Raw genomic sequence first — 87,447 nt, 5'->3', positions numbered from 1 at the left:
TATCGTTTCCAATAGTTATCCCCCGCTAAAAGGCAGGTTACCTACGCGTTACTCACCCGTTCGCGACTCATGATGAATGGTGGAGCAAGCTCCGGTATCCATCATGCGTTCCACTTGCATGTATTAGGCACGCCGCCAGCGTTCGTCCTGAGCCAGGATCAAACTCTCTGATAAAAGTTGATCAAACTCAAGCTATCACTAGCTCTTCCGTTTTATTGTTTCTTCATTGACAGGTTACTTCTGTAACCCGCACTTAACGTCTTGTTCAGTTGTCAAAGGGCTTTCTCCTTACGGAGACAACTATTATATTCTAGCACCTACTCCTCCCTTTGTCAACTACTTTTTTTCGTTTTTGAAGAATCTCACCAAAAGGTGAGATTTTCTTTACATAAGTACTTCGTCTGAGATTAGGGATTTAGAATAGATAAGGTTTCTAGGAGATTATCAACATTGATTTCTATTGTATCTCCAGTAGATTTAATCTTCACTTCTACAATGCCATCACTCGCCTTTTTACCGACAATCACACGAATAGGCAGGCCAATTAAATCACTGTCAGAAAATTTTGAACCGACCCGTTCATTTCGGTCGTCTGTTAAAACAGAGTAATTGGCGTCCTCTAATATTTTCTCGACTGTTTTGGTTACGGATAGAGCATCCGTATCCTTGACATTGACGGTGATGAGGTGAACATCAAATGGTGCTAGTTCTTTAGGGAAGTTGATTCCCCATGCAAAACGAAATTCCTCTTTAGCTGTTTTATTGACAAAAATTCTAGCATGCTGTTCAATAACTGCTGAAAGAATTCTGCTAACACCTATACCGTATGACCCCATGATGATCGGCAAGGAACGTCCATTTTCATCCAGAATTTGAGCTCCCATGCTGTCAGAGTAACGTGTTCCCAGTTTAAAAATATGGCCAATCTCAATACCACGAGCAAATTTTAGGATTCCTTGGCCGTCAGGAGATACTTCTCCCTCGCGAACCTGACGAATATCCACATATTCTGCTTGGAAATCACGTCCTGGATTAACGCCTGCTAAATGATAGCCATCCTCGTTGGCACCGACAATAGCATTGGCTGAGTCTTGAACTTTACGATCCGCCACAATCTTAGTGCCTTCAGGAAGATTTACTGGCCCGAGCGAACCAAAGTGCGCTCCAAAAACAAGTTCAGCCTCTTTTTCGCTAGCTGCTTCTAAAAAATCAGCTCCCAGGTAATTCTTCAGTTTGACATCATTGATTTGATCATTGCCGACCAAAAGAACCACAACAGGTTCGTCATCTGCGATAAACAGCAGGGTCTTAATGGTCTGAGATTCGTCAACGTCCAAGAAAGCAGCCACTTCGTCGATTGTCTTGCAATCGGGCGTTTCAATTCGTCTAATTTCCTCCTGTGAGACAACCTTGCTGCTAGCTTTATACGCGTTAGTTGCCATTTCAAGATTAGCAGCATAACTCGACTCACTGGAGTAAGCAACGGTATCTTCGCCTGAAACTAGCCATGAAGCAAGTTCTTCTTTGATAGCTGCCAGAACATCTTGTGGAATTTCTTCTATAGAAGTGATTGACTTATCCAAAATCAGCCAATGGGCCAAATCTGTTCGGTCAGGAGTAATCGCCATGAACTCCTGACTATCCTTGCCTCCCATCGCACCGCCATCGCCAATAATCGCTTTAAAATCTAGGCCGGCACGGTTAAAAATGGCTTCGTAGGCTTTACGATAGTCCTCATAAGTTTTGTCCAAGCTTTCATAATTGGCATGGAAACTGTAACCATCTTTCATAATAAATTCACGCGTTCGTAAAAGACCATTACGCGGGCGTTTTTCATCACGGTATTTAGGCTGAATCTGATAAAGGTTCAAAGGCAGCTGTTTGTAAGACTTGATTGAGTCGCGGACAAGAGCTGTAAAGGTCTCTTCATGAGTCGGCCCTAAAATAAAATCAGACTGTTCGCGATTTTTCAGCTTATACAAATCCTCTCCGTAAGTTTCATAACGGCCAGACTCTTTCCAAAGATCAGCTGTCAATAGTGCTGGAGCCAGCATTTCAACCGCACCTATCTTCTCAAACTCCTCCCGCATAATCGTCTTCAGCTTTTCAATCACATAATTTGCAAGAGGAAGGTAGGAATAGATTCCTGCCGATACTTGCCTAACATAACCTGCCCGCACTAAAAGAGCATGGCTAATCACTTGAGCGTCACTCGGCATCTCTCTTAAGGTTGGAATCAACATATTACTTTGTTTCATATTTAAAAGTCACTCCATTACAAAATCAATTTAGAAAAAGGCTCGCATAATATCGTTCCAAGTCACCGCAATCATCAAGATGACCATGATAGCAACGCCTGCAAGTGTAATATAGGTTTCTGTTTCTTGTTTCAGCGGTTTCCGACGGATGGCTTCGATAATATTGATTAGAATCTTTCCACCGTCAAGGGCTGGAATGGGAATAAGGTTTAAAATCCCTAGGTTCATTGACAGCATTCCCATTAAAAGCAAACTTGACAGAAAACCTTGCTGCGCGGCGGTGTTGCTCATCTGGTAAATGGCGACCGGACCGCCTAATTTATTCAAATCTGGCTGTAAAATCAAATTCTTTAGTGCATTTAAGATGGCGAACGTTCTCTCCCAAGCGATTCGGATACCTGCTTGGATATTGCCCAGAACACCAAGAGACTCAATTGACGGGGTAACCCCTAAGGTATATCGGCCTTGAACTTTTTGAGGTTTTACAGAGAGGGTTCGTTTGCCCGATGCTCCTTGGACCACAAGAGAGAGCGTCTCTGTTGAGTCAAAATCCTTAGTTTCAAGATCGACAGCCTGAGATAGACTCTCCCAGTCTGTCACTTTTTGGTCTCCGATTTGCAGGATGCGTTCGTTGTTTTTAAGACCTGCTTTGGCAACAGCCCCATCGGGGATAACCCTAACCTGATTCGTTTCAAGATTTTGCACCCCACCTTGGATAAAGACAGCTAAAACAAAAACTAGAATCCCCAAAATGAAATTATTCATCGGACCTGCAAAATTGGTTATGAGGCGGCCCCAAATACTTGCATTCTGGTATTGAACATCAAGCGGCGCAATACGTACTTCTGTCCCATCTTCCTCAACAATAGTCACATCGTGATCAACAGAATAGGTCTTGGGCTCATCCAGAACGGTACCCGAAATTTCTAACTTATCTTCTAAGTCGTAGGAGACCACTGTCATCGGGAGACTGGTTTTATCCAGACGCTTACCCGAAAGATCAATACGAGTGACAACTCCCTCACTATTAAGAGTCAGACTAGCAGGTGTGCCTGCCTTGATTTCAGAATCATCATCGCCCCAGCCTGCCATTCTGACATAGCCACCGAGGGGCAGAAGTCTAATCGTATAGGCTGTGCCGTCTTTCCCTGTATGTGCAAAAATTTTCGGCCCCATACCAACTGCAAATTCTCTGACTAAGATGCCAGATTTCTTAGCAAAATAGAAATGTCCAAATTCATGAACCACAACAAGAATGCCAAAAATAATGATAAAGGTTAAGAGTCCTGACATATAGGAACCTTTCTAGTATTGGATTAGAAGAGGCCGAAGAAATGCATGATTGGAAAAACAAAGATAGGACTGTCAAACCGATCTAAAATGCCGCCATGGCCTGGAATAAGTTTCCCTGAGTCTTTGACACCAAAATGACGCTTAATAGCACTTTCGACTAAATCACCAAATTGAGCAAAAACACTGAAAACAGCAACTAAAATTAACATCACAAAGAAGTTGTGAGGAGCGTAGACACTTTTGTCAAAGAGCATGAAGAGTAATGCAACCAGAACTGCTGAGCCTACACCGCCTAAACTTCCTTCAATGGTTTTATTGGGGGAAACCGCCGGCATCAGCTTACGCTGCCCCAATTGACGGCCAATCATATAGGCGCCAATATCCGTTGCCCAGACGATAAATAGGGCTAGAAAAACCTTGTCCAAACCAGCAATGCGAGCATTAACCAAATTCTGGAAGCCAATTCCCACATAAAGACTGGACGCAAGCGGATAGGCCGCGTCTTCAAATGAATAGACACTGCTATTTAGAACTGTCCCCGCTAAAATCAGCAAAACAATTAACGAAAAGGCTGTGAAACTGCCATCAAGTGGTAAGAAAGTCAAGTAATGATCGAGCGGAACCGTTAGAACAAAGGCCGCTAGCATGGCTAACACGCCTTCAAAAGAGAAAATTTCCAGCTGCTTCATTCTCAGCATTTCTGAAACACCTATCATCGCTAATAGACCGACAAAAAGTTGGAAGGCCAAACCTCCCACAAGTAGGAAGGGGAGGAAAATCGCCAGCGCAGCTCCTCCGAAAATAACACGTTTCTGCATAAGTCTCTCTTTCTAAATGCCGCCAAATCGACGCTGTCGACGATTGTACTCAATAATTGCCTGATGAAGATCTTCAGAACCAAAGTCTGGCCATAATGTCTTTGTAAAATACAGCTCACTGTAAGCAGATTGCCAAGGTAAAAAGTTACTAAGGCGTATTTCACCACTGGTTCGGATAATAAGGTCAGGGTCACGGTAGAGGTAGGGGAGATTATTGGTCATCAAATAGTCTGAAATAATATCCTCTGTAATATCCCCGGGATTAAGACGGGCATCTAGAACTTCCTGAGCAATCAGTTTAACAGCATTTGTAATTTCAGCTCGCCCCCCATAGTTAAGAGCAAAATTTAAGACAAGACCTGAATTGTGTTTGGTCAACTCTTTGGCACGCTCCAAAGCATCTAAAGTTTCCTTCGGCAGGCGATTGTGTTCCCCAATGACCTGAATGCGGACATTATTTTTGTGAAGTTCAGGGACATACTTGTCAAAAAACTCAACAGGCAGGTGCATAATGAACTTGACTTCTTCTTTGGGGCGGCTCCAATTCTCCGTGGAAAAGGCATAGACAGTCAAAACCCTGACACCTAATTTGGAGGCTGAAATCGTCACATCCTGAAGGGCATCCATTCCTGCCTTATGCCCTAAGACACGCGGCTTCATCCGTTTTTTAGCCCAGCGGCCATTACCATCCATAATAATGGCAATATGATGAGGTATCTTGTCCATGCGGACTTCTTCTTGTCTTCTTCTTAATTTAAACATAACTTTCCTAAAACTCAATTAGTTAATCTATTTTATCATAATTCAACTATTTATAAAAATAGGTCCGAGGAAGAAAAGACCTCAATCACTTCTGACCAAGGTTCCTTTTCTTATTCTTCAATCGCTGTTTGGCTGTCTGAAGTGTTATCCTCAGTTTCGATGGCATCGTCTGTCTCAGTAGCGTCGCTAGCTTGGCCGCCTTTGGCAATAACTGACTTAACGGCTCCTAGTTCATAGGTAAGGTAGACACCGTCAACGTCAAGGACAATCTTTTGATTGGCCGTATCCACTTCGTCAACAATGGCATATAGACCGCCGATGGTCACAATTTCATCCCCCTTTTGGAGGCTGTTCATTTGATCTTGACGCTCTTGAACTCTCTTTTTTTGCTGACGTTGCATGAAAAACATCATTCCGATAAACACGACGATGATAATAATACTAGAATAGGGCATTCGTTTCTCCTTAATTATGTTATAAAGTCACTCCATACTATAGCAAAAATAGCGACTGAAAGCAAGTCAAGGGAGTTCCGTCCAGAACTCCCTCAGCTTAGCTTACAAAATCCAGAATAGCCTCTTCTGACAAGGACGAATCACAGACGACTTTGACCTGTCCGCCTTTGGCAACAAGCAAGCCCGGAACTGTCGCCACACCGTAACGGTCACGCAGCATTTGGATAGCGACAGCGTCTGATGAAGCCTCACTGTCAATAAAGGAAACTGCCAATCCATTGTCCTTGGCAACCCCGCTCAATTTTGGAGCAAATTTGCGGCAATAAGGACAGGTTGAGCGACCAATAAAAAGAATCAAATCTTCCCCCTGATCAATTTTGGCCTGCGCTTCTGTTGCTGCAAGGGGCGCAAACGGTTTAATTGCTTCGGCAAATACTGTCATCATTACTCTCCTCATTCTTAATATTATAATCTTATCTTAGACCTTTTCGGGTTATAATTCAAACATCTAACATAAAAAGCCCCTTGGGGCTTTCTCTTACATTCCTTCGACATTATGGTAAACTTTCTGCACATCGTCATCGGCTTCAAGAGCATCAATTAACTTTTCAAAGGTGTCCAGATCATCTCCCTCAAGCGTGACCTCAGATTGCGGAATCATCTCCAGTTCGGTCACTTGGAATTCCTCAACACCATTAGCTCGGAGAGCCTCGATTCCCTTATGAAGATCTGCTGGCGCCGTATAGACCGTAATCGTCCCTTCATCAGCCTCAACATCATCGACATCAACATCAGCTTCCAGTAATTGCTCAAAAATACTGTCCGCATCCTCTCCTGCAAAGACAATGACGCCTTTTTTATCAAATAAATAGGAAACCGATCCAGAAGCTCCCATGTTCCCCCCATTTTTACCATAAGCTGAACGAACATTGGCAGCTGTACGATTAACATTTGATGTCAGAGTATCTACAATAATCATTGAGCCGTTCGGTCCAAAGCCTTCATAACGGCCTTCCACAAAGGTTTCGTCTGTATTTCCCTTAGCCTTATCAATAGCCTTATCGATGACATGCTTTGGTACCTGTGCCTGTTTGGCACGCTCCAAGACAAATTTCAAAGCTGAATTTGATTCTGGATCTGGTTCACCTTGCTTGGCAGCAACATAGATTTCAACACCAAACTTGGCATAAACTTTTGAGTTAGCACCATCTTTAGCGGTTTTCTTAGCGACAATATTGGCCCATTTACGTCCCATGGGAATCTCCTTTTTCTTATTTAATCATTCAAGCCAATTATTTTTAAATCGTATCCGCAGGATACCTGATTAAATAAACGGCTGAAAATAGCAGAGCTATTACAATACCTTTAACATTATAGCACTTTGACCAAAGGCTGTAAAATAAGAGTATCGGTGTCTTCAAGTCCATTTATGGAAAAACAACCATCTTCAAAAAATCAGGAATGCACCTTTTATCAGTGACAACGGAAAAGTCAATAGCAGGCTTTCGTTTAATAGACTGAAGCATGTTAAAAATCCAGTTGAACGACAGCAGTCAAACTGGATTTTGATTTCAAAAATTCTCTGTCCAGAGCAATAAACTTGAAAATCTTACTTTCTAGGCTTCATTAATAAGAAGGCTGTCAATAAAGCTGTACGTCTTGTATTTAGTTCAACGTCAAGCAAGATATCGTTTGACTTTCTGAGCTCCTCGGTCATGTCCTCTAACTGCGTTTCAATTTTTTGCATGTTCTGAATCAGCTGCTCTTGATTTTGTTCGGTCCTCATTTGATGCTGTTGGGTGCGCAGAAGGTTTGCTGCTTCTTTAAAATTATCTGCACGCAGGTCATTGATCAATTCCCATATGCCAGCTACGTCTGTGGCATTGAAAAAATTTTGAGGGATGAAGGCCTTCATCTGTAAAAAGTAGGGCTCATTTTCAAGATTAGTCACAGCACTTTGCAGTTCTGCAATCCGTCTATGGTTAGCCCATTCGTTTTCAAGACGCGCGATTCGCTCCTTTTGCTTCTTCTTGCCATATCTAAAAAGTGTCAGAAGAAGAAAGGTCACCACAAAAACGATAAGGGCTCCCACCGCAGCAAAAAATAGAGAAAGCACTAAAGATAGGATAATCCCAGCAATTTTCGAAATAATCCCTCCTGTTCCTAAAATATCATGCAGGTATACCATCTCATAGTACCCAAAAACAATAATCCCCGCAAGAGGACCGAGAACCAGGGCCAAGGTCAAAGGCTTATTGTCTTCCTTTTCTTTGGTGATCTCTGTCTGATAATAATCCTCAATATCGGCAATCTGCCCATTTAAATTGTCTATTGCGCTTAGAGAACCATACATGTAGAGCAAATTGTCCAGTAACTCTTCTCGGGTTTGGTTGTCCATAACTTCCTACTTTCTTAACATTGAACCTATTTTTTAATCATCAAAATAGGAAAGTAAACTTTCCTATTGCTCTTTATTGTATTACAAGTTTTCTTCCATTTCAATAGCCGATGATAATCATAGGGATGAGAAGATTGGCTCTCACTCAGATTAAAACACCATTCAAATGATCCATTTCATGCTGAATAATTTGGGCAGAAAGGCCAGTAAACACCAGCGTCTGTTTCTGCCATTCTTGGTTATAAAAAGTGACGGTAATCTCGCGATAGCGCTTGGTCGTTCTGCTGCCAGCAAGCGACAGACAGCTTTCTTCTGTCTGATAAGGCTGTGTTTTTGCTGTCATGACAGGGTTATACATGACAAGGTCGGTAAAGCCGATGGAAACAATGATAATCCGTTTGTTAATACCAATCATATTGGCTGCCATGCCAAGGCAGTTATCTTTATGGGCCGCCAAGGTATCCTGCAAATCCTGACCGACAGCGAAATCATCTCTGGTGGCTAGCTCTGCCTTTTGCTGCAGGAAGAAGGTATCTTTTACGATAGGTCTAATCATAACTTGTCCTTTGGTTTTTTATAATTAGTATAACAGATTTTATAATAAGGAAACACTGTGACTAGAGACCATAGAAATCAAATTCGTTAGAATTTGCATAACTATAAGGCTAAAGCTGATGCTTTAACCTCATAGGGCTCTTTTACCGGCAATAAATAGCAATCGCCTGAGCTGCAAAGACTGCTGTTCCCTGACCGCCTGCTTGATCAATAAACTGACTAAAACGGTTATCCACAGCGTACATTTGCCCCAGACCAGCTAAAACTTCGTTTGTACACTCATAGAAATTTTGACTGATATAATCCTTAAGAACTCCCACCTGCTTCTGAACTTTGGGATCATCAGCCTCCAAGTCCTTCAAGCGTCGAAATAGCCATGTCGGTTGACAGCGTTGCATAGTTCCCAAAACCAATGCCAAAAACAGCATAGCCAATAAAAACTAATACTAAACAAGCTATTCCCTGCACACCAACAAGTGTCATAAAAACAATACCTATCCAGAGTACAGCTAAGTCCCCAAATCATTGGCTTGCGAACATCAAAATACTTCAGTGATTTCTCACCAATACGAATATGGTAATCAAAACTCAGATAAGATAGCCTAAGGACATGGTTCCTGCAAATCGGGAAGACAAACCGCGTCCCTGCTGCATATAAGTATTAATAACAATCAAAGTTCCAGCTACGCTATTTAACAAAAAGTTAGACAGAGCCGCACCTAGATAATACTTATTCCGAAAGAGACTAAAGTCAATAAAGCTCGCCTCCTTGCGAATTTCAACAAAGTAGAAAGCTATAAAACCAATAATCATAAGAGCGAACAAGCCCAAGGTCTGAGGATGAAGGAGACCTTTTCCTTGTGCACTTGACAAACCGATATTTAAAGACAGCATGCTGATGATAAAAATCACCAGACCAAAAAAGTCAGAGCGCCCTGCCTCCACCAGTCTGGTTCTTACTCTTAGGTGTTTCCCAAATCAAAACAAAATTGAGTAAAGAAGCAAGAATGGTTGGAAGTATTATTTTTGACATCATTTTCTTTTTAAAAGGAAATGATAATCCCGTCCAACAAAGCCGCTACCTCTGTTGCTATATATTATAATTCTTAGTAAGGTTCCCTTTCGTTTTCAAAGCTTTAACAAATTCATTATAATAACCAATTGTTATTGTATCAAAATTTTCATTCAAGTCCTTCCCTCCAAAATCATCAAAAATAGAGCTTTGTTTTGCTCTTGTTAATTTTAATCACATACGATTACTGCATTTTACTTATAAAGAACAAGATTACAATACTGATTTCTATTATTTTTACTAATTCCATACCAGTTTAAGATACCAACTTCAGTCAATCGTTGCAAAGCTTTTCCAATATGATGTCTACTTCTCCCTGTTAGTTCAACAACCTTCTTAGTCATCATCTTCTCACCAAAATTATACATATAACGGACAATATCTTGCTCGTCTGGAGTTAAGTCACTAAAGTTTTCAAACTTATTTTCTAAGCTGTCTTGTGTGCTCAGATGACGACTGACAATATTATTTTTCACCCAATATCGAAAAATCAATATTTTCAATAGCAATAGCATTATCTGTTAATTTGAATAGTTCTTGACCTTTTGCTGACATGTCAAAATCGTCCCTAGAATCTAATGAATACATCACAAAATGTCTGCTACCCTCAGGAAGTTCAAATATCACTTGTAATTCATCTTGCTTGTCATCAACTATATTTTTAAAAATCATATTTGGGTAAATACTATATTCCAAAAATTCTAGTTCAGCACCAAATATCTGTAATGTCAATTCTCCCGGAATAATAACACCTAGTTTAGCTCCTTTTTCCAAACTATGTTCGGATGAATTGAATTTCTCTTTGTCAAATGAAAAACTAATCTGATTTTTATTTTTAATTGATACCATTCTTCTATTTACAAAAGATTCAAATAGTATCTTTGTAAAATAGATATCATCATTATCTATTTTCTGTGGAAAATCGAATGAAACAGAAAAATAATCTTGAATTTGCTTAAGTGCTTCTAAAAAATTATGATTTTTTTCAAATACCTCAATTTTTGCCTTATTTGGTTTCAATGATTTGTTAAATATTTCTATACCAGACTTAAAGAAGGAGCGAATAATATCTATATTGTTGAAATAACTATTTAAAGTTATTAAATTCTCATAGTTAAGACTAACTTCTAAATGTATTTCACCTGATTTTTCATTTAATACTAGCTCTAAATCAATCAAATGATTTCTATCAGAGACAATTTTTCTTTCTGTTAAACTTGGATACGGGACTCTTTCAATAGGTAAAGAGACTTCCAGTTCACCAACTTTTATTTCTAACGGTTCTAGCTCAGGAAACCTTTCTACTGGATACATAGTCTGTTTTGTTACACCAGAGCTACCTAAATGAATGATTGTAGGAGGATCATTTTGAAGCGGTTCATCTAAATTAAATGCTTTTTGAGTCCTATACATAGCTTCAACTAATTCATTAATGTTCTGTATTTTCATTCCTTCAAATTCCAATGGGAACTTAATCCTGACTTGAAAACTATTTTCCTTACGATCTTTTTTTGATCGCAGGACATACATATCCTCAGTTCCTTCCATCAATTCATAAGAATATCCTTTAGGGGCATTCAAATTTAATTTCTTTTTTAGAGCGCTTGGTGCTTTAATTGTTTTGGAATTCTTTTTAGAAAAGACGGAGTTAAACTTTGAAACCGCCATCACCAATCCTCCTTTAATTCATCATATACCATTACTTTAGAGATTAGAATATCCTTTTCTTCAGGAGAAAGTCGTCTTTCTTTTCGCTTCCCTCTAATAAATTTTATTAATTTATTTCTATTTTGGACAGTATCAACAAATATATATCTTACATCATCAACATCAAAACTCAACACTCCCTTAGTCGTAAACGGTATACTATCGGTATAAAAATTATTTGCTTTTTCTGCAAGAATATCCTCATCATCAATTAACATTAACGGAAGTTCACTTGGTTCTAGTTTGGGTATATACCGCCACTCATGCTCATCTTGAAAATTCTTGTTTATTTCTTGGATATTCCCATCTTTATCCCTGCGCTTCATCTGACCATAGTAGGGCTTGATGATTCTAATATATTCAAAAATAAAATTTGTCAAAATATCATTAATTTTAGAGCCTTTACTTGACCCTTCAATATCTTGACTTAACAATAAATTCATTGCATTGGTTAGTTCCTCAACATTAATAGATTCTTCATTTAAATAGTGAATTGGTTGGATTCCTTTTTTGATACCAAAATTTTTATGAAATGCTATTGAAAATTTACCATACCCTTTGTCCTCAGGAGACAATGGATTTCCCTCCGCATGATAGCTGATTTGATGCAATGGTATATCACAAAAGCAAGTCATAGGAATATACCACTCAGTTAAGTCTTTCGAATTATATTTTAATTTTAAATAACTAATATCTTCAGGGTAGTATCGGGGAGATATTGACATATTTAGCAAAATGTTTTCTAAAAAAGAGTACTCTTTCATAAAATTAAATAGTGCATTAGCTGTTATTTTTGAGTGATTAGTTTCAACATGATCTAATATTTTTTTAGCTTGATAATTTCTTTTTTCTGACATTAAATTCTCTTCCAAAGTTTACTTCTTGAAAACCTTTATCCGTTTGCTTATCATTATACCATGATTTGTCTATCATTAGTCAGTATCTTCCACAAGTAATTTCCTACTAAACATGCCTTTGCCTAGTGATGACTTAGAAAGTGCTTATGTATTTAAACAAAATTAACCTACCTTTTATTAAAACAAAGAGCACTTTTCGTACTCCATTACAAAAACTTTTATTTTTTCATTTTTTGTAGTTGAACACAAAAAAGTTCAGCATTTCTTACTGAACCTCTTTTTCAATAGTGATGGGCACTCGTCCCCAGGTCTGTTCAAGGATTTCTGGGTTTCCGAGTTGATAGACCTGGTCGGCTTGCTGGGTTAAGGTGTCCCATGGCTGCGAGCCTATACGGGAGATCAGTCGGGTCTTGTCTTTGATGCGGGAGAGATGCTGACGTCCTTTCTCCGTAAAACCAAGGACATGGACACCTTTTGGCAGGTCAGCTTCACGCGCATTGACTAGGATATAAGTCAGGATGCGGCGCACGCGCGCTTTGGTATAGCGCTTGGTGGCGACAGCTTCTACCAACTGATCAATATCGGTCACCTGCCGGATGGCTTTTTTGATGCGGGCAGCCAATTCTTCGTTGACCTGAAAGACTTGTGTCAGGTCTGGCTGGGTCGCAATATGATATTTCAGAAGTTGAAAATAGTCAGCCCAAGTCACTTGCGGACTCGCTTGAAACAGGTCGGGGTTAGGCATGCCTTTAGCCACAAAACTTTTATCTTGTCTATGATGGCGCAGACTGGTTGCGGAAGCGTAAAGCCTTTCTTTTTCTTCGGAATGGTAGGCTGCTCCCTGACGCTGAACAGGAGTCAGTTTGATGTCTTTTCCTGCACAAGCTTTGGCGTAGGCCAAGCCCAAAATATGGTTGGGCGTATCACCGGTAAAGTCAATACCTGCAAAAGTTTCCCACATGAGCTGTGTTTTTTGGGGATAGCTGAGCTCCTCAGGTAGTGTCGAAAGAAAAGCTGTCATCTGCTCTGCTTTTTTGCCATAAAGGGCTGATAAACGCTGGTAATCAAGGACTTCTTCCGTGCCGAAAGCAAGGGTATCTATGCCCAGCTTACGCAAAATGTCCATGGCCCCCTGAGCAAAGTAATCGGCCGACTGAACTGCCACTAAAAAGGGCAATTCAACGACAAGGTCAGCACCGTTTGCCAGCGCCATTTGCGCCCGCGTCCACTTGTCAATGATAGCCGGCTCGCCACGCTGGACAAAATTGCCAGACATGGCCACAATTTTGAGACCGTTAGCTTGATTCAAAAGATATTTGTGCCCATTATGAAAGGGGTTAAATTCGGCGATGATGCCTGTGATGGTCATGGGGGTCTCCTTAAAGATATGTATCGCTGAAGATATTGTTAAATGGAGTCTACAATACCTTCTGATAAGATAATCCTATTCGTTTGTTCATAATCAGATAGTGCTGATACTAATTGATCTTTTTCACGACTACCGTTTGTTGGTAATCTCAAAAGAGGAATATGATACTTTTGTAAAATACTATTTTTCAAAGTGTCACGCCTGATTTGATCTGGGTGATGATGGTATCGATAACCATCTACCTCAATAGCCAAGACCGGAACTCTGGTTATTTTATTAAATATTAAAAAATCTAAACTTGTTCGACTTTGATTAGCAAAAGTCTTCTCTGCATCTGTTAATAATGAAACATCTCTTATAAGGTGTCGTAAACGATATTGTGTGACAACATCTAAATCAGGATAAGAGAGCAAAATTTCTTTGATTAACTCATGCATTAAGTTTTCTGAATCATACTCAGAATGTCTTTGCTTATTTTTAAAATACTCTTCTCGCCGTTTTTCATACTGTTTATAGAGGTAATCAAACACTGAGCGAATCTGGCTCTGCTTAATATCACAATTTTGATAGGAAATATAACCCATCAAGTCACTTATATTTTTATCAGGTCTCTGTTGGTTTCCAGAAGTTACCATGATAAGTTGCTCTTTCGCTCTGGAGACAGCAACGTTTAATAAATGTGCATCATCAGTAAAGCGTGTTATCTGGTTATCTACTGTTGAAACAATCATTGTATCATATTCACGACCTTGAAATTTATGTACAGTATCGCTTACAAATGTTCCTACTTGCTCTTGTAATAAGTTAACTTGATTACGATAAGGTGCAATAATACCTGTCTTGTCTTCATTCAAGTGGTAGTGCTGTATAACTTCTTGCTTGATGATATCAACTTCTCGCTGATTAGTATGGTTCCTTGCATGGTTTCCTTTCACAGACTTGTAAGCAAGCAGGACATCTTCTTCACCTTTATCTTCTGTCATGATATGCAATTGACCATCGTAAAATTTGTGGTTACAAAACTGAATAATTTTAGGATGACAGCGATAGTGCTCTCTTAATAAAGTTTGTGGCTCATCAGGAAATAATTCGGTCATTACCTCTAAAAAATTCTTTTCAAAACTATAAGATGGCTTTATCTTACTGTCTTTCCTAAGACGTTCTGCTTTCTCTCCAATTTCTTTTGTTACAATATTAGGCAGTTGCTGAAGATCCCCTACAACCACTACGTTTTTAGCACAAGATAATGCTAAGGCACCAGTAGCAATATCTACTTGAGAAGCTTCATCTATAATCAAATAATCATATAAAACAGACTTATTCAAACAATTTTTAGCTGAAAAAGTTGTACTCAAAACAATAGGATATTCACGCAAAAAATCATTTGAAGATTTTAGAGTATCAAAATCTTCATTTTTAAATAATTTCCGTTTACCGCTCGGGATGAATCTTTGTGACAATTTATATTTTAAAGCTGCTTTTGAATACGACTCCATTTTCATCATTATATCATTGCCCGATAATCTTTGATATTGACATTTTAGTTTAGATAATGTCTTCCTTAGTTCCAATATTCTGGATTCGTAAAAATTTTTTTGAATTGTTGTAGCTAACAACATGGGATTCTGATCATAAAAAGTAAAATCTTTAATTCGATATTTAAATAAACTTTTCAATTTAAATATGAAACCGACTTTTTTATGATGTTCAAAAAGATTCTCACAATCCAACAACAGTTCTAAAAATTTCCTTGAAGATAGATTCGATAAGTCTGCCTCTAAAATGTTTTGCTCTGATATGTAGTCTTGAAAATGTTTGTACTCTGTCTCAATAAGCGCTAGTTCTGACTTAATATCGGCTTCTTGCTCCTTAATACTGAAAATTTTAATTAAATTATTTATATCAACGTCCTTGCTGATATCTTTAGAAAATTCTGGAAGATAATCAGGTAAAATGGTAGATTGGTTACTTAGAAATAGCTCCTTATTTTCTCGACTTCCTAAAGTAGCTGTTAGAAAATCTAAAGCTATCTCTGGCTGGGCTAGTTTTTCCGAAATATTGGCAATAGCAGAATTATTATTTGACACCACAAGAGCTGTCTGCCCCCTATAAAGGATATTCGACAAGATATTCAAAATAGTCTGAGTTTTTCCTGTACCTGGTGGTCCCTGAATAAGACTGATTTGATTTTCCATTGCAGACTTCGTTGCTGCAAATTGGCTATTATTACAACCAAAGGGAAAAATCAGTTCCGTGTCAGCTAATTGGGAATTTTCTTTTGAAGGGTTGGGTAATAGGAAGCGAGTCAAGACGGTCTTTTTTGATATGAAATCTACTTTAGCATAATTCCTACTTAATAAAGAGCTGCCATCTTCACCCCGAAGCTCATTTAAATCAGCGAGTTTTTCTAAATAAGAAAAAATATTATGCGATTGCTCGTTAAGAAAGACAGATTCTTCAATTTCTAAGTTATCAGAGTCTATAATACTATGGTTACCATTTTTAAAGCAAATCATAATTTTAACTTCATCCGCACAAGAATACTTCTTAACTGATACAACATTTGTGTAAGGCTCTTGTCCTAATCTACGATATTGGTAATTGTTTACAGGAAGTTCTTCTGAGTAATGATAAATTTTTACATTTTCTTTTTTATATAAATACTCTTTACCACTTTGAAATCGAACTCTAACTTTATCTGTCGATTCTGATTGATAGCTTAAGACTTCGCTTGTCTCGTTTTTCTTTTTTATGAAAATTAGTTCATCCATATCTTCAGCATTCCTTCACTTCCTCTATTTCTCACAAACAAAAAACCATCTCCTGCTTGTATCCCTAGGTTCCTTATCCTCAAAATCCGCGTAGACTTTGACATTCTTAAAGCCTGCCTGCTCCAGTAAGATATCGTAGGTCAAGAGGTCGTATGTGCGTTCTTCGTGAATCTCATCATAGCGGGTAAAGCGACCGTCTTCGTCTTGGATGAAAAAAGTTAATTCATGCACCACCGAATGGGGTGCTTCGTCCTCGTAAGTGTCCCAGACCATGGCAAAGTCTTCTGCATTTTCATGGTAGGAATAGCCCGGAAAGACTTCGTCTGTCTGATAGGTGGAATGGACATCAAAGATAAATATGCCGCCTTCGTTGAGGTGGTCGTAGACCTGCTTGAAGACATCTCCCACCTCGACCTCATCTTCCATATAACAGATGGAATCCGAATAACAAGTCACATAATCAAAGGTCCCGACCGACGACAAATCCAGCATATTCCCCTGAACAAAGGGAATATCCACATGGACTGTTTTTGCCCGTTTGGCTGCCAAATCAAGCATATCTTGGCTCAAATCCAAACCTGTCACATCAAAGCCCGTCTGCTTGAAACGAATAGACTGAATCCCCGTTCCGCAGGCCAACTCTAAGAGTTTAGCCTTTTTCTTTTTGGGAAAATGGCGGAGCGAAAAATCTGTCCATTGATCATAGAGGGAGTCGTCCATAATGCTGTCGTAGACGGCAGCAAATTTCTGATAGTTTTTCATCTTTTATTTTTTGATAGTGCTTTAAGTGCTGAGATTAAGCGAACCACTTTGCGGTTCCAGCCTTAACCCGAAATCCTGAGACGTTTGGTTTCCCTTTATCGTATATCTTTTCACCATAATAGCAACTATCAGAGAAGGCTTACTTAGCTTGCCTTCCATCCTTTCTTATGATTTTCAAAAACCTTGCCGTTCGGCAAGGCTGTTTTTATCCCAAATAGGCTGAGGCATCCACAAGCGGCGCTTCATGCCACAGTTTCTCAAGGTTGTAATACAGGCGTTCATCTTCTGAGAAAACATGGACAACAAGGCTGTTTAGATCCAACAGCACCCAGCCCCCTTTCGAATCACCTTCCACATGACTGGCATCGCCTCCAGCTGCCGCTACTTTTTCACGGATATTTTCTGCAATAGCATCTAATTGACGGCTGTTGCTGGCATGCATGACCACAAAATAATCTGCCAAGGTGGTCAGACCTTGTAAGTCCATAATCACAATATCCTCAGCCCGCTTTTCATCGGCAGCTGTCACAACTAACTCTAATAATTCTTTTTCTGTCATTTAATCCTCTCTAAAATATGTGCTAATGTATCAACTTGAGCAAAATTCCAAGACCAGATGGTTTCATACTGGTCAATCAGACCTTTTAGATCAACTTTCCCAGAAAATCCGGTTGTTGTTCCATCCTGAATGACCGCCAGTTGGTAGCCTAATTCATAGGCCACCTTGATGGTCGTGTCAATACAGAAATTGGTCGACATGCCCATGATAATCAACTGCTCAATCCCTTGCTCATCAAGATAAGCTTGTAGCTCCGTTTCCTTAAAGGCACTATTGTATGTTTTGTCAATAATGACCTCGCCAGCCAAAGGAGCCACCGACTCATGAATTTGCCACGCTGGGCTTCCTTCGACTAACTCCTCACTGCGGTGACGGACATGGATCACCTCTACTCCCACTTGACGCGCCTTAGCAAGGCTATCCCGCCACAATTGCAAGCGCTCTTCAATCGCATAAGGTTTCTCTTCCACCATCAGATTTTGGATATCGATAGCTAGAAGGCCTATGTTCATAGATTCTCCTTAAATTTTTGTAATTGCGTCATTATAGCCGCCGCGATGTGCTTGCGTCGCCATACTACAAAGTGGTACGACGTTTGTTGCGTCACCACCTTCAAACCATTTGGGATGAAGCCCCAAGTCATGCAAGGTTGAACCTGAAGAACATGCTCATAAGAAATAAATTCCTCTTGGGTCTGAAAATTCACACCATGCGGTCGAAACAAGAGACCACTCTCGCAAATATCTAAATGGCCGCCTACGGCTTCAATGCCACGAAATAAATTGGCTGCGATGGTTTTTGTTACAGTTTCTCGCATATTACTCCTTCAAATAACGGACATAAGCATTATAGGTTTCTAGGGTTCTGGGGTAAATAGGAACTCCTTGCTTCGCCAAGTAGGCTACTGTTGAAGCCGTTTCATAGGCTACAGCCCGATTCAGTGAATGTCTCGCAATTTCTCTAGCCTCAGCCACTCCGGGAAAGTTACGGCCATCTTCAATGTAATCAGCGACATAAACAATCTTATCCAAGGTCGACATCTGGCTAGAGCCGATGGTATGACGCTCAATCGCCTGCAAAATGTCCGGATCTTCTAGACCCAGATCTTCCTTGATTTTATAAATGCCAACGACCCCATGCCAGATATTATTGCCCCAATTTTTCAAATCAGTATCCAGACTGTACCGATCAATCAAGTCTACAAAGTCCTGGTCCGACAATTCTTTGGCATAATCATGCAGAAGTCCTGCTAAACCTGCTTTTTCAGTGTCGTAAGCATTGGCTTCTGCCAATGCCACACAGGCTTTTTCAACCCCCAAGACATGTTGAAACCGCTTTTCAGACATAACCGCCCTGACTTTTTCAAGAACTTCTTCTCGACTGAGGCCGAGATAGGTTTCATAGGTCATTGATACAGCCCTTCTTTCTCAATATAATCAAGAACTGGTTTTGGCAATAGGAAGTTGGGCTTTCGACCTTGCTGGATAAAATCCCGCACCATGCTTGATGAGATATCCATCAGCGGTACATCTACCCAAATCACAGGGTAGGAGGTTCCCGCCTTATACTTAGGACGCTGAACACCGACAAACTGCACTAAGTTGATGAGTTCATCAATCCGGTGCCACTTGGGCAGATAGTCTACCATGTCAGCCCCGATGATAAAATAATAATCCACATCTGGGTTTTGCTCGGTCAGTAATCTCATTGTGTCATAGGTATATGAAATCCCCCGACGTTCTAGTTCAATGTGTTCAATTGACAGACCGGAAATCCCCTCGATAGCTAGCTCCAACATCTTCAGACGATGTTTTTCATCAATGGTTCCTTTTTTATCAACGTGAGGCGGTATGAATTCCGGCATTAGGAAGACCTGATCTAAGCCAAGCTGCTGACGCACCTGATCCGCTACCACCAGATGGGCGTTGTGAACAGGGTTAAAATTACCGCCCAAAATCCCGATTTGTTTACGGTCGGTCTCTTTTTTTTCTTCTTCTAATTCCACCTTGGTAAAAGGTGTTAAGAGTTCTAAAGCCATTTTGCCTCCAAAATCTCCTGCCATTAAATCGCTTTAACTTGTTTGGACAGTTTTCGATTTTCCTTACGGCTGGATTCCTTGTATAAAATCAAAACACGGCCAATTTTAAGCACGGTATCCAGACCAATTTCTTCTTCCAGAATTTCAGCAACCTCCTGGGGCATTTCATCTGTATTTTGCAGAAGCGTTACTTTGATAAGCTCGCGGGCATCCAGAGCGTTACGAATGCTGGTTTTAATTTCATTGTTTAAGCCATTTTTCCCAATCTGAATGATGGGCTTTAGGCTATGTGCCTGACCTTTGAGGAAGGCACGCTGTTTACTTGTTAACATATCATTTCCTTTACTTTTACAAGTCCCCTAAATCAGAGCTTTGCGTGTCAGAACAGCCACACCTTCCGGTGCCCAGGCTGAAACTTTGGCAGCCCCATTGACACGTATCCAGCCCAACCCTGAAAAGACGATGTCCGTTCTATCAGTAATCGTGAAATCATGTCTGATGAGCTTCGGAAAATCACCCTTATCTTTCTGGGATGGCGGCTCCAACAGATTTCCCAAGTGTTTCTCATAAAAGGCGTCAGCGCCTGCCAGCTTAGTCCTATGAATCCTGAGGTTATTGTCAAAGTAGGCGGTGAAGCCCTGCTTATCACCTGATACGTAATCAAATCTCGCAAGACCTGCTAAAAAGAGGGTTTGTTCAGGATTCAGTTGATAGGTTTTGGGCTTGATTTCCTTCTTGGGACTGACATACTTCAAATCCTTGTCCGACAGGTAATGGGCCATCTGATGGCGGTGAATAATCCCTGGTGTATCAAAGAGATAAGAACCGTCGTCCAGAGGAACCTCAATTTTATCAAGGGTCGTTCCCGGAAAACGGGAGGTGGTAATCAGGTCTTTGCTGCCGGTGATTTCTTGGATAATGGCGTTGATTAAGGTTGACTTGCCGACATTAGTCACTCCGACAACATAGACATCCCGTCCCTGTCGTAAAGTCTCAATCTTAGCCATCAACTCCTTGATGGCCTGTTTTTGCTGAGCACTGGTTAGAATAACATCCACGGGCCGCAATCCTTCTTCATGCGCCCGTTCCGTCAGCCATTGGGTCACCTTGCCTGCCTTAACTGACTTGGGCAGGATATCTGATTTATTCCCAACCATAAGGACATCATTTCCTGCAACAAAACGTGACAGACCTGGAATAACCGAACCGTTAAAGTCAAAGATATCGACGACATTGACAACCAAAGCTTGACTGTCTCCTACTTCGTGAAGCAACTTTAAAAAATCATCGTCCGACATATGAACATCTGTGATTTCATTATAATGGCGCAGTCTAAAGCAGCGCTGGCAGTAGACCTCTCCTGTCTCAAGCCCTTTATCCAGGGCTGATTGAGGGGTGTATCCGGCAGCCGCCTTATCCTGTGTTTGAATTTGGGCACCGCAGCCGATGCAATATAATGCTTCCACTTAAATTTCCTTTTTATAAATCATTTTCCCGTATTTGTCTTCCAGCTTTTTCCAGACACGGCGCTCACGGGCACGGTTAAATTTGGTATTCCAAGCATCTGAGGTAATCAAAGGCTTCACCAAGATACTGCGAATCCCCGCACGTTTGGCTGCGCGAATATCCGTCATGAGCTGGTCTCCCACCATAACCACTTCATCTTTTGAAAAGCCATAGCGGTCAATGGCCATGTGAATACCTCTGGTAAAAGGTTTCATCGCACGGCTGACAAAGTCAATATGAAATTTTTCCACCGCCCGCTTCACGCGCGAGTATTTATTGTTGGATACCACCACAACGGGCATGTCTGCCTCCGTCATACTGTCAATCCATTCCCGCAGCTGGGGTGTTCCGTCAGGATTGTTCCAGGCAATCAAGGTATTGTCCAAATCAACTAAGACTGCTTTTATCCCATGCTTTCGCAAACTATCTGGGGTTAAATCATAAACAGCTTCTACTATAAAATCCGGTCGATAATCTTCTATACTCAATTTAGTCTCCAAAGTCAATAGTCCCTTTATTTTAACATAAAATAAAGAATAAGGCGAGGAAGAAAAAGTGCTAAAAAGATACAGGGAAGGCGCTTTCCTAGTTTCTAATATCTAACCTGCAACCAAAAGGTAGCTTTCTACTCACCGATACCATTGATTAAAAAATGGTATCGCATAAAATACCAAAGTGATTTACCCCAACCCCAATATCTCTAATAAATGCCATTAAAACAATTCTCAAATAAAGCCAATCATAGGATTTCACTAACACCTTCATGATTAAAGCATTAGTATCATTTAGTGAAAACGCTTGTAAAGTTTAGATTTTGTTCTATAATTAAAATGAAAGGGGTGGAAATGATGAAAAAGAGACGAATTTCATCTTGGTACTATGCCAAAAAATACTTTATGACGCTATCTTGTGTAACAGCTTTAACCGCCATTACCTTTATAGCAAAACCAGCTGTTGCAGAATCACCTCCTACAGAAACAGCAACTTCAGAAGAGGTGCTCACAGTTCCTGAAGCAGCCCAAGTTTCTCCGGCAGCTGATAAGGGTTCAGTCGAAGATGTTGATTATACGACGGCAGCACCTTCGGAGGCTTCCGCAGAGACAGCCACTTCTGAAAGTACGTCAACTGTCACTAGTGAATCAACCAGTACTTCAGCCCAAGCAGCTGTAAGTCAAGCAAGCGAGCAAAACGGCGGCCACTATCACAGTGATGACAAAGGAAACTGGTACTATACTGATGCAAATGGCATTAATCTAACTGGTGCTCAAACCATCAACGGTGATCGTGTTTACTTTGATGAAAATGGTGTGCAAGTTAAGGGCGCCTTTGCTAGTGATGGTCACTACTACGATCCAGATACTGGTACTATGTGGACAAGTCGCTTTGTCAGTACAGGTGATAATCACTGGTACTATGTCAATGACAAGGGCGATAAAGCAACGGGTCTACAAACCATTGATAGTAAAACCTATCATTTCGATAATAATGGTCTCCAAACAAAAGGCACACGCGTCCTTATCAATGGTAAGGGATATTATTTCCATCCAGACTCCGGTGAACTGTGGAACAACAAACTGAGAAAGATCTACAGAAATACTTATGTCAATGGTACTTACGATGAATTATGGTACTACTATGATAATGACGGCAATATCTATGAAGGGCCTCTAACGCTTGATGGCAAAGAACACTACTTTACTCCAGGCGAAGTCAGATGGAAGATTTTTAAAAATCCTGATGGTACTGAAAGTTTCTATAATGAAGATGGCATTAAGGTCTATAATGACTGGGGTTCCATTAGATATATGTACCTGCGGGGTTATTTATGGACGCCAAAGATTTATTTAGATGAAAATGGTCATGTCGTTCACGGTTTTAAGACAATTGATGGACACCTTTACTACTTTGATGAATCGGGCTCTCTAAGAGATGACGTTCCGGGCAGCCCTAAGCCTTTATTTGAGGTAGATGGTAACCAATATTTCGCTGATTTCCGTGGAGAATACAGCGATACCCGTGCTGCTATCCTTACCAACCGTATCTTCACTTATGAAGGCGTCACCTACAGTGCTGATGAAACAGGAAAATTGACAAAAGTGACCAATAGAAAGCAGTACATTAATGTTGGCAATAATTGGTACTATGTAGATACTTATGGCAGTATCTTGAAAGGTGAACAAACCATTGACTATGTAAAAGTTTACTTCAATCAGGACGGCAAGCAAGTCAAAGGTGCCTTTGCTGACAACGGTCACTATTATGACAAAGACACGGGAGCCATGTTAACTAACCGCTATATTGAGGTTGACGGCAACTGGTATTATGTCGATCAAAACGGTAACAAACTCTATGGAACTCAAACCATCGACGGCGTGCAAGTTTACTTTGACCAAAATGGCATTCAGGCCAAAGGGACTTTTGCTGATGATGGACACTACTATGACAAGGATACAGGCAGCATGTTAACCAAGCGTTATGTAGAATGGGACGGTAGCTGGTACTATCTTGGTGCAGAAGGCTATGCGCTTATCGGTGAAGCAGTCATTGATGGGGTAAATGTCTACTTCCACGAAAATGGCAAACAAGCCAAGGGGGAACTTATCATCGAAAATGGTGAGATTCATTACTATGATCCTCATACGGGTGCCCGTGTGTCAAATACGACCCTTACAATCAATGGTGTAACTTACAGCTTTGACGATAAGGGCAATGGCAGAGTGATTTAAAAACCAAAGCACTGTATGTACAAAATAAAATATCTCTGCTTTCTCCTTAGTAGAAAGCAGAGATATTTTTATGCTTTTGAAAAACAATAGCACTTTATCTTGCTCATTGGTGAAGTTTATTCGCTTTTTTCACTGATTTTCTTCACCCTCTATTGTCGGAGCTATGCTGATAAATTCAGCGGATGGAAATCAAAGCTGATTGGCGAGTTTTTCTCAGTGCTTTGTTTAGTATCCGTGCTTACAATGATTAGTCTAAAGAACACTAATATTTCGGCAATTTGCAACCATTCGCGATCAAACTTTTTTTGTTTTTGTCTATCACTATTACCTTTTATGTGGGAATTATAGAGACAAATTTGTACAAAACTTACTAAGATAATCGTAATTATCTGGTGGACGAACACAAACCCAATTGATTCTCCTTTGATCAAAGCGACTGCCTTTTGAAAGCATGAACTGTCCTTTCGGAAAGTTTTTTAAGCCTTGCTTTTTTAGAAATCTTTGTTATAATAAAAATATAGACCGACTGTCGGTCTAAAAAATAAACAAAGGAATCTTCTATGGCTAGTAAAAAAGAACAAATTCTGGATAAAGCATTGCATCTCTTTTTAGAAAAGGGATTTGACAAGACCTCTATTAGTGATATTCTGGATAGTCTGAATATTGCACGCGGTACCCTCTACTACCATTTTGAATCAAAAGAAGCGATTATGGATGCCATCATTGCGCGACAAGCCCAGAAGGTCATCCAAAAAGTCGAAAAGATTGTCGACGATCACAGTCTTCCTGTTTACGATAAGCTTTTTGCTCTCTTTGCTGCCATGAATTTCAGTGACTTAAACGGAGGACAGCAGATGATTGACTACCTCAACCAGCCGCAAAATGCCCTCTTTCACGAAAAAAACAACCAGATGATTGTCGAAAAAATTAGTCCCCTGCTGGCTCAGGTGATTGAGGAAGGCATTCAAAAGACTAACTTTGAAAATCCATTTCCACTCTATACGGCCGAAATGATTTTGATCTTAATCATTGGTTTTTTGGACAACCGTCTGGCCGATCTGTCTCAGGAAGAGCTGCTTGAAAGAATGGACAGCCTGCTCCATAATATAGAACGCCTCTTGGGAGCCCCTGAAGGTGCTCTTCAAACCTTTAAACGCTTAGGCATTTAGCCTAGAAAGAGGACCACTATGCGGACCAACTATCATAAGTTTTTACTCCTTTGCCTGGCCAGTCTGGTCTCAGCAACAGGATCTGGAATGACCGCCTTTGCACTAGGTGTCTATACCTATCAGCAAACAGGGCTGAGCAGCCTGACCGGACTGTTGATGCTCTTAGGATTTCTTCCCAGCCTTCTCTTAACTCCCTTAGCTGGAATCTTAGCAGACTGCTACGATCGCAGGCTCTTAATGATGCTTGGTGACGGCTGTTCCATGATTGGTCTTCTTGTCATCCTCTTCAGTCTGACTCTGCCTCATCAAAGAGAGGTGATCTTAGGTTTAGGATTGGGGGTTGTGATTAGTGCCATCTTTTCATCACTCGTTGAACCGGCCTTTCGGGCAACTGTTTCCGACTTGCTGGAAAAAGAAGACTACTCTAAGGCCAGCGGAATGGTTCAGCTGGTAGCCAGCAGCCGCTACCTCTTATCTCCGGTTTTAGCTGGCCTGCTGCTCAGTATGGCTGGCATTCAGACGATTATTTGGATTGATTTGATGACTGTCCTTCTTACCTTACCGATAACCTATCTAGTCAGACGGGAAATGAAGAATCCTGGCAAAGTCAGCAGCCGTTTCAGTATTAAAAATGACATTAAGCACGGCTTTCACTTGATTTATGAGAAAAAGGGGATTTGGTTTTTAGTCCTCTTTGGCATCCTGATTTCCTTTTATCTAGGCACCATCGAAACCTTAATGACACCCATGATTTTGGCTTTTAGCAGTGAGCGCTTTTTAGGGACAGCCACGACAATTTCAGCCAGCGGGATGCTGGTCGGAGGGCTTATTTTAGGAAGCTTCCAGATTAAAAAAGGCTTTACTCGAATCCTGTCCTTTTCCTTGATGACGGTTGCTCTAGCCATGATTGGCTTTGCGGCAAGAGAGAGCAAACTATCTCTTTGTCTGTTCGGCTTTATCCTTTTTGCCGCCCTCCCCTTTGCCAATATGGCCATTGACTACTTAATCAGAACCAATATTAGCGCAGAGAATCAAGGCAAGGCCTGGGGATTGATCGGCATCATTTCACAAATTGGCTATATCCTTGCCTACGGAGGTATCGGTCTGGTCAACGACTATATCAGTCAGCCCCTGCTAAATCCTCACGGTCTTCTAGTGGATAATCTGGGGAAAATCATTGGCAGCGGTCAGGGAAGAGGGGCAGCTTTACTGATTATCATTGCGGGTTTCTTGCTCTTTGTCACTGCCCTTAGTCTCTTTAAAAATACAGACATCAAACTCTTGGAGGACGGCCATGTATTGGAAACTGCTTAAAAACGACATCAAACATAACCTCGTACAGACAATAAACATTGCCTTTTTCATCGTCCTGTCTGTGGCGTTTCTGGCGGCGGCCGGCCAATTGGCTGTCCAGCTGACCAGCTCTATCAACCACTTGTTTGAAACAGCCAAAACGCCTCATATCTTGCAGATGCATACTGGAGATATCAACCAGAAGCGACTGCAAAAGTTTGTGGCCTCTCATTCAGAAATTGAAGACTACCAGATTCTTAATTTTTTGAATGTGGATAATGCTCTTTTAGCCTTTAATGGCAAATCGCTCAAAGATTCCGTTTATGATAATGGTTTTTCGACCCAAAGTCCGCGTTTTGATTACCTGCTGGATTTAAAGGGCGACCTTATCAAGGCGGGAAAAGGCCAAGTTTATGTGCCTATTTTCTATGCCACCTCCGGCCTAGTTAAAAAGGGAGATCGTTTAACAATTGGCAGCCACGCGTTAAAGGTTGCCGGCTTCGTGAGAGACTCTCAAATGAATTCTTCTCTTTCGGTATCAAGGCGTTTTATCATCAATCAGGCTGATTACGATGCTATCGAAAAACAGGGCGAGCTAGAATACCTGATTGAATTTCGCCTCAATGACCTTAGCAAGACATCAGCCATTGAGACGGCTTACAGTCAGGCAGGACTTGAGGCAGATGGACCGCCACTCATGACCTACACGCTCTTTCAGATTGTCAATGCCTTCTCTGATGGGATTACGATTTTAGTGATGACCCTCATCAGTTTCTTAGTCATTGGTATTTCACTGCTTTGCATCCGCCTGATGCTGCTCGCTAAATTTGAGGAGGACTATCGCGAATTGGCTGTCCTCAAAGCTATCGGAATACCGCTTGCCAACATTAAAAAGATTTTCCTCAGCAAGTACCTCTTTATTGCGGCCCTATCAAGCTTTATCGGCTTCCTCCTCTCCTTCTTGATTAAAAGACCTTTTCTCAACAATATGAAAATGTTCTTTGGAGAGGCTGACGAAAGCATTTTGCCCTCTCTGGTCGCTTTCTTGCTGGCGCTACTGATCTTTTTAATCATCTATATCAGCATGAGAAGGCTAAGCAGGCGCCTCAAAGACCTAAGCCTCAACCCAAACCAGGTGCAGGAAAAAGAAAGCAGTCCTAAATACCTCTCCAATTGGAATCGGACTCTCCGTCTAGCGGTTAGCGACCTGCTTGCCAGATCAAAGATCTATCGGACCATGATTCTGGTCTTTATCCTCTCCATCTTTGTTTTGACAGTCCCCATGTCAATCTATTCGACCATTTCAAATAAAAGTTTTGTCAATTATCTAGGGATAGGTTCTTACGATGTTCGTGTTGACCTTTCGCAAATCTCAGGGAAAGATAACGATATCCAAAAGCTGATTCACCAACTGCAAAAGGACAAGCAAATCCAAAAATTCGATGTTTTTCGCAGCAAAATGGCTTCTTATCAAACAGTTTCCGGAGCTACTGAAAAAATCTGGCTTGATTTTGGCAACCAAAACAGCTTCCCTATTCAATATCTCTCTGGACGGGCACCCCGTGGCGAAAAAGAAATTTCCCTGTCTAAGCTCAAAGCCGATGATTTATCTAAGGAAAAAGGGGATCAGATAACTCTGATGGTTGACGGGAAAGAAAGAAAAGTCACCGTTTCCGGTATCTTCTCTGACCTGACCAATGGTGGCAAAACAGCTCGGGCAGCCTTTAAAACAGACGATTCCAATGTCATTTGGATGATTATACCGATAAAACTTAAGGACGGGGTCTCTGTCAAGACCTTTATAGACCGTTATCAAACCGCTTACCCCTTCGCCAAATTCTCAGATGTCAACACCTACCTGAAACAGATTTTTGGCAATACCATTGCTATGGTGCAGACAATTACTTGGGTTGCCTTTACCGCATCTGTCTTTCTGATTTTCCTGATTACCACCTTGTTTATTCGAATGCTTTATCTCAAAGATCAGGGGCAGAATGCTCTCCTCAAGGCCATCGGCTTTACCAACCGTGACATTTATCGGCAGTATGTTATCAAGGCAGCTATTATTCTGGCTTTAGGTTTGCTGATTGGTAATCTGTTAGCTGTAACTCTAGGAGATTGGCTAGGAGCAGCCCTTCTATCAATGATTGGCATTTCAGGAATTGATTTCATCAGAAACCCTTTATTTACCTACTTACTCGTACCGCTCGCTATGCTCCTGTCGACCTTCTTAGCCACTTATCTAGGCATTCGGGGGCTTAAAACGACTAATATTTCCCAATTGCTTAAGGAGGATGTATGACCACACTATTAACTGCCAAGGGCATTAAAAAATCTTTCTACAATGACAGCCTTGAAACGACTGTCCTAAAAGGCGTTGACCTAGAACTCCAGGAAGGTGAGTTTGTCTCCATTATGGGGAAATCAGGCTCTGGAAAATCTACCCTTTTGAACATTCTATCCACGCTGGATAAGGCTGATTCGGGTGAGATTAAACTTCAAGGGCAGGACATCAGCCAGCTAGAGGATGAAAAGGCCGGCGCCTTAAGACGAGAAACCTTTGGTTTCGTCTTCCAGCTGCCCAGAATGGTTAAGAACCTAAGTATCTTGGATAATATTCTTCTTCCTTCCATGAAATACAAGGTTAATAAGGCAGAAGCCAAAGAAGAGGCCCTAACCCTGATGGACAAAATCGGCATTTTGGAAATTGCTGATAAACGCCTGTCCCAAGTCTCTGGCGGCCAGTTACAGAGAGCCGGAATCTGTCGCGCGATTATCAATCAACCAAAACTCATCTTTGCAGATGAGCCTACGGGCGCCTTAGATTCTAAATCAGGCAAAGATGTCCTCGACCTCTTTGCCACGCTTCATCGAGAAGGAAAAACCATCCTCTTAGTCACCCATGATATCAATGTCGCAGCCATGTCAGAACGGGTCCTTTTCATGAAAGACGGTCTTCTCTATAAAAACCTTCAACTGGGAAACGACCCTGCTGCAAATGCCCTAGAGGTTCAAGAACAAATCAACCATTTATAAAAATAAAGAGCTGATCTAATGATCAGCTCTCTTCGTTTGCTTTCTTAACCGTCTTAGGTCTTTTAGGGAAATGAGCAAGACGGCAAGGAAAATCAACAGCATCCCTATCATATCAACCAGATAAAAGTGTTCCTTAACCAGCAGGACTGAAAAAACGACTGCAGCAATCGGTTCAATAGAGGCTAACAAACTGGCCTTCACCGCGCCAACGATTACAGACCCTTTTAGAAAGAGGGTGTACGAAAGAATAGACCCAACCACGATTAAGCCCAAATAAGGCCAGACGGTCTCTCGGCTAAACTGCGGGTCAAATCGCCAGACAGCCATTATCACGCCAAAAACCAATCCTCCCATGAGCATCCCTAAACCAATGACAAGCAGGCTTCCCCACTGTTTAATCAAGCGAACAGGCAATAAAATATAAGCACTGTAAGTAACAGCCGAAAAGAGCCCCCAGAAAAGACCCAGAGGGGTAATGGCTAGGCTCCCAACCTGACCATGCGTGGCCATAATAAAAGTTCCCAAAATCGCCAACAGAATGGCGGTAAGTTCACTAAGATTTGGCAGAAGCCGATTTTTGAAACATAGAAAGGCTAAAATCAGAACCGGAGCCATATACTGCAAGACGGTCGCCGTGCCAGCATTGGTCCGACTGATTGCCTGCAGATAACTGTACTGGTTCAACGTCAGCCCCAAGAGACTAAACAGCATGATGCCCAAACAGGAGCTTTTATCGTGTATCACAGCTAGTAGCTTAGAAAAATTCTGCACGGCTGCTAAACCGACCAACACAAGACCTGCAATGATTAATCGCAAGGCCGTCAACAAATGAACATCAATCCCCTTAGCCATTAACGATTGGCCTGAGACTCCTGATATACCCCAAGCAATGGCTGCCAAGACAACCAGAAAGGTTCCTTTTAGATTTTTTACCATAAGCCTCCACTCCTATATGTATCTTAGATGATACCAGAACAGCATTGAAAAACTATGTGATTTGTTATCACATAGTTTTAGTCTTAATCATCAAGGATGACTAAGTTATTTTTGAGTATTTCTGACAAGTGTCAGGCGCTGTTTTCTCATCGTCATAGCCTCTAAACTCAGCATTGACAATGCGTTAAGACCGTACACAGCCTTTGAGGCTTCAGGGTTTCGAGCCTTATCTTTACAATTTCTCCAATTCCTCATTGAGCAATTTCTGAGCTACTTGCGGATTGGCCTGTCCCTTGGTCGCCTTCATCAGCTGACCAATAAGCGATTTAGCTGCATTTTTATTGCCGCCCTTATAGTCAGCAATGGCTTTTTCATTATTGGCAAAGACCTCTTGGATGAGAGGCAGTAACTGAGCCGGATCAGAAATTTGAACCAAGCCAGCTGATTTGACATAGGCTTCTGCTGAACCGCCATTTTTGGCTAAATGAACAAAGACTTTCTTTGCAATTTTAGACGAAATGGTACCCGCTTTGACAAGAGCCAGCATTTCCACCAAATTATCTGGTGTCAGACCGATGGCATCAATGGATTGTCCTTCTGCATTGAGGTATTGTGCAATATCTCCTTGCAGCCAATTGGACACTAATTTAGCATCGCCGCCTAAATCGACAGCTTTTTCAAAGAAATCAGAAATCGCTTTTGAGCTGGTTAATTGAGCTGCATCGTAGGCTGAGAGACCCAAGTCATTGATATATTTGGTACGGCGCTCCTTTGGAAAGGCTGGCAGTTCTGAGCGAACCTGCTCAATCCACTCATCTTCAATCTCAAAGATGGGCAGATCCGGTTCTGGGAAATAACGATAGTCTGCAGAACCTTCTTTTCCACGCATCAAAAGTGTCTCACCGGTTGCTTCATCATAACGGCGGGTTTCTTGTTGAATTTCCCCGCCTGAACGAAGAATTTTGGTCTGGCGTTCCACCTCATATTGGAGTCCGCGACGCACAAAGTTAAAGGAGTTAAGGTTCTTAAGCTCCGTCTTGGTTCCAAAAGCCTCCTGTCCGTAAGGACGAAGGGAGATATTGGCATCAACCCGCATGGAACCTTCTTCCATCTTGACATCGGAAATGCCCGTGTATTGAATAATTTCTTTTAGGGCGGTCAGATAGGCATAAGCTTCTTCTGGCGAGCGCATATCCGCTTCAGAAACGATTTCAATCAGAGGCACTCCCTGACGGTTAAGATCAACATAAGAGTAGCCGTCAACACCGTGTGTGTTCTTACCAGCATCTTCTTCCAAGTGAGCCCGCTCAATCCGAATTTTCTTGGTTGAGCCATCTTCTAATTCAATATCAATCCAACCGTTGTAACCGATAGGCTCATCAAATTGGGAAATTTGATAGGCTTTAGGATTGTCAGGGTAGAAATAATTCTTACGGTCAAAGTGCATGCGCTGATGAATGTCCATGTTAAGGGCAAGCGCAGCCTTGATTCCATAATCAATAACGCCTTTATTCATGACAGGAAGAACACCGGGGAAAGACCAGTCAACAATGTTGGTGTTGGCATTGGGATCTTCTCCAAAGTGAGCTGGGGCAGGTGAGAAAATTTTAGAATCGGTCTTTAATTCAACGTGAACTTCAAGGCCAATGACTGTTTCAAAATTCATTATTGGTCACCTCCAAAGATAAGGGGCTGCTGTTTGTGGTAGTCTGTCGTTGCTTCAAAGGCTGCAGCCGCTTGGTAGATGGTTTCTTCGCCGTATTTTGGCCCAATGAGCTGCATACCGACAGGCAAACCATCAGCAAAACCGGCAGGCACTGAAATACTTGGAAGACCGGCTAAATTAACTGGAATAGTTAAAAGGTCAGCTAAGTACATCGCAACTGGATCGTGGCTCTGCGTATCAAGGTCATAAGCCACATGAGGGGCTGTCGGACCTAAGATAAGATCGTAATCTGCAAAGACCTTATCAAAATCCTGTCTGATGAGGGTCCGAACTTGACCGGCTTTCTTAAAGTAGGCATCATAATAACCAGATGACAGGCTGAAAGTTCCGAGCATAATCCGGCGTTTCACTTCCTCTCCGAAGCCTTCGCTGCGTGTGTTGACATAAACATCTTCAAGGTTTTCATAATGGTCTGTCCTAAAGCCATAACGAATCCCATCAAAACGCTGTAAATTTGAAGATGCTTCTGATGAGGCGATGATGTAATAAACCGCAACACCGTACTTGCTATGCGGCAGGCTGACTTCTTCAATGACGGCACCTAAGTTTTCAAGGTGTTTGGCTGCCTTAAGAATTGTTTCTTTGACCTGAGAATCAATCCCTTGGCCAATATATTCCTTAGGCAGGGCAATTTTCAAGCCTTTTATGTCTTGACCGATTTTGCTTGTGAAATCAGGTGAGACAAGCTTAGCAGACGTTGAATCTTTGGCATCATAGCCCGATACAACATTTAAGAGCTGTGCATTTTCTTTGACGGTCTGTGCAAATGGCCCAATTTGATCCAAGGAAGAACCAAAAGCAATCAGGCCAAAACGTGACACCCTGCCGTAGGTTGGTTTCAAACCGACAACCCCATTGAAAGAAGCCGGCTGGCGGATAGAACCGCCTGTGTCTGAACCCAGCGACAGACGTACCTGACCAGAAGCAACCGCAGTCGCAGAACCGCCAGAAGATCCACCAGGAACCTTGGTCTGATCCCAGGCATTCTTAGTGGCTTTAAATGCGGAGTTTTCAGTAGAACCTCCCATGGCAAATTCATCCATGTTAGTCTTACCAATGATCACCATATCATTTTCATAAAGCTTTTCAACGGCCGTTGCATCAAAAATCGGATTATAGTTATACAGCATTTTTGATGCTGCGGTCGTCAGGATGCCCTTAGTAGAAATATTATCTTTGACTGCAAGCGGAATTCCGCTCATGACGTTATCTGCATCAATACCTTTTTGATCAATCTTGGCTGCCTGAGCCAGCGCTTCTTCTTCTGTGACGGTGATAAAGGAATCGACAGCGGCTTCACGCGCCTTGATATCTTCCAAAGTCGCCTTGGTTAATTCAGTGGCTGAGACTTCTTTCTTGACCAGGAGGTCATGCAGCTCATCTATGGTTTTATGATTAAACGTCATTAGGCATCTCCTCCTTCATCAATAATTGCCGGTACCTTGATGAGATAATCTTCCTCTTCTGGAACGTTTTTAAAGAGTTCATCTCGATTCCAGCCTGCAACTGCTTCATCCTCACGCATACGGTTCTTATTATCTGCCACATTTGAAGTAAAGGGAACTCCGTCTGTGTCTACTTCGTTTAAGAGCTCCACCATATCAACAATCTTTGATAAAGTCGTTGCAAAGGCTGTTGTTTCCTCATCCGAAAACCTTAATTTAGAAAGGTTAGCCACATGGCGTACCTCTGCTTCAGAAATTTTCATTCCTTTTCTCCTTATTATCTTACTACGTTTAGCATTATATCACATTTTCAGTCCAGCGTTTCCAGCTTCAGTTCAGCCAGCTGATTTTCTGAAACCAGACTCGGACTGGCCAACATCGGATCTGCTCCCTGACCATTCTTAGGAAAGGCTATCACTTCACGAATGTTTTCTTCACCCGCTAGAATCATCACCAGACGATCTAGGCCTAGAGCCAGACCTCCATGAGGTGGGAAACCATAATCAAGAGCTTCTAAGAAAAAGCCAAAGTCTCGTTGGTAATCTTCCTTAGACATCCCCAATAGGTCAAACATGGCTTCTTGCTGCTGACGCTGATGGATCCGAAGACTGCCGCCTCCGATTTCATAACCGTTAAGAACAATATCATAGGCCCGGCTCATGATCTTTTCAGGCGCTTCCTTAAGATGATCTAAGTCATCAAAATCCCCTTGAGTAAAGGGATGATGCATGGCTTGATAGCGCTTTTGATCCTCATTCCACTCCAGGAGCGGCCAGTCTGTAATCCAGATAAAGTTGAGCTGACTGTCATCAATCAGATCAAGGGCTTTGGCAAGACGCAGACGCAGGCCGCCAAGCGCTTCCTGCACACGTTTTTTAGTACCGGTTACAAAGAAAAGCAAGTCTCCATCCTGAGCTTGAAACAGATCTAACAGTTCAGTCCTGTGCTCCTTAAAGGTTGATTTAAGACTTCCTGCCAACTCACCATTTTCAATCGTTGCCGTTGCAAAGCCCGCCACTCCAAAATCAAGCGTTGCTTCTTTCAATTCTTTCATTTGACGGTTGGTGAAGGCATGAGCTCCTTTAGGCAGACAAATTCCCATAACAGAGCCATTTTCTGCTTTCAAACCTTTTTGAAGGAAGAGTGATGGGTTACCTTGTGACAGTGCTGTCAAATCTTTCAGCTCAATGCCAAAGCGTGTGTCCGGCTTATCTGAACCAAAGCGTGTCATGGCTTCCTCATAGGACATGACAGGAAATGCCTCGGTCATCTCGTAACCCATACTTTCTCTGACGACCGCCTTGAGCATGCCCTCAACAAGATGTCGGATATCTTCCTCCGAGGCAAAACTCATCTCTAAGTCAACCTGAGTAAATTCAGGCTGACGGTCTCCCCGCAAATCTTCATCACGGAAACAGCGAACAATCTGATAATAGCGCTCAAGACCAGCTCCCATCAATAACTGTTTCAGCATCTGAGGACTCTGAGGAAGGGCGTAAAACTGATTTTTGAAAACACGGCTGGGAACTAAAAAATCACGCGCCCCTTCTGGTGTTGACTTCGTCAAATAGGGCGTCTCTACATCAATGAAATCAGCCTGGTTCAGATAATCTCGAATTGACTTGCTAACCTGATGGCGCAATTTCAAATTCTTGGTCATTCGCTCCCTGCGAAGGTCCAGATAGCGATATTTTTGGCGAATATCTTCACCGGCATGGGCATGGCTGTCCAACTCAAAAGGAACCAATTTGCTTTCAGATATCACCTCTATTGTTTCAGCCCTCAACTCTACCTGACCAGACTGGATGTCTTTATTAACAAAGCGTTCTTCACGGGCAACAACAGGGCCCGTTACAGAAATAATACTTTCCTTGTGCAGGTCCTGCAATTTAGTAAAGTCTGTAATACTGGAATCAACAAAAACCTGCAGCAGACCCTCACGGTCACGCAGTTCAATAAAGGCTAATTTCCCATGGTTACGGATGTTGGCAACCCAGCCTGTTGCAGTCATGGTTTGACCGACCTGATCCAAACCGTAATGTCCAATAAAAATATCTTTCATTTTTCTCCTCTTAATACAAAAAACCACGATTTTTCATTCTGAAAACAGACGAAAAACCGTGGTACCACTGTTATTTGCTGCCGATATGACCAGCAGCCTCTAAACTCGTAAGGTGAGTCAGCCTCCATGCTTTTGACATGAATCTTATAAAGTATGTTGTTCGGTTCTGGATTTGTTGGCACCACTCTCAGCAACGGGTGCTCTCTGTACAAGGCCTCCAGCCTACTCTACTTTTCTTAGTATTTAATTGACGATTATTCTATTATAATAGCACCCAAGACATTTTGCAAGTGATTTAGGGCAAATTGGTGATTTTCCTGATTGAGCGAAGCCACAGCCGATTTGACCACTTCAATCCGATAGCCGAGATTGTAAGCATCAATAGCCGTATGCAAAACACAGATATCTGTCAAAACACCTGTTAAAACCAGTGTATCTACTCGGCGCTCCCGCAGGCGAATATCTAAATCTGTCCCTGAAAAAGCAGAATAATGACGCTTGTCCAGCCAAAAGACACGCGGGTTCTCCTGATGTTTTTGATAAAATTCTCCCAAGGGTCCGTATAAATCACGGCCGCTTGTACCTCTTAGATTATGGGGCGGAAACAGGTTGCTTTCTGGGTGGAAAGCATCTCCCTCATCGTGACCGTCAATCGCGAAAAAGATATAATCGCCATTATCGTAAGCCTGCTGAGTGACCTGAGCAATAGCTTCTGAAATCGCCTGGGCGGGTGCCCCTGCTGTCAGCTTTCCCTTATCTGCCACAAAATCATAGGTGTAGTCAATCGAAATCAATGCCTTTGTCATTTAGCGGTAATCCTTTAACTTATCAAAAATACCTTCATTGATTACTTTGAGGTAGGTCCCTTTCATGCCAAGAGAACGGCTCTCAATGATGCCGGCACTTTCTAATTTTCTCAGGGCATTAACAATGACACTGCGGGTGATACCGATACGATCTGCAATAACGGAAGCTGTCAGACGGCCTTCGTTACCATCCAGTTCTCCTAAAATAGCTGCAACGGCCTTCATTTCAGAATAAGATAAGGTGTTAATCGCCATATTGATCGCAGTCTGCTTCCGAATGGTTTCTTCCAGGTTTTCTGTCTGAAGATTCAGCAGCTGGATACCAACCACGGTTGAAGCAATCTCAACCAAAATCAAGTCATCATCATCAAATTCTTTGTCGTTACGCCAAATAATCAGCGACCCCAGCCTCATTCCGCCACCATAGATAGGGGCTATAGTAGTCAATCCGTCAGGATAGATGTCTTTGGATTCAACAGGAAAGATGGTCAGATCGCTGTCTACCGATAGGTTGGCCTCTGTGTCGTAGATGCGGCTGGCCGTCCGGACATAGCTTTCTGGGAATTTTTTACTCTGGAAAAACTCTTCTACGCGGTCTGTATTGGTCTTATACTTCATCGCATAACCCAAGATATCGCCGCCGCCATTCATAATACAGGCATTGCAGTCAATAATTTCAGCCAACTGTTCCGCAATCGCTGTATAGGGCAGTTCATTTTGTAAATTGTCAACCGAGCGCTGCAAAATTGAAGTAATCTTACGCGTCTTTGTTAGCAAATTCGTCATCTTAATATTAGTCACTTTCTTTGATAATCGAAATCATTATAACAAAGGAAGACAGATATTGCAATCAATTGTCAGAAAATTACCTACTATTTTGACAATTTTTTTGAAAACCCTTTTATTTTTTATATTGTCTTAAGAATCGTGTCATTTTTTCTTGAATTTCAGCCAGTTCTTCTACCCTCGGCAGGTAAACAATTCGGAAGTGATCGGGATCTTTCCAGTTAAAGCCTCGTCCATGAACCAGCATAATCTTCTCTTGTTTAAGGAAGTCTAGGACAAACTGTTCGTCGTCATCGATACGGTATAGATTGCGGTCAATTTTAGGGAAGATATAAAGCCCTGCTTTCGGCTTAACAACGGAAAGCCCCGGAATATCATTGATGGCGTCCGTGATGAAATTCCGCTGTTCATAAATACGTCCTCCCGGCAGCAGTAGCTCGTCACCAGACTGATAGCCACCAAGAGAGGTTTGCACGACCTGCTGAGCCAAGACATTGGCACAGAGGCGCATATTCGCCAGCATATTGATTCCTTCAATATACCCCTTGACATGATCCTTGCGCCCAGATAGAATCATCCAGCCAACACGGAAACCGCAGATACGATGTGACTTGGACAGTCCATTCATCGTGATACAGAAGACATCTGGTGCCAGACTGGCGATGGCAGTATGTTTGGCACCGTCCATGACAAGACGGTCATAGATTTCATCAGCCAAAATAATAAGGTCATTTTGACGGGCAATCTCCACAATTTCTTCTAAAATATCTTTGGGATAGAGGGCTCCCGTTGGGTTATTAGGGTTAATGACCACAATGGCTTTGGTATTGGACGTAATTTTGGACTTAATATCGTCAATATCCGGATTCCAGTCAGCCTGCTCGTCACAGATATAATGAACCGCTTTTCCTCCTGCCAAGCTAACGCAGGCCGTCCAGAGAGGGTAGTCCGGCATGGGGATCAAAACCTCATCCCCATCATCTAACAAAGCCTGCATGGAGATGGAAATCATCTCAGAAACACCATTGCCCAGATAAATATCATTAAGATCAACATTGGGAATTCCCTTTAATTGGCAATACTGCATGATGGCCTTGCGGGCAGAAAAAATACCACGGCTGTCAGAGTAGCCCTCACTGTTTCGGACATTTAAGATGAGATCGCGAATGACCTCATCGGGGGCAGTGAACCCAAATTCTGCTGGATTGCCGGTATTGAGACGGAGAATTTTTTCCCCGTTTGCCATCATCCGTTCCGCTTCATCAAGCACAGGCCCCCTAATATCATAAGCGACATGCTCTAATTTTGAAGATTTGTCAAATATTTTCATACGCATTACCTCGTGTTAAACATTATAAACTAAAATCTTAAAAATAGAAAATAATTTTTAGGAGGGGTGAAAAAGTCATTTTCATCTTTTTTACATTCAAACGCTTTCATTTTTAGCAAAAAAAGAGTACAATAAAGAAAAGGATACGAAGGGGGACTTACTTATGTCAAAAAAATACAGCCGTATCATGGTCGCTATCGATGGGTCGCACGAAGCTGAACTTGCTTTTAAAAAAGGGGTGAATGTGGCTCTCAGGAACAATGCCGAGCTGCTGTTGGTCCATGTTATTGACACACGGGCACTACAGAGTGTGGCTACTTTTGATGCCTATATCTATGAAAAACTTGAAGAAGAGGCACACAGTGTTCTTGATGAGTACGAAAAGCAGGCTCGAGAAAGCGGCATCGAAAACCTCAGGCAAATCATTGAATTTGGCAATCCAAAACCTCTGCTTGCCAATGATATCCCTGAAAAAGAAGGGGTCGATCTGATTATGCTAGGCGCAACCGGCCTCAATGCTTTTGAAAGACTGGTTATCGGCTCTTCCTCTGAGTACATTCTGCGTCACGCCAAAGTAGACCTGCTCGTTGTGCGGGATCCTAACCGAACATTATAAAAAAAGCTTGGTTGACCAAGCTTTTTTATTTTTTCCGATGCAGTGATTTTTGTATCTGACGATCAAGTTCCTTTTTCATGGCAGGTTCTGGCGCAAAACGTTCTTCCCAGTCGTCCGGCTTCAGAATCTTATGGGTCTCCGGATCAAAATGAGCTTCTCCATCAGGGAAAATTTTGCCCATATTGGCACCATGAACAATATCAAACAAGGGCTTGGGGTCAACACCCATCAAGACAAAAGACCCATAAGTGAAGTAAAGCAGGTCTACCAAAGCATCGACCTGGCCAACCAATGGTGTTTCTGGGTGAGGCTTAGAAACCACTTTCTCCGCTGAACGATCAACCGCTTCGTGGAGCTGTCGGACCAAGTCGTTAAAGACAGCCATGTCCCCCTTGCTAGTCGCATAAAGAAATTCGACAACTTCTTCTATTTTAAAGCCGGCCCGATGGCTGCCCTCTTGGCTTCCATAGACACGAGGGGTCTCACAGGTCTCTCCGTCCATTAGCTGGTGGAAATCCTTGACTTTATTAAAGTTGTCGTCGCTACTTGAGAAGACCTTGTCAGTCTCCAGATGAATGACGCCGAAGTGAGATAGGGCTTTGGAAATCCCATCGTTATTATTAGAAGCCGTGGTGTAGTCAGCTATTTTCTTAACTTCCTCTGTCGCATTGCCCATGGCAATACCAAAACCGACCCCTTCCAGCATTTCGAGATCATTGTCAGAGTCCCCAAAGGCCATAACTTCTGCCATCTCTAAATCAAACTCTGCCGCAACTCTTGCAATGCCCTTCAGTTTTGACATTCCTTTTGAAATTAAGTCTGCGGAATAGGGGCTGCTTCTGGTTATGGTCAAATGGGGAAATTTTTCAGCAATGGCATCGCTCTGGTCCTTGGTGGCCACCAGAACAATCTGAAACACCGGCTGACGCATAACTGTCATCAGCGAATTAAGGCTTTGCGGTTTAATGCGGCGAATGATATGTTTAAAGCTACGAGTGACCGTCTTGGTCCATCTTTTCGGCACCAGACGGCTGACTGTCTGTCCAAAGCGGCTGGTTCCCATATTGATAATATTGGATCCCACTAACCCCGAAGAGGTTCCCAGAGAAATTTCCCGTTTGTTTTCGCCCGCAAATTTAATCAGGCGATAAACAGTGGACTTGGGCAACTGATTTTGGTAGATGACACGGTCTCTGGTGAAAATATACTGGCCGTTGTAAGTAACCGCAAAATCAAGTCCTAAGTTTTCAAGATAGGGTGCCACAAAACCGGGCCCTCGGCCAGTTGCAACACCAACCAAGATTCCCCGTTCTTTCATTTGTTCGATTGCTTTTTGGGTTGATTTCTGGACAGCCTTACGATCGTTCAGTAAGGTCCCATCGATATCAAAAAAAACAGCTTTAATTGCCACAATGTCGCCTTTCTTACTGGGTGAAATATGTTAGAATATAGTATAACACATTTTTGAAAGATTGATGTAAGAAATGAAAAAAATCCTTGTTTTACATACAGGAGGCACCATTTCCATGCACACTGACGCTGCAGGAAATGTCGTTCCTGAGACTCATAATCCTATGACTCGTGTCGGTCATGGCCTGGAGCATTTAAGCGTTGATACGGTTGACTTCTTCAATATTCCCAGCCCTCATATCGGATTGGAGCATATGCTGGCACTCAGCCACAAGATAACCGAAACAGCCGGACGTTATGATGGGGTTGTCATCACGCACGGAACAGACACTCTGGAAGAAACGGCCTATTTTCTGGATACTATGAAACTGCCCGAAATTCCGGTTGTATTGACCGGTGCTATGCGGTCCTCTAATGAACTCGGAAGTGACGGCATTTATAATTACCTGTCTGCACTTCGTGTTGCCAGCCATGATAAGGCTGCCGACAAGGGTGTGCTGGTGGTTATCAATGACGAAATCCACGCCGCTAAGTATGTCACCAAAACACACACTACCAACCTGTCAACTTTTCAGACACCTACACATGGCCCTTTGGGTATTATTATGAAACAGGAGATTCTCTTTTTTAAAACTGCCGAACCACGAGTGCGTTTTGAATTGACAGATATCGCCGGCACCGTTCCAATTATCAAGGCTTATGCCGGCATGGGAGATTGGCTTTTACGCAGTTTAGACAGAACCTCTATTGACGGCCTGATTATTGAGGCTCTGGGGGCTGGAAATTTACCGCCTGAGGCTGCCCAAAGCATTGAACAGCTGATTCAAAAAGGCATTCCTGTGGCGCTGGTCTCTCGCTGCTTTAATGGTATCGCCGAGCCTGTCTATGCTTATCCCGGCGGAGGTGTCAAGCTCCAAGAGGCCGGTGTCATGTTTGTCAAAGAGCTGAATGCTCCAAAAGCCCGTTTAAAACTCCTGATTGCTTTAAATGCTGGATTAGCAGGAAAAGACCTGAAAGATTACATGGAAGGGTAGAACCAACTCATAGAAAGAAGCCAGTGATATAAACTGGCTTCTTTCTATGAGTTAAGTCAGAATGGACTTGACGTTGGTGTAGATATCTTTGTCTGTCAGACCATAAACTTTCAGGAGGTAATCCATTTGCCCAACTTGGCCAAAAGATTCCCGAATTCCCATGGTATAGACAGGACTGTCAGATTCAGCTGCCATGAGTTCGCAGATGGCACTGCCAAGACCGCCGATTTGATTGTGGTTTTCAACTGTCAGCGTCGGCCGCTTTAGAAGAAGCTCCTTGATAGCTGGGTTCAGCGGTTTAAGTCGAAACACATCAAGCACCTGAACCGACAGACCTTCTTCTGCTAAAAGAGCTGCTGCCTTTAGAGCCTGTTCGACCATGATGCCGCTGGCAACAATGCTTAGATTTGAACCTTGCTGCAACTGGCAATAGCCCTGGCTAAAGTCCTCATCTCCCTGATAGATGGGAAAGGGAGCCTTTCTAATGGTTCGAATGTAGTTCAGCCCCGGCAAATCAAGACTAGCTTTAAGGATGGCTTCAAATTGAATATCATCACTCACCTCAAATAGATGCGCCTGAGGAATGAGACGAATCAGCCCTAACTCCTCGAAGGGCATATGGGTTCCCCCGTTCATTTCAGCAGATACCCCGGCATCTGACCCGATAATGGTGGCATTCAATTTTGCGTAAGCCAAAGAAATGAAGAGCTGGTCGTAAACCCGCCTTGTTGCAAAAGGCCCGAAGGTATGCACATAGGGCTTGTAACCCAACAGAGACAGACCGGCTGCGACTCCTATCATCTCCTGCTCCATAATGCCTAGATTAACATAACGCTTTCCTAAAACATCCGAGAGTTGATTGGTCGCCATAGAACTGGATAGATCCGCTTCAAGAACAGCTATCTGAGGATTTTTACTGCCTTCTTCTGCCAAAAAGTCACGGTAGACCAAGCGCATTTCTTTTGTCTGTCTCATGGTTCAGCCCTCCATTTCTTTTTTGAGACGGTCGGCTTCCTTAGCCAAGTCCTCTGCCAGAGACGGGGTCAATCTTAGATGATGATTATGTACCATCTCTTGGACGGTACTGACACCGTAGCCTTTGATGGTCTCTAAGACAATACACTTGGGTTTGGGAGACTGACTCTTTTGAACTGTTTCTATCGCCGTCAAAAGATCAGCAATCACATGACCGTTAATTCGCAGCGTTTCCCAGCCAAATGCCTCAAATTTTTCAGCCAGATCAAACGTCTGACAAATATCAGCCGTTGTGCCGTCCAGCTGTTTCTTATTGTCATCAACAAAGAGAATCAGCTGTGATAACTCCTGATGGGCTGCAAACTGGGCTGCTTCCCAACACTGGCCTTCATTCAACTCCCCATCACCGACTAGACAATACGTATAGTAGGGAGAATCCTCTATTTTCTTCCCGTAGGCAAGACCTGTTGCTACACTAAAGCCTTGCCCCAAGGAACCTGTTGTCATATCAACACCAGGCGTTAGATTCCGATCAGGATGGGAAGGCAGACGGGTCCCATTCTGATTTAAAGAATGCAGAAAATCTAAGTCAAAATAGCCTTTGAGATATAAGCTGCTGTATAATGCTGGACCCGCATGACCTTTCGATAGGATAAAATGATCCCGCTGCTTAGAAGAAAAATTAGCTGGACTGATATTTAGTACCCGTCCATAGAGGACAGCCAAGAGGTCTGCAATGGACAAACTGCCGCCGTAATGGCCGAATCCAAGTTGGTTCAAAGTGACTAAGGTATGATAACGGATAGCTTTAGCCAAATCTGCTAAAGCAGCTGTCTCTTCTTTTGTCATAATTTAAACCTCTTTAGTGTCTTTCTTAAGGAAGGTCAGAACAAACATACCTGCCAAAACAGCTAGGATGCCAATAGAAACGAGAAGAACACCGCCATTTTTGGCCATAAGCCCTAAGAAAATACCCGTTAAGCCAAAGTCCGCATCAGAGAAGGTTGACCCTGCAAATCCTAGGTCTCCTAGAACAGGCATTAAGAAGACTGGCAGGAAACTAATAAGCACTCCTTGTGCAAAGGCTCCAACTACAGCCCCCCGGACACCTCCTGAGGCATTCCCCATAACACCAGCTGTCGCACCGCAGAAGAAATGTGGCACTACTCCCGGCAAGATCACAACGCCACCAGAGAAGATGAGAATAAACATACTCACCAAACCGCCAACAAAACTGGAAATAAAGCCAATCAACACCGCATTCGGTGCGTAAGGGTAGACAATCGGACAGTCAAGAGCTGGTTTGGAATCGGGCACCAAACGTTCTGAAATTCCTTTGAAAGCTGGCACAATTTCTGCCAAAATAAGCCGAACACCCGCCAAGATAACAAAGACCCCAGCTGCAAACTGACCGCCCAGCTGCAATGCATAAACCAAACTGTTCACGCCGTCACTTAGCTTAGATTCAATATAGCCGCTTCCTGCAAAGAGAGCTACAATGAGATAAATGACAGACATGGAAATTGCAATACTGACTGTACTGTCACGCAGGAAGGCCAATCCTTTTGGAAACTTAATGTCCTCTGTCGATTTAGTTTTATCTCCAACCAAACCGCCGACAAAACCGCTCAGCCAGTAACCTAGGGAGCTGAAGTGTCCAAGAGCAACCTTGTCATTACCGGTCAGCTGGACCATATATTTCTGTACAAAAGCTGGTGCCAAGGACATGATAATTCCTAAGGCCAGCCCGCCCATAATCATAAGACCCGCTGATGTAAAACCAGCCACCGACATGATAACAGCTATCATACAGGCCATATAAAGGGTATGATGTCCTGTCAGGAAAATATATTTAAATCGTGTAAAGCGTGCAATGAGAATATTAAAGACCATTCCCAGAAGCATAATGATAGAAGTTGCTGTCCCGTATTTGGTCAGGGCAACTGCGACAATGGCTTCGTTGTTTGGAACGACACCCTTTAAATTGAAGGCATGTTCAAACATTTGTCCAAAGGGTTGCAGAGAACTCTGGATAATCCCAGCTCCTCCAGATACCACGAGAAAACCAACAAAGGTCTTGATACCGCCTTTGACGATTTCTGAGACTGGTTTCTTCTGTAAACTCAAGCCTAACACGGCAATCAAAGCTACCAATATCGCTGGGGTACTGGCAACATCAATTAAAAAATCTAAAATTGCTTGCATCCTGCTTCTCCTTTATCTTTTTAAATCAGGCCTTTTTCTTGGCAAATGGTTGTCACTAACTCACGTAGTTCGTCCATATCAATAATGCTATTCAGAATACGAACGTCTCCCAAATGGGTAGCCGAATCTTCTAAATCCCGTCCGACAATCCAGATGTCAGCTTCGCTTGGATTGGCTCCTCCTAAATCATAATGTTCTACCGTAACGCCTGTCACTCCCAAATCTTTCAAAATGGCTTCGATATTCATCTGAACCATAAAACTTGATCCTAAGCCTGAACCACAGGCTGTTCCAATTCTTAACATCGCTAGTCCTCCTTTAAAATAGCAGCAATATCGCTGAACGTTTTTGATGAGATTAATTTTTGAATATTGGCTTCTTCTCTTAAAATTGCCGTTAGGTGGGATAGAGCTTTTAGGTGGGTCTGATTATCCACAGCTGCAATACAAATCATGAGTCTGATTTCATGCTGGGGATCATTTAAAAGCTGAACAGGCTGCTCAAAGCTCATCATGGACATACCGATACGATTGACCCCTTCATCAGGTCTGGCGTGAGGAATAGCCACCCCTTTACCAAGGTCGATAAAGGGACCAAAATCCTTGACCTTTTGAATCATAGCTCCAACATAATCAGCTTCAATAATCCCTTCATCCAGCAAAGGGGCTGCTGTCTGAGCGATTGCTTCTTCCCATGACAGGGCTTGGTCGGTGTGTCTGTAAGTCCTTTCCGTAATCAATTCATCTAACAATGGACTTCTCCTTTCTGTTTCGTCATGATCCTTGGTCATAAATTGAATTAAATCATAGGTCAGCGCTTCCTGATCTTGAATATTGGCATGCTTTTGGATGATGGCTACTAGCCTTTCAACCTTGAGCGGAAGATTGACCGATTGAGGGAACTGGCTATTGACCAGATGAAAGAGTTCCTTTTTTTGTTCCTCATTAAACAAAGGAGGGACTAAAAAGAAAGGTCGGTCGGTTGCGATCTTGACCGTTGAGAAAATCATGTCAACATCAGCCAGGCTATGCTTTGTGATGGCTTCAATACTCTGTCTTTCAAGAAATTTGATCCCCGGAAAAAGGTTCTTCAGATTCTCTTTTAAAATCAAAGAGGAACTGACACCATTGGGACAGATGACTAAAGCTTTGTAGCCAAAAGCAGTCTCTTTTTGACCTTGAATATAGCCCCCAAAATGAATGACAAAATAGCTAATCTCACTGTCGGGCAAATCAAATCCCAGCACTCTCCGCAAAGGCGACAATGCCTCTTTAACCAATTGGAAAAGATGACTGTGTTCTTCCTTCACTAAATCGGTATAAGAATTAACAGCTACCAAATGCGACTTTAGACGGTGGTAAGCCGGAATCAAGTGCCTCTCTAAACCAGCAATCAATTCTGAACGTTTGTCAAAAGCAATGAGAGATAGACGTTCCATCTCCTCCACAATCTCAATCGTCAACTGATGAAAGAAGTTCGAAGAAATATCCTGATTCCCTTCAAAAGCTCCCTGCAACAGACTTGCATAATAGAACTGAAACTCTGAGATGAAACTTTCTGGTAGCCCATAGACATGGCTGACTGTTTCTAACAAACTATGAGACAGGTGAATCAAGGTCTGGTTGGAGGCAAAGTCAACCTCTTGTTTACCAGATAGGACCCGCTTGTAACGTAGGCCTAAAAATTGAATCAAGTAGAGGTACTCTCTCAGCCTGTCTTCAATAGATGACAGCTTATACAACTGACTGACCTTTTGACAGGTCTGACTCAGCTGATCAATAGACGCTGCCTCACCCCAAGAATCCATCACATAAGCCATGGCCCACTCGCCAATCGGAGATTGAAGGAGGTGGCTGATGGCATAAAAAGCCAAGCGATATTTGTTCTCCTCCCGGCCTATGAGATGATACCCCTCCGCACGCGTGTATTCCAGCTGCACCTCAAACAGCTGACACGTTTCCTTTAACAGTTTAATATCTGTTAAGGTGGTATTGCGGCTGACATGAAGAAGATCCTGGTAATGATTATTAGAGATAAATTCCTGTCGGCAGAAGGTATAGAGGTAGATAATGCCTAGCCTTTCCTCCTGACTCAAGTAAATGTCCTGATGCTTAAAAAGACTGAAAATAGTGTCCTTAGCAGCTATCAGTCCATCCGAAACGAGGTAAGTCCCTTCCTTTTCTTGAATGGATGAAAAACCTTTTTCTACCAACAACTGATTGATGGTATCCAGAAGTTTTACCAAACGGTCTCTGTCAATACCTGTCTTGATACTCAACTCATAAAGATTGACCTGCTTTAACTTGAATAAATCCATAAGAACAACAATCATACGATTATCAGGCATTTAGTTCCTCCTCACTAAAATTGTAGTTTATTTGGCAAGCCTTTTCCAGACTTATTGTGCCCAAATTGAAAGGGCCCTTTGAGGGCTCTCATTGGACTCAAGAATTCCAGGCATTAAAAAAGGCATTTTTCAATGCCTTTTTTAATCCCTTCCTTCTGACGGACGATAAATCAACAAACCCGTTGCCGTATCCTCCGCCAAGATGTCTCCTCTGGCATATTTAACCAGCAGGAGCCAGACGTAGTAAAAATCACCTGCACAGCCCGCCGCATGAAGTGAGACCAAACCGATGTAGGTCGGATGACTGATGAAATGGGCGGCAAATAATAAACTTAAGACAAGCGTCCAGAAGACAAAAGGCGCCAAGCCAATCACCAACATCTGTCGCCGTGAGTACAAAGACCCCGGACTGATGGCGTAGGCCATACCGGACTTCCATTTTATCCCAAACTTGATCTTATTTTCAGGCTTAAACCATTTAAAGAAGAGACCATGAATCAGTTCATGGATCACCAAGATAAGCAGCATGGCTCCAATCAATAACAGGAGGTCCTTAAGATCAAGCTCAAAAACCAGCTGCCTCGTCGGTCTCAGCCAGAAGGCAAAAGTTGAAAAAAGACAGCAAAAGAGTAAGAACAATAACAAAGCAAGAAGGTTAAGCCAAAGCACTAGCCGCTTGTTCCCCATGATATCAACCTTGTCAACCAATATCATCCAATCACCTCCTAAGGCAGGCTGTGCCCAGCCCTTTGATAAATCTCATACCACTCTGGTCTTGATAGTACCACTTTCTCTGCTTCTGCTATTTTCGAGATTCGCTCAGGATTCATGCTCCCGACAACTGTCTGTATCTTAGCCGGATGCCGTAATATCCAGGCTGTCACAATAGCTTCTGGTGATACTTGATAGCGGCCTGCATAGTCGTTTAATGTGTCATTAAGCTGCTGGTAAGCTGCCTTCCCAAAGAAAGTCCCTTGATTCAAATCAATTTGAAAAGGCGACCAAGCCTGAATCGTTATCTGATTCAAACGGCAGTAATCCATAATGCCTCCATCTCTGTCTGCTGATGCAGAAGTTACCATATTGACATTAAGCCCTGCATCAATAATGGGGCTATGAACTGGGGACAGCTGCAACTGATTGACCTGCAAATCCTGTTTTAGGTAATGGTTAAGAAATGCCATTTGACTGCGATTTTGATTGCTGACACCAAAGTGCTTGACCTTACCTGCCTTTTCTAAAAGACTGAAGGCTTCTGCCACCTCTTCTGGCTCCATCAGCGCATCTGGTCTATGCAAAAGCAAAAAATCTAAATAATCTGTTCCCAAACGGCTCAATATCCCATCTACAGATGTCAAGATGTGATCCTTTGAGAAATCAAAGAAACCTTTTTGAATACCGCACTTTGACTGCACGATGATGTCTTCTCGTCTGACATCTAAGGCTTGCAGGGCCTCCGAAAAACGTAACTCCGACTGACCGCCTCCATAAATATCTGCATGGTCAAAAAAATTAAGACCATTTTCTAGAGCCGTTCCGATAACGGTCTCCGCTTCCTTGACCGTCAAATCTGCCATACGCATACAGCCAAGGGCAATTCTGGAACCTTTCAGGCCACTTTTTCCAATTTCCATTAACATATCCTACCTCCCATATCACCTTATTATAACACATCTAGAAAGCGCTTGCTTTGTGGGACAATAAAAAAACCGGTATTGAACCGGCTTTTAAACGTCTTATCAGGAGTTTTTCTTATTTTCCATAAGGTGAAGGTAGCATTGTCGCTTTAAATTTTTTGGCATAGGTCACTTTGAGTTTTACTGTCATACGTCATCACCTCTTTCATTTGATGAACTTAGTATAGGCTGTAAAGCTTAAACAAACCTTAGCCAATTCTTACAGAAATCTTAATCGAAATGATCACTTTTTTTGAGGTTTCCGAGGAGAACATGCCATCTAGGATCTTTTTGCCAATTTGGCTGGCTGACAATATCAGCAGCAACCTTTCTGGCTTCCTCTAAAATAGGGTAATCTTCTACCAGATCTGCCGTCTTAAATTCAGGAATACCCGACTGACGGGTACCGAAAATTTCACCCGACCCCCGCATTTTTAGATCCTCTTCTGCAAGAAGAAAACCATCCAATGTTTCTGTCATAATCCGCATCCGATTTTTACCACTGTCTGTCTTAGGATTAGCGACTAAAACCGCGTAAGACTGTTTATCTCCCCGTCCGACACGCCCTCGAAGCTGGTGCAGCTGGCTGAGACCAAAACGATCCGCATCCATAATCATGATAATCGTAGCATTGGGAACATTGACACCAACCTCAATAACCGTTGTTGATACTAATATATCAACTTGTCTGTCTTTAAAGGCCGTCATGATACGCTCTTTCTCATCCGTCTTCATTCTGCCATGCATCAGTGCAATGCGGGCCGCTTCTCCAAAATAGGCCGCTAGCTCATGTTCCAAATCGACAGCATTTTTTAAATCAAGGCTCTCAGATTCTTCTATTAAGGGGGAAATCACATAAACCTGCCCCCCTGCTGCAATCTGCTCTTTCATCCAAGACAGAACCTTTTCGAGTTGCTCATGTTTAACCCAACGGGTTACAATCGGTTTTCTGCCAGCCGGCAATTCATCAATAAGAGAAACATCCATCTCTCCAAAAGCTGTAATGGCCAGCGTTCTAGGAATTGGAGTCGCTGTCATCATGAGAACATCCGGATTTTCGCCTTTTTCTCGGAATTGCCGCCGCTGTTTAACCCCAAAACGATGCTGCTCATCCGTAATCACCAGACCCAGCCGATGGTAATCCACACCTTCCTGAATCAAGGCATGGGTCCCCACAATCATATCCACAGAGCCATCCGCAATGGCCTGCAAGGCCGACCGTCTAACAGCCGTTTTCATGCCAGACGTCAGAAGCGCAATCGATAAATCAGGAAAAAACTGCCTAAGGCTGTCATAATGCTGTTCTGCCAAGATTTCAGTCGGCACCATAAGAGCCGACTGAAGCCCGGCTGTATAGGCGGCATACATAGCCAAACTGGCGACCACGGTCTTCCCCGATCCAACATCCCCCTGCAACAGCCGATTCATATGGGATCCTGATTGCATATCAGCCAAAATATCAGCCAAAGCTGATTGCTGAGCCCTTGTCAAAGGAAAAGGCAGAGCCTTAATCTGCTCGTTCAGGGCCGACTCATCATAAAGGATTGCCAAACCATTCGTCTCCGACTTGTTTTGAGCTTTCAAAAGCTGAAGATGAAGCTGAAAATAAAAGAGTTCTTCAAATTTTATTCGGCGAAGAGCCTGCTGATAGTCTGACAAATCTTTGGGGAAATGCATGGCCAACACAGCAGCCTCTCTTCCCATTAAGCGATAGCGCTCCAGCAGAAACTGAGGTAAATTTTCCGACAGTTTGGCGGCCATTCCTGCATCAATAGCTGACTTGATTGCTTTAACAAGAGCGGCCTGCGAAATCCCCTGAGCGACATGATAAACTGGCTGCATATCATCTTGTACCTGAGCCAAGACTTTCATGCCTGTCAAAGCTGATTTGGCCTGGTCCCATTTTCCAAAAATAGCTATTTCAGAACCCAGTTCAATCTTGTCCTGCAGATAAGGCTGGTTAAAAAACGATACTGCAACAACAGCCTCTCCCTGCTTTACTTTGAAAGACAGACGATTGCGCTTAAAGCCATAGTACTGGACATTGGCAGGTGTCACCACAGTCCCTGTCACAACAGCTTTCTCACCATCCAGTAAGTCAAAGATCGATTTAGATTTAAAATCTTCATAGCGAAAAGGGTAGTAGAGCAAGAGATCTTCTATGGTAAAAATCCCTAATTTCTGAAATTTTTCCGCCGACTTAGGGCCTAGCCCTTTCAGTGCGGCAAGTGACGATTGTAAGTCCATAAAAACCTCATTTGATTTATTTCGGTCATGACAGCAAAGCGAAAAAGTCCAGAACGAGCTGGACCCTATCGATATTTCCGAGGCACTCGGTCACTGATTAAGCACAACACCTCGTAGTTGATGGTTCCTCTCTTCTCTGCCAAATCGGTTGCCGAGATGTCATCACTGCCATTACTGCCTATCAGCGTAACCACTGTCCCAAGCGGATAACTCTTAGGAAGTTTGATGGTTATCTGGTCCATCGATACTCGTCCGACAATCTCACACCTTTGCCCATCCACCAATACCTCAAAACCTTGTAAATCACGTGTCCAGCCATCGGCATAACCAATCGGAACCGTTCCAATCACTTCCTCTGCAGCCGTTTTATAAGTAGCCCCATAGCCAACCGTTTCTCCAGCAGGGAGTGTTTTCACATGAACCAGAGCAGACTCTAAGGTCAAAGCAGGTTTGAGTTCAAAAGGTAAAGGAAGGTCATGACCGCTTGGGTTCAGACCGTAAATAGCAATCCCCAACCTAACCGCATTCATGACAGTATCCTGATGCCAGATACTAGTCGCTGAATTAGAAGCATGAACCATCGCTGGTTTATCATCTAATTGATTCACCAAGCTGTCAAAAAAAGTCAACTGCTGATTAAACTTAACATCAGACGCTTCGTCAGCTGTTGCAAAGTGGGTAAAAATACCATCAACCTCCGATCCAGCCTCCTTCAGCCCCTTGATCAGCCTATTAGCATCATCAAGACAGCGTACCCCCAGACGTCCCATGCCCGAATCAACCTTGATATGAACAGACAAACCTCTTAAGTCACATTTTTGTTGACGGACCAGCTCCAGCCAGTCAAGACTGGCAACGGTCACGGCTAGTTTTTCTTGTTTGGCCAGAAAGATCTCCTCAGGCAGAACAACCCCTAAAATCAGTATAAACTGGCTGATTCCCGCCATCCGCAACTCAATAGCCTCGTCCAAATTGGACACACAGAAGCCATCAACCTGATCCGCAAGCGCCTTGGCTACTGGCACAGCCCCATGACCATAAGCATTGGCCTTAACGACAGCCAAAGTTTTTGTTGATTCTGGAAGCCTCTCCTGAAGCTGCTGGGTATTAAAAAGAATGTGATCAAGCTTGACATTAGCAACTGTTGGACGATGATAACTTGCAATCATTGAATTTCCTCCAAAATGACACTGGCTTGAACAAAATCAGCCGAATGTGAAATGCTCAGAAAAACATTGCCTGAGAAGGGAGATTTGGCAAAATAAGGGGCTCCATTATCTCTGACAAGTATTTCCATATCCTGAAAACGAAGCTTGCCAATCCCGCTTCCCATAGCCTTTGAGAAGGCTTCTTTAGCCGACCATCGGCCTGCCAAAAATTCCATTTGCCGTTTTCCCTGTAAGCCTTCAAAAATGGCCATCTCGGCCGCCGTCAATACTTTTTGCGCAAAGCGGGGCTGTTTTTGATAGGCCTTCGCAACAGCAGAAATCTCCTGCAAATCAATTCCATGTCCAACTATCATACTACTTTCCTAAAAAAACTAGCAGATGCTAGTTTATCATTCTTAATGTTCTTGACCCAAGGTCTGATAAATGTCACGAATAAGACTGGCTGTCTTTTCCCAGCCAAGGCAAGGGTCGGTGATAGACTTTCCGTAAATTTCCGGTTTGTCCTGACGGCCGTCTTCCAAATAAGACTCAATCATAAAGCCACGCACCAACTGACGGATATCATCATTCCAAGCTCTGTTGATCAGCGTCTGACGAACAATACGAATCTGCTCCAAATAATTCTTTCCTGAATTGTCATGGTTGGTATCAATCACGATAAAAGGATTCTTAAGGCCCATAGCCTTGTATTTGGCAATCACTTTAATCAGAATATCATAATAGTAGTTAGGAACGTAATCCCCATATTCATTACTTGCCCCTCGTAAAATAGCATGAGCCAGAGGATTTCCGTCAGTATCAACTTCTGCATTTTGATAAATGAAATTTTGCGGTGTCTGAGCAGCATAAACCGCATTAAACATGACATTGAGGTTGCCAGAGGTTGGATTCTTTAAACCTGTTGGGACATCTAAGCCAGAGGCTACAAACCGGTGTTCCTGATCCTCAACCGACCGAGCACCGATAGCATGGTAAGAAATCAAGTCATCTAAGTAGTATAAATTAGAAGGGTACAGCATCTCATCTGCCGTTGTCAGACCTGTTTCTGTGATAATACGATAATGAAGGTTTCGAACACTCTGTACTCCGCCAAGCAAATTAGGCATTTCTGCAGAGTCCGGCTGATGGATCATTCCCTTATAACCATCTCCATTGGTGCGAGGTTTTGAAGTATAGGCCCGCATCACAATGAAAATGCGGTCTTTCACTTCTTCTTGCAGCTTGGCTAAGCGATTAGCATAGTCAAGGGCTGCCTCTTCATTATCGGATGAACAAGGACCGATAACGAGTAAAATACGGTCATCCTCTCCCTTTATTAAAGCCTCCAACTCTTTATCCCGCGCTAATTTCTTCGCTAGATGCTCCCCAGTCAGAGTCGTCTTTTCTTTAATTTTTGCCAAATCAATCTGTTGGCTTCTTTGGTGTATTCCCATCTTATTTCCCTAACGTTTCATAAATTTCACGAACAAGTTCTTCCGTTTTATCCCAGCCAAGGCATGGATCAGTGATGGATTTACCAAAAACCTCTGCGTCATCCTGGCGGCCGTCTTCCAAATAAGACTCAATCATAAAACCACGAACAACTTGGCGGATTTTTTCATTCCAGTCACGGTTGATGAGGGTTTGACGGACAATACGAATCTGTTCTAAATAATTCTTTCCTGAATTATCATGATTAGTATCAATAATGATAAATGGATTAGATAAGCCCATGGCTTCATACTGACTAATGGTCTCTAAAAGGTTGTCATAGTAATAATTAGGCAAATATTTACCACTCTCACTGAGTGCGCCGCGTAGAATTGCATGAGCCAGCGGATTGCCTGATGTCTCAACCTCTTCGCTGTTAAACAGGAAGGATTGCTTGTTTTGGGCAGCGTAAATGCCATTAAACATTACTTTTAAATTACCAGAAGTCGGATTTTTCATGCCCGTAGGAACATCAATGCCTGAAGCCACGAAACGGTGCTGCTGATCCTCTACAGAACGGGCTCCAACAGCGATATAAGAAACCAGATCATCTACCAAGGGCAGGTTTTCGGGATAAAGCATTTCATCAGCAGTTGTTATCCCTGTTTCCGTGATAACTCGGTAATGCAGGTTGCGCACTGCCTTAATCCCATTAATCAAGCTCGGTGCCGAATCTGTATGAGGCTGATGCATCATTCCCTTATAGCCATCACCGTTGGTACGGGGCTTGGCCGTATAGACACGCATCACCATAAAGATACGGTCCTTCACCTCTTCCTGCAATTGAGACAGCCGTTTCGCATATTCCAAAACAGCCGTTTCATTATCCGAAGAACAAGGACCAATGACCAAAAGCATCCGGTCATCTTCCCCTTTAAAAATAGCCTCCAGTTCACGGTCACGAGTTTCTTTTGTCAGCAAGGCATCCCCCGTCAATTTTGACAGGCTGCGCACTTCTTCAATATTAATCTTTTCACTCGTTGCTTTAAAAGACATTTTCTATCCTAACTATTTATTTAAATTGTTTGCGGCCGTGGCAGTTCTTGAATTTCTTACCAGAACCGCACGGGCATTTATCATTTCTGCCGACACCCTTAAAATCACTATCGCCTGAGATAGTCTGAGCCGATATATTCTTCTCAGAAGCTGTTGTCGCAAAGTCGGCTTCTCTTTCACGTTCCTGCTCATGAATCTGCGCTTTCATCATGGTCCGCGTCACATCAAATTCAATCGCTCCAATCATATCTTGGAACATTCGGAAACCTTCAGACTGGTATTCCACAACAGGATTATTTTGAGCATAGCCTCGAAGACCTACCGCACTGCGCAATTGATCCAAAGCATCAATATGGTCTGTCCACTGGTTGTCAACCACCATCAAGATCAGAACCTTCTGGAACTCGATAACCGCTTCCTGATCACGAAGCTTAGCAATTTGACGGTCATAGATTTTCAACGCCTTATCATAGAGCAAATCTTTAAGCTCTTGGGTTTTGAGCCCTTCAAGATCTGACAGACTGATAGCATCTTCTGGCAAAATATTGGTTCGAGCAAAGTTCAAAATCCCTTCCTGACCCTCTTCCTGAGGCAGACGGCTATGAGAATCCACCGCACGGTCAATCGTCCGTTGAATCATCGCTTTGATTTCAGGACCTAAGTCCCGCTCTGCTGTAATCACGTCATAGCGCTGGGCGTAAATAATTTCACGCTGCTCACGCATCACATCATCATATTGCAGAACCTGCTTCCGCGTATCGTAGTTATTTCCTTCGACACGTTTCTGAGCTGACTCCACCTGATTGGTCAGCATCCGTGATTTAATCACGACATCGCTGTCTTCTTCAATAAAGCGATCAAGAATAGCCTTGATACGGTCAGAACCAAAACGGCGCATGAGTTCATCTTCAAGAGAAAGGTAAAATTGTGACTCCCCGGGGTCTCCCTGACGTCCAGACCGTCCGCGAAGCTGGTTATCAATCCGGCGACTTTCGTGTCGTTCTGTCCCGATAACACAGAGCCCTCCCAGCTCACGCACACCTTCACCGAGCTTAATATCAGTTCCACGCCCAGCCATATTGGTAGCGATTGTGACCGCTCCACGCTGACCCGCATTCATGATAATCTGCGCTTCCTTAAAGTGATTTTTAGCATTGAGCACTTCGTGGGGAACTCCTGCTTCAACCAGTTTTTTAGAGATTAAGTCAGACGTCTCAACGGCAACAGTACCAACCAAGACCGGCTGCCCCTTTTCATAACGTTCCTTAACATCCTCAATCACAGCATTGAACTTAGCTTCCAATGTTGGATAAAGCAAGTCCTGATTATCAATACGAATAACCGGACGATTGGTTGGAATCGGAATAATCCGCATATTGTAAATTTCACGGAATTCTTCTTCTTCTGTTTTCGCTGTCCCTGTCATACCTGCCAATTTCTTATACATACGGAACATATTTTGGTAGGTAATAGAGGCGCTGGTTTTAGATTCCTCTTGAATCGGAACCCCTTCTTTAGCTTCAATAGCCTGATGCAGACCGTCTGAGAAACGGCGGCCTTCCATGGTCCGACCTGTAAACTGGTCAACAATCAGGATTTCCTGCTCATCACTGACCACGTAGTCAATATCAAGCAGCATGATATAATTGGCGCGAAGTGCGTTGTCAATATAATGGGTCAGGGCTACATTTTCAATATCATAAAGATTTTCAAGACGGAAAAATTCCTCAGCCTTATCGATCCCAGAATCATTCAGACCAATCGTTTTGGTTGGGGCATCAATCGCATAATCATCCTTGGTCAGCGTCTTCACAAAAGAGTCCGCTCGGAAATACAGCTGATTGGTTTCTGAGCTGACAGGACCTGAAACAATCAGCGGTGTTCTGGCTTCATCAATCAAAACAGAGTCAACCTCATCCACAAGAGCAAAATTCAGCGGACGCTGTACCATATTTTCTTTACGGACAACCATGTTATCACGCAGATAGTCAAAGCCGATTTCTGAGTTCGTTGAATAAGTGATGTCACACAGGTAAGCTTCACGTTTTTCGGCGGAAGACTTGGCAGCCAAGTTAATCCCAACTGAAAGACCTAGCCAACTGTACACTTCACCCATCTCGGTCGCATCACGGGTCGCCAAATACTCGTTAACGGTAACCACGTGGACACCCTCACCAGCAATGGCATTCAAGTAAACTGGCATGGTGGCAGTCAGGGTTTTTCCTTCACCCGTTCTCATCTCAGGAACGTCACCATGATGGAGTACAATCCCTCCCATAATTTGGACATGGTAAGGATAGAGGCCTAGGACACGTTTAGCAGCCTCTCTGACAACCGCAAAAGCCTCTGGGAGTAGATCATCCAAAGTCTCACCATTCTGATAGCGCTCTTTAAATTCAACTGTCTTCGCCTGCAGTTCTTGGTCTTCAAGAGCTGCCATCTGGTCCGCATAGCTTTCTACTTTTTTAGCTATTTTTCCTAATTTTCTTAATTCACCTTTATCGTTTTCAACGATAGTGCGTAGCATGTTTGCCATTCTATTTCCTCTCGAAAGTGTTATCGTTTTATTCTATCACAAATGCCTTGCTGTTTCAAGATTTCTAATCAGTCTGACAGGCGGCTTTTCCCCTGCCTCTTCATCTGATTCAAGAAAAACCAAAGGCTGCGCAACCAAAAACGCGAAACAGCTCGTTTCGCGTTTTAATTACTTATCAGCCAATTTTTTGGCCAGAGCAAAGTTCCCCAGAGTAGCAGAACCATTCTCTGCAACAGCCGGTGTGACAATATAGTCGGTAACATCTGGAACAGGCAGGTAGTTATTGAGAAGCGCCTTGAATTTTTCTCTGACACGTCTCAGCATATGTTCCTGAGCCATAACTCCGCCGCCAAAGACGATAACCTGCGGACGGTATAAAACTGTCGCCTGAACAGCAGCCTGGGCAATATAGTAAGCCTGAATATCCCACACTTCAGAGTTCTGTTCAATCAACTCGCCGCGGACTCCCGTTCTAGCCTCCAAACTTGGTCCCGCTGCCATTCCTTCAAGACAGCCATTATGATATGGGCAGACGCCGACAAACTCTTTTGCTGTATCCCGCGGGTGCGGCGCCACATACACATGACCAGCCTCTGTATGCCCCGCACCGCCAATAAAGTCACCATTCTGGATTGCCCCAGCACCAATACCGGTCCCAATGGTGTAATAAACCAAACTTTTGACATGAGGTCTGACTAAGGCTTCACCGTAAGCGGACGAATTGACATCTGTTGTAAAATAGAACGGAATTTTAAAATCCTTAGCCAATAATCCTAACAGATCCACATTGGCCCAGTTCGGTTTTGGAGTAGAGGTAATAAACCCATACGTATCCGAGTTTTGGTCAATATCAATCGGCCCAAAAGAACCTATCGCCACCGCTGCCAAATCTGCCTCAAAACGTTTAAAAAAGGCTATCGTTTTGTCAATGGTCTCATAAGGGGTTGTTGTTGGAAATTGAACCTTTTCGATGACTTGGTAATTTTCATCTCCTACCGCGCAGACAAACTTTGTTCCGCCGGCCTCAACACTTCCATACAGTTTAGACATAGACGTCTCCTTCTCTTAAAATCTTACTAACATTATAAGAAAAATAAGGCCAGAAAGCAATCCTATCCAGCCTTTTTTGACTTCTGGCTTTAACATGACAAAGCCATACCTAAATCAAGAAAGCTGAGTTCTTTCTCAGCTTTCTTAACCTTTATTTGTTCAGTTCCAAAAGGTCTGCCCCATGCGCCAACTGACCAGCAGCAAGTGGTTTAACTTCTGAATAATCTGCTGTATTGGTGATGATGACCATTGTTGTATCATCAAGACCAGCTTCTGCAATTTTTGCAGAGTCAAAGGTTCCCAGAACATCACCGACTTTAACAGTCTGGTTAGCAGCAACCTTTTGATCAAATCCTGTTCCATTCATAGAAACGGTATCAATTCCCACATGGATCAGGACTTCTGCGCCATTGTCCGATTTAAGACCGTAAGCATGACCTGTTTCAAAAGCAATCTGAACCGTACCATTAACGGGTGAATAAACAGTATTGCCACTAGGTTTGACAGCAATCCCTTTCCCCATAGCTTCGCTAGAAAAGACAGGATCATTTACCTTAGAAAGCTCTACAGCTTCACCGTCAAGAGGGCTTGCAATAACTTCTGATTTTGTTTCAGTTTCAGCTACCGGTGCTGCCGCAGGCGCTTCAGGCTTTTTTGCAGATACGTCTTCCTCCTTATCCGCATAGCCGAAGTAATATGTCAAAGCGAAAGCGATAGCACAGGCTACTGTGATCGAAACAATATACATTGGCATTTGAGAATTAAGGAAGAGGAGAAGTCCAGGAAGAACCGTTACAGACATCCCTGTCGCCTTAAGCCCTACAAGAGCTGCGATGAATCCACCAGCTGAACCACCGACAAGCCCCATAACAAATGGTTTTCCATAACGAAGGTTAACCCCGAAGATAGCCGGTTCTGTAATCCCAAGAGCCGCAGAAAGTGCAGATGGATAAGCAAGAGCTTTAAGTTTGGCACTCTTTGTTTTAACAGCTACGGCAAGAACGGCACCGACCTGACCAGCAGTAGCCGCAGAAAGAAGTGGGTTAAATGGATTCGCCTTTGTTTCAGCTAAAAGCTGAGTTTCAAGGAAATTAAAGATGTGGTGAACTCCGGTAACAACAATAACTTGTTGCAGACCGCCGATAATGATACCTGCAATACCAAATGGCAAAGCAAGAATCCATTCTGTTGCAGCAAGTACGACCGTTTCAACTGAGTGGAAGACAGGTCCAATAGCGAAGAGCCCCAAAATACTCATCACAAGGAATGTTAAGAAAGGTGTAATCAGCAAATCCAGTGCTTCTGGCACACGTTTATGCAGCCAGTTTTCCAATCTGGCACCAATCATACCAACGAAGAAGGCTGGTAAAACAGTTCCTTGATATCCTACTACAGGAATAAAACCAAAGAAAGTAAGTGCTTTGGCATCACCGCTAGCTACTGCATAAGCATTTGGAAGGGCTGGATTAACCATCATCAATCCAAGGACAATACCAAGAACTGGGTTGCCCCCAAATACTTTAAAGGATGACCATGCAATCAAAGCTGGTAAGAAAGCAAAAGCTGTATCCGTTAATACTTGTGTGTAAAGGATGAAATTGGCATTGATATCTTTAGAGCTGGCACCGAAAAATCCTAAAAAGGTATCATTGGTCAGAAGACCGCGGAGTCCCATAAAGAGTCCGGTTGCTACCAAAACAGGAATAATCGGAACGAAAACGTCACCAAATGTCCGAGACATCCGTTGGAACCAGTTGCCTTGAGCAGCCGCCTCTTGCTTTTGTTCACCTGTCGATGAGGTCGGCAAACCTAAATCAACAACTTCATCATAAATCTTGTTGACAGTACCTGTACCAAAGATAATCTGATACTGACCTGAGTTAAAGAAGGCTCCTTTAACTTTATCAATGTTTTCAGCCCTCTCCTTGTCAATTTTAGCTTCATCAACCACCATCACGCGAAGACGAGTAGCACAGTGAGCGACACTACGAACATTATCACGTCCGCCTAAGGCTTCGATGACCTCTTTTGCAATCTGCTTGTTATCCATTTGCAAAATACTCCTTAAATTTTTCTTTTTGAAAGCGTTTCACTTTCTTTACTTCTCTATTTTAGCATGAATCAAAAATATGTCAACCGTTTTACACAAAAATATTCTTTTTCACAGTCAACGATTGATTTTTATCAGGAAAACGTTTACTATATAACTAAAAGCTTCAATACTATAAGGAGGATGCAAAGCATGGCTATTGCTAAAGAAATTCGCTACCGAGCCTATGAGGACTGGTCAGCAGAAGAAATCAAAACCATTCAAGAAAATGTTGCCAAGTCTCCTTGGCACACCACCTATCATATTGAGCCTCAAACAGGATTGCTAAACGACCCTAATGGCTTCTCCTATTTCAATGGAAAATTTCAGTTATTCTATCAAAATTGGCCTTTTGGAGCAGGGCACGGTCTCAAATCCTGGGTACACACCGAAAGTGATGATCTCGTGCATTTCAGAGAAACTGGAACCATCCTATATCCCGATAATCCTCACGACAGCCATGGAGCTTATTCCGGAAGTGCCTATGAGATCGACGGAAAGCTGTTTCTATTCTATACAGGCAATGTCCGCGACGACAATTGGATTCGTGATCCTTTACAAGTCGGTGCTTTCATGGACAAAGAAGGCCACATTGAAAAGTTTGATCAGGTTCTTATCCAACAACCAAGCGATGTGACGGAACACTTTCGTGATCCTCAAATTTTTGACTATCAAGGGCAGTTTTTTGCGATTATCGGCGCTCAGAACCTTGAAAAACAGGGCTTCATCAAACTTTATAAAGCTGTTAACAACGATATTAAGAACTGGGTTTTTGTTGGCAATCTTGACTTTGGTGGCACTGGGTCTGAATACATGATTGAGTGCCCCAACCTCGTTTTTGTGGATGGCCGCCCTGTCCTTCTCTACAGTCCTCAGGGGCTTGATAAAGCTGAATTAGACTATCAAAATATTTATCCCAACACCTACAAAATATGTCAAGCGTTTGACACAGAAAAAGCCGAGCTGATTCAGCCATCAGAAATCCATAATCTTGATTTTGGTTTTGAATGTTATGCAACACAAGCCTTCAACGCTCCCGACGGACGTGCCTTATGCGTATCATGGATTGGCCTTCCCGACATCGACTACCCTACCGATATCTTTGATTACCAAGGCGCCATGAGTCTTGTTAAAGAATTAACTATTAAGGACGGAAAACTCCTCCAGTATCCCGTCCAAGCTCTAAAAGAACTACGTTCTGAACCAGAAGCTTTTACTGACAAAAAACACACTGAAAATACCTATGAGCTAGAATTAAAGGTTGAAGCTGACAGCACGGCAGAACTGCTTCTATTTGCCGATGAAGACGGGAACGGACTCTCACTGACGATCGATACTAAGCAAGGTAAAGTTACCTTAGATCGCTCCAAAGCAGGAGAACAGTATGCACTAGACTACGGCAATCAGCGCAGCTGTCAGATTCCTCAACAGAAAACAAGCATTAATATCTTTGTAGACAAATCCATTGTCGAAATCTTTATCAATAAAGGAGAGGCCGTCTTTACCAGCCGTGTCTTTCCTAAGAAAGGACAAAATGGTATTCACCTTGTGTCTGGTCAGGTCGAGGGGAACTATTTTGAATTAACAGATTAGTATGGTTACAAAATTAACAGATGTTGCCAAAGCAGCTGGAGTCAGTCCGACTACAGTCTCCAGAGTTATCAATAATAAAGGCTATCTCTCTAGCAAGACAATCTCCAAGGTCAATGAGGCTATGAAGGCTTTGGGCTATAAACCCAATAACCTTGCCCGAAGTTTACAGGGAAAGTCTGCTAAACTCATTGGCCTGATTTTTCCTAATATTAGTCATATTTTCTTCGCTGAACTGATTGAACACCTCGAAACAGAGCTCTTTAAAGAAGGGTATAAGGTGATTATCTGCAACAGTCAAAATGATCCAGAGAAGGAAAGAGAATACCTAGAGATGCTGGAAGCCAATCAGGTGGACGGCATTATCTCCTCCAGTCATAATCTCGGCATTGATGACTATGATAAGGTTGAAGCCCCTATTATCGCTTTTGACCGTAACCTAGCTCCAAACATTCCAGTTATTTCATCAGATAATCTGGCTGGGGGAAAACTGGCCGCTAGCTGCTTGCAAAAAGCAGGCTGTCGGCGTCCTCTCATGATAACAGGAAATGACAACTCAAACTCGCCAACCGGTTTAAGAAAACTGGGCTTCTCCGAAATTTTCCCAGAAGCTCGTGTCTTTCATGTTCCAAGCAACCTGTCTGCTATTCGTAAAGAGATGGAAATTAAAGCCATCCTTAAAAGTCAAAAACCAGATGGCATTTTCTTATCGGATGATATGACTGCTATCCTGACTAAGAATATCGCTGAAGGACTAGGACACAAGATTCCTCAGGATTTAAAACTTATCGGCTACGATGGAACGCATTTCATTGAAAATTACTATCCTTTCCTCAGCAGTGTCAAACAGCCCATCAAAGAAATCGCTCAGCTGCTTGTTGATGTGCTTCTGAAAAAAATTGACGGACAAGAGATTGAAGCCAATTATATTTTACCCGTATCTTTGCTTCCGGGGCAAAGCATTTAAAAAGCTCTCCTAAAGGAGAGCTTTTTGGTTTTATTCGTTGATAAACTGACTTAAGAGTCCGTTGATGAATTTGCTGGACGTTTCATCAGAGTACTTCTTCGCAATCTCAATGATTTCATTAAGGGCGACACGATCTGGTGTCTCATCGTAATACTTAATCTCATAAAGCCCCAAACGAAGCAGGGTTTTATCGACCAAGGTCAGACGAGACAGAGTCCAGCCTGGCTTTAAATTAGCCGCAATGAGCTGGTCAATTTCGTCCTGATGTGCCATCACGCCCTGCGTTAAATTGAGAAGAAAAAGTGGTGTGTCTAAGTCCTCTCCCTCATCCTTGTCATATTCATAGGCAAAATGAGCACCTGCTGGCATTTGACCCGAAAACTCCAAGCTAAAGAGGGCCTGAAAGGCTCTTTCTCGCAAATCACGTCTTGAATCCGTAAATGAATTAGGCATTAAGGAAGTCCTCATCGAATAATGTTTTCAAATCTGGTTTTGGTGTTTTTTCAGGAACAATGCCGACAATATGGACATTGACATCGGATAGGCTAACTTCTGCCATATCATAGACAGCCGCCTTAACAGCCTTTTGAATTTCAACGGCAACTGCAGGAGCATTGACCCCGTACTGGAGGTAAACGTAAATATCTGCGTTGACAATACCATCTTCGTCTGTCTGCAGATAAACCCCTCTGCCTTGCGCCACCTTACTGAGACTGTCCGTTACATTTTTATTATGAAGCGAATGAACCCCTTCCACTTTGGTCGTCGCAATACCCGTGATGACTTCAAGAACTCGAGGTGAAATAACGATTTCTCCGATTGATTGGTTTGTCATAGTTTAGCTTCCTTTCTGCGAACTTGATTCATACTTAGGCACGAGAAACATAGGTTCCTTCGGCAGTGTTGATAATCAGCTTTTGACCAGCTTCAATAAAGTCAGGAACGTGGACAACAAGACCTGTTTCAAGCGTTGCCGGCTTCCCTGAACCGGTCACTGTCGCACCTTTGATGGAAGGCTGCGTCTCTACAACAACTAGCTCAACCGTTGTTGGGACTGTGACCCCAATGACTTCTGTGCCATAGAATTGGATTTTAACTTCTGAATTTTCAAGGATATATTTCAATTCTTCTTCAATGTTGGCAACTGGAATTTCATATTGCTCATAATTGTCTGTGTCCATGAAGAAAGCTGTGTCGTCCATCTGATAAAGGTATTGGGCCGGACGTGTTTCAATGATTGCTTGCTCAAATTTTTCTTCCGGACGGTAGGTGGTGTCAAAGGTAGAACCTGAGCGAACATCACGCAGTTTCATACGCATAACTGTATTTCCCTTACCTGGTTTGTGATGGCTGGCTTCCAAAACTTTGATCAATTTACCATCTGCAGTCTCAAAAGTCATACCAGCTTTAAGCTTACTTGCTTCAATCATTTTATTATACCTCTTTAATAATTCTTATCAATTCATTCTAACACAAACCCTTTTGATACTCAAATGTTTTCTAAAAGGCCTAGCTAGTCCTTGCCTAGATAAAGTTCCGGAACATCATGTTGGAAGTAAGGGACATCTTTGCTTTCTAAAAGCTTAATCGCAAAATCATGCGGTCGATAGGCATTCTTATAGGTGATTTTCTTAACACCTGCCTGCAAAAGAGCTTTGGTACAGTTGATGCAGGGAAAATGTGTCACATAAATTTCGGTATCATTAGTGGAAATCCCTTCTTTAGCACACTGAATCAAAGCATTCATTTCGGCATGGACGGTTCGGATACAATGCCCATCTTCCATCTGGTGTCCGGCTTCATCACAGTTCACCGTCTCAGCAACTCCGCCATTATAACCTGTCGCAATAATCCGCTTATTTTTCACCAAAACGGCTCCAACATAAGCCCTATTACAGGTTGAGCGCTTTGAAATCAGCTCTGCATTGGCCATAAAATAATCCTGCCAAGATAAACGGTTGGTATTTGCCATCACTAGTCTCCTTACCTCTTACTCTCTCTGATATCAGGTCGTCAAGCCCTGATCGGAAATCACAAAATACTGTGTTAAACACAAAAGCCTAGAGCACAATCAATTCCTTGGGAGCCTTGGTCAGAACCTCGCAGCCTTCCTCCGTAATCAAGAGGTCGTCCTCAATACGAACACCATATTTGCCTTCAAGGTAAATACCAGGTTCATCTGTGACAACCATGCCAGCTGCCAGTTTGTCCTCTGATTTTCCAAAATAAGGAATTTCATGAATATCAAGACCAATCCCATGGCCGATACCATGGGTAAAATGTTCCCCGTAACCAGCTTGATCAATGACCGCACGCGCTATTTGATCAAAAGCCTTATAAGTCACACCTGCTCTAGCCTGATCAATCAGTTCTTGATTGCTTTTCAGAACAATCTGATAGATTTCACGTTCTTGATCCGTCACGTGACCAATATGAATTGTCCTTGTCATATCAGACACGTAATGCTTATAATAACAGCCAAAATCAAGAGTCAGCGTCTCTCCAGTCTGAATGATTTTCTCCGAAGCAACTCCATGAGGCATCGACGAGCGGTAACCTGAGGCAACGATAAATTCAAAAGAAGCCCCCGATGCACCGAGCTGACGCATCCGATAATCTAAAAAATTGGTCACTTCAAGCTCGCTGGTCTGACCCGGTTTAATAAAGTCAAGCACATCCAGAAAAGCCTGATCGGAAATGTGACAGGCACGGCGGATAGTTGCTATCTCAGAAGCATCTTTTATCAAGCGCAGTTCTTCTATAAAATCAGTCAAGGGCTGCAATTCAAAAGAAGCAAAACCGGTCTTCAACCCTTGATAAAAGCCAAAGGTGACCTGCGCATCAAAACCAATTTTTGTCAGACCGTCATCCGCAATAATCTTAGCAATTTCAGTCAAAGCTGACCGAGTTTCAATAATATCAAATCCCTCAACGGTCTTTTTCGCAATGAGGGTGTAACGGGCATCTGTCAAAAAAAGCCTGCGTCCGCCACTGATAAAAACGGTCGCTTCTGTTCCCCAAAAACCTGTGAGGTAATAAATATTATTCTGTCCTGTCACAAGAACAGCATCTACCTCAGATTGGGCTAGTTTTTCCTCAAAACGGGCTAATCTCTTTTCCACAAAAATTCCTCACTATTCTTTCTTAATTTTTAGTCTATCATGAATGAAACAGATTTAAAAGAGCTGACAAATCACTAGGCTTGGCTTAACCGAGATAAAACAGAAACAGGCTCTTTTTAAAAGGAAAGTGCCATTCTCAACCAGAGTGACACTTTTATTTATCACAAGAAGCCTATTTTAATTTCCCTTTCAGGTATTGACCCGTAAAGCTATCGGCGGACTGAGCGATCTCTTCTGGTGTTCCTGTTGCCACAACCGTTCCACCACCGATACCGCCTTCTGGCCCCAAATCAATAATATGGTCCGCTGTTTTAATCACATCTAGATTATGCTCAATCACCAGAACCGTATTGCCATCATCAACAAAGCGCTCCAAGACTTCCAGCAGACGGGCAATATCATCCGTATGAAGACCGGTGGTAGGTTCGTCCAAAATATAGAAACTCTTACCTGTCGAACGCTTATGCAATTCTGACGCCAGCTTCATCCGCTGTGCCTCACCTCCTGACAAGGTGGTCGCTGGCTGTCCCAAAGTAACGTAGCCTAGGCCAACATCCTTGATGGTTTGAATTTTGCGAGCAATCTTAGGAATAGGGGCGAAGAAGTCTGCGGCATCATTGACCGTCATATCCAGAATTTCAGCAATTGTTTTGTCCTTATAACGAACTTCTAAGGTCTCGCTGTTGTAGCGCGTACCGTGACAAACTTCACAGGGAACATAGACGTCCGGCAGAAAGTGCATCTCAATTTTGATAATGCCGTCTCCAGAGCAGGCTTCGCAGCGGCCGCCCTTAACATTGAAAGAAAAACGTCCTTTTTTGTAGCCACGAATCTTAGCTTCATTGGTCTGGGCAAATAAATCCCGAATATCATCAAAAACACCGGTGTAAGTTGCAGGGTTAGAGCGGGGGGTTCGTCCAATCGGACTTTGATCAATATCAATCAAACGGTCAATATGCTCAATCCCCGTCACGGAAGTATATTGGCCGGGTTTATCTGAATTACGATTGAGTTTTTGCGCAATCACCTTTTTAAGAATACTGTTGACCAGTGTTGATTTGCCGGATCCTGAGACCCCTGTCACCGCAATAAACTTACCGAGAGGGAAGGTAACATCGATAGCTCTCAGGTTATTTTCCGCAGCACCCTTGATTTCAATAAAGCGGCCATTACCCTGACGGCGCTCTTTTGGAACAGGAATAAATTTCTTGCCTGACAGATACTGACCAGTGATGGACTGCTTATTTTTTTCGACCTGTTTAGGAGTCCCTGAAGCAATAATCTCACCGCCAAAAGCGCCCGCTCCCGGTCCTACATCAATCAGCCAGTCCGCTTCCCGCATAGTATCCTCATCATGTTCTACAACAATCAGGGTATTGCCGAGATCACGCATCTTTTTAAGGCTGGAAATCAGGCGGTCATTATCCCGCTGATGAAGACCGATAGAGGGCTCATCCAGGATATAGAGAACCCCGCTGAGGTTGGAGCCAATCTGTGTTGCCAGACGAATGCGTTGGCTCTCACCGCCTGACAGCGTTCCTGAGGCGCGTGACAGGGTCAGATAATTGAGCCCGACATTATTGAGGAAGGTCAGGCGATCCTTAATTTCTTTTAAAATAGGCTTAGCAATCAGGGCCTCATTTTGACCCAGCTCCAGTTTTGAAACCAAGTCCAAATGGTCAGCGATAGATAAATCAGAAACCTGTCCAATATGAAGACCTTTTTCTCCACCGACACGGACTGACAAGGCCTGATCATTTAAGCGATAGCCATGACAGGCAGCACAAGTCAGCTCATTCATATAACCGCGCATCACATTGCGGGTAAAATCGCTATTGGTCTCGTGATAACGACGGTTGATATTGGTAATAAGCCCTTCAAAAGGAATATCAATATCTCGCACGCCGCCAAATTCATTCTCATAATGGAAATGAAACTCTTTATCATTTGATCCATAGAGCACCAAGGCTTTTTCCTGTTCTGACAAAGCTTCCCAGGGGCAATCCATATCAACGCCGAATTGTGCCATCGCCTGCTCCAGCATTTGCGGATAATAATTAGACGAAATAGGATTCCAGGGAGCCAAAGCACCCTCGGCCAAACTCTTAGACCCATCTGGAATCACCAAATCCAAGTCCACTTCCAGCTTAATGCCCAGACCGTCACAGGTCGGGCAGGAACCAAAGGGAGCATTGAAGGAGAACAGACGGGGCTCTAACTCAGGTACTGTAAAGGCACAGACGGGGCAGGAATAGTGCTCTGAGAAAATCAATTCCTCGCCATTCATAGTATCAATCACTACATAGCCATCACCAAGCCGCAGAGCGGCTTCGATGGAATCAAAGAGACGACCTCGAATGCCATCTTTTTGCACCAATCGGTCAATGACAACCTCAATATTGTGCATCTTGCTTTTGGACAGTTCCGGCACTTCTGCGACATCAAAAATCTCACCGTCGACCCTGACACGGACGTAGCCATCTTTTTGCACCCTATCAAAAATCGTTTTATGCTGCCCTTTTTTTCGACGGACGACCGGGGCTAAGATTTGCATCCGTGTCTTTTCTGGCAATTCTAAAACTTGGTCGACAATCTGCTCCACAGAAGAAGCCGTAATCGGCCCATGCCCATTTTTACAATAAGGAACACCGACACGAGCGTATAAAAGCCGCAGATAGTCGTTGATTTCTGTAACTGTCCCAACAGTTGAACGGGGATTCTTGCTGGTTGTTTTTTGGTCAATGGAAATAGCAGGACTGAGACCATCAATGGAGTCTACGTCTGGCTTGTCCATATTTCCCAAAAACTGGCGGGCATAGGCAGACAAACTTTCCACATAGCGACGCTGACCTTCAGCATAGATGGTATCAAAAGCCAAACTGGACTTGCCTGAACCAGACAAGCCTGTCACGACAACGAGCTTATCCCTAGGAATTTCCACGTCAATATTTTTTAAATTATGGGCACGTGCCCCACGAATACTAATTTTATCTTGCATAAGCTTTTATACCGCACTTACTCCTTTACAATTCTCATCTATTATATCAAAAATCTAACAATCGGTTACCCAAAATGTTCCAAATATAGTATAATAGGAGGGTATGCACAAATCTATCTTAAAGGAGGGCTTATCATGAAGCAAATGTTTCTTTCCACAGCAACAGAATTCAAAGAAATCGAAACATTCGAGCCAGGCGCTTGGATCAATTTGGTAAACCCTTCCCAGGAAGAGTCTGTGCAATTGGCTGAGGCGTTCAATATTGACATTACCGACCTGCGGGCTCCTTTGGATATCGAGGAAACATCCCGGGTTGCGGTCGAAGATGACTACACCCTCATCATCATTGACGTCCCCACTTACGAGGAACGCAATAATAAAAGCTACTATGTGACCATTCCTTTGGGAATCATCGTAACTGAAACGGCGGTTATCACAACCTGCCTAGAGCCTCTTACCTTGATGGAACAGTTCACCAGCCGCCGCCTCAAAGATTTCTATACCTTTATGAAAACGCGCTTTGTTTTTCAGATTCTTTACCGCAATGCCGGCCTTTACCTGACAGCCCTGCGGTCCATCGACAGGCAAAGCGATCGGATTGAGGCTCAGCTGGAAAAAGCAACCCGTAACGAACAGATTATTGACATGATGGAATTGGAAAAATCCATTGTCTATCTAAGAGCTTCTCTTAAACTCAATGAACGTATTGTCAAAAAACTGTCTGGACACACATCCAGCCTGAAGAAATATGTCGAAGATGAGGACTTGTTAGAAGATACCCTCATTGAAACCCAACAGGCCATTGAGATGGCTGGCATCTACGAAAATGTCCTTAATGCGATGACTGAAACATCAGCTGCCATTATCAACAATAATCAGAACACGATTATGAAAACCTTGGCATTGATGACCATGGCCTTAGACATCCCGACTGTCATCTTCTCAGCCTACGGGATGAATTTCCAGAACAATTGGCTTCCCTTAAACGGACTGCCTCATGCCTTCTGGTATATTGTCTTTATTGCTGCTTTTTTGAGTACCATCGTTGTGGTCTATTTCATCCGGAAAAAATGGTTCTAAAACCACATCAAGTGATCTAATGACAGGAGAAAGCTTTTAATGGATTTGCAAAAATTAACCAAGAAAAACCAAGAATTTATTCATATTGCCACCAATCAGTTTATTCAGGATGGTCTTAGCGACACCGAAATCAAGGGAATCCTTGAAGAAATCATCCCCGACATTTTGGAGAAACAACAAGAAGGCATTCCCGCCCGTTCTTTTCTGGGAGCACCAACTGTCTGGGCATCTACCTTTACCAAGCAAGCTGCCAATACTGACTCAGAAGCCGATAAAAATACTAATCCTTGGCTGATGTGGCTGGATACTTCTCTGCTTTTCCTAGGCGTCTTGGCTCTGGTAACAGGTGCTATGAATCTCTTCAGCAAACAGGCTCCTTCCTACGGTTTGGTCTCTTTATTGTTCTTATCCTTTGGCGGCGGTGCAGTGATGTATGCCACTCACTACTATATTTATCGTCACCTTGGCAAGGAGAAGAGCCAGCGCCCAAATATGTTTAAGGCATTTGGTATCATGGTTGTGCTCATGTTTATTTGGCTGCTGCTTTACAGCGCAACTTCTTTCTTGCCACAAGCCTTCAATCCCGTCGTCCCTGCCTTGCTTTTGCTGATTGCTGGCGGTCTAGCCTTAGCGGCCCGCTTCTACTTCAAGAAAAAGTATAATATTCAGAGTGCAATGGATTCACGTCCTCGTAACGGAAATAACCAGAATGACTAAAGTCATTCTGGTTTTTGTTTCGAAAAAAACATAGGTAAGCTCGGATAATTATGGTATAGTTAAAGAAAGAAGGAGTTTTTTTATGAAAAAGAATCATTTTGGCATTGCTGTCTTGGTCTTACTGGCAGCCTACCTTATCACAACAGCCTTTGTACCCGATTTACAAGTGATTTTCAACAGCCTGCTGGTTCTGGCAATTTTCTTCACCACACTAGGCCTCAGTCATAAAAATATGGTTGTTTTCTTTATGGGTCTTGGTTTTTTAGCCATTTACCTCAAGGATGTTTTTAATTTCACCTACTCAAGCGGTCCGCTTTTTGCTGGACTTGTCATTCTGGGAGTTATTCTGAATTATTTTATCAAACCCAAATACAAGACTCAGTATTCATCCGACTCTGATCACTTCTTTCAGGACGCAGAGGTCGCCCATATTGACAGCCAAAGTCAGGTCACTTTAAAAACGTTCTTTTCGGAAAATGCCTACTATGTGACCTCTCAGAATCTTGAAAGAATCACTATCAATGTTAAATTTGGCGAACAAAATATTGACCTCACTCAGGCACAGTTTCTAACCGCCTATCCCCAGATTTATCTAGATGTTCATTTTGGCGAGGCTAATATCAGGATTCCTAGACACTGGAAAATCAGCAACCAGACGAACCACCCACTGGCATCTGTTTCCGTCAGCGGTTTTCAGACCGAGGCTGAAGATGCGGTCACCGTAGAGCTTCTGGGTACTGCCGCCATGGCTGCTGTCAACATTAGATACTAATCTCTCTTTTGAATCAAGAAAAATACCTCTGCTACTTAGCAGAGGTATTTGTTTAGTCTTCGTTTACGAAAGGCATAAGTGCCATTACACGCGCACGTTTGATGGCTGCTGTTACTTTACGCTGATTCTTAGCAGAAGTCCCTGTTACACGACGAGGTAAGATTTTACCACGTTCTGAAACAAAGCGGCTAAGCAATTCAGTATCTTTGTAATCAACATATTCAATTTTATTAGCTGCGATGTAATCAACTTTTTTACGGCGTTTGAATCCGCCACGACGTTGTTGAGCCATGTTTTTCTCCTTTATATTATCATCTTTAGAGTCTCACAGCAGAAACAGAAACGTTCCAGCTTTTACTCTGTTTTAAGTCTGTTGACTTGTCTGCTTCTCTTAGAAAGGCAGATCGTCATCTGAAATGTCCATTGGGTTTGAATTGCCAAAAGGACTTTCATCTCGACCAAAATTAGGCGTCTGTGATTGTGATGATTGTTGGTAGGTATTGTTCCCGCCAAAATCGTTAGACGGCGCACTGTTGAAGTTTCCAGACTGACCGCCTTCACGTGCTGTACGGCTCTCCAGAATCTGGAAGTTATCCGCCACAACTTCTGTTACATAAACACGCTGACCTTGCTGATTTTCATAATTCCTAGTCTGAATACGACCAGTAATACCAACCAAGGTCCCTTTTTTAGCCCAGTTGGCTAAATTTTCAGCCTGCTGGCGCCAAATAACAATATTAATGAAGTCTGCTTCACGTTCACCATTTTGATTTTTAAAATTGCGGTTGACTGCGAGTGTAAAGGTTGCGACAGCTTGGTTACTTGGGGTGTAACGAAGCTCTGCATCTCGAGTCATGCGACCAACTAGTACGACATTATTAATCATAAACTACCTTCTTAAGCGTCAAGCTTAACGATCATGTGACGAAGAATATCGCTGTTGATTTTGGAAAGACGGTCGAACTCATTAAGAGCTACGGCATCAGTCGCTTCAACGTTTACGATGTGGTAAAGTCCTTCACGGAAATCTTGGATTTCGTAGGCAAGACGACGTTTTTCCCAATCTTTTGATTCAACGATTGTTGCACCGTTGTCCGTTAAGATAGAGTCAAAGCGTGCTACCAAAGCATTCTTAGCTTCTTCTTCAATGTTTGGACGAATAATATAAAGAATTTCGTATTTAGCCATTGATTTTTCCTCCTTTTGGTCTAATGACCCCTAGCCTTTGCTAGGAGTAAGTGAGGGGTGCTCACAAAATATAATTGTACAACATTTCTCTAAAGAATTCAAGTCATTATTTGCTGTCAGCGATTCTTTTCCTGTATTCCCAAAAGGAAAAACAACTAAAAACCCTAAGCATGCACACCTGCCTAGGGTTTCTTTTTCTCAAAGTGTCATCGGACTTCTCCTTTGCACTTTTTGATTTCTAAGGAGTTACTCACTATTTGTAGTTGTTATACTTATTTCTAAAATGGAAAGCCCTCCCGATTCTTTTTTTCACTCTCAAGAGATCATCTTAATTTAAAACGAGACTATAGCCTCTAGCATTAACTACTCAACCCTTTCAGTCCTTAATCGATACCGCGCGCTTGATAAAGCATCAATGGGACCATCCGAAACTTTCGTTACATCCAACGTTTCTGGCTCAACCATCTGGCTTTTTTGTGATTAATCTGTACCTTGGAAAGGTCTTGAGCGTTCCTTCTTCAAACACTCCCGTGTCTGAATGTACACATGGTGTAAAGTTTTAGCCTACTGCCTCTTAACTGTCACCGTTCTTATAGCGACCTACATCAAACTGCAACATAAGCGCCACCTCCTATTATAAAAGAACAAAAATGTTATGTCTCGGAGACCTCAATCTCCGTTTTTATACCTTGCAATATTATGAACTACCATAAGAGATTCCTCCTAATAATAAGGTAATTTTTAATATCCTTCTTTATGGTTTTATTATATAGCAACCGCTTACATTTGTCAAGAAAAAACTTCTGATTTCTCCTTTTTGAAAAAATAAGAGCTTTTGCTACAATAGACCTATGATAAATTTCAAAGACTATGGGATTGAGATGTGGGATGCCAGAAAGATTCAATCTTTTCGCCAGACACTTTTGGACTGGTACGACCGAGAAAAACGTGATTTGCCTTGGCGTCGTACTAAAGATCCCTATAAGATATGGGTGTCTGAAATTATGCTGCAACAGACACAAGTCATCACGGTTATCCCTTACTACGAAAGATTTTTGGATTGGTTCCCAACAGTAGAAAAGTTGGCTGAAGCACCTGAGGAAACATTATTGAAGGCTTGGGAAGGCTTAGGCTATTATTCTCGCGTTCGTAATATGCAGACAGCCGCCCAGCAAATCATGACTGACTTTAAGGGGCAATTTCCTTCTGATTACGACAGTATTCTAAAACTTAAAGGAATCGGCCCTTATACTGCCGGCGCTATTGCCAGTATCGCCTTTGGACTACCTCAGCCTGCTGTTGATGGCAATGTCATGCGTGTGATGGCTAGGCTTTTTGAGGTTGATTATGATATCGGAGACCCTAAAAATCGCAAGATTTTTCAAGCTCTTATGGAAATCTTGATTGATCCTGAGCGTCCGGGTGACTTTAATCAAGCCTTGATGGATCTGGGGACTGATATTGAAGCCGCTAAGAATCCGCGGCCTCACGAAAGTCCTGTCAGAGCCTTCAGCGCTGCCTACTTAAACGGCACTATGGCAAAGTACCCTATAAAACTCCCCAAGAAAAAACCCCGCCCTCTTAGGTTACAAGCCTTCATTATCCGAAATGCTCAGGGAGACTTTTTGCTTGAAAAAAATAATCAAAACCGGCTTTTAGGAGGCTTTTGGTCCTTCCCTCTCATCGAAAGTTCTACCATTGGTCAACAGCTAGATCTTTTCGAGAAAAAAGATGCTGTCATTCTTAAAACAGCATCCCAAAAAGAACTCTTTCAGAAAGAATACGGCATAAAAGCGCATTGGTCAAAACAAACGTTTAAGACCGTAAAACATACGTTCAGCCACCAAAAATGGGAGATTGAATTAGTGGAAGGGCGGCTACAAAACCAGCAACCCTCCTCAGAACGGCAGCTGAAATGGGTCGCTGAAAAAGACTTTACAGCCTATCCCTTTGCCACACCTCAGAAAAAAATGCTGGAAGCTTATTGCCATCAAAAAAAGTGAGTTGAAAACTCACTTTTTTAGCTTAGCTCCGCCAAAATGGCCTTAATTTGCTCTTTGGTATGAACGCCAGCAACTTGTTTGACCACCTGACCATCTTTTTTGAAAAGCAGCGTCGGGATACTCATAATACCAAATTTTTGTGCTGTTTCCGGATTTTCATCCACATCCATTTTGAAGATTTTAAGGTCATCTTCATCAATCTCTTCTGAAAGCTGCTCCAAAATCGGTGCCTGCATACGGCAAGGACCGCACCAGACTGCCCAGAAGTCAATCAGAACCAAGCCTTGTGCCGTTTCTGATTCAAATGTTTTGTCGGTTACGATTTGTGTCATGTTCTTCCTCCAATTAGTACTGATAGTCTTATTTTACAGAAAAAAAACGGCTTTGACTAATTTTTGCTACGGAAGCAAGTAAATAACCTTATTTCATTTTTAGCAGCATGCTTTAACGTATAGTTTTCAACCGGTGTTAGTACTTGTCTTTTCTCACAACATCACTATTAGGATACCTTGAATTTCTGAAAACTGACAGGAGATGGGCCTACTTAAGTGTCACAATAGTCGCTCCAGAGCCACCGGCATTTTGAGGGGCGTAGCCAAAGGTCTTAACGTGTTTGTTGCGGCTGAGATACTTGGTAACCCCTTCACGAATAACCCCTGTTCCAATTCCGTGGATAATATCAACTTGCGCCATGTTATTAAGAAGAGCCTGATCCATAAACTCATCCAATTCCTGCATGGCCTCTTCATAGCGTTTTCCTCGCAGATCGAGCCTTGCTTTGGCTGCTTTGCGGGCTGTCTTTCGCACAACCTGAACACGCTTTTTAGAGGTCTGAGACGTTTGATCTGCTTTTACTAAGTTGAATTCAGATTCTTTTAAGGTCATCTTAATCAAGCCGACCTGCGCCTCCCATCGCCCATCTTTCAGCTGACTGGTCAACGTCCCTTTTTGGCCATAGCTGATCACAATAATGTCATCACCGACTTTAGGCGCACGTTTTTTCTTAGCTTTCTTCAGAACCTTGTTCTTAGAGAGGTCAGGCTGAGGGGCCAATTTTTTCAAATCGGCCTTGGCTTCAATGACTTCATGGGGCTTCAACTGAGCTTTTTCATGGAGAGTCTTGAGAATCCTGCCACTTTCCGTCAGTGCCTTATCCACGATGTCTTGGGCTTCTTGATGGGCCTTGTCCAATTCTTTGTTTTTCGCATGAGAAAATTCGTTATACAGTTTTTTGAGCGCTCGATTGAATTTAAGATTCTCCTGCTCCACCTCTTTGATATTGTCCAAGCGGCGACGGCTTTCCTGAGTCTGCCCCTCTAGCTCCTCAATAATTCGATTGACATCTGTATCCGTATCCATCAGGCTTTCTGCCTCAGATACAATCAGCTCTGACAAGCCTAAACGTCTGGCAATTTCAAACGCATTGGACCGTCCAGGTACTCCCTGCATAAAATGATAGGTGGGACTCAGTGTAACAGCATCAAATTCCATGCTGGCATTTTCAACAAACCGATTTTCAATGCCATACGCCTTAAGTTCTGGGTAATGAGTGGTTGCTAGGGTTTTGATCTGAGAGAGGCGCAGATGTTCTAGGATTCCCATGGCCAGCGCAGCTCCTTCCTGAGGGTCTGTACCTGCTCCGAGTTCATCAAAAAGAACCAGGCTCTGACTATCAGCAGAAGCCAAGATGTCAACAATCTGTGTCATGTGGCTTGAGAAAGTGGACAGACTCTGTTCGATAGACTGTTCATCCCCAATATCAGCGAAGATTTCGGTAAAAACAGCCACTTGGCTCCCCTTATCGGCCAAAATAGGAAGACCCGACTGTGCCATGAGCTGGGCTAGCCCCAGCGTTTTCAGCATAATGGTTTTCCCGCCTGTGTTGGGACCTGTAATGACAATAACTGTCAAGTCTTGACCAAAGTGCAAATCATTGGCAACTGGATTTTCCAAAAGGGGATGGCGAACATTGAGTAGATGCAGTTCTCCCTGATTAGATACTTGCGGCAGACTGGCCCCTCTATCAACTGTATAAAGGTATTTCGCTCGAACCAAGTCCATGTGCCCGATGATCCAAGCGTTATTCCGAATGCTGTGACTGTATGGACGAATCATATCGGACAACTCTTTCAACAGCTGGCTGATTTCATGACGTTCGTCAGCCTGTGCCTGCGTCAGCTCTTCATTTAGATTGACAACTGCTCTAGGCTCAATGTAAATGGTGGTTCCGGAGCTGGAAATGTCATGGACAACACCCGAAAAACGATGACGGTAGCTGTTTTTGACAGGAAGGACGCTGCGGCCATTACGGCTGGCAATCAAATGTTCCGTCAGCAAATCTCCTTTATTCTTTAGAAAGTCCTGTAAAATCTGGCGAATTTGGTCTTGATTACGCTGAATTTGCCGACGAATTTTAGCGAGAGCTGGGCTGGCAAAATCCTCTATATAGCCCTTATCATTAACAGCCTGCAAGCTGCCTTGAATGTTAGGAAAGCTTTCCAGTTTGTCAAAAAGAGGCGTCAGATGGGCAACCGTCACATTTTCTAAACCCTCATAGAAGCGCTGAAGTTCAGAAGAGACCTGCAGGATGCGTTTGAGGCCCAGCAGTTCCTCCATATTGAGATCAGCATCCAACTCCAAACGTCTCAGACTTTCAGAAATGTCTTGCGTTGAACCGATACTGAAATGGCCATATTCTTCAAAAATTTGGCCGATATCTGCCACCTCTGCAAAGGCCTTTTCCATTTTAGCCTTATCGGCCTGCGGCTCTAACTGGTCTAATTCTTGCCGACCTTGACTGGTTTGTAAATAAGCCTGAAATTGACCTTTAACTTTAGCAAATTCCAAGTGCTCTAAAATCTTTGTATTCATAAGGCCTATTATAGCACAAAAGAAAAAAGCAAGGTTCCCCTTACTTTAAAATAGCAGATACCCAAAATGCCTGAACAAGCTGGGAAACGACCGGAAAATGAATCAATAACCGGATTAACCAAGACCCATTGAGAAAATCTTGAATAAGATCTACCGGTATGGTCGCCAGAACATTGAAGAAAAGCCCTAAAAAGCAAATGGTCACTAAAAGCGACAGCCCCCCCGAAATCAAACGAAAATACAGCTTATCAAAACGATCAATCTTCGTAAAGTGAACAAAAATACCAAGAAAACGAAAGATTAGGTAGGCAACCACATAAATGCTGAAAAAAGCGATACCCGCATAGAATACCTGACTAAGATCAAAAAGATCAACGGACTTGAAAAAATAAACCGAACTGCCTTCGAGCGGATTTGAATAAGGGACCCAAAGCGTCAGCAAATCAGCAAGAGAACGATAAAACTGAACCGCAAAAACCAAAGAAATGATGTTGGCGACAAAGTAGTAGCCCTGCAAAATAATCCCGCGGCTGTAGCCGATATAGAACTGCCAAGCCAAGATTAGAAAAACGAAGACGGAGACCATTACTGCCCCTCATCCTGCTGAGCACGGCCTCTGATTTCCGTTAATTCTTTGGTACGAAATTTTTCCAGCTCTTCTTCTTTTTTATCAAAATCAATTTCTCTGCTCAGCTGAGTAGACAAGGAATTGATGGCCATCAAAATAGCAATCGTCTCATCATCAGCATGCGGCAATTTTTCTTTAATCGCATCATACTTTTCACGCGCTACACGTTCAATTTCTTCCATGAAGAGATTGTCTTTATCGGTCGTTAAGGTTAACGTTTTTTCACCAAATGTGAATTTATAACGATTTTTACTTGACATATTACACCTCGGCTTCCATTATATCGTAAAAAAGCGGTTTCGTAAAATGTTGAAACACTCTTCTATCTTTTTTTAAAAAAAGATGGGCTCCTTTTCCAAAATCAGCCTCTTTTATGCTAAAATATTATCTATGAATACTTTGGTGCTGCAGCTTGATTCTCAGACGCTGGCAAGGCTGAAAACACAGCTTTCTGCCCAGCAAATCGAAAATGCCAATCCCTATGTTGACTTTGCTGCTAAGAGTGACGGTGTCACTGTCTTGGTTTACACGTCACAAAAGGTTGTTTTTCAGGGAAACGATGCTCAAGAATTGGCCGGCCGTCTAGGGCTTGCTCCTCAACAAGAAGCCCAGACAGTCCGACAGGATCTCGCCATAATTGGCAGTGATGAAGTCGGCAACGGCTCTTATTTTGGCGGCATTGCTGTAGTCGCTAGTTTTGTTACTCCTGATCAGCATTCTTTTTTAAAAGAACTGGGTGTTGATGATTCTAAGCAGCTAACAGATGCGAAAATCCAGCACATTGCTCCCCTTCTTGAGGAGAAAATAGCTCACAAGGCTCTGCTTCTCTCCCCCCAGAAATACAATCAGGTCGTCGGTAAAGAAAAACAGCATAATGCTGTTTCTGTCAAGGTAGCTCTTCATAATCAGGCTATTTTTTTACTCTTAAAAACAGGGGTAAAACCCGATAAAATTATTGTTGACGCCTTTACCAGCCCAAACAACTACCAAAAGTATCTCAAAACTGAAATCAATCGCTTTGCTAATCAGTTGACCCTTGAAGAAAAGGCCGAAGGAAAATATTTAGCTGTTGCTGTCAGCTCCATTATCGCCCGCAATCTTTTTTTAGAAAACCTAAAGGAACTTAGCCAAACTGTCGGTCTGACACTCCCAAGCGGAGCCGGCAGCAAATCGGATCAAGTAGCCAGCCAAATTCTCAAAACGTATGGTAAGATTGGACTTGAGAAAACGGCGAAACTGCACTTCAAAAATACTGATAAAGCCTATCAATTACTAGAAAAATAAGGAATCTCATGAAACGTTTTATAAAGGAATGGGGACTTTTTATCCTCTTTATTGCTCTCTTTGGTCTTTCACGCCTCTTTGTTTGGTTTCCCGTTCAGGTTGAGGGCCATTCTATGGATCCGACCTTGGCAAACGGAGAACGCCTGATTGTCCTTAAGACGACTTCTATTGAGCGTTTTGATATTGTTGTCGCCAAAGAAGGAGAGAAAAATATTGTAAAGCGTATCATCGGTATGCCCGGTGACACCATCTCCTATGACAATGATACGTTAAAGGTCAATGGTAAGAAAGTTGACGAAAGCTACCTGGCTGAGTATCAGAAAGCCTATGCCAAAGATAAGCTCCAAAGTGTCTACTCTTACAACCAATATTTCCAAGAATTGGCAGCCCAATCCAAGGCTTTCACGACAGACAGCCAAGGCCAGGAAACCTTTTCCATTACCGTGCCTAAAGGGCAATACCTGCTCTTAGGAGACGATCGTATTGTTTCCAAGGACAGCCGCCAAGTCGGCACTTTTGCAAAAGATCAGATTATCGGAGAAGTCAAGGCCCGTATCTGGCCTCTGTCTAAAATAAGTCTTATCTCGAACCAATAATCATGAGCACACCGGCGGAACAGCTTGTTTCGCCTTTTTTCATAAGGACCTTTTCGTTATGACCTATTATTTTTCTGGCAGTGTTGAGCGTATTATTTTTGAAAATGCCAGTAATTTTTTTAAAATTTTACTTTTAGAAATAGAAGATACTGACAGTGGCTTTGATGACTTTGACATTATCGTAACAGGAACTATGGGCGATATCATCGAAGGAGAACAATACACCTTTTGGGGTGAGCTGACCCAGCATCCTAAATATGGTGAACAGCTACAGGTAGAACGCTATGAAAGGACAAAACCCTCAGCCTCTGGTCTGATCAAGTATTTTTCCAGCGATCAGTTTAAGGGAATTGGTCTGAAGACGGCGGAAAAAATTGTCCAGCTTTATGGTGAAAACCCTATTGACAGCATTCTAGAAGATCCTGATAAACTGAACAGTATCACTGGGCTGAGCCCGCCGAAAAAAGAGGCCTTTTTGACTAGACTGCGGCTTCATTATGGTACCGAGCAGATTTTGTCCAAACTCGCAGAATATGGCCTCAGCAACCGACTAGCCTTTTTAGTTTTTGATTACTATAAAGAAGAAAGTTTGCAGGTTATTGCCGAAAATCCTTATCGTCTGGTTGAGGATATTCAAGGGATTGGCTTTAAGGTGGCCGACAAGCTGGCGGAAAAAACGGGGATTACAAGCGACTCTCCTGAACGCTTTCGGGCTGCTCTGGTTCACAGTCTTTTAGAAAATTCTCTTGATCAAGGGGATACTTATATTGAGGCCAAAGAACTTTTGGACAAGGCCATTCACTTACTCGAAGAAGCAAGACAGGTCGAGTTAGAAGCCGACCTCGTCGCCAAAGAACTGACCAACCTTCTTGCCGAGGACAAAATCCAACATATTGACACTAAAATTTTTGACAATACCCTCTTTTATGCGGAAGAAGGTATTCAAAAACATCTGAGCCGGATTCTTGATACCCCGTTTGAAAATCGGCCAACCGAAGAAGAGGTTAACCGTGAGATTAGCCGGCTGGAAGAAAAACTGGCGATTTCCTATGACAGCAGCCAAAAAGAAGCGATTAAAGAAGCGATTTTAAATAAAATCTTTATCTTGACCGGAGGACCAGGAACAGGAAAAACAACGGTTATCAATGGTATTATTGACGTTTATGCCAGCCTCCACCAGATTGACCTCCATCAAAACGACCTGCCTATTACCCTAGCTGCTCCTACCGGACGCGCAGCAAGACGGATGAATGAGCTGACAGGACTGCCTAGTGCGACGATTCACCGTCATCTCGGTCTCAACGGTGACAGTGACTATCAGGGCCTTGAGGACTACCTTGACTGTGACCTGATTATTATAGATGAATTTTCCATGGTTGATACCTGGCTTGCCAATCAGCTCTTCTCCGCCATCTCGTCACAAACACAAGTTATCATTGTGGGAGACAGCGACCAGCTGCCTTCTGTTGGGCCTGGCCAAGTCTTGGCCGACCTACTGAAAATCAGACAGCTCCCCAAGACTGCTCTTACAAAAATTTTCAGACAGTCAGACGATTCCACTATTGTTACCCTGGCCAGTCAAATCCGACAGGGTAACCTGCCAGCTGATTTTACCACTAAAAAGCCTGACCGCTCTTATTTTGAAGCTCAGACTGACCATATCCCGCAAATGGTGGCCAAAATTGTCTCATCCGCTTTAAAAAGCGGCATCAAGGCTCATCAGGTGCAGATTTTAGCTCCCATGTATCGGGGACAGGCTGGGATTGACAACCTCAATTCACTCATGCAGGAGCTAATCAATCCACTTCAGAACCAACTCGAATTTCAATTCAGCGATACACGCTATCGTCAGGGGGACAAGGTTCTTCATCTGGTTAATGAGGCCGAGCTCAATGTTTTTAATGGCGATATCGGCTATATTACTGATCTGATTCCTGCCAAGTATTCCGATTCTAAGCAAGACGAACTGCTTATCACCTTCGACGGAACGGAGGTGCTCTATCCGCGAAATGAGTGGCATAAGATCAAACTGGCCTACGCCATCAGTATTCACAAAGCACAAGGGAGTGAATTTCAGGTGGTGATTTTACCCATTACCCGACAAAGTGGGCGCCTGCTTCAGCGAAATCTAATCTACACTGCCATTACCCGCTCAAAAAGCAAACTGATTCTGCTAGGGGACATTCAGGCCTTTGAATACGCCGTTCAAAACGAAGGTGCCAAACGCCATACTTATCTCGTTGAACGCTTCAGGCAGGGCGAGCCTCAAGTGGAAGCGGAAACTGACACAGTCTTTGCCCCCGCAGAAAAACAACCCCAAACTTATCGGCTGAGTCCTGATAACCTCTTAACCATTGACCCTATGATTGGTATCAGCCAAGACGATATTGACAGCTTCTTTAAGCATTAATTCCGACTTGTCTGCTGCTCGCAAATACCTATTTTAAAAAGAAAGATTTTATGGTAAAATAAGCGTCAAGAATGAGATGTTCATTCAAAAGGAGGTTTTATGGTTTCATATGAAAAAGTTCGCCAAACTCTAAAAACAACAACTTTGGCGATTGCGATTTTTAATATTATTTTCGCTGGTCTCGGCTTGATCAGCCTGCCTGGTTTATTTGCTATCCGAAGTATGATTGATAGCGGTAATACGGATGCTTTGCAGATGACCAGCCAGCAAATCGATGTTCTCAAAGAGAGTGTCACCGGTGTTGCAATTGCGATTGTCATTATCGGCATAATTGCCAATATCATCATTGCTGTTTTTTGTTTTATCAACCTTTCTCGTCTTAAAAAGGAAAAGTTGCCTACCCCTCTTCCTTACTATATTGGAATTGTCTTAGCAACTGCCAGCGTTATCTATACCTTCATTGCATCAACGTCAATGTCTGGTATTCTCTTGCAGATTGGTTTTCAAGCGATTTTCATCTTTTTATTCTTCTTTGCATTGCAGCAGATTAAAACCTTATCTAATCAAAACTAAAAAAGGCAGCTGGATTTGTCCTGCCTTTTTTAGTTGCCCCATATCCGTCTAGTCAAAAAGTCTGGTTTGCTTGCCCTCTTCTTCCAATCCTGTCACGGTAACCCCCAGCAGACGAATGCCGGATAGATTTTCAGGGAGACTGTCAAAAATGAGCAGAGCGTGGTTTTCAATCACATCAAAGTCCTGCGTCGCCTGATCCAGAGTCACTCGCTTCGTCAGAGTGGAAAAATCAGAGTAGCGAACCTTGAGAACAATTGTTTTCCCCTGACGTTCATTTTCTTTCAGGGTTTTTGCCACTCGCTGAGCGTTCTTTGAAATTTCTGCCTTGATGTCTTCTTCATCATACAGCAGTTTGGAATAGGTACGCTCATTGCCGATTGATTTTCGAATGCGATCTGTCTTGACAGGAGAATTACTGATTCCCCGCGCCTTGCGATAGAGGTCAAAGCCAAAGCGTCCAAACCGATCAATCAGAAACATTTCCGATTGTTCCTGCAAATCTTTTCCTGTGAATATCCCCATTTCATGCAGGCGCTCAACTGATTTTTTGCCGACCCCATGGAATTTTTCAATCGGCAGCTGGGCTAAAAACGGTTCCGCCTCCTCTGGCAAAACCAAGGTCAGCCCTCGGGGTTTTTCAAAATCACTGGCTAATTTTGCCAAGAATTTGTTATAAGACACGCCTGCTGAGCAGGTCAATTCCAACTCCTGCCAGATATCCCGCTGAATCAGTCTTGCTATTTTAACAGCTGATGTGAGACCTAGTTTATTTTCAGTCACATCTAAATAGGCTTCATCAATACTCATAGGCTCCACCAAATCGGTATAGCGACGGAAGATGCTTCGAATATGACGGCCGATTTCTCGGTATTTGGTATGATTCCCTCTGATAAAAACCGCCTGCGGACAGCGTTCATAAGCTTCTTTGGAACTCATCGCAGAATGGATACCAAATTTTCTAGCCTCATAATTGGCTGTTGAGACAACTCCCCGACCCCCTGTCTGTCTGGGGTCAGCTCCAATAACGACTGGTTTCCCTCTTAATTTTGGATTATCCCGCTCTTCAACCGCAGCAAAAAAAGCATCCATATCAATATGGATTATTTTTCGACTGGTGTCATTGAACAGCGGAAAAATTAACATAGGAACCTCCGCTTTTATTATACACTCTTACCGACCTTTCTACCAATGGAAATATTTATACTACAGTTAGGAGTCTTTTAAGAAACTGTACTACAAAAGAAATTCAAAAATGTCAAGATTTTTGTTTGTGAAACCGTTTACTATGTGATAGAATGAACTTGTAAATGTAACAGATGCGCTGTTACTAGAATTAGGAGAAAACTATGGCAACTGTAAAGACTAACACTGACGTTTTTGAAAAAGCTTGGGAAGGCTTTAAGGGAACTGACTGGAAAGAAAAGGCAAGCGTTTCGCGCTTTGTTCAAGCCAACTACACTCCCTATGACGGAGATGAAAGTTTCCTTGCCGGTCCTACAGAACGCTCACTGCACATCAAAAAAATTGTTGAAGAAACCAAAGCACATTATGAAGCAACACGCTTCCCAATGGATACTGACCGTGCAACCTCTATCGCTGATATTCCAGCAGGTTACATCGACAAAGACAATGAGCTGATTTTCGGTATTCAAAATGACGAGCTCTTCAAGCTGAACTTCATGCCAAAAGGCGGCATCCGCATGGCAGAAACAACTTTGAAAGAAAATGGTTATGAAGTAAGTCCTGAATTGCATGAAATCTTCACCAAATATGTAACAACTGTTAATGACGGTATCTTCCGCGCCTATACATCAAATATCCGTCGTGCCCGTCACGCACATACTGTAACTGGCCTACCAGATGCTTACTCTCGCGGACGTATCATCGGGGTTTACACACGTTTGGCGCTTTATGGAGCTGACTACCTGATGCAGGAAAAAGTGAACGACTGGAATGCCATCACTGAAATTGATGAGGAGTCTATCCGTCTTCGTGAAGAAGTGAACTTACAGTACCAAGCATTGGGTGAAGTTGTTAAACTTGGTGATTTGTACGGTGTTGACGTTCGCCGCCCTGCTTTCAACGTTAAAGAAGCAATCCAGTGGACAAACATTGCTTTCATGGCTGTCTGCCGTGTGATCAATGGTGCTGCAACATCTCTTGGACGTGTGCCAATTGTGCTTGACATCTTTGCCGAACGTGACCTTGCCCGCGGTACCTTTACAGAGTCTGAAATCCAAGAATTTATTGACGATTTCGTGATGAAACTTCGTACTGTTAAGTTTGCTCGTACCAAAGCTTACGACCAGCTGTATTCAGGTGACCCTACTTTCATCACAACTTCTATGGCTGGTATGGGGGCTGACGGCCGTCACCGTGTGACTAAGATGGACTACCGTTTCTTGAACACACTTGACAATATCGGTAATGCACCAGAGCCTAACCTAACAGTGCTTTGGACTGACAAATTGCCTTATGCTTTCCGTCGCTACTGTATGACAATGAGTCACAAACATTCTTCTATCCAGTATGAAGGCGTGACCACAATGGCTAAAGACGGTTACGGTGAAATGTCTTGTATCTCATGCTGTGTATCACCGCTTGACCCTGAAAATGAAGAACAACGTCACAACATCCAGTACTTCGGTGCACGTGTAAATGTCCTCAAGGCCCTCTTAACAGGTCTTAACGGTGGCTACGATGATGTCCATAAAGATTACAAGGTCTTTGACATTGATCCAATCCGTGATGAAGTGCTTGAATTTGAATCAGTTAAAGCTAACTTTGAAAAATCTCTTGACTGGTTGACAGATACTTACGTTGACGCCCTCAACATTATCCACTACATGACTGACAAGTACAACTATGAAGCTGTTCAAATGGCCTTCTTACCAACTCGTCAGCGTGCTAATATGGGATTCGGTATCTGTGGATTTGCTAACACAGTAGATACACTATCAGCAATCAAGTACGCTACTGTTAAACCGCTTCGCGATGAAACTGGCTACATTTATGACTATGAAACTATCGGTGACTACCCTCGTTGGGGTGAAGATGACCCTCGTTCAAATGAGTTAGCGGAATGGTTGATTGAAGCTTATACCACTCGTCTTCGCAGCCACAAGCTCTACAAGAACGCTGAAGCAACTGTATCACTGCTTACCATCACATCAAACGTTGCCTACTCTAAACAAACTGGTAACTCTCCAGTCCATAAAGGGGTTTACCTCAACGAAGATGGTTCTGTAAACTTGTCTAAGCTGGAATTCTTCTCTCCAGGTGCTAATCCATCTAACAAGGCTAAAGGTGGCTGGCTGCAAAACCTTAACTCTCTTGCAAGCCTTGACTTCTCTTACGCCGCTGATGGTATCTCATTGACAACTCAAGTATCGCCAAAAGCCCTCGGTAAAACCTTTGATGAACAAGTAACCAACTTGGTTACCATTCTTGACGGTTACTTTGAAGGTGGCGGTCAGCACGTTAACTTGAACGTCATGAACCTGCAAGATGTTTACGATAAGATCATGAGTGGTGAAGATGTTATCGTTCGTATCTCTGGTTACTGCGTCAATACCAAGTATCTGACACCAGAACAAAAGACTGAATTAACACAGCGTGTCTTCCACGAAGTCCTTTCAATGGATGATGCAGCGCGTGAATTATCTGGCAACTAATGCTGATTAAAAAGAACTTTGCCTGAGGCAAAGTTCTTTTTGATTCTCTGAACTTGTGAAAGCTGTTCATTTTAGATACAATAGACTTATGATGATTAGACATACACGCGATACCTTATCTCCGGTCTACCTGGATGCCCTCAAAATTCGGCATCTCGTCTTTGTCGAAGGCCAAGGTGTGCCCCTAAGAATTGAAATTGACGAAAACGAAGCTCTCTGCATCCATTTTGTTCTTTATGACGATCAGGACAGGCCTCTGGCTACCTGTCGGCTTCTGCCTCAAAACGACCGACAAGTTCTCCTTCAACGAATGGCTGTTCTTCCTGATTACCAAGGACAGGCACTTGGAAGCCAGCTATTAAAGGAAGCGAGTCAGTTCGCCAAAGAATTAGGCTATGAAGAGATTAGTCTGCACGCACAAGTAAGCGCTCAGACCTTTTATCAAAAATTAGGTTACAGTAGCTTTGGAGATCTCTTTGAAGAGGCTGGTATCCAACATATCCATATGAAAAAAAGATTATAAAAGCGGCATTTTTGCCGCTTTTTAAACTGTCACTAATTCTCCAATTTTGGCATAGGTCTTTCCATTACGGATCGTAATATTCTTATAAAAAGGCTCTTTAAGAAGGTACTTATGGTAGGCTGTTTTGAGGTAAGTT

The 87,447-nt window shown here is 42.9% G+C and carries 83 protein-coding genes, 1 rRNA gene and 1 pseudogene (1 of these 85 running past the window's edge); 19 read left to right on the top strand and 66 right to left on the bottom strand.

The features are described 5' to 3' along the window. The 27 genes and pseudogenes from A3GY_RS0107255 to A3GY_RS0107125 all read right to left on the bottom strand — a co-directional run. Positions 1–174 (bottom strand): 16S ribosomal RNA (locus tag A3GY_RS0107255); the annotation flags it as partial. A gap of 233 nt (positions 175–407) precedes the next feature. Continuing rightward, the gene (locus tag A3GY_RS0107250; protein WP_026161977.1) at positions 408–2,258 is read right to left on the bottom strand and encodes a proline--tRNA ligase; all 1,851 of its coding nucleotides are present in this window, start codon (positions 2,256–2,258) and stop codon (positions 408–410) included. 30 nt (positions 2,259–2,288) lie between these two features. Continuing rightward, a complete protein-coding gene (rseP, locus tag A3GY_RS0107245; protein ID WP_018030755.1) occupies positions 2,289–3,551 on the bottom strand; it encodes an RIP metalloprotease RseP in 1,263 nt (420 codons plus the stop codon). A 23-nt stretch (positions 3,552–3,574) separates the two neighbouring features. Then, positions 3,575–4,369: a phosphatidate cytidylyltransferase gene (locus A3GY_RS0107240; protein ID WP_018030754.1), complete on the bottom strand. Its 795-nt coding sequence runs from the start codon at positions 4,367–4,369 to the stop codon at positions 3,575–3,577. Between the two features lie 12 nt (positions 4,370–4,381). After that, positions 4,382–5,131 (bottom strand): undecaprenyl pyrophosphate synthase, encoded by a 750-nt coding sequence (gene uppS, locus A3GY_RS0107235; RefSeq protein ID WP_026161976.1) that lies wholly within the window; start codon positions 5,129–5,131, stop codon positions 4,382–4,384. Between the two features lie 110 nt (positions 5,132–5,241). Beyond that, a complete protein-coding gene (gene yajC, locus A3GY_RS0107230; protein ID WP_018030752.1) occupies positions 5,242–5,586 on the bottom strand; it encodes a preprotein translocase subunit YajC in 345 nt (114 codons plus the stop codon). A 97-nt stretch (positions 5,587–5,683) separates the two neighbouring features. After that, complete coding sequence (locus A3GY_RS0107225; RefSeq protein ID WP_018030751.1) at positions 5,684–6,028, bottom strand: DUF6568 family protein; 345 nt, start codon at positions 6,026–6,028, stop codon at positions 5,684–5,686. A 96-nt stretch (positions 6,029–6,124) separates the two neighbouring features. After that, positions 6,125–6,841 carry a YebC/PmpR family DNA-binding transcriptional regulator gene (locus tag A3GY_RS0107220; RefSeq protein WP_018030750.1) on the bottom strand — a complete coding sequence of 239 codons (717 nt, stop codon included), beginning with the start codon at positions 6,839–6,841 and terminating at the stop codon, positions 6,125–6,127. Positions 6,842–7,195: 354 nt separating this feature from the next. Continuing rightward, positions 7,196–7,984 (bottom strand): hypothetical protein, encoded by a 789-nt coding sequence (locus A3GY_RS09945; protein WP_018030749.1) that lies wholly within the window; start codon positions 7,982–7,984, stop codon positions 7,196–7,198. Between the two features lie 145 nt (positions 7,985–8,129). Beyond that, entirely contained in the window at positions 8,130–8,540 is a 411-nt protein-coding gene (locus tag A3GY_RS0107210; protein WP_018030748.1) for a peptide deformylase, read from the bottom strand. Positions 8,541–8,682: 142 nt separating this feature from the next. Next, positions 8,683–8,910 (bottom strand): annotated as a pseudogene (locus A3GY_RS0107205) (TipAS antibiotic-recognition domain-containing protein); the annotation flags it as partial. After that, positions 8,882–9,022, bottom strand: coding sequence for a hypothetical protein (locus A3GY_RS10300; protein ID WP_156092927.1), 141 nt, complete (start codon positions 9,020–9,022; stop codon positions 8,882–8,884). The pseudogene A3GY_RS0107205 and the gene A3GY_RS10300, both read right to left, overlap by 29 nt. A 105-nt stretch (positions 9,023–9,127) precedes the next feature. After that, entirely contained in the window at positions 9,128–9,484 is a 357-nt protein-coding gene (locus A3GY_RS09940; protein WP_026161975.1) for a hypothetical protein, read from the bottom strand. A gap of 321 nt (positions 9,485–9,805) precedes the next feature. Continuing rightward, positions 9,806–10,087: a hypothetical protein gene (locus tag A3GY_RS0107190; RefSeq protein ID WP_018030746.1), complete on the bottom strand. Its 282-nt coding sequence runs from the start codon at positions 10,085–10,087 to the stop codon at positions 9,806–9,808. Next, positions 10,077–11,279, bottom strand: coding sequence for an abortive infection system toxin AbiGii family protein (locus A3GY_RS0107185; RefSeq protein WP_018030745.1), 1,203 nt, complete (start codon positions 11,277–11,279; stop codon positions 10,077–10,079). Before A3GY_RS0107185 ends, A3GY_RS0107190 begins: the two co-directional genes overlap by 11 nt. Beyond that, positions 11,279–12,175, bottom strand: a complete 897-nt coding sequence (gene abiGI, locus A3GY_RS0107180) for an abortive phage resistance protein AbiGI (RefSeq protein ID WP_018030744.1) — start codon at positions 12,173–12,175, stop codon at positions 11,279–11,281. The genes A3GY_RS0107185 and abiGI overlap by 1 nt, the downstream gene beginning before the upstream one ends. A 265-nt stretch (positions 12,176–12,440) precedes the next feature. Then, the gene (locus A3GY_RS0107175; protein WP_018030743.1) at positions 12,441–13,544 is read right to left on the bottom strand and encodes a nucleotidyltransferase; all 1,104 of its coding nucleotides are present in this window, start codon (positions 13,542–13,544) and stop codon (positions 12,441–12,443) included. A 38-nt stretch (positions 13,545–13,582) separates the two neighbouring features. Beyond that, the gene (locus A3GY_RS0107170; RefSeq protein WP_018030742.1) at positions 13,583–16,315 is read right to left on the bottom strand and encodes an AAA domain-containing protein; all 2,733 of its coding nucleotides are present in this window, start codon (positions 16,313–16,315) and stop codon (positions 13,583–13,585) included. Between the two features lie 24 nt (positions 16,316–16,339). Further along, on the bottom strand, positions 16,340–17,077 hold the full coding sequence (locus A3GY_RS0107165) for a class I SAM-dependent DNA methyltransferase (RefSeq protein ID WP_018030741.1): 738 nt from the start codon (positions 17,075–17,077) through the stop codon (positions 16,340–16,342). A gap of 205 nt (positions 17,078–17,282) precedes the next feature. Then, positions 17,283–17,636, bottom strand: coding sequence for a ribosome silencing factor (gene rsfS, locus A3GY_RS0107160; RefSeq protein ID WP_018030740.1), 354 nt, complete (start codon positions 17,634–17,636; stop codon positions 17,283–17,285). Beyond that, entirely contained in the window at positions 17,633–18,148 is a 516-nt protein-coding gene (locus A3GY_RS0107155) for a cysteine hydrolase family protein (RefSeq protein WP_018030739.1), read from the bottom strand. The genes rsfS and A3GY_RS0107155 overlap by 4 nt, the downstream gene beginning before the upstream one ends. Continuing rightward, a complete protein-coding gene (locus tag A3GY_RS09750; RefSeq protein ID WP_018030738.1) occupies positions 18,145–18,453 on the bottom strand; it encodes a hypothetical protein in 309 nt (102 codons plus the stop codon). The genes A3GY_RS0107155 and A3GY_RS09750 overlap by 4 nt, the downstream gene beginning before the upstream one ends. Position 18,454: 1 nt before the next feature. Then, the gene (gene yqeK, locus A3GY_RS0107145; RefSeq protein WP_018030737.1) at positions 18,455–19,045 is read right to left on the bottom strand and encodes a bis(5'-nucleosyl)-tetraphosphatase (symmetrical) YqeK; all 591 of its coding nucleotides are present in this window, start codon (positions 19,043–19,045) and stop codon (positions 18,455–18,457) included. Further along, the gene (locus A3GY_RS0107140; protein WP_026161974.1) at positions 19,042–19,674 is read right to left on the bottom strand and encodes a nicotinate-nucleotide adenylyltransferase; all 633 of its coding nucleotides are present in this window, start codon (positions 19,672–19,674) and stop codon (positions 19,042–19,044) included. The genes yqeK and A3GY_RS0107140 overlap by 4 nt, the downstream gene beginning before the upstream one ends. A gap of 23 nt (positions 19,675–19,697) precedes the next feature. Next, positions 19,698–20,006 carry a ribosome assembly RNA-binding protein YhbY gene (yhbY, locus tag A3GY_RS0107135; RefSeq protein WP_018030735.1) on the bottom strand — a complete coding sequence of 103 codons (309 nt, stop codon included), beginning with the start codon at positions 20,004–20,006 and terminating at the stop codon, positions 19,698–19,700. 27 nt (positions 20,007–20,033) lie between these two features. Continuing rightward, entirely contained in the window at positions 20,034–21,140 is a 1,107-nt protein-coding gene (gene yqeH, locus A3GY_RS0107130; protein ID WP_018030734.1) for a ribosome biogenesis GTPase YqeH, read from the bottom strand. After that, the gene (locus tag A3GY_RS0107125) at positions 21,141–21,668 is read right to left on the bottom strand and encodes a YqeG family HAD IIIA-type phosphatase (RefSeq protein ID WP_018030733.1); all 528 of its coding nucleotides are present in this window, start codon (positions 21,666–21,668) and stop codon (positions 21,141–21,143) included. It abuts the gene before it with no gap. A 360-nt stretch (positions 21,669–22,028) separates the two neighbouring features. On the opposite strand from A3GY_RS0107125, the gene A3GY_RS0107120 reads away from it, so the two are divergent. The 5 genes from A3GY_RS0107120 (at position 22,029) to A3GY_RS0107095 (ending at position 29,404) form a co-directional block, all read left to right on the top strand. Then, positions 22,029–23,906: a glucosyl transferase gene (locus tag A3GY_RS0107120; protein ID WP_026161973.1), complete on the top strand. Its 1,878-nt coding sequence runs from the start codon at positions 22,029–22,031 to the stop codon at positions 23,904–23,906. Between the two features lie 560 nt (positions 23,907–24,466). After that, entirely contained in the window at positions 24,467–25,075 is a 609-nt protein-coding gene (locus A3GY_RS0107110) for a TetR/AcrR family transcriptional regulator (RefSeq protein WP_018030730.1), read from the top strand. Positions 25,076–25,093: 18 nt separating this feature from the next. Beyond that, positions 25,094–26,389, top strand: coding sequence for an MFS transporter (locus A3GY_RS0107105; protein WP_018030729.1), 1,296 nt, complete (start codon positions 25,094–25,096; stop codon positions 26,387–26,389). Continuing rightward, positions 26,370–28,670, top strand: coding sequence for an ABC transporter permease (locus A3GY_RS0107100; protein ID WP_018030728.1), 2,301 nt, complete (start codon positions 26,370–26,372; stop codon positions 28,668–28,670). The genes A3GY_RS0107105 and A3GY_RS0107100 overlap by 20 nt, the downstream gene beginning before the upstream one ends. Further along, positions 28,667–29,404: an ABC transporter ATP-binding protein gene (locus A3GY_RS0107095; RefSeq protein ID WP_018030727.1), complete on the top strand. Its 738-nt coding sequence runs from the start codon at positions 28,667–28,669 to the stop codon at positions 29,402–29,404. Before A3GY_RS0107100 ends, A3GY_RS0107095 begins: the two co-directional genes overlap by 4 nt. Positions 29,405–29,419: 15 nt before the next feature. Here A3GY_RS0107095 and A3GY_RS0107090 read toward each other — a convergent pair whose 3' ends face one another. From A3GY_RS0107090 to A3GY_RS0107055, 8 genes are all read right to left on the bottom strand, one after another. Next, positions 29,420–30,340: a DMT family transporter gene (locus tag A3GY_RS0107090; RefSeq protein ID WP_018030726.1), complete on the bottom strand. Its 921-nt coding sequence runs from the start codon at positions 30,338–30,340 to the stop codon at positions 29,420–29,422. A 232-nt stretch (positions 30,341–30,572) separates the two neighbouring features. Further along, positions 30,573–32,006 carry an Asp-tRNA(Asn)/Glu-tRNA(Gln) amidotransferase subunit GatB gene (gatB, locus tag A3GY_RS0107085; protein WP_018030725.1) on the bottom strand — a complete coding sequence of 478 codons (1,434 nt, stop codon included), beginning with the start codon at positions 32,004–32,006 and terminating at the stop codon, positions 30,573–30,575. Then, a complete protein-coding gene (gene gatA / locus A3GY_RS0107080; protein ID WP_018030724.1) occupies positions 32,006–33,472 on the bottom strand; it encodes an Asp-tRNA(Asn)/Glu-tRNA(Gln) amidotransferase subunit GatA in 1,467 nt (488 codons plus the stop codon). The genes gatB and gatA overlap by 1 nt, the downstream gene beginning before the upstream one ends. Beyond that, positions 33,472–33,774: an Asp-tRNA(Asn)/Glu-tRNA(Gln) amidotransferase subunit GatC gene (gene gatC / locus A3GY_RS0107075; protein WP_018030723.1), complete on the bottom strand. Its 303-nt coding sequence runs from the start codon at positions 33,772–33,774 to the stop codon at positions 33,472–33,474. The genes gatA and gatC overlap by 1 nt, the downstream gene beginning before the upstream one ends. A gap of 47 nt (positions 33,775–33,821) precedes the next feature. After that, positions 33,822–35,573 (bottom strand): aspartate--tRNA ligase, encoded by a 1,752-nt coding sequence (aspS, locus tag A3GY_RS0107070; protein ID WP_018030722.1) that lies wholly within the window; start codon positions 35,571–35,573, stop codon positions 33,822–33,824. A 254-nt stretch (positions 35,574–35,827) separates the two neighbouring features. Continuing rightward, positions 35,828–36,379 (bottom strand): cysteine hydrolase family protein, encoded by a 552-nt coding sequence (locus A3GY_RS0107065; protein WP_018030721.1) that lies wholly within the window; start codon positions 36,377–36,379, stop codon positions 35,828–35,830. Next, entirely contained in the window at positions 36,380–37,165 is a 786-nt protein-coding gene (codY, locus tag A3GY_RS0107060; RefSeq protein WP_018030720.1) for a GTP-sensing pleiotropic transcriptional regulator CodY, read from the bottom strand. Between the two features lie 115 nt (positions 37,166–37,280). Continuing rightward, entirely contained in the window at positions 37,281–38,495 is a 1,215-nt protein-coding gene (locus tag A3GY_RS0107055) for a pyridoxal phosphate-dependent aminotransferase (protein WP_018030719.1), read from the bottom strand. A 163-nt stretch (positions 38,496–38,658) separates the two neighbouring features. Here A3GY_RS0107055 and A3GY_RS0107050 point away from each other — a divergent pair, with 163 nt between their 5' ends. Further along, the gene (locus tag A3GY_RS0107050; RefSeq protein WP_018030718.1) at positions 38,659–39,111 is read left to right on the top strand and encodes a universal stress protein; all 453 of its coding nucleotides are present in this window, start codon (positions 38,659–38,661) and stop codon (positions 39,109–39,111) included. Positions 39,112–39,136: 25 nt separating this feature from the next. Here A3GY_RS0107050 and A3GY_RS0107045 read toward each other — a convergent pair whose 3' ends face one another. Then, positions 39,137–40,522, bottom strand: coding sequence for a Cof-type HAD-IIB family hydrolase (locus A3GY_RS0107045; RefSeq protein WP_018030717.1), 1,386 nt, complete (start codon positions 40,520–40,522; stop codon positions 39,137–39,139). 73 nt (positions 40,523–40,595) lie between these two features. Between A3GY_RS0107045 and A3GY_RS0107040 the strand changes: the two genes are divergently transcribed. Then, positions 40,596–41,555: an asparaginase gene (locus A3GY_RS0107040; protein WP_026161972.1), complete on the top strand. Its 960-nt coding sequence runs from the start codon at positions 40,596–40,598 to the stop codon at positions 41,553–41,555. Between the two features lie 51 nt (positions 41,556–41,606). On the opposite strand, the gene A3GY_RS0107035 is transcribed toward A3GY_RS0107040, so the two are convergent. The 15 genes from A3GY_RS0107035 to A3GY_RS0106965 form a co-directional block, all read right to left on the bottom strand. Then, positions 41,607–42,530: a transketolase family protein gene (locus tag A3GY_RS0107035; RefSeq protein ID WP_018030715.1), complete on the bottom strand. Its 924-nt coding sequence runs from the start codon at positions 42,528–42,530 to the stop codon at positions 41,607–41,609. Positions 42,531–42,533: 3 nt separating this feature from the next. Then, positions 42,534–43,379 carry a transketolase gene (locus tag A3GY_RS0107030; protein ID WP_018030714.1) on the bottom strand — a complete coding sequence of 282 codons (846 nt, stop codon included), beginning with the start codon at positions 43,377–43,379 and terminating at the stop codon, positions 42,534–42,536. A gap of 3 nt (positions 43,380–43,382) precedes the next feature. Next, positions 43,383–44,735, bottom strand: a complete 1,353-nt coding sequence (ulaA, locus tag A3GY_RS0107025) for a PTS ascorbate transporter subunit IIC (protein WP_018030713.1) — start codon at positions 44,733–44,735, stop codon at positions 43,383–43,385. A gap of 20 nt (positions 44,736–44,755) precedes the next feature. After that, positions 44,756–45,040: a PTS sugar transporter subunit IIB gene (locus A3GY_RS0107020; protein ID WP_018030712.1), complete on the bottom strand. Its 285-nt coding sequence runs from the start codon at positions 45,038–45,040 to the stop codon at positions 44,756–44,758. Positions 45,041–45,042: 2 nt separating this feature from the next. Continuing rightward, positions 45,043–47,082: a BglG family transcription antiterminator gene (locus tag A3GY_RS0107015; protein WP_018030711.1), complete on the bottom strand. Its 2,040-nt coding sequence runs from the start codon at positions 47,080–47,082 to the stop codon at positions 45,043–45,045. 141 nt (positions 47,083–47,223) lie between these two features. Further along, a complete protein-coding gene (locus A3GY_RS0107010) occupies positions 47,224–47,796 on the bottom strand; it encodes a DUF3267 domain-containing protein (RefSeq protein WP_018030710.1) in 573 nt (190 codons plus the stop codon). 11 nt (positions 47,797–47,807) lie between these two features. After that, positions 47,808–48,722: an aldo/keto reductase gene (locus A3GY_RS0107005; protein ID WP_018030709.1), complete on the bottom strand. Its 915-nt coding sequence runs from the start codon at positions 48,720–48,722 to the stop codon at positions 47,808–47,810. Between the two features lie 267 nt (positions 48,723–48,989). Then, complete coding sequence (gene recG, locus A3GY_RS0107000; protein ID WP_018030708.1) at positions 48,990–51,005, bottom strand: ATP-dependent DNA helicase RecG; 2,016 nt, start codon at positions 51,003–51,005, stop codon at positions 48,990–48,992. Between the two features lie 65 nt (positions 51,006–51,070). Beyond that, positions 51,071–52,174 (bottom strand): alanine racemase, encoded by a 1,104-nt coding sequence (alr, locus tag A3GY_RS0106995; RefSeq protein ID WP_018030707.1) that lies wholly within the window; start codon positions 52,172–52,174, stop codon positions 51,071–51,073. After that, positions 52,171–52,527 (bottom strand): holo-ACP synthase, encoded by a 357-nt coding sequence (acpS, locus tag A3GY_RS0106990; RefSeq protein WP_018030706.1) that lies wholly within the window; start codon positions 52,525–52,527, stop codon positions 52,171–52,173. Before acpS ends, alr begins: the two co-directional genes overlap by 4 nt. Positions 52,528–52,569: 42 nt before the next feature. Further along, the gene (locus tag A3GY_RS0106985) at positions 52,570–53,607 is read right to left on the bottom strand and encodes a 3-deoxy-7-phosphoheptulonate synthase (RefSeq protein WP_018030705.1); all 1,038 of its coding nucleotides are present in this window, start codon (positions 53,605–53,607) and stop codon (positions 52,570–52,572) included. A gap of 1 nt (position 53,608) precedes the next feature. Further along, positions 53,609–54,640 (bottom strand): 3-deoxy-7-phosphoheptulonate synthase, encoded by a 1,032-nt coding sequence (locus A3GY_RS0106980; RefSeq protein WP_018030704.1) that lies wholly within the window; start codon positions 54,638–54,640, stop codon positions 53,609–53,611. A gap of 16 nt (positions 54,641–54,656) precedes the next feature. Further along, positions 54,657–57,176 (bottom strand): preprotein translocase subunit SecA, encoded by a 2,520-nt coding sequence (gene secA, locus A3GY_RS0106975; RefSeq protein WP_018030703.1) that lies wholly within the window; start codon positions 57,174–57,176, stop codon positions 54,657–54,659. Positions 57,177–57,344: 168 nt separating this feature from the next. Continuing rightward, positions 57,345–58,226, bottom strand: a complete 882-nt coding sequence (scrK, locus tag A3GY_RS0106970) for a fructokinase ScrK (protein WP_018030702.1) — start codon at positions 58,224–58,226, stop codon at positions 57,345–57,347. A 151-nt stretch (positions 58,227–58,377) separates the two neighbouring features. Further along, positions 58,378–60,276 (bottom strand): sucrose-specific PTS transporter subunit IIBC, encoded by a 1,899-nt coding sequence (locus A3GY_RS0106965; protein ID WP_018030701.1) that lies wholly within the window; start codon positions 60,274–60,276, stop codon positions 58,378–58,380. A gap of 192 nt (positions 60,277–60,468) precedes the next feature. Here A3GY_RS0106965 and A3GY_RS0106960 point away from each other — a divergent pair, with 192 nt between their 5' ends. Together A3GY_RS0106960 and A3GY_RS0106955 are read left to right on the top strand one after the other, a co-directional pair. After that, positions 60,469–61,908 carry a sucrose-6-phosphate hydrolase gene (locus A3GY_RS0106960; protein WP_018030700.1) on the top strand — a complete coding sequence of 480 codons (1,440 nt, stop codon included), beginning with the start codon at positions 60,469–60,471 and terminating at the stop codon, positions 61,906–61,908. Between the two features lies 1 nt (position 61,909). After that, positions 61,910–62,872, top strand: a complete 963-nt coding sequence (locus A3GY_RS0106955) for a LacI family DNA-binding transcriptional regulator (RefSeq protein ID WP_018030699.1) — start codon at positions 61,910–61,912, stop codon at positions 62,870–62,872. Positions 62,873–62,902: 30 nt separating this feature from the next. On the opposite strand, the gene nusB is transcribed toward A3GY_RS0106955, so the two are convergent. From nusB to uvrA, 6 genes are all read right to left on the bottom strand, one after another. Next, entirely contained in the window at positions 62,903–63,325 is a 423-nt protein-coding gene (gene nusB / locus A3GY_RS0106950) for a transcription antitermination factor NusB (RefSeq protein WP_018030698.1), read from the bottom strand. Further along, positions 63,318–63,707, bottom strand: coding sequence for an Asp23/Gls24 family envelope stress response protein (locus A3GY_RS0106945; protein WP_018030697.1), 390 nt, complete (start codon positions 63,705–63,707; stop codon positions 63,318–63,320). Before A3GY_RS0106945 ends, nusB begins: the two co-directional genes overlap by 8 nt. Positions 63,708–63,741: 34 nt before the next feature. Further along, a complete protein-coding gene (efp, locus tag A3GY_RS0106940) occupies positions 63,742–64,302 on the bottom strand; it encodes an elongation factor P (protein WP_018030696.1) in 561 nt (186 codons plus the stop codon). A gap of 83 nt (positions 64,303–64,385) precedes the next feature. Beyond that, positions 64,386–64,844: a deoxycytidylate deaminase gene (locus A3GY_RS0106935; protein WP_018030695.1), complete on the bottom strand. Its 459-nt coding sequence runs from the start codon at positions 64,842–64,844 to the stop codon at positions 64,386–64,388. Between the two features lie 88 nt (positions 64,845–64,932). Then, complete coding sequence (locus A3GY_RS0106930) at positions 64,933–65,994, bottom strand: M24 family metallopeptidase (RefSeq protein WP_018030694.1); 1,062 nt, start codon at positions 65,992–65,994, stop codon at positions 64,933–64,935. 172 nt (positions 65,995–66,166) lie between these two features. Next, a complete protein-coding gene (gene uvrA, locus A3GY_RS0106925) occupies positions 66,167–68,992 on the bottom strand; it encodes an excinuclease ABC subunit UvrA (protein WP_018030693.1) in 2,826 nt (941 codons plus the stop codon). Between the two features lie 135 nt (positions 68,993–69,127). On the opposite strand from uvrA, the gene A3GY_RS0106920 reads away from it, so the two are divergent. The 3 genes from A3GY_RS0106920 (at position 69,128) to A3GY_RS0106910 (ending at position 71,561) form a co-directional block, all read left to right on the top strand. Beyond that, positions 69,128–70,072 carry a magnesium transporter CorA family protein gene (locus tag A3GY_RS0106920; protein WP_018030692.1) on the top strand — a complete coding sequence of 315 codons (945 nt, stop codon included), beginning with the start codon at positions 69,128–69,130 and terminating at the stop codon, positions 70,070–70,072. Between the two features lie 39 nt (positions 70,073–70,111). Next, a complete protein-coding gene (locus A3GY_RS0106915; RefSeq protein ID WP_018030691.1) occupies positions 70,112–70,789 on the top strand; it encodes a DUF1129 domain-containing protein in 678 nt (225 codons plus the stop codon). A gap of 82 nt (positions 70,790–70,871) precedes the next feature. Then, the gene (locus A3GY_RS0106910) at positions 70,872–71,561 is read left to right on the top strand and encodes a LiaF domain-containing protein (RefSeq protein WP_018030690.1); all 690 of its coding nucleotides are present in this window, start codon (positions 70,872–70,874) and stop codon (positions 71,559–71,561) included. Positions 71,562–71,613: 52 nt separating this feature from the next. Here A3GY_RS0106910 and rpsR read toward each other — a convergent pair whose 3' ends face one another. The 3 genes from rpsR to rpsF all read right to left on the bottom strand — a co-directional run bounded on the left by rpsR (position 71,614) and on the right by rpsF (position 72,749). Then, a complete protein-coding gene (gene rpsR, locus A3GY_RS0106905) occupies positions 71,614–71,853 on the bottom strand; it encodes a 30S ribosomal protein S18 (RefSeq protein ID WP_018030689.1) in 240 nt (79 codons plus the stop codon). Between the two features lie 99 nt (positions 71,854–71,952). After that, on the bottom strand, positions 71,953–72,447 hold the full coding sequence (locus A3GY_RS0106900) for a single-stranded DNA-binding protein (RefSeq protein WP_018030688.1): 495 nt from the start codon (positions 72,445–72,447) through the stop codon (positions 71,953–71,955). Between the two features lie 11 nt (positions 72,448–72,458). Then, a complete protein-coding gene (gene rpsF, locus A3GY_RS0106895; protein ID WP_018030687.1) occupies positions 72,459–72,749 on the bottom strand; it encodes a 30S ribosomal protein S6 in 291 nt (96 codons plus the stop codon). 851 nt (positions 72,750–73,600) lie between these two features. On the opposite strand from rpsF, the gene mutY reads away from it, so the two are divergent. Then, positions 73,601–74,752 (top strand): A/G-specific adenine glycosylase, encoded by a 1,152-nt coding sequence (gene mutY, locus A3GY_RS0106890; protein ID WP_026161971.1) that lies wholly within the window; start codon positions 73,601–73,603, stop codon positions 74,750–74,752. A gap of 17 nt (positions 74,753–74,769) precedes the next feature. Here mutY and trxA read toward each other — a convergent pair whose 3' ends face one another. The 4 genes from trxA to A3GY_RS0106870 form a co-directional block, all read right to left on the bottom strand. Next, positions 74,770–75,084 carry a thioredoxin gene (gene trxA / locus A3GY_RS0106885; RefSeq protein ID WP_018030685.1) on the bottom strand — a complete coding sequence of 105 codons (315 nt, stop codon included), beginning with the start codon at positions 75,082–75,084 and terminating at the stop codon, positions 74,770–74,772. A gap of 208 nt (positions 75,085–75,292) precedes the next feature. Continuing rightward, the gene (locus A3GY_RS0106880) at positions 75,293–77,623 is read right to left on the bottom strand and encodes an endonuclease MutS2 (RefSeq protein ID WP_018030684.1); all 2,331 of its coding nucleotides are present in this window, start codon (positions 77,621–77,623) and stop codon (positions 75,293–75,295) included. Positions 77,624–77,663: 40 nt separating this feature from the next. Continuing rightward, positions 77,664–78,209 carry a CvpA family protein gene (locus tag A3GY_RS0106875; protein WP_018030683.1) on the bottom strand — a complete coding sequence of 182 codons (546 nt, stop codon included), beginning with the start codon at positions 78,207–78,209 and terminating at the stop codon, positions 77,664–77,666. Beyond that, the gene (locus tag A3GY_RS0106870) at positions 78,209–78,511 is read right to left on the bottom strand and encodes a hypothetical protein (RefSeq protein ID WP_018030682.1); all 303 of its coding nucleotides are present in this window, start codon (positions 78,509–78,511) and stop codon (positions 78,209–78,211) included. Before A3GY_RS0106870 ends, A3GY_RS0106875 begins: the two co-directional genes overlap by 1 nt. Positions 78,512–78,641: 130 nt before the next feature. On the opposite strand from A3GY_RS0106870, the gene rnhC reads away from it, so the two are divergent. The 4 genes from rnhC (at position 78,642) to A3GY_RS0106850 (ending at position 83,114) form a co-directional block, all read left to right on the top strand. Next, positions 78,642–79,535 carry a ribonuclease HIII gene (gene rnhC / locus A3GY_RS0106865; protein WP_026161970.1) on the top strand — a complete coding sequence of 298 codons (894 nt, stop codon included), beginning with the start codon at positions 78,642–78,644 and terminating at the stop codon, positions 79,533–79,535. Positions 79,536–79,543: 8 nt separating this feature from the next. Next, the gene (gene lepB, locus A3GY_RS0106860; protein ID WP_018030680.1) at positions 79,544–80,131 is read left to right on the top strand and encodes a signal peptidase I; all 588 of its coding nucleotides are present in this window, start codon (positions 79,544–79,546) and stop codon (positions 80,129–80,131) included. A 58-nt stretch (positions 80,132–80,189) separates the two neighbouring features. Further along, a complete protein-coding gene (gene recD2, locus A3GY_RS0106855) occupies positions 80,190–82,541 on the top strand; it encodes an SF1B family DNA helicase RecD2 (RefSeq protein ID WP_018030679.1) in 2,352 nt (783 codons plus the stop codon). A 99-nt stretch (positions 82,542–82,640) separates the two neighbouring features. Beyond that, a complete protein-coding gene (locus A3GY_RS0106850; protein WP_018030678.1) occupies positions 82,641–83,114 on the top strand; it encodes a hypothetical protein in 474 nt (157 codons plus the stop codon). Positions 83,115–83,162: 48 nt separating this feature from the next. Here the strand turns inward: A3GY_RS0106850 and dinB are convergent, their stop codons facing one another. After that, a complete protein-coding gene (gene dinB, locus A3GY_RS0106845; protein ID WP_018030677.1) occupies positions 83,163–84,257 on the bottom strand; it encodes a DNA polymerase IV in 1,095 nt (364 codons plus the stop codon). A 203-nt stretch (positions 84,258–84,460) separates the two neighbouring features. On the opposite strand from dinB, the gene pflB reads away from it, so the two are divergent. Beyond that, positions 84,461–86,788, top strand: coding sequence for a formate C-acetyltransferase (gene pflB, locus A3GY_RS0106840; protein WP_018030676.1), 2,328 nt, complete (start codon positions 84,461–84,463; stop codon positions 86,786–86,788). An 88-nt stretch (positions 86,789–86,876) separates the two neighbouring features. Further along, positions 86,877–87,311 (top strand): GNAT family N-acetyltransferase, encoded by a 435-nt coding sequence (locus A3GY_RS0106835; RefSeq protein ID WP_026161969.1) that lies wholly within the window; start codon positions 86,877–86,879, stop codon positions 87,309–87,311. A gap of 21 nt (positions 87,312–87,332) precedes the next feature. On the opposite strand, the gene A3GY_RS0106830 is transcribed toward A3GY_RS0106835, so the two are convergent. Further along, positions 87,333–87,447: the 3' portion of a DUF1697 domain-containing protein gene (locus A3GY_RS0106830; RefSeq protein WP_018030674.1), read on the bottom strand. 428 nt of this gene lie beyond the right edge of the window; the window shows 115 of its 543 coding nt (coding positions 429–543); its start codon lies off the right edge, out of view — the gene reads right to left on this strand; it ends in the stop codon at positions 87,333–87,335.

The sequence above is a fragment of the Streptococcus ferus DSM 20646 genome, assembly GCF_000372425.1.
Taxonomy (GTDB): domain Bacteria; phylum Bacillota; class Bacilli; order Lactobacillales; family Streptococcaceae; genus Streptococcus; species Streptococcus ferus.
The sequence above is the reverse complement of the archived record's forward strand: the minus strand, read 5'-3'. Positions and strand labels throughout refer to the sequence as shown.

Coding starts and splice junctions, on each gene's coding strand:
- A3GY_RS0107250 (WP_026161977.1), bottom strand. CDS start 2,258: ATGAAACAAAGTAATATGTTGATTCCAACCTTAAGAGAGATGCCGAGT.
- rseP (WP_018030755.1), bottom strand. CDS start 3,551: ATGTCAGGACTCTTAACCTTTATCATTATTTTTGGCATTCTTGTTGTG.
- A3GY_RS0107240 (WP_018030754.1), bottom strand. CDS start 4,369: ATGCAGAAACGTGTTATTTTCGGAGGAGCTGCGCTGGCGATTTTCCTC.
- uppS (WP_026161976.1), bottom strand. CDS start 5,131: ATGTTTAAATTAAGAAGAAGACAAGAAGAAGTCCGCATGGACAAGATA.
- yajC (WP_018030752.1), bottom strand. CDS start 5,586: ATGCCCTATTCTAGTATTATTATCATCGTCGTGTTTATCGGAATGATG.
- A3GY_RS0107225 (WP_018030751.1), bottom strand. CDS start 6,028: ATGACAGTATTTGCCGAAGCAATTAAACCGTTTGCGCCCCTTGCAGCA.
- A3GY_RS0107220 (WP_018030750.1), bottom strand. CDS start 6,841: ATGGGACGTAAATGGGCCAATATTGTCGCTAAGAAAACCGCTAAAGAT.
- A3GY_RS09945 (WP_018030749.1), bottom strand. CDS start 7,984: ATGGACAACCAAACCCGAGAAGAGTTACTGGACAATTTGCTCTACATG.
- A3GY_RS0107210 (WP_018030748.1), bottom strand. CDS start 8,540: ATGATTAGACCTATCGTAAAAGATACCTTCTTCCTGCAGCAAAAGGCA.
- A3GY_RS10300 (WP_156092927.1), bottom strand. CDS start 9,022: ATGACACTTGTTGGTGTGCAGGGAATAGCTTGTTTAGTATTAGTTTTT.
- A3GY_RS0107185 (WP_018030745.1), bottom strand. CDS start 11,279: ATGGCGGTTTCAAAGTTTAACTCCGTCTTTTCTAAAAAGAATTCCAAA.
- abiGI (WP_018030744.1), bottom strand. CDS start 12,175: ATGTCAGAAAAAAGAAATTATCAAGCTAAAAAAATATTAGATCATGTT.
- A3GY_RS0107175 (WP_018030743.1), bottom strand. CDS start 13,544: ATGACCATCACAGGCATCATCGCCGAATTTAACCCCTTTCATAATGGG.
- A3GY_RS0107170 (WP_018030742.1), bottom strand. CDS start 16,315: ATGGATGAACTAATTTTCATAAAAAAGAAAAACGAGACAAGCGAAGTC.
- A3GY_RS0107165 (WP_018030741.1), bottom strand. CDS start 17,077: ATGAAAAACTATCAGAAATTTGCTGCCGTCTACGACAGCATTATGGAC.
- rsfS (WP_018030740.1), bottom strand. CDS start 17,636: ATGACAGAAAAAGAATTATTAGAGTTAGTTGTGACAGCTGCCGATGAA.
- A3GY_RS0107155 (WP_018030739.1), bottom strand. CDS start 18,148: ATGAACATAGGCCTTCTAGCTATCGATATCCAAAATCTGATGGTGGAA.
- A3GY_RS09750 (WP_018030738.1), bottom strand. CDS start 18,453: ATGCGAGAAACTGTAACAAAAACCATCGCAGCCAATTTATTTCGTGGC.
- yqeK (WP_018030737.1), bottom strand. CDS start 19,045: ATGACCTATGAAACCTATCTCGGCCTCAGTCGAGAAGAAGTTCTTGAA.
- A3GY_RS0107140 (WP_026161974.1), bottom strand. CDS start 19,674: ATGGCTTTAGAACTCTTAACACCTTTTACCAAGGTGGAATTAGAAGAA.
- yhbY (WP_018030735.1), bottom strand. CDS start 20,006: ATGTTAACAAGTAAACAGCGTGCCTTCCTCAAAGGTCAGGCACATAGC.
- A3GY_RS0107120 (WP_026161973.1), top strand. CDS start 22,029: ATGAAAAAGAGACGAATTTCATCTTGGTACTATGCCAAAAAATACTTT.
- A3GY_RS0107110 (WP_018030730.1), top strand. CDS start 24,467: ATGGCTAGTAAAAAAGAACAAATTCTGGATAAAGCATTGCATCTCTTT.
- A3GY_RS0107105 (WP_018030729.1), top strand. CDS start 25,094: ATGCGGACCAACTATCATAAGTTTTTACTCCTTTGCCTGGCCAGTCTG.
- A3GY_RS0107100 (WP_018030728.1), top strand. CDS start 26,370: ATGTATTGGAAACTGCTTAAAAACGACATCAAACATAACCTCGTACAG.
- A3GY_RS0107095 (WP_018030727.1), top strand. CDS start 28,667: ATGACCACACTATTAACTGCCAAGGGCATTAAAAAATCTTTCTACAAT.
- A3GY_RS0107090 (WP_018030726.1), bottom strand. CDS start 30,340: ATGGTAAAAAATCTAAAAGGAACCTTTCTGGTTGTCTTGGCAGCCATT.
- gatB (WP_018030725.1), bottom strand. CDS start 32,006: ATGAATTTTGAAACAGTCATTGGCCTTGAAGTTCACGTTGAATTAAAG.
- gatA (WP_018030724.1), bottom strand. CDS start 33,472: ATGACGTTTAATCATAAAACCATAGATGAGCTGCATGACCTCCTGGTC.
- gatC (WP_018030723.1), bottom strand. CDS start 33,774: ATGAAAATTTCTGAAGCAGAGGTACGCCATGTGGCTAACCTTTCTAAA.
- aspS (WP_018030722.1), bottom strand. CDS start 35,573: ATGAAAGATATTTTTATTGGACATTACGGTTTGGATCAGGTCGGTCAA.
- A3GY_RS0107065 (WP_018030721.1), bottom strand. CDS start 36,379: ATGACAAAGGCATTGATTTCGATTGACTACACCTATGATTTTGTGGCA.
- codY (WP_018030720.1), bottom strand. CDS start 37,165: ATGACGAATTTGCTAACAAAGACGCGTAAGATTACTTCAATTTTGCAG.
- A3GY_RS0107055 (WP_018030719.1), bottom strand. CDS start 38,495: ATGAAAATATTTGACAAATCTTCAAAATTAGAGCATGTCGCTTATGAT.
- A3GY_RS0107050 (WP_018030718.1), top strand. CDS start 38,659: ATGTCAAAAAAATACAGCCGTATCATGGTCGCTATCGATGGGTCGCAC.
- A3GY_RS0107040 (WP_026161972.1), top strand. CDS start 40,596: ATGAAAAAAATCCTTGTTTTACATACAGGAGGCACCATTTCCATGCAC.
- A3GY_RS0107035 (WP_018030715.1), bottom strand. CDS start 42,530: ATGAGACAGACAAAAGAAATGCGCTTGGTCTACCGTGACTTTTTGGCA.
- A3GY_RS0107030 (WP_018030714.1), bottom strand. CDS start 43,379: ATGACAAAAGAAGAGACAGCTGCTTTAGCAGATTTGGCTAAAGCTATC.
- ulaA (WP_018030713.1), bottom strand. CDS start 44,735: ATGCAAGCAATTTTAGATTTTTTAATTGATGTTGCCAGTACCCCAGCG.
- A3GY_RS0107020 (WP_018030712.1), bottom strand. CDS start 45,040: ATGTTAAGAATTGGAACAGCCTGTGGTTCAGGCTTAGGATCAAGTTTT.
- A3GY_RS0107015 (WP_018030711.1), bottom strand. CDS start 47,082: ATGCCTGATAATCGTATGATTGTTGTTCTTATGGATTTATTCAAGTTA.
- A3GY_RS0107010 (WP_018030710.1), bottom strand. CDS start 47,796: ATGATATTGGTTGACAAGGTTGATATCATGGGGAACAAGCGGCTAGTG.
- A3GY_RS0107005 (WP_018030709.1), bottom strand. CDS start 48,722: ATGTTAATGGAAATTGGAAAAAGTGGCCTGAAAGGTTCCAGAATTGCC.
- recG (WP_018030708.1), bottom strand. CDS start 51,005: ATGGACTTACAATCGTCACTTGCCGCACTGAAAGGGCTAGGCCCTAAG.
- alr (WP_018030707.1), bottom strand. CDS start 52,174: ATGATTGCAAGTTATCATCGTCCAACAGTTGCTAATGTCAAGCTTGAT.
- acpS (WP_018030706.1), bottom strand. CDS start 52,527: ATGATAGTTGGACATGGAATTGATTTGCAGGAGATTTCTGCTGTTGCG.
- A3GY_RS0106985 (WP_018030705.1), bottom strand. CDS start 53,607: ATGGGAATACACCAAAGAAGCCAACAGATTGATTTGGCAAAAATTAAA.
- A3GY_RS0106980 (WP_018030704.1), bottom strand. CDS start 54,640: ATGTCTTTTAAAGCAACGAGTGAAAAGATTAATATTGAAGAAGTGCGC.
- secA (WP_018030703.1), bottom strand. CDS start 57,176: ATGGCAAACATGCTACGCACTATCGTTGAAAACGATAAAGGTGAATTA.
- scrK (WP_018030702.1), bottom strand. CDS start 58,226: ATGTCTAAACTGTATGGAAGTGTTGAGGCCGGCGGAACAAAGTTTGTC.
- A3GY_RS0106965 (WP_018030701.1), bottom strand. CDS start 60,276: ATGGATAACAAGCAGATTGCAAAAGAGGTCATCGAAGCCTTAGGCGGA.
- A3GY_RS0106960 (WP_018030700.1), top strand. CDS start 60,469: ATGGCTATTGCTAAAGAAATTCGCTACCGAGCCTATGAGGACTGGTCA.
- A3GY_RS0106955 (WP_018030699.1), top strand. CDS start 61,910: ATGGTTACAAAATTAACAGATGTTGCCAAAGCAGCTGGAGTCAGTCCG.
- nusB (WP_018030698.1), bottom strand. CDS start 63,325: ATGCCTAATTCATTTACGGATTCAAGACGTGATTTGCGAGAAAGAGCC.
- A3GY_RS0106945 (WP_018030697.1), bottom strand. CDS start 63,707: ATGACAAACCAATCAATCGGAGAAATCGTTATTTCACCTCGAGTTCTT.
- efp (WP_018030696.1), bottom strand. CDS start 64,302: ATGATTGAAGCAAGTAAGCTTAAAGCTGGTATGACTTTTGAGACTGCA.
- A3GY_RS0106935 (WP_018030695.1), bottom strand. CDS start 64,844: ATGGCAAATACCAACCGTTTATCTTGGCAGGATTATTTTATGGCCAAT.
- uvrA (WP_018030693.1), bottom strand. CDS start 68,992: ATGCAAGATAAAATTAGTATTCGTGGGGCACGTGCCCATAATTTAAAA.
- A3GY_RS0106920 (WP_018030692.1), top strand. CDS start 69,128: ATGAAGCAAATGTTTCTTTCCACAGCAACAGAATTCAAAGAAATCGAA.
- A3GY_RS0106915 (WP_018030691.1), top strand. CDS start 70,112: ATGGATTTGCAAAAATTAACCAAGAAAAACCAAGAATTTATTCATATT.
- A3GY_RS0106910 (WP_018030690.1), top strand. CDS start 70,872: ATGAAAAAGAATCATTTTGGCATTGCTGTCTTGGTCTTACTGGCAGCC.
- rpsR (WP_018030689.1), bottom strand. CDS start 71,853: ATGGCTCAACAACGTCGTGGCGGATTCAAACGCCGTAAAAAAGTTGAT.
- A3GY_RS0106900 (WP_018030688.1), bottom strand. CDS start 72,447: ATGATTAATAATGTCGTACTAGTTGGTCGCATGACTCGAGATGCAGAG.
- rpsF (WP_018030687.1), bottom strand. CDS start 72,749: ATGGCTAAATACGAAATTCTTTATATTATTCGTCCAAACATTGAAGAA.
- mutY (WP_026161971.1), top strand. CDS start 73,601: ATGATAAATTTCAAAGACTATGGGATTGAGATGTGGGATGCCAGAAAG.
- trxA (WP_018030685.1), bottom strand. CDS start 75,084: ATGACACAAATCGTAACCGACAAAACATTTGAATCAGAAACGGCACAA.
- A3GY_RS0106880 (WP_018030684.1), bottom strand. CDS start 77,623: ATGAATACAAAGATTTTAGAGCACTTGGAATTTGCTAAAGTTAAAGGT.
- A3GY_RS0106875 (WP_018030683.1), bottom strand. CDS start 78,209: ATGGTCTCCGTCTTCGTTTTTCTAATCTTGGCTTGGCAGTTCTATATC.
- A3GY_RS0106870 (WP_018030682.1), bottom strand. CDS start 78,511: ATGTCAAGTAAAAATCGTTATAAATTCACATTTGGTGAAAAAACGTTA.
- rnhC (WP_026161970.1), top strand. CDS start 78,642: ATGAATACTTTGGTGCTGCAGCTTGATTCTCAGACGCTGGCAAGGCTG.
- lepB (WP_018030680.1), top strand. CDS start 79,544: ATGAAACGTTTTATAAAGGAATGGGGACTTTTTATCCTCTTTATTGCT.
- recD2 (WP_018030679.1), top strand. CDS start 80,190: ATGACCTATTATTTTTCTGGCAGTGTTGAGCGTATTATTTTTGAAAAT.
- A3GY_RS0106850 (WP_018030678.1), top strand. CDS start 82,641: ATGGTTTCATATGAAAAAGTTCGCCAAACTCTAAAAACAACAACTTTG.
- dinB (WP_018030677.1), bottom strand. CDS start 84,257: ATGTTAATTTTTCCGCTGTTCAATGACACCAGTCGAAAAATAATCCAT.
- pflB (WP_018030676.1), top strand. CDS start 84,461: ATGGCAACTGTAAAGACTAACACTGACGTTTTTGAAAAAGCTTGGGAA.
- A3GY_RS0106835 (WP_026161969.1), top strand. CDS start 86,877: ATGATGATTAGACATACACGCGATACCTTATCTCCGGTCTACCTGGAT.